Origin of the sequence: Microbacterium oxydans (assembly GCF_006540085.1) — a bacterium.
Classification (GTDB): Bacteria; Actinomycetota; Actinomycetes; order Actinomycetales; family Microbacteriaceae; genus Microbacterium; species Microbacterium oxydans.
Genome location: NZ_BJOG01000008.1, coordinates 167,906 through 280,947 on the forward strand (window position 1 = coordinate 167,906; position 113,042 = coordinate 280,947).

111 protein-coding genes (2 of these 111 running past the window's edge) are annotated in these 113,042 nt (G+C 68.5%); 41 read left to right on the plus strand and 70 right to left on the minus strand.

Annotation, left to right across the window (positions count from 1 at the left end; translation table 11 throughout):
- The 6 genes from rpoC to MOX01_RS15200 all read right to left on the minus strand — a co-directional run.
- A protein-coding gene (rpoC, locus tag MOX01_RS15175; RefSeq protein WP_061017157.1) for a DNA-directed RNA polymerase subunit beta' crosses the window boundary here: on the minus strand, window positions 1-1,875 show its beginning. The gene continues 2,001 nt to the left of window position 1, outside the view; 1,875 of the gene's 3,876 nt are visible here — the first part of the coding sequence; it begins with the start codon at window positions 1,873-1,875; its stop codon lies beyond the left edge, outside the window.
- Between the two features lie 80 nt (window positions 1,876-1,955).
- A complete protein-coding gene (gene rpoB / locus MOX01_RS15180; protein ID WP_061017158.1) occupies window positions 1,956-5,459 on the minus strand; it encodes a DNA-directed RNA polymerase subunit beta in 3,504 nt (1,167 codons plus the stop codon).
- Window positions 5,460-5,758: 299 nt separating this feature from the next.
- The gene (locus MOX01_RS15185) at window positions 5,759-7,474 is read right to left on the minus strand and encodes an ABC transporter ATP-binding protein (RefSeq protein WP_170224287.1); all 1,716 of its coding nucleotides are present in this window, start codon (window positions 7,472-7,474) and stop codon (window positions 5,759-5,761) included.
- Window positions 7,471-8,436, minus strand: a complete 966-nt coding sequence (locus MOX01_RS15190; protein WP_021199008.1) for an ABC transporter permease — start codon at window positions 8,434-8,436, stop codon at window positions 7,471-7,473. The genes MOX01_RS15185 and MOX01_RS15190 overlap by 4 nt, the downstream gene beginning before the upstream one ends.
- Before the next feature lie 34 nt (window positions 8,437-8,470).
- Window positions 8,471-9,475: an ABC transporter permease gene (locus MOX01_RS15195; protein ID WP_058630491.1), complete on the minus strand. Its 1,005-nt coding sequence runs from the start codon at window positions 9,473-9,475 to the stop codon at window positions 8,471-8,473.
- A gap of 86 nt (window positions 9,476-9,561) precedes the next feature.
- Window positions 9,562-11,235 (minus strand): ABC transporter substrate-binding protein, encoded by a 1,674-nt coding sequence (locus MOX01_RS15200; RefSeq protein WP_141370388.1) that lies wholly within the window; start codon window positions 11,233-11,235, stop codon window positions 9,562-9,564.
- 163 nt (window positions 11,236-11,398) lie between these two features.
- Between MOX01_RS15200 and MOX01_RS15205 the strand changes: the two genes are divergently transcribed.
- Window positions 11,399-12,319, plus strand: coding sequence for a sugar kinase (locus tag MOX01_RS15205; protein ID WP_141370390.1), 921 nt, complete (start codon window positions 11,399-11,401; stop codon window positions 12,317-12,319).
- Window positions 12,320-12,427: 108 nt separating this feature from the next.
- Here the strand turns inward: MOX01_RS15205 and MOX01_RS15210 are convergent, their stop codons facing one another.
- The 5 genes from MOX01_RS15210 to MOX01_RS15230 are packed head-to-tail and all read right to left on the minus strand — an operon-like array spanning window position 12,428 to window position 17,946.
- Window positions 12,428-13,294: a MurR/RpiR family transcriptional regulator gene (locus tag MOX01_RS15210; protein ID WP_046747341.1), complete on the minus strand. Its 867-nt coding sequence runs from the start codon at window positions 13,292-13,294 to the stop codon at window positions 12,428-12,430.
- A 13-nt stretch (window positions 13,295-13,307) separates the two neighbouring features.
- A complete protein-coding gene (locus MOX01_RS15215) occupies window positions 13,308-14,840 on the minus strand; it encodes a glycoside hydrolase family 3 N-terminal domain-containing protein (protein ID WP_141370392.1) in 1,533 nt (510 codons plus the stop codon).
- The gene (locus tag MOX01_RS15220; protein WP_017828171.1) at window positions 14,837-15,670 is read right to left on the minus strand and encodes a carbohydrate ABC transporter permease; all 834 of its coding nucleotides are present in this window, start codon (window positions 15,668-15,670) and stop codon (window positions 14,837-14,839) included. Before MOX01_RS15220 ends, MOX01_RS15215 begins: the two co-directional genes overlap by 4 nt.
- Window positions 15,667-16,641, minus strand: a complete 975-nt coding sequence (locus MOX01_RS15225) for a carbohydrate ABC transporter permease (protein ID WP_058630487.1) — start codon at window positions 16,639-16,641, stop codon at window positions 15,667-15,669. Before MOX01_RS15225 ends, MOX01_RS15220 begins: the two co-directional genes overlap by 4 nt.
- Window positions 16,642-16,656: 15 nt before the next feature.
- Window positions 16,657-17,946: a sugar ABC transporter substrate-binding protein gene (locus tag MOX01_RS15230; RefSeq protein ID WP_061017163.1), complete on the minus strand. Its 1,290-nt coding sequence runs from the start codon at window positions 17,944-17,946 to the stop codon at window positions 16,657-16,659.
- 150 nt (window positions 17,947-18,096) lie between these two features.
- Between MOX01_RS15230 and MOX01_RS15235 the strand changes: the two genes are divergently transcribed.
- The 4 genes from MOX01_RS15235 (at window position 18,097) to MOX01_RS15250 (ending at window position 21,485) form a co-directional block, all read left to right on the plus strand.
- The gene (locus tag MOX01_RS15235) at window positions 18,097-19,368 is read left to right on the plus strand and encodes an LCP family protein (protein WP_141370394.1); all 1,272 of its coding nucleotides are present in this window, start codon (window positions 18,097-18,099) and stop codon (window positions 19,366-19,368) included.
- 37 nt (window positions 19,369-19,405) lie between these two features.
- Complete coding sequence (locus MOX01_RS15240) at window positions 19,406-20,266, plus strand: spermidine synthase (RefSeq protein ID WP_141370396.1); 861 nt, start codon at window positions 19,406-19,408, stop codon at window positions 20,264-20,266.
- A 156-nt stretch (window positions 20,267-20,422) separates the two neighbouring features.
- Window positions 20,423-20,950: a hypothetical protein gene (locus tag MOX01_RS15245; protein WP_046747335.1), complete on the plus strand. Its 528-nt coding sequence runs from the start codon at window positions 20,423-20,425 to the stop codon at window positions 20,948-20,950.
- A gap of 46 nt (window positions 20,951-20,996) precedes the next feature.
- Window positions 20,997-21,485, plus strand: a complete 489-nt coding sequence (locus MOX01_RS15250) for a SprT-like domain-containing protein (RefSeq protein ID WP_061017169.1) — start codon at window positions 20,997-20,999, stop codon at window positions 21,483-21,485.
- Window positions 21,486-21,492: 7 nt separating this feature from the next.
- Here MOX01_RS15250 and MOX01_RS15255 read toward each other — a convergent pair whose 3' ends face one another.
- The 11 genes from MOX01_RS15255 to MOX01_RS15305 form a co-directional block, all read right to left on the minus strand.
- Window positions 21,493-21,915, minus strand: coding sequence for a DUF3054 domain-containing protein (locus MOX01_RS15255; protein WP_046747333.1), 423 nt, complete (start codon window positions 21,913-21,915; stop codon window positions 21,493-21,495).
- 100 nt (window positions 21,916-22,015) lie between these two features.
- On the minus strand, window positions 22,016-22,675 hold the full coding sequence (locus MOX01_RS15260; protein ID WP_141370398.1) for a 2-phosphosulfolactate phosphatase: 660 nt from the start codon (window positions 22,673-22,675) through the stop codon (window positions 22,016-22,018).
- Window positions 22,676-22,693: 18 nt separating this feature from the next.
- Window positions 22,694-24,154, minus strand: a complete 1,461-nt coding sequence (locus tag MOX01_RS15265; RefSeq protein ID WP_141370400.1) for an ABC transporter permease — start codon at window positions 24,152-24,154, stop codon at window positions 22,694-22,696.
- Window positions 24,151-24,912, minus strand: a complete 762-nt coding sequence (locus MOX01_RS15270; protein WP_046747330.1) for an ABC transporter ATP-binding protein — start codon at window positions 24,910-24,912, stop codon at window positions 24,151-24,153. The genes MOX01_RS15265 and MOX01_RS15270 overlap by 4 nt, the downstream gene beginning before the upstream one ends.
- A gap of 144 nt (window positions 24,913-25,056) precedes the next feature.
- A complete protein-coding gene (locus MOX01_RS15275) occupies window positions 25,057-25,692 on the minus strand; it encodes a response regulator (protein WP_061017172.1) in 636 nt (211 codons plus the stop codon).
- Complete coding sequence (locus MOX01_RS15280; protein WP_058630478.1) at window positions 25,689-26,867, minus strand: sensor histidine kinase; 1,179 nt, start codon at window positions 26,865-26,867, stop codon at window positions 25,689-25,691. The genes MOX01_RS15275 and MOX01_RS15280 overlap by 4 nt, the downstream gene beginning before the upstream one ends.
- 61 nt (window positions 26,868-26,928) lie before the next feature.
- Window positions 26,929-27,720: a class I SAM-dependent methyltransferase gene (locus tag MOX01_RS15285; protein ID WP_046747327.1), complete on the minus strand. Its 792-nt coding sequence runs from the start codon at window positions 27,718-27,720 to the stop codon at window positions 26,929-26,931.
- A 44-nt stretch (window positions 27,721-27,764) separates the two neighbouring features.
- Complete coding sequence (locus MOX01_RS15290; RefSeq protein ID WP_141370402.1) at window positions 27,765-28,919, minus strand: AMP-binding protein; 1,155 nt, start codon at window positions 28,917-28,919, stop codon at window positions 27,765-27,767.
- Between the two features lie 31 nt (window positions 28,920-28,950).
- Complete coding sequence (locus tag MOX01_RS15295) at window positions 28,951-29,871, minus strand: 1,4-dihydroxy-2-naphthoyl-CoA synthase (protein ID WP_046747434.1); 921 nt, start codon at window positions 29,869-29,871, stop codon at window positions 28,951-28,953.
- A 10-nt stretch (window positions 29,872-29,881) separates the two neighbouring features.
- The gene (locus tag MOX01_RS15300; protein ID WP_141370404.1) at window positions 29,882-30,883 is read right to left on the minus strand and encodes a permease prefix domain 1-containing protein; all 1,002 of its coding nucleotides are present in this window, start codon (window positions 30,881-30,883) and stop codon (window positions 29,882-29,884) included.
- A gap of 1 nt (window position 30,884) precedes the next feature.
- Window positions 30,885-31,217 (minus strand): PadR family transcriptional regulator, encoded by a 333-nt coding sequence (locus MOX01_RS15305; protein WP_046747325.1) that lies wholly within the window; start codon window positions 31,215-31,217, stop codon window positions 30,885-30,887.
- A 107-nt stretch (window positions 31,218-31,324) separates the two neighbouring features.
- Between MOX01_RS15305 and MOX01_RS15310 the strand changes: the two genes are divergently transcribed.
- Window positions 31,325-32,305: an o-succinylbenzoate synthase gene (locus tag MOX01_RS15310; RefSeq protein WP_046747324.1), complete on the plus strand. Its 981-nt coding sequence runs from the start codon at window positions 31,325-31,327 to the stop codon at window positions 32,303-32,305.
- Window positions 32,306-32,327: 22 nt separating this feature from the next.
- Here the strand turns inward: MOX01_RS15310 and MOX01_RS15315 are convergent, their stop codons facing one another.
- The gene (locus MOX01_RS15315) at window positions 32,328-32,951 is read right to left on the minus strand and encodes a TetR/AcrR family transcriptional regulator (RefSeq protein ID WP_046747323.1); all 624 of its coding nucleotides are present in this window, start codon (window positions 32,949-32,951) and stop codon (window positions 32,328-32,330) included.
- 131 nt (window positions 32,952-33,082) lie between these two features.
- Here MOX01_RS15315 and MOX01_RS15320 point away from each other — a divergent pair, with 131 nt between their 5' ends.
- From MOX01_RS15320 to MOX01_RS15330, 3 genes are all read left to right on the plus strand, one after another.
- The gene (locus MOX01_RS15320; protein WP_141370405.1) at window positions 33,083-35,887 is read left to right on the plus strand and encodes an MMPL family transporter; all 2,805 of its coding nucleotides are present in this window, start codon (window positions 33,083-33,085) and stop codon (window positions 35,885-35,887) included.
- A complete protein-coding gene (locus MOX01_RS15325) occupies window positions 35,884-37,857 on the plus strand; it encodes a YhgE/Pip domain-containing protein (protein WP_127011842.1) in 1,974 nt (657 codons plus the stop codon). Before MOX01_RS15320 ends, MOX01_RS15325 begins: the two co-directional genes overlap by 4 nt.
- Before the next feature lie 191 nt (window positions 37,858-38,048).
- Window positions 38,049-38,639, plus strand: a complete 591-nt coding sequence (locus tag MOX01_RS15330; RefSeq protein WP_227751275.1) for a 2'-5' RNA ligase family protein — start codon at window positions 38,049-38,051, stop codon at window positions 38,637-38,639.
- 168 nt (window positions 38,640-38,807) lie between these two features.
- Here MOX01_RS15330 and ccsB read toward each other — a convergent pair whose 3' ends face one another.
- The 5 genes from ccsB to MOX01_RS15355 form a co-directional block, all read right to left on the minus strand.
- The gene (gene ccsB / locus MOX01_RS15335; protein ID WP_058630472.1) at window positions 38,808-39,782 is read right to left on the minus strand and encodes a c-type cytochrome biogenesis protein CcsB; all 975 of its coding nucleotides are present in this window, start codon (window positions 39,780-39,782) and stop codon (window positions 38,808-38,810) included.
- 4 nt (window positions 39,783-39,786) lie between these two features.
- Complete coding sequence (resB, locus tag MOX01_RS15340; protein ID WP_141370406.1) at window positions 39,787-41,616, minus strand: cytochrome c biogenesis protein ResB; 1,830 nt, start codon at window positions 41,614-41,616, stop codon at window positions 39,787-39,789.
- Between the two features lie 82 nt (window positions 41,617-41,698).
- Entirely contained in the window at window positions 41,699-42,484 is a 786-nt protein-coding gene (locus MOX01_RS15345; protein ID WP_061017254.1) for a cytochrome c biogenesis CcdA family protein, read from the minus strand.
- Between the two features lie 16 nt (window positions 42,485-42,500).
- Entirely contained in the window at window positions 42,501-43,151 is a 651-nt protein-coding gene (locus tag MOX01_RS15350) for a TlpA family protein disulfide reductase (RefSeq protein ID WP_141370407.1), read from the minus strand.
- A gap of 63 nt (window positions 43,152-43,214) precedes the next feature.
- The gene (locus MOX01_RS15355; RefSeq protein ID WP_058630469.1) at window positions 43,215-43,619 is read right to left on the minus strand and encodes a MerR family transcriptional regulator; all 405 of its coding nucleotides are present in this window, start codon (window positions 43,617-43,619) and stop codon (window positions 43,215-43,217) included.
- A 55-nt stretch (window positions 43,620-43,674) separates the two neighbouring features.
- Between MOX01_RS15355 and MOX01_RS15360 the strand changes: the two genes are divergently transcribed.
- Window positions 43,675-44,580, plus strand: a complete 906-nt coding sequence (locus MOX01_RS15360; protein WP_141370408.1) for an NAD(P)/FAD-dependent oxidoreductase — start codon at window positions 43,675-43,677, stop codon at window positions 44,578-44,580.
- 73 nt (window positions 44,581-44,653) lie between these two features.
- On the opposite strand, the gene MOX01_RS15365 is transcribed toward MOX01_RS15360, so the two are convergent.
- Complete coding sequence (locus tag MOX01_RS15365) at window positions 44,654-45,283, minus strand: histidine phosphatase family protein (protein ID WP_141370409.1); 630 nt, start codon at window positions 45,281-45,283, stop codon at window positions 44,654-44,656.
- Between the two features lies 1 nt (window position 45,284).
- Complete coding sequence (locus MOX01_RS15370) at window positions 45,285-45,659, minus strand: DUF5684 domain-containing protein (RefSeq protein ID WP_141370410.1); 375 nt, start codon at window positions 45,657-45,659, stop codon at window positions 45,285-45,287.
- A gap of 143 nt (window positions 45,660-45,802) precedes the next feature.
- On the opposite strand from MOX01_RS15370, the gene aspS reads away from it, so the two are divergent.
- The gene (gene aspS / locus MOX01_RS15375) at window positions 45,803-47,581 is read left to right on the plus strand and encodes an aspartate--tRNA ligase (protein WP_058630467.1); all 1,779 of its coding nucleotides are present in this window, start codon (window positions 45,803-45,805) and stop codon (window positions 47,579-47,581) included.
- Window positions 47,582-47,683: 102 nt separating this feature from the next.
- On the opposite strand, the gene MOX01_RS15380 is transcribed toward aspS, so the two are convergent.
- Entirely contained in the window at window positions 47,684-48,469 is a 786-nt protein-coding gene (locus tag MOX01_RS15380) for a sulfite exporter TauE/SafE family protein (RefSeq protein WP_058630502.1), read from the minus strand.
- 118 nt (window positions 48,470-48,587) lie between these two features.
- On the opposite strand from MOX01_RS15380, the gene MOX01_RS15385 reads away from it, so the two are divergent.
- From MOX01_RS15385 to MOX01_RS15410, 6 genes are all read left to right on the plus strand, one after another.
- Window positions 48,588-49,103, plus strand: a complete 516-nt coding sequence (locus MOX01_RS15385) for a GNAT family N-acetyltransferase (RefSeq protein ID WP_113680626.1) — start codon at window positions 48,588-48,590, stop codon at window positions 49,101-49,103.
- A 136-nt stretch (window positions 49,104-49,239) separates the two neighbouring features.
- A complete protein-coding gene (locus MOX01_RS15390) occupies window positions 49,240-50,379 on the plus strand; it encodes an ABC transporter substrate-binding protein (RefSeq protein ID WP_058630465.1) in 1,140 nt (379 codons plus the stop codon).
- The gene (locus tag MOX01_RS15395; RefSeq protein ID WP_230977955.1) at window positions 50,376-51,314 is read left to right on the plus strand and encodes an ABC transporter permease; all 939 of its coding nucleotides are present in this window, start codon (window positions 50,376-50,378) and stop codon (window positions 51,312-51,314) included. The genes MOX01_RS15390 and MOX01_RS15395 overlap by 4 nt, the downstream gene beginning before the upstream one ends.
- The gene (locus MOX01_RS15400) at window positions 51,311-52,105 is read left to right on the plus strand and encodes an ABC transporter permease (RefSeq protein ID WP_046747309.1); all 795 of its coding nucleotides are present in this window, start codon (window positions 51,311-51,313) and stop codon (window positions 52,103-52,105) included. The genes MOX01_RS15395 and MOX01_RS15400 overlap by 4 nt, the downstream gene beginning before the upstream one ends.
- Window positions 52,102-53,193 (plus strand): ABC transporter ATP-binding protein, encoded by a 1,092-nt coding sequence (locus MOX01_RS15405; protein WP_141370412.1) that lies wholly within the window; start codon window positions 52,102-52,104, stop codon window positions 53,191-53,193. The genes MOX01_RS15400 and MOX01_RS15405 overlap by 4 nt, the downstream gene beginning before the upstream one ends.
- An 88-nt stretch (window positions 53,194-53,281) precedes the next feature.
- Entirely contained in the window at window positions 53,282-53,461 is a 180-nt protein-coding gene (locus MOX01_RS15410; protein WP_021198051.1) for a YegP family protein, read from the plus strand.
- Window positions 53,462-53,559: 98 nt separating this feature from the next.
- Here the strand turns inward: MOX01_RS15410 and MOX01_RS15415 are convergent, their stop codons facing one another.
- The 9 genes from MOX01_RS15415 to MOX01_RS15455 form a co-directional block, all read right to left on the minus strand.
- Window positions 53,560-54,315, minus strand: a complete 756-nt coding sequence (locus MOX01_RS15415) for an amino acid ABC transporter ATP-binding protein (protein WP_046747307.1) — start codon at window positions 54,313-54,315, stop codon at window positions 53,560-53,562.
- Complete coding sequence (locus MOX01_RS15420) at window positions 54,312-55,109, minus strand: amino acid ABC transporter permease (protein ID WP_046747306.1); 798 nt, start codon at window positions 55,107-55,109, stop codon at window positions 54,312-54,314. The genes MOX01_RS15415 and MOX01_RS15420 overlap by 4 nt, the downstream gene beginning before the upstream one ends.
- 34 nt (window positions 55,110-55,143) lie before the next feature.
- Complete coding sequence (locus MOX01_RS15425) at window positions 55,144-55,962, minus strand: basic amino acid ABC transporter substrate-binding protein (protein ID WP_046747305.1); 819 nt, start codon at window positions 55,960-55,962, stop codon at window positions 55,144-55,146.
- A gap of 172 nt (window positions 55,963-56,134) precedes the next feature.
- Window positions 56,135-56,437, minus strand: a complete 303-nt coding sequence (locus tag MOX01_RS15430) for a Dabb family protein (protein ID WP_046747304.1) — start codon at window positions 56,435-56,437, stop codon at window positions 56,135-56,137.
- On the minus strand, window positions 56,434-56,733 hold the full coding sequence (locus tag MOX01_RS15435; protein WP_141370413.1) for a glutaredoxin family protein: 300 nt from the start codon (window positions 56,731-56,733) through the stop codon (window positions 56,434-56,436). Before MOX01_RS15435 ends, MOX01_RS15430 begins: the two co-directional genes overlap by 4 nt.
- Window positions 56,730-57,032: a rhodanese-like domain-containing protein gene (locus tag MOX01_RS15440; protein WP_058630462.1), complete on the minus strand. Its 303-nt coding sequence runs from the start codon at window positions 57,030-57,032 to the stop codon at window positions 56,730-56,732. The genes MOX01_RS15435 and MOX01_RS15440 overlap by 4 nt, the downstream gene beginning before the upstream one ends.
- A gap of 78 nt (window positions 57,033-57,110) precedes the next feature.
- The gene (locus tag MOX01_RS15445; protein ID WP_003792170.1) at window positions 57,111-57,209 is read right to left on the minus strand and encodes a 30S ribosomal protein bS22; all 99 of its coding nucleotides are present in this window, start codon (window positions 57,207-57,209) and stop codon (window positions 57,111-57,113) included.
- A gap of 156 nt (window positions 57,210-57,365) precedes the next feature.
- Window positions 57,366-57,557 (minus strand): helix-turn-helix domain-containing protein, encoded by a 192-nt coding sequence (locus MOX01_RS15450; protein WP_017204627.1) that lies wholly within the window; start codon window positions 57,555-57,557, stop codon window positions 57,366-57,368.
- A gap of 281 nt (window positions 57,558-57,838) precedes the next feature.
- The gene (locus MOX01_RS15455) at window positions 57,839-58,255 is read right to left on the minus strand and encodes an ArsR/SmtB family transcription factor (RefSeq protein WP_061015566.1); all 417 of its coding nucleotides are present in this window, start codon (window positions 58,253-58,255) and stop codon (window positions 57,839-57,841) included.
- A 107-nt stretch (window positions 58,256-58,362) separates the two neighbouring features.
- Between MOX01_RS15455 and MOX01_RS15460 the strand changes: the two genes are divergently transcribed.
- From MOX01_RS15460 to MOX01_RS15475, 4 genes are all read left to right on the plus strand, one after another.
- Window positions 58,363-59,793 carry a TrkH family potassium uptake protein gene (locus tag MOX01_RS15460; RefSeq protein WP_046747301.1) on the plus strand — a complete coding sequence of 477 codons (1,431 nt, stop codon included), beginning with the start codon at window positions 58,363-58,365 and terminating at the stop codon, window positions 59,791-59,793.
- On the plus strand, window positions 59,786-60,457 hold the full coding sequence (locus MOX01_RS15465; protein ID WP_021198064.1) for a potassium channel family protein: 672 nt from the start codon (window positions 59,786-59,788) through the stop codon (window positions 60,455-60,457). The genes MOX01_RS15460 and MOX01_RS15465 overlap by 8 nt, the downstream gene beginning before the upstream one ends.
- Window positions 60,458-60,534: 77 nt before the next feature.
- On the plus strand, window positions 60,535-61,311 hold the full coding sequence (locus tag MOX01_RS15470) for an ABC transporter ATP-binding protein (RefSeq protein WP_141370414.1): 777 nt from the start codon (window positions 60,535-60,537) through the stop codon (window positions 61,309-61,311).
- On the plus strand, window positions 61,293-62,885 hold the full coding sequence (locus MOX01_RS15475) for a hypothetical protein (protein WP_141370415.1): 1,593 nt from the start codon (window positions 61,293-61,295) through the stop codon (window positions 62,883-62,885). Before MOX01_RS15470 ends, MOX01_RS15475 begins: the two co-directional genes overlap by 19 nt.
- Before the next feature lie 69 nt (window positions 62,886-62,954).
- Here the strand turns inward: MOX01_RS15475 and MOX01_RS15480 are convergent, their stop codons facing one another.
- Both MOX01_RS15480 and proC read right to left on the minus strand, forming a co-directional pair.
- Complete coding sequence (locus MOX01_RS15480; RefSeq protein WP_127011838.1) at window positions 62,955-63,242, minus strand: DUF1905 domain-containing protein; 288 nt, start codon at window positions 63,240-63,242, stop codon at window positions 62,955-62,957.
- A gap of 3 nt (window positions 63,243-63,245) precedes the next feature.
- Complete coding sequence (gene proC, locus MOX01_RS15485) at window positions 63,246-64,085, minus strand: pyrroline-5-carboxylate reductase (protein ID WP_141370417.1); 840 nt, start codon at window positions 64,083-64,085, stop codon at window positions 63,246-63,248.
- 59 nt (window positions 64,086-64,144) lie between these two features.
- On the opposite strand from proC, the gene MOX01_RS15490 reads away from it, so the two are divergent.
- Complete coding sequence (locus MOX01_RS15490) at window positions 64,145-65,116, plus strand: cation diffusion facilitator family transporter (RefSeq protein ID WP_058630457.1); 972 nt, start codon at window positions 64,145-64,147, stop codon at window positions 65,114-65,116.
- Between the two features lie 13 nt (window positions 65,117-65,129).
- Here MOX01_RS15490 and tadA read toward each other — a convergent pair whose 3' ends face one another.
- Entirely contained in the window at window positions 65,130-65,585 is a 456-nt protein-coding gene (tadA, locus tag MOX01_RS15495) for a tRNA adenosine(34) deaminase TadA (RefSeq protein WP_058630456.1), read from the minus strand.
- Window positions 65,586-65,665: 80 nt separating this feature from the next.
- Here tadA and upp point away from each other — a divergent pair, with 80 nt between their 5' ends.
- Window positions 65,666-66,298: a uracil phosphoribosyltransferase gene (upp, locus tag MOX01_RS15500; protein WP_021198071.1), complete on the plus strand. Its 633-nt coding sequence runs from the start codon at window positions 65,666-65,668 to the stop codon at window positions 66,296-66,298.
- A gap of 39 nt (window positions 66,299-66,337) precedes the next feature.
- Here the strand turns inward: upp and MOX01_RS15505 are convergent, their stop codons facing one another.
- The 3 genes from MOX01_RS15505 to nadE form a co-directional block, all read right to left on the minus strand.
- Entirely contained in the window at window positions 66,338-67,111 is a 774-nt protein-coding gene (locus MOX01_RS15505) for an agmatine deiminase family protein (protein WP_141370419.1), read from the minus strand.
- Window positions 67,108-70,578, minus strand: a complete 3,471-nt coding sequence (locus MOX01_RS15510; protein ID WP_141370422.1) for a TM0106 family RecB-like putative nuclease — start codon at window positions 70,576-70,578, stop codon at window positions 67,108-67,110. Before MOX01_RS15510 ends, MOX01_RS15505 begins: the two co-directional genes overlap by 4 nt.
- An 83-nt stretch (window positions 70,579-70,661) precedes the next feature.
- Complete coding sequence (gene nadE, locus MOX01_RS15515) at window positions 70,662-71,480, minus strand: NAD(+) synthase (RefSeq protein ID WP_061015528.1); 819 nt, start codon at window positions 71,478-71,480, stop codon at window positions 70,662-70,664.
- A gap of 107 nt (window positions 71,481-71,587) precedes the next feature.
- Between nadE and MOX01_RS15520 the strand changes: the two genes are divergently transcribed.
- On the plus strand, window positions 71,588-72,145 hold the full coding sequence (locus MOX01_RS15520) for a phosphorylase family protein (RefSeq protein WP_141370424.1): 558 nt from the start codon (window positions 71,588-71,590) through the stop codon (window positions 72,143-72,145).
- 40 nt (window positions 72,146-72,185) lie between these two features.
- Here MOX01_RS15520 and MOX01_RS15525 read toward each other — a convergent pair whose 3' ends face one another.
- The 4 genes from MOX01_RS15525 to MOX01_RS15540 form a co-directional block, all read right to left on the minus strand.
- Window positions 72,186-75,170 (minus strand): AAA family ATPase, encoded by a 2,985-nt coding sequence (locus MOX01_RS15525; RefSeq protein ID WP_141370426.1) that lies wholly within the window; start codon window positions 75,168-75,170, stop codon window positions 72,186-72,188.
- The gene (locus MOX01_RS15530; protein WP_058630451.1) at window positions 75,171-76,340 is read right to left on the minus strand and encodes an exonuclease SbcCD subunit D; all 1,170 of its coding nucleotides are present in this window, start codon (window positions 76,338-76,340) and stop codon (window positions 75,171-75,173) included.
- Window positions 76,341-76,595: 255 nt separating this feature from the next.
- The gene (locus MOX01_RS15535; RefSeq protein WP_046747288.1) at window positions 76,596-77,078 is read right to left on the minus strand and encodes a DIP1984 family protein; all 483 of its coding nucleotides are present in this window, start codon (window positions 77,076-77,078) and stop codon (window positions 76,596-76,598) included.
- Between the two features lie 52 nt (window positions 77,079-77,130).
- A complete protein-coding gene (locus MOX01_RS15540; protein ID WP_058630449.1) occupies window positions 77,131-77,439 on the minus strand; it encodes a GNAT family N-acetyltransferase in 309 nt (102 codons plus the stop codon).
- 333 nt (window positions 77,440-77,772) lie between these two features.
- Between MOX01_RS15540 and MOX01_RS15545 the strand changes: the two genes are divergently transcribed.
- From MOX01_RS15545 to MOX01_RS15555, 3 genes are read left to right on the plus strand one after another with little or no spacing between them, the layout of a single operon-like run.
- Window positions 77,773-78,480 (plus strand): winged helix-turn-helix domain-containing protein, encoded by a 708-nt coding sequence (locus MOX01_RS15545; RefSeq protein WP_141370428.1) that lies wholly within the window; start codon window positions 77,773-77,775, stop codon window positions 78,478-78,480.
- A gap of 44 nt (window positions 78,481-78,524) precedes the next feature.
- On the plus strand, window positions 78,525-79,484 hold the full coding sequence (locus tag MOX01_RS15550; RefSeq protein WP_061015532.1) for a DNA-3-methyladenine glycosylase family protein: 960 nt from the start codon (window positions 78,525-78,527) through the stop codon (window positions 79,482-79,484).
- A 22-nt stretch (window positions 79,485-79,506) separates the two neighbouring features.
- On the plus strand, window positions 79,507-79,704 hold the full coding sequence (locus MOX01_RS15555) for a hypothetical protein (protein WP_021198082.1): 198 nt from the start codon (window positions 79,507-79,509) through the stop codon (window positions 79,702-79,704).
- Window positions 79,705-79,803: 99 nt separating this feature from the next.
- Here MOX01_RS15555 and MOX01_RS15560 read toward each other — a convergent pair whose 3' ends face one another.
- Genes MOX01_RS15560 through MOX01_RS15575 form a run of 4 tightly spaced genes read right to left on the minus strand, consistent with a single transcriptional unit; the run spans window position 79,804 to window position 83,634 of the window.
- Window positions 79,804-80,559, minus strand: coding sequence for an iron ABC transporter ATP-binding protein (locus tag MOX01_RS15560; RefSeq protein ID WP_046747285.1), 756 nt, complete (start codon window positions 80,557-80,559; stop codon window positions 79,804-79,806).
- Window positions 80,556-81,584: an iron chelate uptake ABC transporter family permease subunit gene (locus MOX01_RS15565; RefSeq protein ID WP_046747428.1), complete on the minus strand. Its 1,029-nt coding sequence runs from the start codon at window positions 81,582-81,584 to the stop codon at window positions 80,556-80,558. Before MOX01_RS15565 ends, MOX01_RS15560 begins: the two co-directional genes overlap by 4 nt.
- A gap of 19 nt (window positions 81,585-81,603) precedes the next feature.
- Entirely contained in the window at window positions 81,604-82,590 is a 987-nt protein-coding gene (locus MOX01_RS15570; RefSeq protein ID WP_046747284.1) for an ABC transporter permease, read from the minus strand.
- A 48-nt stretch (window positions 82,591-82,638) separates the two neighbouring features.
- Window positions 82,639-83,634 (minus strand): siderophore ABC transporter substrate-binding protein, encoded by a 996-nt coding sequence (locus tag MOX01_RS15575; protein WP_058630446.1) that lies wholly within the window; start codon window positions 83,632-83,634, stop codon window positions 82,639-82,641.
- A 99-nt stretch (window positions 83,635-83,733) separates the two neighbouring features.
- On the opposite strand from MOX01_RS15575, the gene MOX01_RS15580 reads away from it, so the two are divergent.
- The 5 genes from MOX01_RS15580 to MOX01_RS15600 all read left to right on the plus strand — a co-directional run bounded on the left by MOX01_RS15580 (window position 83,734) and on the right by MOX01_RS15600 (window position 87,652).
- On the plus strand, window positions 83,734-84,501 hold the full coding sequence (locus tag MOX01_RS15580; protein WP_141370430.1) for a siderophore-interacting protein: 768 nt from the start codon (window positions 83,734-83,736) through the stop codon (window positions 84,499-84,501).
- A 33-nt stretch (window positions 84,502-84,534) separates the two neighbouring features.
- Window positions 84,535-84,939: a VOC family protein gene (locus MOX01_RS15585; RefSeq protein WP_058630444.1), complete on the plus strand. Its 405-nt coding sequence runs from the start codon at window positions 84,535-84,537 to the stop codon at window positions 84,937-84,939.
- 275 nt (window positions 84,940-85,214) lie between these two features.
- A complete protein-coding gene (locus MOX01_RS15590; RefSeq protein ID WP_141370432.1) occupies window positions 85,215-86,384 on the plus strand; it encodes an RtcB family protein in 1,170 nt (389 codons plus the stop codon).
- Window positions 86,385-86,534: 150 nt separating this feature from the next.
- A complete protein-coding gene (locus tag MOX01_RS15595) occupies window positions 86,535-86,825 on the plus strand; it encodes a hypothetical protein (protein WP_230977957.1) in 291 nt (96 codons plus the stop codon).
- Between the two features lie 2 nt (window positions 86,826-86,827).
- A complete protein-coding gene (locus tag MOX01_RS15600) occupies window positions 86,828-87,652 on the plus strand; it encodes an acyl-CoA thioester hydrolase/BAAT C-terminal domain-containing protein (RefSeq protein WP_141370436.1) in 825 nt (274 codons plus the stop codon).
- 3 nt (window positions 87,653-87,655) lie between these two features.
- On the opposite strand, the gene MOX01_RS15605 is transcribed toward MOX01_RS15600, so the two are convergent.
- Window positions 87,656-89,116: an MFS transporter gene (locus tag MOX01_RS15605; RefSeq protein ID WP_141370438.1), complete on the minus strand. Its 1,461-nt coding sequence runs from the start codon at window positions 89,114-89,116 to the stop codon at window positions 87,656-87,658.
- A 55-nt stretch (window positions 89,117-89,171) separates the two neighbouring features.
- Window positions 89,172-90,518 (minus strand): M20/M25/M40 family metallo-hydrolase, encoded by a 1,347-nt coding sequence (locus MOX01_RS15610; RefSeq protein ID WP_141370440.1) that lies wholly within the window; start codon window positions 90,516-90,518, stop codon window positions 89,172-89,174.
- A gap of 112 nt (window positions 90,519-90,630) precedes the next feature.
- Here MOX01_RS15610 and MOX01_RS15615 point away from each other — a divergent pair, with 112 nt between their 5' ends.
- The 3 genes from MOX01_RS15615 (at window position 90,631) to MOX01_RS15625 (ending at window position 92,222) form a co-directional block, all read left to right on the plus strand.
- Complete coding sequence (locus tag MOX01_RS15615) at window positions 90,631-91,371, plus strand: SDR family oxidoreductase (RefSeq protein ID WP_141370442.1); 741 nt, start codon at window positions 90,631-90,633, stop codon at window positions 91,369-91,371.
- Between the two features lie 85 nt (window positions 91,372-91,456).
- Window positions 91,457-91,723 (plus strand): thioredoxin family protein, encoded by a 267-nt coding sequence (locus MOX01_RS15620; protein WP_061015541.1) that lies wholly within the window; start codon window positions 91,457-91,459, stop codon window positions 91,721-91,723.
- 85 nt (window positions 91,724-91,808) lie between these two features.
- Window positions 91,809-92,222 (plus strand): VOC family protein, encoded by a 414-nt coding sequence (locus tag MOX01_RS15625; RefSeq protein ID WP_061015542.1) that lies wholly within the window; start codon window positions 91,809-91,811, stop codon window positions 92,220-92,222.
- 12 nt (window positions 92,223-92,234) lie between these two features.
- On the opposite strand, the gene MOX01_RS15630 is transcribed toward MOX01_RS15625, so the two are convergent.
- The 8 genes from MOX01_RS15630 to MOX01_RS15665 form a co-directional block, all read right to left on the minus strand.
- Window positions 92,235-93,749: a PucR family transcriptional regulator gene (locus MOX01_RS15630; protein WP_141370444.1), complete on the minus strand. Its 1,515-nt coding sequence runs from the start codon at window positions 93,747-93,749 to the stop codon at window positions 92,235-92,237.
- Window positions 93,746-94,774, minus strand: a complete 1,029-nt coding sequence (locus MOX01_RS15635) for an S-methyl thiohydantoin desulfurase domain-containing protein (RefSeq protein WP_046747272.1) — start codon at window positions 94,772-94,774, stop codon at window positions 93,746-93,748. The genes MOX01_RS15630 and MOX01_RS15635 overlap by 4 nt, the downstream gene beginning before the upstream one ends.
- Window positions 94,775-94,784: 10 nt before the next feature.
- Window positions 94,785-95,903, minus strand: a complete 1,119-nt coding sequence (locus MOX01_RS15640; protein ID WP_113681527.1) for an S-methyl thiohydantoin desulfurase family protein — start codon at window positions 95,901-95,903, stop codon at window positions 94,785-94,787.
- Window positions 95,900-97,000 (minus strand): S-methyl thiohydantoin desulfurase family protein, encoded by a 1,101-nt coding sequence (locus tag MOX01_RS15645; RefSeq protein WP_061015545.1) that lies wholly within the window; start codon window positions 96,998-97,000, stop codon window positions 95,900-95,902. The genes MOX01_RS15640 and MOX01_RS15645 overlap by 4 nt, the downstream gene beginning before the upstream one ends.
- A gap of 1 nt (window position 97,001) precedes the next feature.
- Complete coding sequence (locus tag MOX01_RS15650) at window positions 97,002-98,549, minus strand: hydantoinase/oxoprolinase N-terminal domain-containing protein (protein WP_046747269.1); 1,548 nt, start codon at window positions 98,547-98,549, stop codon at window positions 97,002-97,004.
- A 42-nt stretch (window positions 98,550-98,591) separates the two neighbouring features.
- A complete protein-coding gene (locus tag MOX01_RS15655; protein WP_058630433.1) occupies window positions 98,592-99,932 on the minus strand; it encodes a purine-cytosine permease family protein in 1,341 nt (446 codons plus the stop codon).
- 258 nt (window positions 99,933-100,190) lie between these two features.
- The gene (thrC, locus tag MOX01_RS15660) at window positions 100,191-101,594 is read right to left on the minus strand and encodes a threonine synthase (RefSeq protein ID WP_141370446.1); all 1,404 of its coding nucleotides are present in this window, start codon (window positions 101,592-101,594) and stop codon (window positions 100,191-100,193) included.
- Between the two features lie 88 nt (window positions 101,595-101,682).
- Window positions 101,683-102,189 (minus strand): methylated-DNA--[protein]-cysteine S-methyltransferase, encoded by a 507-nt coding sequence (locus MOX01_RS15665; protein WP_061015547.1) that lies wholly within the window; start codon window positions 102,187-102,189, stop codon window positions 101,683-101,685.
- Window positions 102,190-102,358: 169 nt separating this feature from the next.
- Here MOX01_RS15665 and MOX01_RS15670 point away from each other — a divergent pair, with 169 nt between their 5' ends.
- A complete protein-coding gene (locus MOX01_RS15670) occupies window positions 102,359-103,171 on the plus strand; it encodes an alpha/beta fold hydrolase (RefSeq protein WP_141370448.1) in 813 nt (270 codons plus the stop codon).
- 57 nt (window positions 103,172-103,228) lie between these two features.
- On the opposite strand, the gene erm is transcribed toward MOX01_RS15670, so the two are convergent.
- From erm to MOX01_RS15685, 3 genes are all read right to left on the minus strand, one after another.
- Window positions 103,229-103,993 (minus strand): 23S ribosomal RNA methyltransferase Erm, encoded by a 765-nt coding sequence (gene erm, locus MOX01_RS15675; protein ID WP_141370450.1) that lies wholly within the window; start codon window positions 103,991-103,993, stop codon window positions 103,229-103,231.
- Window positions 103,994-104,219: 226 nt separating this feature from the next.
- The gene (locus MOX01_RS15680; RefSeq protein WP_141370451.1) at window positions 104,220-104,822 is read right to left on the minus strand and encodes a response regulator transcription factor; all 603 of its coding nucleotides are present in this window, start codon (window positions 104,820-104,822) and stop codon (window positions 104,220-104,222) included.
- On the minus strand, window positions 104,819-106,018 hold the full coding sequence (locus MOX01_RS15685) for a sensor histidine kinase (RefSeq protein ID WP_230977958.1): 1,200 nt from the start codon (window positions 106,016-106,018) through the stop codon (window positions 104,819-104,821). The genes MOX01_RS15680 and MOX01_RS15685 overlap by 4 nt, the downstream gene beginning before the upstream one ends.
- Window positions 106,019-106,174: 156 nt before the next feature.
- On the opposite strand from MOX01_RS15685, the gene MOX01_RS15690 reads away from it, so the two are divergent.
- From MOX01_RS15690 to MOX01_RS15710, 5 genes are all read left to right on the plus strand, one after another.
- Window positions 106,175-106,723, plus strand: coding sequence for a hypothetical protein (locus MOX01_RS15690; protein ID WP_058630427.1), 549 nt, complete (start codon window positions 106,175-106,177; stop codon window positions 106,721-106,723).
- A gap of 61 nt (window positions 106,724-106,784) precedes the next feature.
- Window positions 106,785-107,120: an ArsR/SmtB family transcription factor gene (locus MOX01_RS15695; protein WP_058630426.1), complete on the plus strand. Its 336-nt coding sequence runs from the start codon at window positions 106,785-106,787 to the stop codon at window positions 107,118-107,120.
- Complete coding sequence (locus MOX01_RS15700; RefSeq protein ID WP_141370455.1) at window positions 107,120-107,821, plus strand: cation efflux transmembrane domain-containing protein; 702 nt, start codon at window positions 107,120-107,122, stop codon at window positions 107,819-107,821. The genes MOX01_RS15695 and MOX01_RS15700 overlap by 1 nt, the downstream gene beginning before the upstream one ends.
- Before the next feature lie 34 nt (window positions 107,822-107,855).
- The gene (locus tag MOX01_RS15705) at window positions 107,856-108,764 is read left to right on the plus strand and encodes an SDR family NAD(P)-dependent oxidoreductase (protein ID WP_141370457.1); all 909 of its coding nucleotides are present in this window, start codon (window positions 107,856-107,858) and stop codon (window positions 108,762-108,764) included.
- A gap of 38 nt (window positions 108,765-108,802) precedes the next feature.
- A complete protein-coding gene (locus MOX01_RS15710; protein WP_141370459.1) occupies window positions 108,803-109,708 on the plus strand; it encodes an arginase family protein in 906 nt (301 codons plus the stop codon).
- A 16-nt stretch (window positions 109,709-109,724) separates the two neighbouring features.
- Here the strand turns inward: MOX01_RS15710 and MOX01_RS15715 are convergent, their stop codons facing one another.
- From MOX01_RS15715 to MOX01_RS15725, 3 genes are all read right to left on the minus strand, one after another.
- The gene (locus tag MOX01_RS15715; protein WP_113681772.1) at window positions 109,725-111,005 is read right to left on the minus strand and encodes a hemolysin family protein; all 1,281 of its coding nucleotides are present in this window, start codon (window positions 111,003-111,005) and stop codon (window positions 109,725-109,727) included.
- Window positions 111,006-111,099: 94 nt separating this feature from the next.
- The gene (locus MOX01_RS15720; protein ID WP_061015555.1) at window positions 111,100-112,140 is read right to left on the minus strand and encodes a TerC family protein; all 1,041 of its coding nucleotides are present in this window, start codon (window positions 112,138-112,140) and stop codon (window positions 111,100-111,102) included.
- Window positions 112,141-112,374: 234 nt separating this feature from the next.
- Window positions 112,375-113,042, minus strand: the 3' portion of a protein-coding gene (locus MOX01_RS15725; RefSeq protein ID WP_230977959.1) for a GntR family transcriptional regulator. It continues 22 nt past the right edge of the window; 668 of the gene's 690 nt are visible here — the last part of the coding sequence; the start codon falls outside the window, past its right edge; its stop codon occupies window positions 112,375-112,377.

Genomic DNA, 113,042 nt, shown 5'->3' on the forward strand with positions numbered 1-113,042 from the left:
GATGCGGATCTTCGCCTGCAGGTCGAGGGAGCCCTCGTCCTTGGCCAGGATCGCCTCGCCCACCGAACCGAATGCACGGCCCTCGCCGGTCGCGCCTTCCTTGACCGTGGTCAGGTGGTGCAGACCGATGATCATGTCCTGCGAAGGCAGGGTGACCGGGCGGCCGTCCGACGGCTTCAGGATGTTGTTCGACGCGAGCATCAGCACGCGGGCCTCGGCCTGAGCCTCGACCGACAGGGGCAGGTGGACAGCCATCTGGTCACCGTCGAAGTCGGCGTTGAACGCCGCGCAGACGAGCGGGTGCAGCTGGATGGCCTTGCCCTCGACGAGCTGGGGCTCGAACGCCTGGATGCCCAGACGGTGCAGGGTGGGTGCACGGTTGAGCAGCACCGGACGCTCGCGGATGATCTCCTCGAGCACGTCCCAGACCTCGGGACGGGTGCGCTCGACCGCACGCTTGGCGGCCTTGATGTTCTGCGAGTGGCCGAGGTCGATCAGACGCTTGATGACGAACGGCTTGAAGAGCTCCAGAGCCATCTGCTTGGGCAGACCGCACTGGTGCAGCTTGAGCTGCGGGCCGACGATGATGACCGAACGGCCGGAGTAGTCGACACGCTTTCCGAGCAGGTTCTGACGGAAACGACCCTGCTTACCCTTCAGCATGTCGCTGAGCGACTTCAGGGCACGGTTGCCGGTACCGGTGACGGGGCGACCACGGCGACCGTTGTCGAACAGTGCGTCCACGGCCTCCTGCAGCATGCGCTTCTCGTTGTTGACGATGATCTCGGGGGCACCGAGGTCGATCAGACGACGAAGACGGTTGTTGCGGTTGATCACGCGGCGGTACAGGTCGTTCAGGTCGGAGGTCGCGAAGCGGCCACCGTCGAGCTGGACCATCGGGCGCAGCTCCGGCGGGATGACCGGGACGACGTCCAGGACCATCGACGCCGGGCTCATCCCGGTCTCGAGGAACGAGCTGACGACCTTCAGGCGCTTGATCGCACGGATCTTGCGCTGGCCCTTGCCCTCGGAGATCTGCAGACGCAGGTTCTCCGCCTCGGCCTCGAGGTCGAACGCCGCGAGACGACGCTGGATCGACTCGGCACCCATGTAGGCCTCGAAGTACTGACCGAAGCGGTCCTGCAGCTCGTGGAAGACGTCGTCCTCCGGACGGAGTGCGCCGACCTCGAGCGTGCGGAAGTCCTCCCACACGCGCTCCAGCTTCAGGATCGCCTCGTCGGCACCCTTGCGGATGAGCGACATCTCCTTCTCGGCGGCGTCCTTGACCTTCTTCTTGGCGTCGGCCTTGGCACCCTCCGCCTCGAGAGCAGCGAGCTCCTCCTCCAGCTTGGCCAGGCGCTCCGCGATCTTGGCATCGCGGCGGTCGCCGAGCGTCTTCAGCTCGAGACGGATGTTGTTCTCCTGCGTGCCCAGGTCGCGGTGACGAGCTTCCTCATCGACCGAGATGACCATGTAGGCGGCGAAGTAGATGACCTTCTCGAGGTCCTTCGGTGCCATGTCGAGCAGGTATCCCAGGCGCGAGGGCACGCCCTTGAAGTACCAGATGTGGGTGACGGGAGCGGCGAGCTCGATGTGACCCATGCGCTCACGACGGACGGAGCTCTTGGTGACCTCCACGCCGCAGCGCTCGCAGACGATGCCCTTGAAGCGGACGCGCTTGTACTTGCCGCAGGCGCACTCCCAGTCGCGGGACGGGCCGAAGATCTGCTCTCCGAAGAGACCGTCCTTCTCCGGCTTGAGGGTGCGGTAGTTGATGGTTTCGGGCTTCTTGACCTCGCCGTAGGACCACGCGCGGATGTGGTCTGCGGTCGCCAGGCCGATGCGAAGCTCATCGAAAGTTGTGGACTCGAGCACTAGTTCTCCTGTGTCGGAAATTCTTTTTGAGAAGTCTGCTTCGGTGGGCCCGAGACGTGGGTCCCGGGCCCTCCGAAGGATTAGATCTCGTCGATCGAGGCGGCCTCGAAGCGGCTGGAGATGTTGATACCGAGTTCCTCTGCGGCGCGGAACGCCTCATCGTCGGTGTCGCGGAGGTTGACCAGCGTGCCGTCGGCCGAGAGGACCTCGACGTTCAGGCAGAGCGACTGCATCTCCTTCATGAGCACCTTGAAGGACTCGGGGATGCCCGGCTCCTGGATGTTCTCGCCCTTGACGATCGCCTCGTACACCTTGACGCGGCCGAGGATGTCGTCGGACTTGATCGTGAGGAGCTCCTGGAGCGCGTACGCGGCGCCGTAGGCCTCGAGGGCCCACACCTCCATCTCACCGAAGCGCTGTCCACCGAACTGCGCCTTACCACCGAGCGGCTGCTGGGTGATCATCGAGTAGGGACCCGTGGAACGTGCGTGGATCTTGTCGTCGACCAGGTGGTGCAGCTTCAGGATGTACATGTAGCCGACCGAGATTGGGGCCGGGAACGGCTCGCCGGAGCGGCCGTCGAACATCTGGGCCTTTCCGGTGGAGTCGATCAGACGGACACCGTCGCGGGTCGGGATGGTCGCGTCGAGGAGACCTGCGATCTCCTCCTCGCTCGCACCGTCGAACACCGGGGTCGCGACCTTCGTGCCGGGGGCTGCCTCGAAGGCCTGCTCCGGCAGACGCACTGCCCACTCCGGTGTGCCCTCGACCTTCCAGCCCTGCTTCGCGATCCACCCGAGGTGGGTCTCGAGCACCTGGCCGAAGTTCATTCGACCCGGGATGCCGAGCGGGTTCAGGACGATGTCGACCGGGGTGCCGTCCGCCATGAACGGCATGTCCTCGATCGGGAGGATCTTCGCGATGACACCCTTGTTGCCGTGACGGCCGGCGAGCTTGTCACCCTCGGTGATCTTGCGCTTCTGGGCGATGTAGACCACGACGCGGCGGTTGACGCCGGAGCCGAGCTCGTCGTCGCCGTCCTCGGCGTTGAACTCCTTGACCGCGATGATCGTGCCCTGCTCGCCGTGAGGCACCTTCAGGGACGTGTCGCGGACCTCGCGGCTCTTCTCGTTGAAGATCGCGCGGAGCAGACGCTCCTCGGCCGACAGCTCGGTCTCACCCTTCGGCGTGACCTTGCCGACGAGGATGTCGCCGGGGCGGACCTCGGCACCGATGCGGATGATGCCGCGCTCGTCGAGGTCCTTCAGCAGCTCCGGGCTGACGTTGGGGAGGTCACGGGTGATCTCCTCCTTGCCGAGCTTGGTGTCGCGGGCGTCGACCTCGTACTCCTCGATGTGGATCGAGGAGAGGGTGTCGTCCTTCACCAGGTCCTGGCTCAGGATGATCGCGTCCTCGAAGTTGTAGCCCTCCCACGTCATGAACGCGACGAGGAGGTTCTTCCCGAGGGCCAGCTCGCCGTTCTCGGTGGCGGGGCCATCGGCGATGACCTCTCCGACCTCGACGCGCTCACCGGCGTTGACGACGACCTTCTGGTTGTAGGACGTGCCCTGGTTCGAGCGGTCGAACTTGCGCAGGTGGTACTCCTGCGTTCCGCCCTCGTCGAGCATGACCACGACGCGGTCCGCGGAGACCTCGGAGACGACACCGGCCTTCTCGGCGGTGATCACGTCACCGGCGTCGATGGCCGTGTAGCCCTCCATACCGGTTCCGACGAGCGGCGAGTCGCTGCGCAGCAGCGGCACGGCCTGACGCTGCATGTTGGCACCCATGAGGGCGCGCTGTGCATCGTCGTGCTCGAGGAAGGGGACGAGCGAGGTCGCGACGGACACCATCTGGCGCGGCGAGACGTCGATGTAGCCGATGTCCTCGGGGAGGAACATGTCGACCTCGCCGCTGCCGCCCTTCGGGCGTGCCAGGACGTGGCTCTCGACGAAGCGACCCTTGGCATCGAGCGGGGCGTTGGCCTGCGCGATGTTGAAGTCGACCTCTTCGGAAGCCGTCAGGTAGTCGATCTGCTCGGTGACGACACCGTCGACGACCTTGCGGTACGGGGTCTCGATGAAGCCGAACGAGTTGATGCGCGCGAAGGTCGCGAGCGCACCGATCAGACCGATGTTCGGGCCTTCAGGAGTCTCGATCGGGCACATGCGGCCGTAGTGCGACGGGTGGACGTCACGGACCTCGACACCGGCGCGGTCACGCGAGAGACCACCGGGGCCGAGCGCGGAGAGACGACGCTTGTTCGTCAGACCCGCGAGCGGGTTGTTCTGGTCCATGAACTGCGACAGCTGCGAGGTTCCGAAGAACTCCTTGATCGCGGCGACGACGGGGCGCACGTTGATCAGGGTCTGCGGCGTGATGGCCTCGATGTCCTGCGTGGTCATGCGCTCGCGGACGACGCGCTCCATGCGGGACAGACCCGTGCGGACCTGGTTCTGGATGAGCTCGCCGACCGCGCGGATGCGACGGTTGCCGAAGTTGTCGATGTCGTCGGTCGCGAGACGGATCTCGGCCTTCTTGCCGCCGCGGATACCGGTGAAGGTCTCCTCGGTGCCGGCGTGCAGACGCACGAGGTACTTGATCGTGGCCACGATGTCCTCGACGGTGAGCACCGACGAGGTCAGCGGCTGGTCGAGGCCCAGCTTGTGGTTGATCTTGTAGCGACCGACCTTGGCGAGGTCGTAGCGCTTCGGGTTGAAGTAGAAGTTGTCGAGAAGCGCACGCGCGGCCTCGGCTGCGACCTGCTCGCCCGGACGGAGCTTGCGGTAGATGTCGCGGAGAGCATCTTCCTTCGTGACGATCGTGTCCTTCGCGAGCGTCTCCTCGATCGAGGTGTAGCCGGCGAACTCGGCCAGGATCTCCTCGCTGGTCATGCCCAGCGCCTTGAGGAAGACCGTGACGGACTGCTTGCGCTTGCGGTCGACGCGCACGCCGACCTGGTCGCGCTTGTCGATCTCGAACTCGAGCCATGCACCACGGCTCGGGATGACGCGCGCCGAGACGATGTCCTTGTCACTCGTCTTGTCGGGGGTCTTGTCGAAGTAGACACCCGGCGAGCGCACGAGCTGCGAGACGACGACGCGCTCGGAGCCGTTGATGATGAACGTGCCCTTGTCGGTCTGGAGCGGGAAGTCGCCCATGAAGACCGTCTGGGTCTTGATCTCACCCGTGAGGTGGTTCATGAACTCGGCCTCGACGTACAGCGGAGCGGCGTAGGTCTTGCCACGCTCCTTGCACTCCTCGATCGAGTACTTCTCCGGCTCGAGGTACGGGTTCGTGAACGACAGCTGCATCGTCTCGCCGAGGTCCTCGATCGGAGAGATCTCCTCGAAGATCTCGCCGAGGCCGCTGTTCTCGTTCACGTCGGTACGACCGGCGGCCTTGGCTTCGGCCACGCGCGCCTTCCAGGCGTCGTTGCCGACCAGCCAACCGAAGGACTCGGTCTGCAGGGCGAGAAGGTCAGGGACCGTCAGCGTGTCGGAGATCTTGGCGAACGAAAGACGGGAAGCTCCGCGTCCGTTCTTGGTGGTGGTGGATGTGGATGCGTTGCGAGCAGCAGCCAAGGGAATAACCTCCGTGAGCCCCGTAGGGCTTCTCGATTCCTTTGTCGTCAGGTGGAGTGTGCGCCCGGGAACTCAACAGATGCCGACCACCATATGAGGGCAGGGAGAAGCGAGCGCAACTACCAACTATACGCACGATTCTGCGACATGGCAAGCGCAATCCTTGACCAATCTTCGAACCTGCGGTATTGGCACCCCGCCGGAGTCGTCCACACCCACCGTCAGCGCCGAGACCCATCGCCGCAGACGTCTGCGGCGATGGGTCTCGGCGGGCGGGATGGGTGTCGGCGAACGGGGCCTCAGGAGGCGATGTTCAGCTCGTTGCCCGGGATCGACGCCAGCAGACGCCTCGTGTAGGGGTCGCGGGGATTCGTGAAGATCTCCTCCGAGGTCGCGGCCTCCACCAGCTTGCCGTCTTTCATGACGCACACGTAGTCGCTGATCAGCCGCACCACCGCGAGGTCGTGCGAGATGAACAGGTAGCTCAGGCCGTACTCCCGCTGCAGGTCGCCGAGCAGCTTCAGGATCTGATCCTGCACGAGCACGTCGAGCGCCGACACGGGCTCGTCGCACACGATCAGATCGGGCGAGAGCGCGAGCGCACGGGCGATCGCGACGCGCTGCCGCTGACCGCCCGAGAGCTCGGACGGGTAGCGACGCAGCATGGACTGCGGCAGCGCCACGTCGTCGAGCAGTTGCCGCACGCGCTTGCGACGATCCGCAGTGCTCCCCCGCTTGTAGAACTCCAACGGTTCGGCGATCAGCCGCTCGATCGTGAACATCGGGTTCAGGCTCGAGTACGGGTCCTGGAAGATGGGCTGCACCCGCTGGCGGAAGTCCTTCGTCTCCGCCCGGCTCAGCGACGCGATGTCCTTGCCCTCGTAGCGGATCAGCCCGCTCGTGGGCTCGATCACCTTGAGCAGCATCCGCGCGGTCGTGGTCTTGCCCGAACCGGACTCCCCCACGATCGCGACCGTCTCCCCGCGCGGGATCACCAGCGACACGTCGTCGACCGCGACGAAGTCCTCCCCGCGGCCGCGTACCGGGTAGACCTTGGTGAGGTTCTCGATCTCGACGATGTTGCCCTTCGACGAGCCCTGGGAGCCGGGAACCCCGGGGGTCGCTGATCCTGTCGAAGCGTCCGTCGCCGAGTCCACCGGCTCCTGCACCCGGAACGCCTCCGGCCGCAGACGGGCCGCCGCCACCGAGGGTGCCGCCTTCACGAGCGACTGCGTGTACGGATGTTGCGGATCCTCCAGGATCTGCCGGGCGTCGCCCTGCTCCACGACCTTGCCGCGGTGCATCACGATCACCCGTTCCGCGCGCTCGGCAGCGAGTCCCAGGTCGTGGGTGATGAGCAGCACCGCCGTTCCCAGCTCGCGCGTCATCTGCCCGATCTGATCGAGGATGGTCTGCTGCACGGTGACGTCGAGGGCGCTGGTGGGCTCGTCGGCGATCAGCAGGCGCGGCTTGCAGGCCAGACCGATCGCGATGAGCGCCCGCTGGCGCATGCCGCCGGAGAACTCGTGCGGGTACTGCTTCGCGCGCCGCGCCGGATCAGGGAGCCCGGCGGCGGTCAGGGCCTCGACCACCTTCGCCTGCACGTTCTGCCGCGTGGCGAGGCCGTGCGCGAGCAGCGTCTCCGCCACCTGTGTGCCGATCTTCGCCACCGGGTTCAGGTTCGACATCGGGTCCTGCGGCACGAGGCCGATGTCGCGGCCGCGGATCGTGCGCAGTTCGTTCTCCGGCGCTCGGGAGATCTCCTTGCCATCGAGGCGGATGCTGCCGGAGGCGATCCGGCCTCCCCCGGCGAGCAACCCGATGATGGCCATCGCGGTGGTGGATTTGCCCGAACCGGACTCTCCCACGATCGCGACCGTCTCACCGGGACGGATCTCGAGGTCGACGCCCTCGACCGCGTGCACGACACCGTCCATGGTGGCGAAGTCCACGGCGAGGCCCTGGACCGACAGCAACGGCTCGGTCGACATCTGCTTCTCCTTCGCGGCGCTCATCGCGCCCTCGTCCGTGGGTCCATCGCCTCGCGCAGCGCCTCACCCAGCAGGGTGAAGCCGAGCGCCGTGACGGCGATGCAGATGCCGGGCAGGAAGGCGAGCCAGGGCGCGATGGCGAGCTCGGCCTGTGCGTAGGTGAGCATGCGCCCCCACTCGGCCGTCTCCGGGCGGCCTCCGCCGAGGCCGAGGAACGACAGTGCCGCCGCATCGATCACGGCGGTGGCGAGCGTCAGGGTCCCCTGCACGATCACGGGCCCGATGGCGTTGGGCAGCACGTGCGACATGGTGATCTTGCCGCGGCCGAGACCGAGCGTCTGCGCCGAGAGCACATAGTCGCTGGAGCGCTGCTGCAACATGGATGCGCGCAGCAGCCGCGCGAAGATCGGCACCTGCGAGGCCCCGATCGCGATCATGATCGCGAACGGGGTCTGCCCGAGGATCGCGGCGATCGAGACGGCCAACAGCAGGTTCGGCACCGACAGGATGATGTCGACGATGCGCATGATGAGCGTGTCCACCCATCCGCCGAACGTGCCGGCGAGCAACCCGAGGATCATGCCGCCGACCAGGCCCATCGCGGTGGAGATGACACCGATCATGAGCGACGCCTGCGCACCCCAGATGAGCTTGGACAGCACGTCGCCGCCGAAGCGGTCGAGGCCCAGCGGGAACTGCGGCAGCTCCCCCGGCCCCGGGATGTAGGTCGGCGTGATGTACTTCGCGCCGGGCAGCGCCGTCTCCGGGTAGGGAGCGATCAGAGGTGCGAGAGCGGCGATGAGCAGGAACGCCACCACGATGGCCGCGCCGATCCATGCCGTCGGATTGCGGCGGAGGCGGCGGAACACATCCCGCCAGAAGCCGCCGGAGCCGTTCTTCAGGTCGGCCTGGGCGATGGCGACGGTGTCGATGCTGCCGCCGCTTTCCGCCGAGGGACCTTGGGCGGGCGGGAGTGCGATGGTCATGCGACCGCCTCCTTTCGGACGATGGAGAGGGACATCACTGGACCCTCACTCTCGGGTCGATGAAGCTGTAGGAGACGTCGACCGCCAGGTTGATCAGCGCATACGCGATCGCGATGAAGATGATGAACCCCTGGAGGACGGGGAAGTCCCTGGTGAAGATCGCCCTCGCCAGGAACGAGCCGATGCCCGGGAAGGCGAACACCGTCTCGGTGAGCACCGCCCCGGATATCAGCAGCCCGGTCTGCAGGCCGATCGTGGTGATCACCGGGAGCATGGCGTTGCGCAGGATGAAGCGGTTGCGCAGCGTCGGCGCACCGACGCCCTTGGCCCGACCGGTGCGCACGTAGTCCGCGTTCTGCACCTCCAGGACACTGGCCCTGGTGATGCGGACGATGATCGCGAGCGGGATCGTACCCAGCGCGAGCGCCGGGAGGATCAGGTGCAGGATCGCATCCCATGCGGCATCGAACTCTCCGGTGATGATGCCGTCCCACACATAGAACCCGGTGGGATGGGTCGCGTCTATTCGTGGATTCTGTCGTCCGTCCGACGGCAGCCAGCCCAGCTGCACCGCGAAGACGTACTTCAGGATGAAGGCGAGGAAGAACACCGGGATGGTGATGCCGATCAGGCTCAGCACCACGGATGCGTGGTCGGTGAACTTGCCGTGGCGGCGGGCGGCCCAGTATCCGAGCGGGATGCCGATGCCGACCGCGAAGATGAGCGCCATCACGCTGAGCTCGAGCGTCGCGGGGAAGCGCCGCATGAACTCCTCGGTCACCGGACGGTTGGTCTGGATGGAGGTTCCGAAGTCTCCTTGGAGGAGCCGCCCGATCCAGATGAAGTACTGCTCGATGAGCGGCTTGTCGAAGCCGTAGAGCTCGTTGACTCTGGCGACGGCCTCGGGTGTGGCCTTCTCGCCGAGCAGGGCGACCGCGGGGCCGCCGGGAAGGGCCCTGACCCAGGCGAACAGCAGGATGCTGAGCCCGAACAGGGTGGGGATGAGGAACAGCAGTCGCCTGCCGATGGTGCGCAGCACGAAGATCTCCGTCGATCAGAAGGTACGTCGTTCCCCGGTCCCGCCGAAGGGGTGGGACCGGGGAACGACGTATCAAGTGGTCAGGCCTACTTGGTGAGGACGATGTCCGTGAAGACCTCGTCGTTCACCGGGCTGGCGGGGTAGCTCTTCACGCGCGGGTCGAACGCCAGGGTCGGCGCCGGGTGCGCGAGCGGAACACCGGGGATGAACTGGGCGACCATCTCGTTGATCTCCTCGTACAGCGCCGTCTGGTCCTCGAGGTTCGAGACGCCGCGCGCCTCGTTCAGCTTCTGGAACAGCTCGGGGTTGTCGAAGCCCCACTCGGAGCTCTGCTGGCCGAAGAAGACGCCGACGAAGTTGTCGGTGTCGTTGTAGTCACCGGTCCAGCCGAGCAGGTGGATGCCGTGGTCCGAGGTGCCGGTGGTGCGGTCGAGGTATTCGACCCACTCCTCCGAGACCGGGGTGGTCTCGACGCCGACCTCTGACAGCTGCGACGACAGCACGGTGAAGATCTGCTCGGGGTCCGGCATGTACGGACGGGACACGTTGACCGGGTAGTTGAAGGTGAGCTTCAGCGGGTTCGCCTCGGTGTAGCCGGCCTCGGCCAGCAGCGACTTCGCCTTCTCGGGGTCGTAGTCGTAGGTCGTGACATCGGGGTTGTAGCCGTTGACGACCTCGGGGACGAACTCGATGGCCTTCTGCGTGCCCTCCGGCAGCACCTGGCTGATCAGCGCGTCCTTGTCGACCGCGTACGAGAGCGCCTCACGCACCTTCGGGTCCTGCAGCTCCGGCACCGCCTGGTTGAAGGCGAGGTACAGGATCGTGAACGGCGGGCGCGACACCATGGTGAAGCCGTCGTCCTCGAGAGCCTTGGTGTCGGCCGGTCCGACGAGGTCGTAGCCGTCGATCGAGCCGGATTCGAGCGCCTGGCGGCGTGCGGTCGGGTCGTCGATCGTGCGGAAGATGATCTCGTCGATCTGCCCCTTCTCGCCCCAGTACCCGTCGTAGGACTTGAGCGTGACCTGCTCGCCCGGCGCCCACTCGTCGAAGGCGTAGGGGCCGGTGCCGACCGGGTGGCCCATGGCGTACTCGGACAGCTGCGGGGCCTCGGCGGAACCGCTGACCTCATCCGCACCGAACTCCTGCATCGCCGAGGGGCTCTGCATGGCGAAGGCCGGGAGCGAGAGCGAGGCGACGAAGCCGGCGAACGGCTTGTTGAGCTCGATCGTCACCGAGTTCTCGCCGTCGGGGGTGCAGGACTTGTAGACGGCGTCGGCCGCGTTGGAGGCGTACCCCTTGAAGAGCTTGTTGTAGTAGTACCCGAAGGCTTCGGAAGCCGCGAGACCGGTCCAGTTGAACCAGCGGTCGAAGTTCACGCAGACGGCCTCGGCGTTGAACGGCGTGCCGTCCTGGAACGTGACGTCCTTCTTCAGCTCGAAGGTGTGCGACATGCCGTCTTCGGACGATTCCCACGACTCGGCGAGCAGCGGTGCCGGGTCGGCGGTGCCGGGCTCGGTGCCGACGAGACCCTCGAAGATCTGGCGCGAGACGCGGAAGCTCTCGCCGTCCTGCGCGAAGGCGGGGTCGAGGCTCGCCGGGTCCGAGGACGCAGCGAACACGAACGTCCCGTCGACGTCGCCCGATCCTTCCGAGCCCTCGTCGCCACGCTCACTGGCGACGCAGCCGGCGAGCGCGAGCGCCGCGATCGAGGCTCCGGTTACGGCGATGAGTCCTCGCCGACGCTTGACTGATTGGTGCATTGTGTGACCTTCCCTGTCGGGCGCTTCTTTGCGCGTCCCGAGGCTTCCTCGCCTCGGTGACGGTGATGACTCGACGGTACCCAGCAGATCCTCAGATACCAAACGCATCCAGGTTGCAATCCGATATCGGCGGGACCGGCATCGATCCGGTAGTGTCCAGATCGTGCCAGACACCACTCCGCTCGCCGTCTGCTTCGGAGAGGGCATGGTCGCCCTCGTCGCCGCCACCGCGGGTCCGCTCGAGGACTGCCGGACCTTCCACCGCTCCCTCGCCGGGGCGGAGTGGAACACCGCGATCGCTCTGGCGTCGGCAGGTGTGCGCACGTCGGTCCTCTCCCGCGTCGGTGACGACGGCTTCGGGCGCTTCCTCACCGCTGAGCTGCGCGCCCACGGCGTCGACGACTCCGCGGTCGAGGTCGACGGCGACGCACCCACCGGGCTTTACGTGAAGGAGCTGTCGGCACGGGAGGACGGTGCCGTCGACGGCACCATGCACTACTACCGTGCCGGGTCGGCCGCCGCGTCCCTGTCGCCCCGGACGCTCACGACGCCGGTGGCATCCGCACTCCTCGGCGATGCGGCGCTCGTGCACACCTCGGGGATCACACCCGCGTTGTCGGCCACAGCCCTCGCCGCCCAGGAAGCGCTGTTCACGGAGCGACGCCCCGGCCGCCTGCTCAGCTTCGATGTGAACTGGCGACCCGCGCTCTGGCTCGGACGCGAGGCCGAGGGCCGCAGGATCGTCGCGGACTTCGCATCCCGCGCCGACATCGTGTTCTGCACCCGACCCGACGCGGAGGCCGTGTTCGGCACGAGCGAGCCGCAGCGGATCCGCGCCCTGTTCCCCCACCCGCGCCATCTGCTCATCACCGACGCGAGCGGTGCCGTGGCGTTCGACGGCACCGAGACCGCCGAGAGCGACGCGCTCGATGCGCCCGTGGTGGAGACCATCGGCGCAGGCGATGCCTTCGCGGCCGGCTTCCTCGCCGGGGTGCTCACCGGCCTCTCGCTGACGGGGAGCCTCGCGCGCGGACATCGCATCGCGACCCGCGCCCTGGTCAGCACCCGCGACCACGTCGACTGAGCCTTCTCGAGCGTGCCTTCTCGCACCGGTGCTTCTCGCCGGGCCTTCTCGAGCCTGCCTTCTCGCACCGGTGCTTCTCGCGCCGGGCCTCAGCTGCGACGCCGGGCCTCAGCTGCGACGCCGGGCCGGGACCGCGTCGTGAGTGCGCTGCAGCGAGACGGCGACCGGCTCCCCGCGGTGCTGCACGACCCGCACGAAGAGCACATCGACGAGCGCGAGCTGTGCGATGCGGCTCGACATCGCGGCCATCCGGAAGGGGGATTCGTGCGCGTGCGTGAGCAGCACGACATCGGCCGCCAGTGCCACAGGCGAGTCCGCAGCGCTGGTGACCGCGACCGCGAGCGCACCGGCGTCGCGCGCGACCTCGAGGGCACGCAGTGTCTCGGTGGTCTCGCCGCCATGGGAGAAGGCGATCGCCACGTCGGCGGCACTGCGCAGCGAAGCCGTCGTGACCGCGAGGTGCGGGTCGGCCGAGTGCGAGACGGAGCAGCCGATGCGCGACAGCTTCAGCTGAAGGTCCTGCGCCGTCAGCGATGACGCGGCCTGGCCGAAGAGATCGATGTGCCGGGCATCGACGACCGCACGGGCGACCCTGTCGAGCGCGGCCGCGTCGAGGGCGAGCGCGGTCTTCTCGATCGCGTCGATCTCCTGGGCGGCGAGCTTGGCGGCGATCGCGCTCGGACCGTCGTCGGGGTCGATCGCGGTGGTGTCCAGACCGAACCGTGCCTGCTGCGCCTGCTCCAGGGTGATCGCGCGGGCGACCGCGACCCTGAGTTCGCGGTAGCCGCTGTATCCGAGGGACTGGGCGTAGCGGGCGACCGTCGAGAGCGAGGTCTGACAGAGCTGGGCGAGGTCGTTGATCGCCAGGTCGACGACCAGGGTCGGGTCGCCCAGGATCTTCTCCGCGACGCGCGCCTCTGCGGCGCTCACCTTGGGAAGGGAGCGCCGCACCAGAGCGAGAACGTCATCGTCCATGGAGGGTCCTGTCTCAGCCGGCGCTGGTCATCCTCTGCTGCGCCGTGAAGCGTCCGAGGAGTGCTTCACGCGCCGTCTGGGCACCGAGCCTACTGGCTGCGGCGACCTCCACGGTCGGCAGGGGCAACGGCTGCGCCGTCGGAAGCCCCACGTTGACGACCACAGCGTGCGGATCGCGCACGGCAGCGCGTTCGACGAGTGCCCGCTGCGCCGCGTCGGTGTCCGGCCGGTCGATCAAGAGCACGGTCGTCGCGGAGGCTGTGGCCGCCGCGGCCGCCATCTCGTCGAGCACCCGGTCCTGCTCGGACAGCGGCGCGGACGTCACGTCGAGACGCACGCGCAGGCCCTCCTCCGCGAGCGCACTCGCGACGTACGAACCTGCGCTGTCGACCGCCAGTGTCGATCGGCGACGCGCATCGATGACGGCGAGCTCCGTCGACACCTCGGGAGTACCTCCGGAGATCGTCACCATTCGGCGCAGGATCCCGGCGGCGTCGAAGTCGCCTGTGGGCTCCTGCGTGGCTTCTACCGCGACCGCAGCGGAGCGGAGCTTGGTCGCGAGCGCAGCGACCCTGGCTGCTGCCTCCTCGACGCGCTCACGCGGGAGCGAGCCGCCACGGAGAGCGGCGACGATCCCGTCTCTCGCCGCGCGGAAGTCCTGCTCGTCCTGGTCGGGCAGAGCCGCATCTCCGGGGTTGGTCGGGTTTCCGATGCACAGGAGGTCGGCTCCGGCGGCGAGGGCCATGGCCGCTCCCCCGCCGAGTCCGACCGTCTCGCGGATGGCCGCCATGTCGAGAGCATCAGTGATGATGACGCCGTCGTAGCCCCAGTCACGCAGCATGCCGAGCACACGCGGATTGAGGGTGGCCGGCTGCTCGCCCCAAGCCGGGACCACGATGTGAGCGGTCATGACGGCATCGACGCCCGCATCGATCGCCGCGCGGAACGGCTCCAGATGCACACGCTCGAACTCCTCGAGGTCGAGCGTGATCTCGGGAAGCGAGTGGTGCGAGTCCATGTGGGTGTCGCCGTGACCCGGGAAGTGCTTCACGCACGCCGCGACCGCGCCGTCCTGGATGCCGTCGATCGTCGCGACCACGTGCCGGGAGACGAGCGCCTCGTCGTCACCGAACGCGCGAACGCCGATGACCGGGTTGCGGGGGTCGGTGTTCACGTCGGCGACCGGACCGAGCACGACGTTGGCGCCGACCGCACGCACACGACGTGCCAACTCCGCTCCGGTCTCCTCCGAGGCGACGAGATCGTCGAGCAGGCCGAGCTGCGCGGCACCGGGAACCGTCGACCCGGTGGCGGACTCGAGCCGGGTGACGCTGCCGCCCTCCTCGTCGATGCCGATCAGGGCATTCGGGTTCGCGTCGAGGATCTGGGCGCTCAACGCAGGCAGGCCCTCTCCGACGTTCTGCCCGAAGTACACGACTCCGGCCAGTCCATCACGCAGTTCGTCGCGCAGCCACGCGGGCGCCTCGGTGCCGAAGAAGCCCGGCCACAGCACGCCGTTCGCGAGACGTTCGAGCTCGTCGGTCATCCCTTCACCGCTCCTGCCACCATGCCGGAGGCGAGCTTGCGCTGCACCAGCACGAAGAAGATCATGACGGGCACCGTGATGATGGTCGACGCGGCCATGATGCTGCCCCAGTCGTTGGAGTGCAGGCCGAAGAACGACTTCAGACCGATCGAGACCGTGTACTGGTCGGTCTGCGCACCCAGGATGGTCATCGCGAAGATGAACTCGTTCCATGCGGTGATGAAGCTGAAGATGCTCGTGGCGACGAGGCCCGGCATGACCAGCGGCAGCAGCACCGAGCGGAACATCCGCCACCAGCTCGCACCGTCGATGTAGGCAGCCTCTTCGAGCTCGACGGGAACGGCGGCGACGAAGCCGCGGAGCATCCAGATGCCGAAGGCGAGGGAGAGCGCGACGTAGACGACCATCAGGCCGAGGATGCTGTTGAGCAGACCGAGGCTCTTGACCTGCAGGAACAGCGGGATGACGAGCGCTTCGAGCGGCACCATCTGCACGATCAGGATCATCATCAGGATCGTGGTGCGGAACTTGAACTTGAAGCGTGCAACCGCGACCGCGGCGAGCAGGCACACCAGAGCGCTCACGAGCACCGTGACGAGCGCCACGATCGCCGAGTTGCGCAGGTACGTGCCGAATCCGCCGTCGGTGAGCACGAAGGCGAAGTTGTCCCACGTGAACTCCTGCGGGAGGAGCGACTGTCCACCGCTGGACGCCTTGCCGTCGAAGGCGCTGGAGACCATCCAGTAGACGGGGAAGAGGGTGAAGATCAGGACGGCGGCGACCGCGATCCCGATTCCGATGCGGGAGCGGAGCCTCGGACGCGGGTTCACAGCTCGTCCTCCTTCATGAGGGAGCGGATGTAGACGATCGTGATGCCGATCAGCACCAGCGTGAGCAGCACGGCGAGAGCCGCACCGAAGCCGTACCGGTTCTGGCCGAAGGACTCCACGTACGACCAGACGCCGAGGTTCAGCACCTGACGGTTGCCACCGCCACCACCGGGCATGAGGTACACCTGCGCGAAGACCTTGAAGTCCCAGATGGTGGAGAGGATGATCACGACCGAGAACACGGGCTTGAGCGTGGGGAAGATGATCTTCCAGAACCGGCGCCAGGCGCCCGCGCCGTCGAGCGCTGCGGCTTCGAGCATCTCCTTCGAGACGCCCAGCAGGCCGGCGAGCACCGTGATGGCGACGAACGGGAAGCCGTGGTGCACGACGTTGAGGAGCACGATGGCGTAGAACGACCACTGGTTCGTGAACCAGTTCACGGGATCGTCCATCAGGCCGAGGTCGCGCAGGACGGTGTTGAAGATGCCGCGGTCGGCATCGAAGATGAAGGTCCAGACATACGTGCCGGTCACCGCGGGCATCGCCCACGCGACCATGATGCAGCTGGAGACGATGACGCGCCAGGTGGTGCCCAGCCGCGCGAGCAGCAGCGCCACGAGCGTGCCGACGGCGACCGTGACGAACACGGCCACGGCGGCGAACCCGACGGTGTTCGGCAGCACCACCGTCCAGAGAGTCGGGTTGGTGAGCGCCTCGACGTAGTTGTCGAGACCGATCCAGTTGTTCTCCCCGGTGTTGATCTCGCGCAGACCGTAGTCCTGCAGCGAGTAGATGAACACCTGGATGAGCGGCCAGAGCATGAGCACCGCGAGGATGGCCAGCCCGGGCGCGAGAAGGAGCCAGGGGCGGGCCGCGACGATCGAGAGACCGCGTCGCTTCCGGCCGCCGGCCACGGGAGCGGAGGGGGACTCCGCTTCCGTGGCCGGCAGTGGCGCTTGCACCATCGACATGGAAGGAATGCTTCCTTACTTCTGGTTGAGGAGTTCGGTCATCTCGGCGGCGGCGTCCTTCGTCGCGGTCGCGACGTCCTTCTGCCCGCTGAGGATGGCCTGGATCATGGAGTTGGTCGTCTTCTTCGCCTGCACGGCGCCGAAGTTCGGGGTGACCGGGACGGATGCGCCACCGTCGACCATCTGCTCGGCGAACGGTGCGACCAGCGGGTCGGTCGAGGCCAGCGCCTCTTCCATCGCGGACTGGACGCCCGGGAAGTAGCCGGTCTCGTTCGACCACTGCTCGGCGAACTCGCCGGTGGTCATGAGCTTGACGAACTCCCACGCGAGGTCGGCGTTCTTGGTCGTGTTGAACACGGAGAGGTGTGATCCGCCGAGCACGGACGGAGCGATACCGCCGTCCTCACCCGGGATGACGGCTGCGCCGATCTTGCCCTCGAGGTCGGGGTTCGCCTCGATGAGCGACTTCGGCGTCCACGAGCCCGAGAGCATCATGGCGACGTTGCCCTGCGTGAACGCGTCACGGAGGTCGGTCTCCTTCCAGGTGGTGGCACCTGCGGAGGAGAAGCCGTGCTCGGTGGCGAGGCCCGTGTAGAACTCGATGCCCGCCTGCGACTCCTTGCTGTCGAGCTCGCTGGTCCAGGTCTTGCCGTCCTTCGTGGCGATCTCGCCGCCGGCGCCCCAGACCCAGGGGTAGACCTGGAACTCGGCGTCACCGGGAACCGGGAAGGGGAGCATGTCGGGCTTGGCCGCCTTGATGGCGTCACCCGCGGCGACGATGTCGTCCCACGTCTTCGGAGCCTCGAGACCGAGCTCCTCGAACACGTCGGCGCGGTAGACCAGCGAGCGGACGCCCGCGTACCACGGCATGCCGTACAGCTCGCCGTCGTAGGTGCCGGCGACTTCGAGGCCCTCGACGAGGTCGTCGCGGAGGCCCTTCTCGGCGTCGACGTACTCATCGAGCGGCTCGAGCGCGCCGGCGTCGGCGAACTCCGCGGTCCAGGTGGTGCCGGTCTCGGCGATGTCGGGGGTCGTGCCACCGGCGATGGAGGTCACGAAGCGGTCGTGGGCGTCGGCCCACTGGATCTCCTCGATCTTGACCGTCGCGCCGGTCTCCTTCTCGAAGGCGTCGGACACCTTGTCGTAGAAGGCGGAGGCGTCGGGGTTGGTGCCCTTCATGATCCAGACGGTGAGCTCCTGGCCCTTGCCGTCGGTGGAGCCGGTGTCGCTGCCGCCGGCGCAACCGGCGAGGGCGAGCGTGGCCACGGCGCCGAGCGCCACAGCCGAGAGAATGCGCTTGTGCATTGCGGGGATCTCCTCTTTGAAAAGTCCTGGCAAGCATCGGGTACTCACCGGGGGTTAGGAAAAAGTATCCACGACTAACTAATTACCTGCAAGTTCCTCTCACAATCGTCATGTGGCCGTAACATCAGGTTCCCCCGGTAGGCTCCCCGGATGGCTCGCCGCACTCCTGACAACGACCGCTCGACGGTCGCTCGCCACGCGACACGCCCCGCTCAGAAGCCCGCCAGAGGATTCCTGAAGATCGCCGGGATCTCCGTCGGTGTCATCCTCGTCGCCGCGATCGCGGTCGCCGCGTTCGTCGTCACCGACTACTTCAACCGCTTCAACGAGGGCGCCGTCGCGTTGGAGGATGCCCCCGAGGTGGAGCCGCCGTCCATCAGCGCCTACCCCGGGGAGTTCAGCATCCTCGTCCTCGGCACCGACGAATGCGGTGCCGTGTCGACGGGTCTGCTGGGCGAGCGCTGCTCGAAGGCCGACGGTGGGATCCTCAACGACGTGAACCTCCTGGTCCACGTCTCGGCGGAGCCGCGCAACGTCACCGTCGTCTCGCTTCCCCGCGACCTCATGATCCCGACGCCGGAGTGCACCAGAGAAGACGGATCGATCGCCTCGGAGACCCGCAAGACGCAGATCAACTCGATCTATCAGAACGCCGGGATGTCTTGCGTCGCGAAGACCGTCACCGAGCTCACCGGGATCGAGATCCCCTTCGCCGCCAAGATCGACTTCGACGGCGTGATGGAGGTGACCGACGCGATCGGCGGCGTCGAGGTGTGCATCGGCGGCGACGGCATCCGCGACCGGCACACCGCGCTCGACTGGGAGCCGGGTCTGCGCACCGTGTCGGGCTACGAGGCCCTGCAATTCATCCGCACGCGGCACGGCGTCGGCGATGAGAGCGACATGGCGCGCGTGTCGAACCAGCAGCAGTACATGTCCCGCCTCGTGAAGAAGATCATGAGCGACGAGGTGCTGTCCGACCCCGGCAAGGTGCTGGGGCTCGCCGACACCATCGTGGACAACATCGATCCGAGCGTCGAGCTGGGAAACCCCATCCGGCTCGCCCAGCTGGCCCTGTCGATCAAGGACGTGCCGTTCTCCGAGTTCGTGTTCCTCCAGTACCCGGTCTTCGCCGACCCCGACGACTCCGACCGCGTGATCCCGAACGAGCAGGCCGCCGCGACCATCTGGGACGCTCTGAAAGCGGGTCAGCCCGTGCAGCTCACCGGCGACGTCAGCAACAACGGGGGCGTCGAACTCGTCGAACCTGCGCCGGGCACGGAAGGCGAGGCTCCGATGACGGATCCGCCGGCGACGGATGCTCCTGCCACGGACGCGCCGTCTCCCCGTGCGACGCTCGACTCGGCGATCTCCGGTCAGACGGTCGATCAGGAGACGTGTGCGAACGGCAAGCAGCGCTGAGCCGCTGAGACGCTGAGCAGCGCGTAGGCTCGTGCCCATGGGCCGGACGAGATCGCGCGACACCGAGCATCCCCAGGTCCGGCTGGACCACGGCGGCATCGCCGGCATCGTGCCCTCGGAGTTCACGAGCGGCTTCGAGCTCATCGTCGACGGCACCCCGCAGTCCCATGTCGACCTCGACGACCCGACGCACCTGCACTTCGAGTACATCGTCCGCATGGGCGCGGTCATCGATCAGCTCGACCCCGGCCCCTTGACCGCCGTGCACCTCGGGGCCGGCGCGCTGACCGTACCGCGCTACATCGACGCGACGCGGCCCGGCTCACGTCAACAGGTGATCGAGCTCGAGGCTCCGCTCGCGCAGCTGGTGCGCGAACACCTCCCGTTGCCGAAGGGAGCGCCGATCCGGATCAGGATCGGCGATGCCCGCGAAGGAGTCGCCAAGCTGCCGAGCGCGCTCCGCGCGAGCTGCGACCTCGTCGTCTCCGATGTCTACTCGGGTGCGCAGACACCCGCGCATCTCACCAGCGTCGAGTTCTACCGGGAACTCGCAGAGCTGCTGGCCCCGGGCGGGGTGCTCCTCGTCAACGTCGCCGACGGGCCGGGACTCGCTTTCGCCCGCCGCCAGGCCGCGACGATCGCGGACGTGCTTCCGGAGGTCGGCATCCTGGCCGACACCCAGGTGCTCAAGGGCCGGCGCTTCGGGAATCTCGTCATCGCCGCCTCCGCCGCTCCCCTGCCGACGGAGTGGCTGCCGCGCATCCTGGCCGCGGGCCCCCATCCCGCCAAGATCGCTCAGGGCGCCGAGGTCGACGCCTTCATCCAGGGGGCGCGGATCGTGACAGATGCCGACGCCGTCGCCTCACCGCGGCCGGACGCCTCGCTGTTCCTGCGCTGACGCACCGCCCGCTCCCGCGCGCGAGCGGCTCGGACGGCGCCCCCCGGAAAGCGATGGCGGCGTGTCGAAATCAGGATGCGGCGGACCAGGGCGCGCCGTCGGGTGGACCCCGCGCACGGAAGGCAGACTGGGTGGGGACGCTGCGGAAGGAGAGCAATGAGTTTCATCCGGGGATACGACCAGGAGACCCTCCGCGAAAAGGTCGATCTCGATGAGTGCGAGGCCCGTCTCGCGGAGATCGATTCGCAGCGCAGCCTGCCCGCTCTGCTGGAGCGCGTGTGGCTGCTGAAGGTGCTCGACCGCCTCGATGAGGCGCTCGCGCTGGCGGACGAGACGGTGCGCCAGGCGCGCATGGCGGGGACTCGCAAGGACGTGCTTCGCGCACGCGTGCTGCATGCGACGATCCTGCAGTATCGGGGTGCGCACGCCGCAGCGGAACAGGAGCTCGCGACCTGCGCCGCCGAGGCCGAGGGCCAGCGGTGGCTGTCGATCGCGGCCTTCGCGTACCAGCACCATGGCAAGAACGCCTACGACGCCGGCGACTACGAGACCGCGCGCGAGAGCTTCAAGCAGTCGCTGTTCCTGCGTCGCGAGTCCGGGGCCGAAGACAGCGAGCTCGAGACCGCGCTCCTGGCGATCGAAGCGGTCGAGCGTCGGCGCCCACCGCAGCTCATCCCCGGCTGAGGCCCGGCGCGGCCGCGATGTCACCGGCATGGCTTAGCCTGATCGCATGGCGGAACTTGACCGTGTGCGCGTCTGGGGCGAGGCACTGATCACGCTGCATCTCGACGACAGCTGGTCGTTCGGCTTCGACAATGCCAAGCGTCGGGCCGGTCAGTGCGACTACACGAAGAAGCGGATCACCGTGTCTCGCTACCTCGCCGCGCGCTTCGACGATGACGACATCCACCAGGTGCTGCTGCATGAGGTCGCGCACGCCCTCGCCGGCCACGAAGCCGCCCACGGACCGATCTGGAAGCGCGTCGCCCGCGACCTCGGCTACGTCGGCGGCACCACCCATCACGGCGAGACGGCGGTGGAGCTCGCGCCCTGGGTGGGCAGCTGCCCCGCCGGGCACGTCACGTACCGGCACCGCCGGCCCACGAGGCCGACGTCGTGTGCACGCTGCTCGCGCACATTCGACTCCCGGCACCTGTTCGCCTGGACCCGACGTGAGATCACGAGCGACGTGCGGCTCGCCGCGCAGCTCCCGCGCTGACCGCGACTCACCTGTCGGAGTCGTCGACGCCCTCCGTCTCGACCGGTGCGGATCCGTCGATGCTCTCCGCCGAGCTGCGCCGACGACGCACCAGCGCCGCGATCGCGCGCCAGCCGACCAGGAACACCCCCAGCACGAGCGTCGCGACGATGATGAAGGGCACCTCCGCCGTATCACCGCTCAGCACGCGGATGAGCATGCCACCGGCGACCGTCACGATCCAGACCACCGCGCCCCACAGCAATGACCAGGGGCGGCGGGGTCGACCAGGCAACAGGGCCGCGAGGGCGTGCCCCACCAGGAGGGCGATCAGGAACGGCCATGCCGTGAGGAGGAACCCTGCGGGGTTCTCGTCATGGGAGGCGCGACCGATCGCCGCGAAGATCAGCACGAGCACGACGTCGACGACGACAGCGGGAAGGTACCTCATGACACGACCCTACGTGTCCTCGCCCACACCGGGGCCTGCCCCGCGGCATCCGGCACACATCTGCGTGCCGGCAGGATCGCGCCGGACGGGCCAGGCGACATCACTCGAAGCGGGTGAACACCCCATCACGCAGCACGGGGACGACGTCGACCGCGTCGAGCACCGCCGCGTCGGCGACCGTGGTGGGTGTCAGTCCTGCTGCTTCGATGCGGGCCGTCGCCGCGACGCCGCCCGCGATCTCCCGCCCGGAACCGCTCGCCCCGACCATATGCCGCACGGCGGCGCGGAGTGCGTGGAACCCCTCGGCGGCGACCGCGGCGTCCGGGGCCGTGTGATCGATGCCCCGAGCCGAGAGCGCGGCGATGACCGCGCCCGCACCGAGCTGGTCTTCCACGGCGAACCGGAGAAGCTCGTTCTCGTCGAGCTCGCCGGCCGCGATGACGGCGACGGAGGTGCGTGCCTGCCGACGCTCCTGGATGGTCTGCACCGCGCGAGCGACGGCGCCGGCGTTGCGGATGCTTCCCACGAGCACCGTCGATCCGCGGGAGGCCGCGACCGCGACCGCCGCGCCGTTGCGCGACCAGGTCTCCGCCTCGGCCACACCGACCTCGGCGCCGGACGCGACGGCGTCGACGACGATCGAGGAGAACCTCAGCACATCGACGACCACGACGACGTCGGCGCCGGCGAGCCGGTCGAGACCTGCTGTCCCCCAGTCGAGGCGGACCTGATACGTGGACTGATCGAACGGCGACGGCACCCGACCAGCCTAGAGGCGTCAGTCGGCTGCGAGAGCCTCGACCGGGGCCACCCTGGTCGCCAGTCGCGTCGGCGTCGCGGCCGCCACCAGCGTGAGCACCGCCGTCGCGACGACGATGATGACCACGGGAACCCACGGGATCTGGGGCGCGACGAGCCCCGCCGGCGTGAAGTTCGGCAACGTCGGCACCGAACCGAGCAGCGACTGCGCGGCGATCCAGCCGTACACGACCCCGAGCACGAGGCCCGTCAGAGTCGCCGCGACCGTGATGTGCGTGGCTTCGAGCAGCACCATCCGTCGCACCTGGCGATTCGACAGACCGATCGAGCGCAGCAGTCCGAGCTCCCTGCGTCGCTGCACCACTCCGATCGTGAGGAGGTTCACGAGGCCGACAGCGGCGATCACCGCGGAGACGGCGACCAGCACCATCATCACCGCCGCGAAAGCGTCCATCGGGGCGAAGAACTCCGGAGGGACCTCTCCCGTCGACTGGCTCATCATCAGCGCCTTGGCCGATTCCAAGGCCACGGCGAACATCGTCACCAGGGTCACACCCATCACCACGCCGATCGCCATCCGCGACGAACGCTCGGGGTAGCGCAGCGCGTTCTCGGCGGCGAGGCGAGCGGTGGCGCTCGACCCGAACATCCGGCCGACCAGACGCAGCACGGGCGGCATGAACAGCACGGATCCGAGAGCGAGGCCGGTGAACGAGAGCACACCGCCGACGAACGCCACGACGACGCCGAGCGGCGTCATGAGCCCCACCAGAATCCCGCCGACGAGGAGCAGCGCACCGGCGATGAGCAGCACCCAGGCGCCGATGTGCCGGCCCGGCTTGCCGGAGACCTCGTCGAGGGTGCGCTCGACCGAACCGCCCAGCGACTGCAGCGGGGTCACCGCGAGCACGCGTCGGGAACCGGCCCACGCCGCCGCCCATGTCGTGAGGGCCACGCCGATCGCCGGAAGCGCCACGAAGGGCTGAGCGAGGGAGAAATCGGACGGGGCATTGGTGATCAGCTGCCCGCCGATCTGCACTCCGACGGCCGCGAGCCCGATCCCGACCAGCAGACCGATCGCTGCTCCGAGGAGTCCGACGACGAGTCCCTGCTTGCCGACCTCGGCGCGCTGGGAGCGCGCGGTCGCACCGATCAGGCGCATGAGCGCGATCTGCCGCGTACGACCGGCGATGATCGTCGAGAAGGTGTTGGCGGTGACGATGGCCGCGACGTACATCGCGACGACGGTCAACAGGACGGAGAGCAGGGCGACGACGAAGGCGAGAGTCTCGCTGTCGCCGATGAACGGATCGTTCTGCAGCACGGCGCCGATGTAGGCGGTGATCTCCACGAGGAGCACGCCGAACGCCGCGGACAGTGCCGCGACCAGGATGCTGGCCCCCATCCCGCGGTCGCGCAGCCACGCGAGTCGGGGTCCGGTCGCCCGAGTCTCGGGGACGACCGTGGCGACGGCGCTCATGCGGCCACCTCCGCGGCGAGCATGTAGGCCGAGATCTCCTCAGCGGTCTGACGGGGGTGGTCGGCGACGATGCGTCCGTCGCCGAGGTAGAGCACACGGTCGGCGTGGCTGGCGGCGATCGCGTCGTGCGTGACCATCGCGATCGACTGCCCGTGCTCGCGGCTCGCGGTGGCGAGCAGGCGCAGCACCTCACGGCCGGTCTTCGAGTCGAGGTTGCCGGTGGGCTCATCGGCGAACACGAGGTCGGGTGCCGTGGCGAGGGCGCGGGCGATGGCGACACGCTGCTGCTGACCGCCGGACAACTGGTGCGGACGGTGGGAGAGCCGCGAGCCCAGGCCGAGCGTCTCGACGAGCCCGTCGATGCGCGCGCGCTCGATCGCACTCGGACGGCGACCGTCGAGCTCGAACGGGAGCATGATGTTGCCGAGGGTGTCGAGCGTCGGGACGAGGTTGAAGGCCTGGAAGATGAAGCCGACCCGGCGACGCCGCAGGATGGTGAGGTCGATGTCGCCCAGGCCGGTGATCTCGGTGTCGCCGATCCACGCGCGTCCCTCGGTCGGGCTGTCGAGTCCCGCCATGATGTGCATCAGGGTCGACTTGCCGGAACCCGAAGGCCCCATGATGGCGGTGAACTGCCCGCGGCGGATGCCCACGCTGACGTCGTCCAGTGCGTGGACGGTGCCCTCGCCGGAGCCGTAGGTCTTCTTCAGGTGCTGGACGCGGGCGGCGAGCCCCAGGTCGGTGGTCGTGATCTCCATGTCCCCGACGCTATTTCCGCCGCCCATGGCGGGTCATCGCCCGCGGGGCGCATCGGCATACATCGCAAGGATGATCCCGTCACACCCAGGCGTGCGTCAGGCCAGACGTGCGTCAGGCGAGACGTGCGTCAGGGGATGTCTGCGTCAGGCGAGGCCGTGCTCGAAGGCGAACACCACGAGCTGCACCCGGTCGCGCAGCGCCAGCTTGCTGAGGATCCTGCTGATGTGCGTCTTCACCGTCGCCTCGCTCAGGTACTCCCGGCTCGCGATCTCGGCATTCGACAGCCCTCGGGCCGCGAGCGCGAAGATCTCCCTCTCCCGGTCCGTCAGGTCGGCATACTGCGGCGGAACGGGTTTGGGAGCCTCGGCGAAGTGCTCGAAGAGATCGCGGGTCGCCGAAGCAGCGATCACGCTCGACCCGGAGTGCACCGTGCGGATCGCCGCGAGCAGGAACTCGGGGTCGGCGTCCTTGAGGAGGAATCCGCTCGCGCCCTGCCGGATCGCCCTCGCCGCTGCCTCATCCAGATCGAACGTGGTGAGCATGACGACGCGCGGGGCATCAGGGCGGGCCAGGATCTCCGCAGTCGCCGTGAGCCCGTCCATCACCGGCATCCGGATGTCCATCATCACCACGTCGGGGCGGGTCGTGCGGACGACGTCGATCGCCTCCTGGCCGTTGCCGGCTTCGCCGACCACCTCGAGGTCGGGCTGTGACGCGATGAGCATCCGGATTCCGGCACGGAAGAGCGCCTGGTCGTCGACGAGCACGACTCTGATCATTCGGAGACTCCGATCGGGAGCGTGGCGTGGACGACGAACTGTGCCCCTCTGCGCTCGGCTTGCAGACTACCGCCGACGAGCTGCGCACGCTCACGCATGCCGATGAGCCCGTGTCCGCCGGGGACGGAGGTCGCCTCGCTCGCGACCGTGTTCCGCACATCGACGTCGACGCGGTCGGGAAGCCAGGCGATGTGCACGTCGACCGCGCCGTCTCCGTGGCGGATCGCGTTCGTGAGCGCCTCCTGGAGGATGCGGTACACGGCGAGCTGGATCGCGGCGGGCGGCTCCCCCGGCGGCATCGGATCCACGGTGACGCGCGGCTCGATCCCGGCCTGCCGCACCTGCGCGAACAGCGCCTCGAGGTCGGCGAGCGTCGGCTGCGGACCGTCGCCCTGTCGATGCCGCAACTGCGTGAGCAGCATCCGTACGTCGCTCAGAGCTCCGCGCGCGGTCTGGGCGATGGTGCCGAGAGCCTCGGTCGCCACTTCGGGCTGCACCGCGGCCGCGTACCTGGCACCGTCCGCCTGGGCGATCACCACGGCCAGCGAATGCGCGACGACGTCATGCATGTCGCGCGCGATGCGCACCCGTTCCTGCTCCTCGGCGGCGAGGGACTCGGCCTGCAGCTGGGCCGACCTCGTTCGGCGCGCGCGCAGCACGACACGCCACAGCAGGCCGCACACCCAGGCGAAGCCGAGCGCCATGACCGAGAGCACGAGGAGCAGCGTCCCCGTGGTGATCTTCTGCCATCCGTCGCCGGTTCCGAACGCCACACCGTTGACGATCACCATGAATACGGCGGCCACGAGACCGCCGAAGAGCGCTGAACCGAATCCCCACCAGAGCACCCGGCGCGTCCCCCAGGCGGAGGTCGCGTACAGCACCAGCAGGATCGCGACGTCGATCGGCAGCGGCCCGAAACCGGCGATCATCTGCAGCACGGCGCCGGCCCAGGCAGCGGCCAACGCCCATCCGGGCGCGAGCCGTCCGATGGCGACGGCGCCGGACATGAGCACGCTCGCGAAGACGAGGATCACGATCGCCGCGCCGCCGACGGCCGGGTTGTCCGTGACGGGCCCGTAGAACACCAGCGACATCGGTGCGAGCACGAGGAAGAGCAACGCCGCCCCGACGATGTCGAGGATCAGCGCGGTGCGGGAGAGCGGGCGGATCACTCCCCCACGCTACGCGAGCGTCTGCGCGTGGGCATCCGTCGAGGGATGTATCCGTGCCGGGTCAGGCGCGTGCGACGATCTCGCCGTGCGGCACCAGGTACCAGCCGTCGCCGTCATCTGCCCAGCGCTTCCAGGCGTCGCTGATCTCCTGTAGATCAGCGGGCGTCGCCATGTCGCTGTCGACGAGCTGCCGTGCGAGCGCGGATTCGAGGATGCGGTCGGCCCACATGCCGCCCCACCAAGCCCGCTCCTCCGGAGACGCGTAGCACCAGGTCGACGCCGTCGCCGAGATGTCGGTGAAGCCCGCAGCGCGTGCCCAGGCCAACAGCCGTCGTCCCGCATCCGGCTCTCCGCCGTTGGCCCTGGCCGCGGCGCGATACAGCGCGAGCCACCGGTCGAGTTCCGGCAGCACGGGGAACCACACGAAGCCCGCGTAGTCGGCATCGCGTGCGGCGACGACGCCGCCCGGAACCGTGACGCGGCGCATCTCGCGCAGAGCCTGCACGGGGTCGCCGACGTGCTGGAGCACCTGGTGCGCGTGCACGACGTCGAAGGATTCGTCGGGAAAGCTCAGCGCGTGCACGTCTTCGACGGAGAACGACAGGTTCGTGAGGCCGCGATCGGCGGCGAGCCGCTCCGAGAGGGACAGGGCGTTCTCGTCGATCTCCGTCGCTGTCACGTGCGCCACGATGCCGGCGAAGTCGACCGTGATGCTCCCAGGACCTGCGCCCACGTCGAGAAGTCGTGTGCTGGCCCCGAGGTGCGGACGGAGGTACTCGGCGGAGTTCGCGATGTCGCGGACGTTGTGCGAGCGGAGGACGGTTTCGTGGTGTCCATGCGTGTACGAGGCCATGGGGTCAGTCTGGCAGAGCGCTTCGAGACCGGTCGTGGCACGCCTCAGCGCAGCTCGGCGACCATCCGTCGGAGGGACTCGCGGTCGGGCTTGCCCGAGGACAGCACGTCGATCTCGTCGACCACGATCAACCGTGCGGGCCTGGCATGCTTGCCGAGCTCTTCCTCGACCGCGTCCCGGGCGTGCGCGAGCTGCTCGGACTCGCTGCGCCGGAGCACCTCCCCCCGCGCCGCCACGATCACGGATGCCTCGCCCCACCGCTCATCCTCCACGCCGACCACCACGGCCTCGTGGAGACCGGGGACGCGGCGGACGACCCGCTCCACACGGTCGAGGGAGATGTTGATGCCGCCGGAGACGATCACGTTGTCGGCCCGGCCGTGCACGCGCACGGTGCCGTCTTCGACGAGGCCGAGGTCGCCGGTGCGGTACCAGCGGATGCCGTGCTCATCACGCACGAAGGTGCGCGCGGTCAGTGCCGCATCTCCCAGGTATCCTTCGGCGAGCATGGGACCGGCGATGCGCAGCTCTCCGTCCACCGTGCGGGCGCCGACCGTGTCGAGCGGTACGCCGTCGTAGACGCATCCCCCGCTGGTCTCGGTCGAACCGTAGGTGCGCACCAGTCGCACCCCGAGGTCGGCTGCTCGCTCGCGCAGCGGCTCGGGAAGAGACTGGCCGCCCACGAGGATCGCCCGATACGCCGTCAAGGCCGCACGGACCGACGTCTCGTCCGCGGCGTCGAGCAGCGTCGAGACCTGGGCGGGCACGAGCGAGGTGTACAGGTCGGGCATCCCCGTGCTCGACGACGGCCGCATCATCTCGTACGTCGCCTCGGCGAAGACCTGCGGCGAGAATCGCCCCTCGATCCGTGTGGGCTGCGTACCCGCGAGGATCGACCGCACGAGCACCTGGAGCCCGGCGACGTAGCCGGCGGGCAGTGCGAGCAGCCAGCGGCCGCTGCCGATCCGTGCCGCCGTCGCCTCTGCGCTCGCCCTCAGCGCCTCACCGCTCAGGGCGACGCGCTTCGGGATGCCGCTCGATCCCGACGTCGCGATCACCGCCGCGAGTCCGTCCGCCACGTTCTCCGGGGCATCGGCCACCATCCCCAGCCCCAGAGCGGGGCCGCCGTCGAGCGCCCGCTGCAGGGCCTCCCGCAGCAGAACCGGGTCTTCGGCATCTGTGGGGATCAGGGCGGTCATGCGTGTCTCCGACTCTGTGGGACCGACGGACTCAGTAGTGCCAGGGGAAGGACGACCAGTCGGGGTCGCGCTTCTCGAGGAAGGAGTCGCGCCCCTCGACGGCCTCGTCGGTGCCGTAGGCGAGGCGAGTGGCCTCGCCGGCGAAGACCTGCTGGCCGACGAGACCGTCATCGACCGCGTTGAAGGCGAACTTCAGCATCCGGATGGCGGTCGGGGACTTGGTCAACACGGTGCGCGCCATCTTCAGCGCCTCGCGTTCGAGGTCGACGTGCGGCACGACGCGGTTGACCGCACCGGCCTCGTACGCGCGCTGTGCGGAGTACTCCTCCGCCAGGAAGAACACCTCTCTGGCGAACTTCTGTCCGGTCTGACGCGCCATGTATGCAGAGCCGTATCCGGCGTCGAAGCTGCCGACGTCCGCATCCGTCTGCTTGAAACGCGCCTCTTCCGCCGAGGCGATCGTGAGGTCGCACACCACATGCAGGGAGTGGCCGCCGCCGGCCGCCCACCCCGGCACCACCGCGATGACGACCTTCGGCATGAAGCGGATGAGCCGCTGCACCTCGAGGATGTGGAGTCGACCGACCGCCGCGCGGCTCGCCCCGTCGACGATCGCCGTCTCGGCGTCGGAGTACTTGTATCCATCGCGACCGCGGATGCGCTGGTCGCCACCGGAGCAGAACGCCCAGCCGCCGTCCTTCGGGCTCGGTCCGTTTCCCGTGAGCAGCACCGCACCGATGCGCGCATCCTGTCGGGCGATGTCGAGGGCACGGTAGAGCTCGTCGACCGTGTGCGGACGGAAGGCGTTGCGCACCTCCGGCCGGTTGAAGGCGATGCGCGCGACTCCGCCGTCCCGCGAGACATGCGCGGTGATGTCGGTGTAGTCCTCGGCGCCGGGCGCGAGCACCCATTCGGCCGGGTCGAACAGGTCGGAGACGAAGGCATCGGTCACGGCATCCACCCTATTCCTGTTGCTCCGGTCGTCTGTTCGCGCGGGCGGTCTTGAGCCAGCCGTCGACGCTGTCCCACCCGACCCCGATCGCGACGCCGAATCCGAGCAGCACGGCGAGGATCCTGAACACCCCGCCTTCGTCGGCCGATTCCGCCTGACCGGCGGCGAAACCCTCGCCACCGGCCGTCGCGATCTGTGCGAGGAACTCGGGGTTCACGAGCTGATCCGTCAGCAGCAGGATCACGACCCAGGCGAGGAAGGCCAGGGCCAGCACCGTGTTCGCCACGGCGAGACCGATGCTCCATCGCCGCCGCCGGTGGAGCACCAAGGCGAACACGACCTCCGCCGCGATCAGCACGAACAGAACGCCGATCCCCCACGGCCACAGCTGGGGGTCCAGGATCGGCAGCGCCTCACCGTCCACCTGGACGAAACCGCGGAAGCGGTCCCAGAACAGCGCTCCGACACTGATGCCGAGGAACACCAGCGAGGCGATCAGCTCGCTGCGGCCCACCCCGTCGTCGGTCGGCTCGGGAAGCTGATCGACATCCCATCTCACCCCGGTGTCGGTACCGGCTCGCTCCAGGATCACGAAGACCAGGGTGGTCCAGAAGCACAGGTGGAGAATCGTGCCGCCGGTGGCGAGGAGCGACGTGGACATGATCTCCCCGACCGGGGCCGCGGAGATCGTCAGGCCCAGCGCGACGGCGGCGAAAACGCTGACAGGGACGAACTTGAGCAGCAGGACCAGCAGACGCCACCAGGTGAGGTAGTAACGGGGCCCGATCAGGTACAGGGGGCGGTCGGCATAGCCTGCCGCGAGAGCGCCGGGATCGCCGAGCTCGGTGAGTACCGCGCGTTCGGCATCCTCGGGCGCTTCTCCCTGCTCCACGCGCGCCTCGACCGCGTCGGCGATGGAGGCTTCGAGCTCGGCACGGACATCCGCCTGCGCTTCCGGCGGCAGACTGCGGATCGTGGCGCTGACGTAGCGTTCGGTGAGAGTGGTGGTCATGTCAGTTCTCCTCTGAGGTGAGGGACGCGATCGCCGCCGTGAGCGACCGCCATTCGTCGGTGAGGGCGTCGGCGAGGCGGACGCCGGCTTCCGAGGTGCGGTAGAACTTGCGGGGACGCGCCTCGTCGGTGTTCCACTCGCTCGTGAGGTACTCCTGCTTCTCCAGACGGCGCAGCAGCGGGTACAGGGTGTTCGCATCGGTGGCGAAACCGCGCTGCTCGAGCATCTCCAACAGCGCGTAGCCGTATCCCGGCGAGCGCAGCAGCTGCAGGCAGGCGAGCACCACGGTGCCGCGCCGCAGTTCCTGCAGGTGGATGTCGAGGGTTTCGTTCATGCCCGTCACATTACTGTGTGTCGCACACTATCGTCAACCGCACACCGAAATGAGACTCACCCCTCCACGGGCCACGCCCGCAGGGCGACTCGGAGCAGAATGGGCACATGATCCCGCCGCTCGCAGACCTGCTCGACTCGGCCAGGGTCGTCGCCCTCCCCATGCACAGCCGCTTCCGTGGCGTCGACACACGGGAGGCACTGCTCTTCGAGGGGCCGGAAGGCTGGGCGGAGTTCTCCCCGTTCGTGGAGTACGACGACGTGGAGGCGGCGACCTGGCTGGCTGCCGCGATCGACTTCGCCTGGAATCGTCAGCCGACCGCGCTGCGGGATCGCATCGGCGTCAACGCCACGGTTCCGGCCATCGAGGCGTCACTGGTGCCCGAGCTGCTGGCGCGCTTCGCCGGCTGCCGCACGGCCAAGGTGAAGGTCGCCGAACCAGGGCAGACGCTCGCCGACGATGTCGCGCGCGTCCGGGCGGTGCGGGAGACGATGGGTCCGGAGGGCCGCATCCGCATCGACGCGAACGGCGCCTGGAACGTCGACGAGGCCGAGCACGCGGTGCACGCCCTCGGTGAGTGCGACCTCGAGTACGTGGAGCAGCCGTGCGCGACGGTTCCCGAACTGGCGGAGCTCCGAAGACGCGTGAAGTACATGGGCATCCCCGTCGCCGCCGACGAGAGCGTCCGCAAGTCGTCCGACCCCCTCGCGGTCGCCCGCGCCGGAGCCGCCGACCTGCTCGTGATCAAGGCGCAGCCCCTCGGCGGGATCACGCACGCCCTGCAGATCGTCACCGCCGCCGGCCTTCCCGTCGTGGTCTCGAGCGCGCTGGACACGGCCATCGGCTTGTCCCAGGGTGCCGCCCTCGCCGCCGCGCTCCCGACGCTCGACTACGACTGCGGGCTCGGAACGGCTTCCCTGTTCCTGGACGACGTGGCAGATCTTCGCCCGGTCGACGGCTCGATCCCCGTCGGCCGCGTGACGCCGGACGCGGAGTCGCTCAGCCGGCTCGCGGCGCCCGACGAGCGTCGCGAATGGTGGCTCGCCCGGCTCGCCCGCTGCTACGGCGAGCTGTCCACGCCGGGCTGAATCCGCGGAACCAAAGCCCGGCCTACGACTCGATGAGCAGCTGCACCAGGCGCCCGAGTTCTTCGCCACCGGAGTGCCGGAGCTGGGCATCGTCCTGTCCGGCCATCGCCCCGCGCACGGTCATGCCCTCCCAGATGATCATGAGCATGCGGGCGGCGACCACCGCGGGCAGTCGCAGACGCAGCAGACCGGCCGCGACGATGTCGTCGACGATCTGGGCGATGCTGGCGACCATCTCCCGCTCCTGCGCGAGGTACGCCTCGCCGAACTTCGCGTCGCGCAGCGCACGGATACGGATCTCGCTGAGCAGCATGACGCCGAGCCTGTCGTCGCCGCCGAGCTCCATGATCTGCTGCACGAGCTCGATCGGATCGCAGCCTTCCACCAGGGCACCGGCGGCCGTCAACTCCTCCACACGGGTGCGCACGGCGTTCACGCGCACCTCGGAGACGCTGGCGGCGAGCATGAGGAACAGCTCATCCTTGGACTCGAAGTTCGAGTAGAACGCGCCGCGCGTGAATCCGGCGCGTTCGCACACCGCCTCGACCGACGCTCCATCGAGCCCGACCTCGGCGAAGACCTGCGCCGCGGCTTCCAGCAGGCGAGCGCGCGTGTTCTCGCGGCTGCGGGTTGCGGGTGTCGACATCGAAACCTCCTAGCCCTTCACTCTCGCATGATTCACACCCCGCACACAGGCTTGGCCGGGCGGGTCACCTTACGATACATCTATGTATTGGATACACCTGTGTATCCACCCCGCACCCCTCGGAGGAACGCGTGTCCACTCTCCTGTCCTCGCTCGGACGCTGGTCCTTCCGGCACCCGTGGCGGGTCCTCGTGTCCTGGTTGCTCGCGCTCGGCATCGCCGGCGCCGGAGCGCTCGTCCTGGGCGCGGGAACCGACAACACGTTCTCCATCCCCGGTACCGAGTCGCAGGCCGGGCTCGAGCAGCTCTCGCGCTCGTTCCCGCAGGTGAGCGGCACCAATGCGCAGTTCATCGTGGTCGCCGCCGACGGCGACAAGATCACGGACGCCGAGTACCAGGACGACATCGAGGGCGCGGTCGATGAGCTCGGCGACCTCGACGGCGTGCTCGCTGCCACCTCGCCGTACGACGAGATGGTCAAGGGCATGATCAACGACGACGACACCGCCGCCATCGTGCGCGTGCAGTTCGACGGCGAATCCACTGACGTCTCCGAGGAAACGAAGGATGCGCTGCGCACGGTCGTGAGCGACCTGGGAGCCGAACTCCCGACAGGGTCCCAGACCTCGCTCGGCGGAGATCTGTTCGCGATCTCGATCCCCGGCGTCACGCTCACCGAAGCCGTCGGACTGCTCATCGCCCTGCTGGTGCTGATCGTCACGTTCCGCTCATTCATCGTGGCCGGCCTCCCCCTGCTCACCGCGATCCTCGGTGTCGGCATCTCGATGGCCGGCATCTTCACCGCGACCGCGTTCGCCACCGTATCGTCCACCACCCCGCTGCTGGCTCTCATGCTCGGGCTCGCGGTGGGTATCGACTACGCACTGTTCATCATGGCGAGACATCAGGACCAGGTGCGCGACGGCGTCGACCCGGAGGAGTCGGCCTCCCGTGCCGTCGGCACCGCCGGATCCGCCGTCGTGTTCGCCGGTGTCACCGTGCTCATCGCCCTGATCGGCCTCGGCTTCGCCGGCATCCCGTTCCTGACGACCATGGGTATCGCCGCCTCCGCCGCCGTGGCCGTCGCCGTCGCTATCGCCGTCACCCTCACTCCCGCCCTGCTCGGCTTCATGAAGGGCAGGGTCGTCGGGCGCCCGAAGAAGGTCAGGACCCCGAAGACGAACAAGACCGCCGCCGGTCAGGCGGACGATTCCGTGCCCTCGAAGCCGGTCGTCCCGGTGAAGGGCAGCGCCCGGTGGGTCGGCGGCGTCATGAAGCACCCCGTGCTGGTGTCGATCGCAGTGGTGCTCGGACTCGGGATCGTCGCCGTCCCCGCGCTCAGCCTCGACCTCGCTCTGCCGAACGCCGGCGTGCTACCTAAGGACAACGAGGCACGGCAGACCTACGACCTCGTCGGCGAGGAGTTCGGCCCCGGCTTCAACGGTCCGATGATCCTGACGGGCACGATCGTCACCTCCACCGATCCGCTGACGCTGATGGAGGACCTCGGCGACGCGGTCGCGAAGGTCCCCGGCGTCAAGGAGGTCGCCCTCGCGACCCCGAACGAGACCGCAGACACCGGGATCGTGCAGATCGTGCCGGAGACCGCGCCCGACGACCCCGCGACCGCCGACCTCGTGCGCGAGCTGCGCAGCCACCACGATGAATGGCTCGACGAGTTCGGCATCGACCTCAAAGTCACCGGCTTCACGGCCGTCGGCATCGACATCTCCGACCAGCTCGGCAACGCGCTGCTGCCCTTCGGCATCTTCGTGATCGGCCTCTCGCTCATCCTGCTGACCATCGTGTTCCGATCCCTCTGGGTGCCGATCACCGCCGCCATCGGCTATCTGTTGTCGATCGTGGCCGCTTTCGGTGTGGTCGGCGCCGTGTTCGAGTGGGGCTGGTTCGCCGATCTGCTGCATGTCGCCAAGGTGGGACCGATCATCAGCTTCATGCCGATCATCCTGATGGGCGTGCTGTTCGGCCTCGCCATGGACTACCAGGTGTTCCTCGTCTCCCGCATGCGCGAGGACTTCGTGCACGACAAGGACGCGAAGAGTCCCGACCGCGCCACCCGCAGGGCCGCTGCCCTCCGCGCCGTGCGCAGCGGCTTCACCGGCTCGGCGAAGGTCGTCACGGCGGCAGGACTCATCATGTTCGCGGTGTTCGTGGCCTTCGTCCCTGAGGGCGACTCGTCGCTCAAGCCCATCGCACTCGGCCTCGCCGCCGGCATCGCGTTCGATGCCTTCCTGGTGCGGATGACGCTGATCCCCGCCCTCATGGCCATCCTGGGCGAGCGCGCCTGGGAGCTCCCGCGCTGGCTGGAGAAGATCCTCCCCCGCATCGACGTCGAGGGCGAGGCCGTCGAACGGGAACGCCACTTGGCCGCGTGGCCGGGCGACGGATCGGTCGTCGCCGCCGACGACCTCGAGATCAGCGCGGATGCGCCGCTGATCGAGAACCTGTCGATGCGGATCCCGGAGGGCGGTGCCCTCATCGCGACCGGTGGCGACCACCGCAGCCGCCGCGCACTGGCTCTGACGATCGCGGGACGTCTGACCCCGACGGAGGGACGACTCAGGGTTGCGGGGCACCTCCTCCCCGGCCGCGCCGCCTGGGTGCGCGCACATGTCGGTTGCGTGCTGATCGACGATGCCGACACAGGGCTCGACGATCTCGCAGAAGCCCTGCGCGGAAAGTCATCCATCGTCGTGATCGACGGGATCGACCGGCTGAGCGGCGGGCAGCGCGACCAGGCGACGGCGATGCTCCGCGATGCTGCAGCGACCCGCACGATCGCGGTCTTCACCACCGCATCCGATGCCGACTCGGCACGGACGACCCTCGCCGAGGCCGGATGGCCAGACGCCCAGACACTCGACACGCGCGCCCCTCGCCGGAGCGCCGCAGAATCCACCGAGGTGACCGCATGACCCTCCCCATCGAGCGCGCGCGCTCCCGCAAGCCCATCACGTGGCTGACCATCCTCGGCGTGCTGCTGCTGCCGGCGGCGGTCGGCGGCATCCTGGTCGCGGCACTGCAGAACCCGACCGAGCGGCTGGACTCGATGACCGCGGCGATCGTCAATCTCGACGAGCCCGTGACCATCGACGGCCAGATGACCCCGCTCGGACGTCAGCTCGCCTCGGGCCTCGTCGAGGGATCGGACGACCTCGATTCGAACCTCACGTGGGTGATCTCGAACAAGGACGACGCCGCTGACGGACTCGCCGACGGCTCTTATCAGGCCGTCATCACGATTCCCGAGGACTTCTCGTCCGCCGCCACCTCGGCCGGGACCGCGATCTCCGACGGCGGAGGGAAGGCGGAGAAGGCCACCATCGAGGTGACGACCCCGAAGGACGGACTCGTCGCCGACGACCTCATCACGGGCCAGATCGCCGACGTCGCCGCTTCGACCATGGGCACGATGCTCTCCGAGGCGACGACCGAGAACATCCTGGTCGGCTTCACCACGATCGGCGACCAGATCGGCGAGGCCGCAGATGGTGCCGTCAAGCTCGCGAACGGAGCACGCGACGCCGCCACCGGAGCCGCGGCGATCCCGGACGGTGCGGCGAAACTCGCCTCCGGCGCGGGTGAGCTCAGCACGGGTGCGTCCTCACTCGCCTCGGGGCTCGACACGATCGCGGGCAAGACCCGTGAAGCTGCGGCGGGTGCGGGACAGATCGGGTCCGGGCTGGCGGCTGGTGGTGCGGAGCTGCAGCAGAACGTCGGCGGGGTTCAGAAGCTGGTCGGGGCCGTGCAAGGCGCTTCCGCATCGGCGCAATCGGCAGCGACCGGCTCGGTAGCGCTCGCCCAGCGTCTGGGCGGCCTGGCTCAGCAGGCATGCACACCTCCGGTCACCGACCAAGCGCAGTGCGATCTGTACTCGTCGCTTGCAACCGACGCCGGAGCTGTCGCGAAAGACGCCGGCACGGCATCGGGCATCCTCACCAACGACGAAGTCGCCGGTGGTGTCGCAGCCCTCCCTGGCACCTTCAGCACTCTGGCGTCCAGCATGTCCCAGGCCGGCGCTGGCGCCACGCAGCTGTCCTCCGGCCTCACCCAGCTCGCCGACCAGGGTATCGGGGCATCCGCCTCTGGCGCGCGCAGCCTCGCATCCGGTGCGACCCAGCTCTCCGGCGGCGCGACCGCTCTCGCCGACGGCGCGACCGAGCTCACGACCGGACTCGACACGCTGGCGACCGGCACGGGCGACCTCGCGGGCGGGCTGCGCACGGCATCCGACTCGCTCCCCTCGTTCAGCGACACCGAGTCGAAGTCGCTCGCCTCTGTGATCGCCGACCCGGTGTCGTCGAACTCGTCGGTGGACACGATCTTCGGCCCCACCGCGATCCCGCTGCTCGCCGCGGTCGTGCTCTGGTTCGGTGGACTCGCGACGTTCGTCGTGATGCGCGCCCACACCGCTCGCACGCTCACCTCTCGACGGTCTTCGGCGGGTCTGACTCTGCGCGCGTTCGCTCCGGCGGCGCTGATCGGTGCCGGTCAGGGTCTGCTCGTGTCGTTGATCGTGCAGATCGTGGCGAGCTACGACGCGGGCACCTGGTGGGCCTTCGCGGGCACAGCGGTCCTCGCCGGAGTGGTGTTCGCCGCCGTCAACCAGGCTCTCGTCGCGGTGTTCGGCGGCGTCGGTCGCTGGATCTCGGCCCTGGTGGGAGTGCTCGCCGTAGCGACGGGCCTGATCTCGACCGTGCCGGACTGGCTCGCCGGCATCGGTGCGGCACTTCCGACGGCCCCGGCCTTCGCAGGGCTCATCACGGCCAGTGGTTCGGCCGTCGCCGCGCTGGTCGTCTGGGGCGTGCTGTCACTCGTGGCCACCACGCTCGCCGTGACGCTGCGACGCACCACCTCGGCCAAGGCGGTCCTCGCCACCACCTGACTCCCTCCTGCTCTGCCCCCTCCCTGCCCCCTCCCTGCCCTGCCCTGCCCTGCCCTGCCCCCTGCCCTGCCCTGACCTGCCAAAACGGAGACCATCTCCCCTCAGCTCAGCGCGTCGACATGTGACGCGCCGAGCCGTGCGCGTGACGGTCTCCGTTTTCGCATGCGGTGACCAGGACCTAGGCTCCTGACATGCGTCGACCGTTCATGGACACCCCCGACCAGCTCGAGAGCTTGGAGGGGCAGCAGTACCTCGTGCTCCGGCCCACTGTCGAGGTCGCCGATACCTACCGGGAAGTGCAGGACACTGCACTCGCACGGCTCGGCGCTCCGGTACGACGACCGCACACCGGGCACGTCACGCTCCGAGGCTTCTACGAGCCCGAGCGGCGCGACGAACTCGCCACGCTGATCCGCTCCTGGGCGGCGCAGCAGACGCCGATCGAGATCACCGCCGAGGCCGTGGACGAGTTCCCCACGCCGTGGCAGATCCTGATCGTGCGCCTCGCCCGCACCGCATCACTCGTCTCGGCGTACTCGTCCCTGACCACCGCGCTGGATGCCACGGACTTCCGCCGCCTGGGCGAGCTGCCGTTGGAGGAGTGGACCTTCCACCTCTCGGTGCTCTACGGCAAGACTCTCGACCCGGAGGTCTGGTCGCACTTCGCGCAGCCCGAGTCGCGTGCTCTCGAGCCTGCGCCCGCCGAGACCATCACCGAAGCCGAGCTGGTCTGGTACGAGGACGGCATCGAGCACGCCGAGGTCCTGCCGTTGGGCGGCTGACCTCGCTCCCGCTCCGGCCGAAACAGAGACCTCCCGCACTCTGCCCCGCGTGTCCTGTGTGGACGCGCCGGGCCTGATGCAGGAGGTCTCTGTTTTCGCAGCTGAGTGTTCGCGGCTGAGTGTTCGCGGCCGGGATTTCGCAGCCGAGTCGTCGCAGCCGAGCGCGGCTCAGCTCAGGCCGGAGTAGGCGTGCAGACCCTTGAAGAAGACGTTCACGATCGTGAAGTTGAAGATCACGGCCGAGAATCCGACGATCGCGAGCCACGCCGAGGGGTTGCCCCGCCAACCGCGGGTAGCCCGTGCGTGGATGTAGCCGGCATAGATGACCCAGATCACGAAGGTCCAGGTCTCCTTCACGTCGAAGCCCCAGAAGCGGCTCCAGGCGTAGTACGCCCAGATGGAGCCCGCGATGAGAGTGAAGGTCCAGAGGATGAACCCGATGATCGTGAACATGTACGCCAGGCTCTCCAGGCGCACCGCGTTCGGGAAGGTGCGGAGGAAGCCTGGGCCCGTCTTGGTCGCCCCCTCGCCCAGCAGGCGCTCACGTCGCGACTGCATGAGCTGGATCACCGAGAGGGCGAAAGCCAGCGCGAAGAATGCCGTCGCGAGCGAGGCGACGAACACGTGGATGACGAGCCACACGCTCTTCAGCGGGTCCATCAGCGGCGAGACGTCGACGTAGAAGTTGGTCGCTCCGAGGCCGAGCAGCACGACGACGAGGCCCGTGATGAACGTGCCGAGGAACCGCAGGTCGATACGCGTGAGCACGACGAGGTACACGGCGATGATGAGCAGCGTGCCCATCATCGCGAACTCGTAGAGGTTCGCCCACGGCACACGACCGGCGGCGATGCCACGCGTGACAGCGGACGCGAGGTGGAACAGGAAGCCGAGTACCGTGAGCGAGGTGCCGATCCTGGCCATCACGAATCGCTGCGGGGCGGAACCCGCATCAGACCCGCCCGACGCTGCGGGGATGCTTGCTCCACCGGCCCCTACGAGCACCGACTCCCGCACGTTCTGTGCATCGGCCGTCGCCTGCGAACGCCGCGCGAGATCGAAGGCGTAGGCCACGAAGGCTGCCGCGTAGATCGCGATCGCCGTCCACAGCAGGACCGGCGAGATCACGTTGAGCTCGAGCATGGTGTCAGTCTACTTTCCGGGTGTCGGTTGCCGGGGCTTCCACCTCGGCGGACTTGGTCGCGATGTCATCAGCCACGGTGTGATCGTCCGCGGTGTCGTCGGCAGGGTTCTCGCCGTCCTCGGCCCGCACCGTGGTGCCGCCTGCCGCGTCGAGCAGTCGGGCGTGGCCGGCGACGAGGTCGTCCACCGCTGCCGCGAGCGTCGGGTCTTCCCCACGGGCGAGCGCCGCGTATTCGAGGGCGACCTCGCCGTCCTGCGCCGTGGCCTTGACCCACACACGTCGCCGCGGAACGAACAGCGCGACCATGAGACCGCCGAGGGCCAGCAGCGCGAAGCCGAGCACCCACACACCTGACTCGTCACGGTGGATCTGCAGCGAGGCGAAGCGCTTCACCGACTGGGAGGCATCCGTGGCGCCGGCCGGAGACTCGTCCTCGAAGGTCACCGAGCCGAGGCCGTTCGGCAGCTGCGCGGTCTGCCCGGGGGCAAGCTCGATCGACTTGACGTCGGTGGTGCGGCCCGTGAGCTTCGTCATGCCAGTGGTGTCGAGCACGTAGACGGAGCGCGGCACACCCTCGTTGATGCCGAGGTCACCCGTGTACACGTCGAGCGTGAGCGTCGGGTTCGTGAGGTCGCCGTACGCGGAGAAGAACGCACCGCTCTCGAGCACACCCGTGGTCGGGTAGAAGAACCCGACCAGGCCGACCTGCTCGGCCAACCCGTCCGGCACCTTGAGCACGCCGAGCGAGGTCATGTTGTTGTCCTGCGGCAGGAACGGCGTGCTGTTGGTGAACACGACATTGCCCTCGGGATCGCGCACCGTCACCGTCGGCGCGTAGCCGTTGCCGAGCAGGAACACGTCGTCGTCGGCGACACCGAGGGGCTCGTTGACCTTGACGGAGCCGGTACGTTCCTCGCCGTTCTCCTGCACGGTGACGTTGGCGGAGAAGTCGCCGGCCTGACCGGACCCCGGCTCACCGAACGGCTGGTAGGTCACGTCGAAGGAGTCGAGGCGCATCGAGTACGGGGAGAACGCGTCGTCGCCCACGAACCGTCCGCGGTTCATCGAGTCGTAGTCGAGGAGCGTGTTGGCGAAGGTCTCGCCCTCGACCAGCACCCGCTGCCCGGTGTAGGAGAACCCTCCGCCGATGCCGACCGTGACCAGCACGCCGACGAGCGCGAGGTGGAAGAGCAGGTTGCCGGTCTCGCGCCAATAGCCGCGCTCGGCGGAGACCGAGAACGTGCGTCCGCGGTCGTAGCGCTCCACCCGGTAGCCGAGGGCCTTCAGCTGCTTCGTCGCGACGTCGATGGACGCGGCCGCCTCGGCTTCCGCATCGCCGGTCTTGGTTCCGGAGTCCGCCGCGGGATCGCGCGTGACGGCGCGGTAGTCCTCGAGGCGCTGCAGCCGGGCGGGGGTACGCGGCGGGCGGGCACGCAGCGCCTTGGCGTGGTGCTTGATGCGCGGGATCACGCAGCCGACGAGCGAGGCGAACAGGAGCAGGTAGATCGCCGAGAACCACGGCGACAGGTAGACGTCGAAGAGCTTGAGGCCGTCGAGGATCGGGAACAGGTCGGGGTTGTCGCGCTCCCACTGCGTCACACCGTTGGGGTCGGCCATCCGCTGCGGGAAGATCGAGCCGGGAATGGCGGCGATCGCCAGGACAAGCAGCAGGATCAGTGCCGTGCGCATCGAGGTCAGCTGACGCCAGCCCCAGCGCAGCCAGCCGACCAACCCGAGGCGCGGCTGGGTGATCGAGTCGTCTCCGTCGACGTGGTCGGACGGGCGGAGCGGATCGCTGGAGTCGCTGTTCGCGGCACCCTTGTTCTTGGTCATGACCTTCTCAGTGCGGGGAGTTTTCTCGGGACGGATGGGCTTGTCGGGACGGCTACCATCTCGCTCGCTCGTCTCGGGATCGTCAGAGCGGGAGGATGACACTGCCGATCACCGCCGTCAGTCTCGACATGATGTCGGTCCAGAGTCCGGTGACCATCAGGACGCCGAGGAGGAGAAGCATCACGCCGCCGATGATGTTCACCACCCGGATGTGCCGACGCAGGAACCCGATCGCCTTCGTGGCCCAGCCGAAGCCGAGCGCGACGAGCAGGAACGGGATACCGAGGCCGAGCGAGTAGGCAAGGCCGAGGAAGCCCGCCCGCACCGGGTCTCCGGCATTGAACGACAGCGCGAGGATCGCCGCGAGCGTCGGTCCCATGCAGGGAGCCCATCCGATGCCGAGCGCGATGCCGAGGAGCGGCGCCCCGACGATTCCGGCTCTGGAATCCACGTGGAAGCGGAATTCCTTCTGCGCGAACCCGAACAGCCCGAGGAAGACCAGGCCCATCCCGATGATGACGACGCCCAGGATGCGGGTGATGAGGTCGCCCCACTGCAGCAGGAAGACCCCGGCCGTTCCGCCGAGCACGGTGTAGAGGATGAAGACGATCGTGAAGCCGAGGATGAACAGCAGCACTCCCCCGACGAGTCGCCCCCGCGTCGCGGTTTCTGCCGTCTGCGTCGTCGTCCCGCCTTCCCCGCCGGCAGCAGCGGTCGACCGAGGTGCGACCGCACCGCCGAGGAAGCCGAGGTAGCCGGGAACGAGTGGGAGCACGCAGGGAGACAGGAACGAGACGAGTCCCGCGAGCATCGCGACGGGAATCGCGATCCAGAGGGCCCCGGAGCCGATGATCGCTTCGGGACTCATGAGCAGTCCTGGCCGCTCACGAGTCCTCCGCGAGGGCGTCCTTGACGAGCGTGGAGAGGATCGACTTGCCGTCGATCGGCCCGATGATGCGCGCCGCGACGCGCCCTTGCTTGTCGAGCACGAGAGTCGTCGGCGTCGCGGCGATCGGAGTCTCCTTCGCGAAGGCGAGCTTGGCCTGAGCGGTGTCGACGTCGATAAGACTCGGGTACGTGACGTCGTACTCGTTCGCGAAGGCCACGGCGGTGTCGGCCTGGTCACGGGTGTTGATGCCGATGAACGCGACGTCCTGATCGGTGAAGTCCTGCCAGACGCCTTCCAGATCTGCCGCTTCGAGGCGGCACGGTGCGCAGCCGGCGTACCAGAAGTTGACGACCGTGACCTTGCCGGCGATGTCGGCGCTGTCGAACTCCTCGCCCTTCTCCGTCACGCCGCTGAACACGACGGGCTCGCCGCGCTCGGCGACGGGGATCTCGACGATCGCGCCGTCGGCTGCGACGTAGCCGGTGTTCTCGCCGTTCAGGAACGATTCGCTGACCGGATCGGGAGCGCACGCGCTCAGACCGATGGCGAGCACCGCAGCGAGCGCGGCACCGACCGCACGACGCGAACGCCGGGTGCGGGAGGAGCGGCCGCTGCGGATCTGACGGACCGTCGAATCGCTTGGCACGACTCCGAGTTTACGCAGAGGATCCTATGCGCGAGCCGGAAACGGGACCTCCTCCGACGCCCCTCAGAAGCGCGCCAGGATGTCGTCCACACCCGCCCGGAAGCGTGGACATGTGGCGATGTCGTGGGCGCGGCAGCCCATCGCGTGCTCGGTCATCTCGCGCGATCGACGCATCTCCTCCATGCGCCGATCGAGATCGTCCAGGTGCTGTTGCAGCACCTGATGCCGACCGAAACTCCCGTCATCGAGCAGCACCGCGATCTGCTCGAGCGTCATCCCTGCAGCCTTGCTGCGCTGGATCACGGCTATGCGCACGACCTCGTCCTCGCCGTAGCGCCTCCGCCCGGCGGCGTCGCGCGGAGGGGTGAGCAGCCCCACCGACTCCCAATGCCGCAGAACGTTCGTCGGCAGGTCGAAACGGGTCGCGACATCACCGACGGACCACGGATGCTCGGAACTTGACTTCATGTTGACATGAAGTCACAGACTGGCGTGGAACGCAACATCCAGAGGAAGGACCACCATGTACGACGCCATCGTGATCGGCGCAGGACCGGCAGGGCTGCAGGCCGCTCTGACCCTCGGACGGATGCACCGCTCCACGCTCCTCCTCGACTCGGGCGAATACCGCAACGGCACCGTCCTGCACATGCACAACATGATCGGCGCGGACGGCACTCCCCCCGCCGAGTTCCGGGCGACGGCGCGAACCGAGCTCGCTGACTACGACGACGTCGAGGTCCGTGAGACCGCGGCGTCGAGTATCACGGGTGGCGAGGATGCGTTCGTGGTGGCACTCGCCGACGGCTCGGTGGTGGAAGGGCGCCGCGTCGTGCTGGCCACCGGGGTCGCCGATGATCTTCCGATCGTGTCCGGACTGCAGGAGTTGTGGGGCACGCTCGCCTTCAGCTGTCCGTTCTGCGACGGGCACGAGCACGCCGGCAAGGACATAGCGATCGTCGGCGCCGCGCCCCGCGCCGAGCACCTCATCGGGTTGCTGGGGAGGATCGTCGCGAACATCACGGTCGTGCCGGTCGAGGAGGCGTTCACGGACGAGGACATCCGCACGCTCGAGGCGAAGGGCGCGCGGGTGAGTCGCACCCCCGTCGCCTCCGTCGAGAAGGTCGAAGGCGGCGTGCTCGTCCGCACGGACGACGACGAGCGTGTGGTCGCCGGAGTCTTCATCGCCGCAGGGGCGATGCGTCAGCGGTCGCCGTTCGCCGCGCAGCTCGGACTCGGCATGCTCGAGTCCGGGTGCATCGAGATCGACGAGTTCGGACGTACCTCGCACCCCGGGGTGTTCGCCGCGGGCGACCTCGCCCACCGTGCGACCCTCCCCGGCCCGATGGCATCCGTGCTGCTGGCGGCCGCCGCGGGTCAGCTGGCCGCTGTCGGCATCATCCAGTCACTCCTGGCCGCCGAGCACTGACCCCGTTTCGAATCGCGCACGTGGGTCCATCCGTCGCCGGAATGGAACCACCTGCGCGATTCGGAAGTGGGGGTCAGACCGCGCCGACGTCGACTGCACCGCCGGTCGCGGCAGGCTCGACATAGGCGACCTCTCGCCAGACGTCACCGACGCGCTCGAACGAGGTGACGCTGGACAGCGCGCAGCGTCGGGTGCGTGGGTCGTGTTGCAGCGGAAGCCCCGCGACGCGGAGGTGCGTGATCCAGATGGGCGCCTGGTGCGACACCATCACGACGTCTCCATCGGGTGCCGCATCCCACGCCTCGTCCATGACACCGAGCATCCGCTCAGCGATGGAGGAGTAGGGCTCGCCCCAGCTGGGAACCGAGGGCTGGCGCAGATGCCACCAGTTCAGGGGGTTCATCAGGGAACGGCGCATCTGCGTCCCCTCGAACACGTTCGTCGGCTCGATCAGCCGGATGTCGATCTCCGGCACGAGGTCGAACGTCGCGGCGAACGGCTCGGCCGACTCCTGGGCGCGTTCGAGAGGTGACGCGTACAGCGCGGAGACGGGACGGTCGAGCGCGGCCACATGGTCGGCTGCTGCTGTGGCCATCCCCCGGCCCGCGTCGCTCAGGTGGTAGTCGGGAAGACGTCCGTAGAGCACGCGGGCCGGATTGTGCACCTCACCGTGTCGCACGAGGTGCAGCCGGGACGCCGTCATGTCACGCCTTGCTGTAGCGCGAGTCCCCGAAGCCGAGGATCAGGTACCCGATGTACGGGAAGAGGAACAGCAGGAAGAACGAGAAGACCCCGCCCTTGCCGAAGCGTCCACCGAGCTTGAACGCGACGATGATCGCCAGGATCAGGTTCGCGACAGGGATGAGGTACAGCAGCGCGAACCAGCCGGAGAGGCCGGCGATCTTCACCAGGAAGACGAGGTTCACGAACGGGATGATGGCGAGGATTCCCGGGTACCCGGCCTTGGTGAAGACCTTCCACAGGCCGACCGCGACGAGGATGTAGAAGACGAGCGCAATCAGGCCGGTGGTACCCGAGAAGATCGACGCAAAGAGATCGGAGATGCCGTTGTTGTCCACGGTGCACTCTTTCTGTGTATGAGCTGTGTCGTGGCGATCCTACTGATACGCCGTCCCGGCCGCCGGTGACCGGGCCGATGACCGGCCAACCGCCCCCGTAGAATGGGCGGGTTCCCCATTTCCCAGATCAGAAGGAATACTCCGTGCTTCGCACCCACTCGGCAGGCTCTCTGCGAGCCGAGCACATCGGTCAGACCGTCACCCTCTCGGGTTGGGTCGATCGCCGTCGTGACCACGGAGGAGTCGCTTTCATCGATCTGCGGGACGCCTCCGGCATCGCCCAGGTCGTCATCCGCGACGAGGAGATCGCGCACCCGCTTCGCAACGAGTTCGTCCTGAAGGTGACCGGCGAAGTCTCGCAGCGCCCCGAGGGCAACGCGAACCCGAACCTGCCGACCGGCGAGATCGAGCTCATCGCGACCGACGTCGAGGTGCTGAACGAGTCCGCTCCGCTCCCCTTCCAGGTCTCCACGGCTCTCGCCGACACCGAGACCGTTGGCGAGGAAGCACGCCTGAAGTACCGCTACCTCGACCTGCGCCGCCCGGCCCCGGCCGCCGCCCTGCGCCTGCGCTCGAACGTCTACAAGGCGATCCGCGACGTGCTGCACGCCGACGACTTCACCGAAGTCGAGACGCCCACCCTCACCCGCTCCACGCCGGAGGGCGCCCGTGACTTCCTGGTTCCCGCGCGCCTGAGCCCCGGCAGCTGGTACGCACTGCCCCAGTCCCCTCAGCTGTTCAAGCAGCTGCTCATGGTGGGCGGCGTCGAGAAGTACTTCCAGATCGCCCGCTGCTACCGCGACGAGGACTTCCGCGCCGACCGCCAGCCGGAGTTCACGCAGCTCGACATCGAGATGAGCTTCGTCGACCAGGAGGACGTGATCGCCCTCATGGAGTCGCTCATCGTGGCGATGTGGGCGACCATCGGCGTCGAGGTGCAGACCCCGCTGCCGCGCATGACCTATGCCGAGGCGATGGCCAAGTACGGCTCCGACAAGCCCGACCTGCGCTTCGGCCTCGAGCTCGTCGAGGCGACGGAGTACTTCAAGGACACCCCGTTCCGCGTCTTCCAGGCCGAGTACGTCGGCGCTGTGCGCATGCCCGGCGGCGCGAGTCAGCCGCGCAAGCAGCTCGACGCCTGGCAGGACTGGGCCAAGCAGCGCGGTGCACGTGGCCTCGCCTACGTCCTGTTCAACGAGGACGGCACGCTGGGCGGCCCCGCAGCCAAGAACCTGTCGGAGGCCGAGCAGGCCGGACTCGCAGAGCTCGTCGGTGCAGAGCCGGGCGACTGCGTGTTCTTCGCCGCCGGTGACACCAAGCAGAGCCGGGCACTGCTCGGTGCAGCGCGCGTCGAGATCGGTCGCCGCCTGGGCTATCTGAACCCCGACGAGTTCGCCTTCACGTGGGTCGTCGACGCTCCCATGTTCGAGCCGGCCGCCGACGCGGTGGCCTCCGGTGACGTGGCAGTGGGCGCCGGTGCCTGGACGGCCGTGCACCACGCATTCACGGGTCCCAAGCCCGAGTTCGAGGACACGTTCGACACCGACCCCGGATCGGCCCTCGCGTACGCGTACGACATCGTGTGCAACGGCTCCGAGCTCGGCGGCGGTTCGATCCGCATCCACCGCGAAGACATCCAGAAGCGCGTGTTCGAGGTCATGGGCATCAGCGACGAGCAGGCCGACGAGCAGTTCGGCTTCCTGCTCGACGCGTTCAAGTTCGGCGCTCCGCCCCACGGTGGGATCGCACTCGGGATGGACCGCGTGCTGCAGCACCTGACCAAGACCGAGTCGATCCGCGAGGTCATCGCGTTCCCGAAGTCGGGCAACGGCTTCGACCCGCTGACCTCCGCTCCCGCTCCGATCACCGATGCGCAGCGCGCCGAGGCCGGCGTCGACTTCGAGCCCGAGGACGAAGACTGAGTCCAGCCGCCTCGCGCGAGCACAGGCACACACGCCGGATCAGGCGGTTCTGCGAGGAACCTGCCTGATCCGGCGTTTCTGCCTGCGGCGGCGTCGCTTCGTTCAGCCTGCGATCGATGCGAAGGCCGGGACGATGTTCTCGTTCCACACATCGACTCCGAGCTTGCCGATCAGCGCGATCACGACCACGAGGAACACGACGCGGATGAACGTGGTCCCGCGCGAGATCGCCATGCGTGATCCGAGGTAGCTTCCCGCGACGTTCGCGACCGCGAGGATGCCCCCGAGCAGCCACAGCACGGCGCCGTGCGGGATGAACAGCATCAACGCACCCGCATTCGTCGCGAGGTTGACGATCTTGGCTTTGGCGCTCGCCTGCAGGAAGTCGTAGCCGAGCAGCGCGACCAGCGTGATCACGAGGAAGGTACCGGTGCCAGGACCGATCATCCCGTCGTAGAAGCCGATCCCGAGTCCCGCTGCGCCCGCCATGATGTGGTGCTTGTGCCCATGGAAGCGCAGCTGGGTCGCCGCGCCCATCTGCGGCCGGAACGCCGTGAACAGGGCCACAGCGAGCAGAGCGATCACGATGATGGGTTTGAACGCGGCAGGGGGCAGCACGGTGGCGACAGCCGCCCCTCCGAAGGAGCCGATCAACGCGATGATCGCCATCGGCAAGGCGGTGCGCAGGTCCGGTTTGGCTCGTCGGTAATAGGTCGCACTGCTGGTGGCCGTGCCGAAGACCGAGGCGAGCTTGTTCGTCGCGAGCGCCTGCACCGGGGAGATGCCGGGGATCAGGAGCAGCGCCGGCAGCTGCAGCAGCCCTCCCCCGCCCACGACCGCATCGATCCAGCCGGCGCAGAACGCGGCGATCACCACGAGCAGCAGCATCCCCCAGGTGAGCTGCTCGAGTCCGAGCACGGCGCCGATATCCACCTCGCCATGATTCCAGAGAGTCGACGCCGCCCTCGCATCCGCCGACAGACTCATCCGCTGACAGACTGGAGCCATGCTCGAAGCCCTCCCGCTGCCCCACTCCTTCGAATCGCGCATCGGCACCGCGCTCCTGCGCCGCGCGACGGTCGACGACACGGATGCCGTGATCGCCCTCCTCGCCGACGACCCGATCAGTGCGGCACGCGGCGATGTGGCATCCGCCGAGGACCGCCCGGCCTATGAGCGCGGTCTCCGCGAGATCCTGGCCGAGCCGTCGAACGACCTGCTCGTGGTCGAGCTCGACGGTGCGGTGGTCGGCACGTTGCAGCTCACCTCGATCCCGGGGATGGCGCGTCGCGGTGCACGGCGGCTGCTGGTCGAGGCAGTACGGGTGCAGAGCAGTCTGCGCTCGTCTGGCATCGGTTCCGCCGTGATGCGCTGGGTCGGAGAGGTCGCCGCCCCAGCCGTCGACGCATCGATGGTGCAGCTCACCTCCGACGCCGCCCGCGTCGATGCCCACCGCTTCTACGAGCGGCTCGGCTACGTCGGCTCGCATCGCGGCTTCAAGTACACGGTTTCCCAGAGCTGAAGCCCCGGCGGCCCCGACCGGACAGCACCCAGCCACCATCCGTTCACCTGACCCGCGACGGGCGGCAACCTCCGCCTCATAGTGTCCTCTCGCAACCCGACACCGGCTCACAGCGCCGGACACCGAGAGGACACTCATGGCTCGCTTCACCCGCCGCGCGCGCATCGGCGCGGGCATCGCCCTGGCCACCACCGCCGCACTCGCGCTCACCGCCTGCTCCGGAGCAGCGGACGCCACTGGTGGCGGCAGCTCCGACGTCGATGCCGCCGCAGCGGCCTCGGTCGCCGACTTCGGCACGTTCGCCGACCTCGAGGCTGCTGCCAAGGCCGAGGGCTCGCTCAACGTCATCGCGCTGCCCCGCGACTGGGCGAACTACGGCGAGATCCTCGACCTCTTCGCCGAGAAGTATCCGGAGATCACCATCAACGAGGCGTCTCCCGACGTCTCCAGCGCCGAGGAGATCCAGGCCGCCAAGACGAACGAGGGTCTCGACACCGCACCCGACGTCTTCGACATCGGCCTCACGGTCGCCCTGCAGAACACCGATGTGTTCGCTCCCTACAAGGTGCAGACGTGGGACGACATCCCCGACGAGCTGAAGGAGCCCACCGGCCTCTTCGTGGGCGACTACGGCGGGTACATGTCGATCGGCTACGACTCGTCGAAGTTCGACGCTCCCGCCGAGCTTTCCGACCTGCTCTCCGCCGACTACAAGGGCGCCGTCGCCATCAACGGCGACCCGACGCAGGCGGGGGCCGCGTTCGCCGCCGTCGGCCTCGCGACCGTGCAGTCCGACGGTACGCTGGACGACTTCCAGCCGGGCATCGACTTCTTCTCCGAGCTGCAGAAGGCCGGAAACCTGCTCAAGGTCGACGTGACCACCGCGACCATCGCGAGCGGCGAGACCCCGGTCGTCTTCGACTGGGACTATCTGAACGCCTCGCACACGGCCGACAACAAGGACTGGAAGGTCGTCGTGTTCGACGGCACCGGTTACGCCGGGTACTACAACCAGGCCATCAACGCCGACGCCCCGCACCCGGCCGCTGCCCGCCTGTGGCAGGAGTTCCTCTACAGCGACGAGGTGCAGAACCTGTGGCTGAAGGGCGGCGCCCGTCCGGTGCGGATGGAGGCCATGACCGACGCCGGCACGATCGACGCCGACCTCGCCGCCGCGCTCCCCGAGGCTCCGGAGGAGACCGTCGTCCCGACCGAGGAGCAGTCGACGAACGCCGGCACGCTGCTCGGCGAGAAGTGGGCCGCGGCGGTCCAGTGACCACCCTCACCGCAACGGGGGCGGATGCTGCGGCGTCCGCCCCCACCACCCCCGCCGGGTCCTCGCAGCACGCGAGGGCCCGGCGGTCCGCTCCGTCCCTCGCCTGGCTCGGGCTCGTCCCCTTCGCCGCCTATGTCGTGCTCTTCCTCGCGGTGCCGACGATCCTGGCCATCGGCTCCGGCTTCTTCACCAAGGACGGCTCCTTCACCTGGACCAACATGTCGGCCCTCGCCGACCCGGTCGTGCTCGACACCTTCGCCAACTCTGCCGGCCTCTCGTTGCTCACCGCCGTGGTCGGGGCGCTCGTCGGCGCCCTCGTCTGCTACGCGCTCCTCGGCATGGACCCCGAAGGCCGCACCCGCTCGGCCGTGGATGCCGCCGCGGGTGTGCTCGCGCAGTTCGGCGGCGTCATGCTCGCCTTCGCCTTCATCGCGACCATCGGCATCCAGGGCGTCGTCACCGTGTTCCTTAAGGACACCTTCGGCGTGAACATCTTCGAGAACGGCACCTGGCTCTACGAGCTGCCCGGCCTCGTACTCCCCTACTTCTACTTCCAGATCCCCCTCATGGTCATCACCTTCATGCCGGCCCTCGCGGCCCTCAAGCCGCAGTGGGCCGAAGCCAACCTCACTCTCGGCGGTACCCGCGCGAGCTTCTGGCTCCGCATCGGCATCCCCGTGCTCGCGCCCTCGTTCCTCGCCAGCCTGCTGCTGCTGTTCGCGAACGCGTTCTCGTCGTACGCCACCGCCGCCGCTCTCGCCAGCCAGGGTGCCCAGATCGTGCCGCTGCAGATCCGCACGGCGCTCACGAGCGAGACGGTGCTCGGTCGGGAGAATCTCGCCGGCGCGCTTGCGCTCGGCATGATCGTGATCGTCGGAGTCGTGATGGCCCTGTACTCCCTCGTGCAGCGACGCGCGGCGAGGTGGCAGTCGTGAACCGGCTCGGCCCCTCCCGCACGACCCGGTGGGTGATCGGCGTCCTCGTGGGTGCGTTCTTCGCGGTGCCCCTGGTGTCGACGTTCCTCTTCACACTGCGCGACCCCGCCGGCGGACTCTCCTTCGCCCGCTGGATCGCGTTGTTCGACCCGGCGGCCGCAGCCACCCTCAAGCCGATCTGGACCGGTCTCGGCAACTCGCTGGTACTCGCCGTGGTGACTGTCGCCATCGTGCTGCTGCTGCTCGCCCCGACCATGATCCTGGTGAACCTGCGCTTCCCGAAGCTCAAGCCTGCCTTCGAGTTCGCGGTGCTGCTGCCGATCTCGATCCCCGCCATCGTGCTCGTGGTCGGCCTCGCACCGATCTACCTCCAGATCGGGCGGGCCCTCGGCACGGGCACCTGGACTCTCGCCTTCGCCTACGGGATCACCGTGCTGCCGTTCGCATTCCGCTCCATCCAGGCATCGATCGATGCGGCCGATCTCCGGACGCTCTCCGAAGCCGCGCGGTCCCTCGGCGCGAGCTGGCCGACCGTGGTGCTGAAGGTGCTCGCCCCGAATCTCCGACAGGGGCTGCTTGCCGCGTCCCTCATCTCCATCGCCGTGGTGCTCGGAGAGTTCACGATCGCCTCGCTCCTGAACCGCCAGGTGTTCCAGACGGCCATGGTCGTGGTGAACAAACAGGACCCCTACGCGCCGGCCATCTTCACGCTGCTCGCGCTGGTGTTCGTCTTCCTCCTGCTCCTCGTCATCGGCCGCGTCGCCCGCGGCACCGGAAAGGCCCGCTCATGACCGTCAACCACGCGCTGCCGCGCACCAAGGACAATCTGCTGCTCGCCCAGGCGGGCGAAGGCACCCGTGTCGAGCTGCGGGGCATCGTCAAGAGCTACGCGGGCAACCGGGTGCTCCACGGGGTCGACCTCGACATCGCCCCCGGCGAGTTCGTCTCGCTCCTCGGACCCTCCGGGTGCGGCAAGACCACGTTGCTGCGTGTGCTCGCCGGTCTCGAAGGCGCGGACGAAGGCGCCGTGCTGCTGGGTGGCGGCGATGTGTCGCGAGTGCCCACGAACAAGCGCGACATCGGCATGGTCTTCCAGTCGTACTCGCTCTTCCCGCACCTACGGGTGGCCGAGAACACGGCATTCGGCTTGCGGCGACGCGGCGTCGGCAAGGCTGAGGCCTCACGGCGCGCGGTCGACGCCCTTGCCCTGGTCGGCCTCGCCGACTTCGCGGATCGGTTCCCCCACCAGCTCTCCGGCGGCCAGCAGCAGCGCGTGGCACTCGCACGAGCGCTGGTGACCGAACCCAAGGTACTGCTGCTCGACGAACCGCTCTCGGCGCTCGATGCGAAGGTGCGCGTGCAGCTGCGCGACGAGATCCGCCGCATCCAGCTGAGGCTCGGGATCACGACCGTGTTCGTCACGCACGATCAGGAAGAGGCTCTGGCCGTCTCGGATCGGATCGCGGTGATGAACGCCGGCCGCATCGAGCAGATCGGTTCACCGGAGCAGCTGTACACGATGCCCTCCACGGCCGGGGTGGCGGCGTTCGTCGGCCTGTCCAGCGTCGTGTCGGGGGTGGCCGAGGGCGATCACGTCATGGTGTGGGGACAGCGGCTTCCGCTGCAGTCGCGGGCAGACGGTCCGGTCGACGTGTACCTGCGGCCGGAGAACGTCTACTTCGCGTCGGAGGCCGACGCCGCAGCCGAGGCCCTGGTCGAGGAGAGCACCTTCCTCGGCAGCATGCGTCGCACGCTCGTGCGCACCGAGTCCGGCGAACTCGTCCGGGTGCAGCATGCGCCAGGAACTCATCCGGCCTTCGGCGACCGGGTGCGCATCGCGATCGCCCCGGAGCCCGTGGCCGTGCATCCGCGCGGCTGACTCACCGCTCTTCCCCTGACATACCCCGGGCGCTAGCGTGAGGGCCGAGGGGCGGGGTTCCCTCCATCCGAGAGAGAAAGGACGCCTCATGGCAGGCAAGTTCGAGCTGTACACCGACAAGTCCGGCGAGTACCGGTTCCGCCTGAAGGCCGGCAACGGCGAGGTCATCGCCATCAGCGAGGGCTACTCGTCGAAGTCCGCCGCTCTGAACGGCATCGACTCCGTGCGCCGCAACGCCGCGGACGCCGAGGTCGTCGAAGCCGACTGAGCTCGAGACCCACGTTTCACGCCGAGACCCCCTGTTGCAGACGTCTGCAACAGGGGGTCTCGGCGATTGCGATGGGTCTCGGCGAACCGGATCTCGTGTCAGAGCACGCGGGAGAGGAAGTCCTTCGTGCGCTGATGCTGCGGGTTGCCGAGCACCTCGCGCGGGTCGCCCTCTTCGACGATGTAGCCGCCGTCCATGAAGATGAGACGGGATCCGACCTCGCGGGCGAAGCCCATCTCGTGCGTGACGACGAGCATCGTCATCCCCTCGTCGGCCAGCGAGCGCATGACCTGCAGCACCTCGCCGACCAGTTCGGGATCGAGTGCCGATGTGGGCTCGTCGAACAGCATCATGTCGGGGTTCATGCACAGCGCCCTGGCGATCGCCACGCGCTGCTGCTGCCCTCCCGAGAGGTGCCCGGGGTAGGCGTCGGCCTTCTCCGCCAGACCGACCCGCGTGAGCATGGCATGGGCGATCAGCTCGGCTTCCTTCTTCGACCGCTTCTTCACGCGCTGCTGAGCGATCGTGAGATTGCCGAGCACGCTGAGGTGCGGGAAGAGGTTGAAGCTCTGGAAGACCATTCCGATGCGGGTGCGCACGCGGTCGATGTCGACGTCGGGGTCGGTGATGTCGATCCCCTCGATCAGCACCTTGCCGCCGGTCGGCTCCTCGAGCAGGTTCACCGAGCGCAGCAGCGTCGACTTCCCCGATCCCGAAGGTCCGATCACGCACACGACCTCGCCCTTGGTGACGGTGAGGTCGATGCCCTTGAGCACCTCGTTGTCGCCGAACGACTTCACGAGCCCCTGCACATCGATCGCGGGGGCGTGGACATCAATCAGGTCGGTGATCATCGCTGCCTCGACATCCGTCGCTCCAGCCACGCGCTGAAGCGCGTGAGCGGGATCGTCACGATCAGGTACAGGATCGCCGCCATGATCAACGGCGTTCCGTTCGCGTTCTGCGTGCTCGCATCGCGGGCGAACGTGGTGAGCTCCTTCGACCAGATGAAGGAACCCGCCACGAACAGCAGCGACGTATCCTTCAGCAGCAGCACGAACTCGTTGGTCAGGGGCGGGATGATGATCCGGAACCCCTGCGGCACGATGATCCAGAACGTCGTCTTCATGGGCGACATGCCGAGCGAGCGGGCCGCCTCGGTCTGCCCCTTCGGAACGGCCTGGATACCCGCGCGGATCGTCTCGGCCATGTAGGCCGAGGCGACCAGGACGAGACCGATGAGCCCGAGCACGACCGGCCCACCGAGCTTCGTCCCAGGCACACCCAGGGCGATCGGCAGGATGAAGGCGATGCCGAAGATCGTGAGGATCGCCGGCAGACCGCGGAACAACTCGATCCAGACCGTCGCGATCCAGCGGAACGGGGCGATGGTCGACAGCTTCATCAGTGCCAGCACGACACCGAGGACCAGCCCGCCGGCGAAAGCGACGGCCGTGAACCACAGCGTGTTGACCAGGGCCGTGGTGATGATCCCGGGGAACATCTTCGCCGCGACTTCAGGATTGAAGAACAGCGGTCCGATCTTCGCCCAGTCGGTGCTCACGATCGCCCAGACGGCGATCGCGATCAGCACCACGTAGACCGTGTAGCGATACAGCTTGCTCTTGGTGGTACGCCTCAACGCCATCGTCGAGGTCCTCCCGCTCTACCGATCCCGCCGGTCACTTGGCCGCGAGGTACTCGTCGTAGATCTTCTGGTAGCCGCCGTCGTCCTGGAGCTCCTTGAGCGCCTTGTTGACCGCATCGCGCAGCTCGTCCTTCTCACCCTTGGCGAAGGCGAACCCGTACGACTCGTCGGTCGGGTACGTCTCGACGATCTTGTAGTCGGGGTCGTCCTGCTCGTGCACGTAGTTGACGGGCTGGTCCTGCAGGATCGCGTCGATCTGCCCCGCCTGCATGGCGGGCCACAGCTCGCCATCCGAGGGGTACTGCACGAGCTGCGCGCCCGGTGCGTTCTCGCCCGCGTAGGTCTCGCCGGTGGTGCCCTGCTGCACGCCGACGTTCTTCCCGTCGAGGTCGTCGATGGACTTGATGTCGGAGTCGGCGCGCACGAGCAGCGACTGCAACGAGTCGACGTACGGGTCGGAGAAGTCGATGTTCGCCTTGCGCTCATCCGTGATCGTCATCGCCGACGCGCCGATGTCGCACGTGCCTGCCGCGAGGGTGGTGCCGGACTGCAACGCGTCGAACCCGACGTCCTGAACGGAGAGCTTCAGGTCGATCTTCTCGGCGATCGCACTGAGCAGGTCGATGTCGAAGCCCGAGTAGCCGGTCTCGCTGGAGGGGTCCTCGACCTCGAACGGCGGGTAGGGGACGTCGGAGCACACGGTGAGCGTTCCGGCCTCGACGAGGCCGTACTTGTCGTCGGCGGCGGGAGCGTCACTGCTGCCCGCGTCGGACGATCCGGTGGCGCAGCCGGCGAGCGCGAGGGTGGCCGTCGCCACGAGGGCGAGACCGGCGATGAGGTTGCGACGAGGCATGTCGGCTCCTGTGAGTCGAGGGCACGGAGGCCCGCTGACGGGTAGGAGTTCATCTAAACATGCGGCTCGTCGCGTGACCAATGACATCCACGTCCGCGCACATTACGTTTGTGTTGCGAGTAGGCCCCGATCACACGTGGAAACCGAGTCCCTGAGCCGGCGCGACGCGGTCTCAGACCTCGAAGTCGACGGCGACTCGGGAGGCGACCACCGAGCGGATGTACGTGGCGACCTCGGCGTGCGCGGGATGCACCTGATACTCGTCGATCGCTTCGACCGACGCGAAGTCCGCGACGAGCGTGACGTCCCAGTTCGCCTCCGGGTAGGCGACGTTGGCCCCTGCCGAGATGGTGAGCAGCTGCGGCACGACGCCGTCGAGCGCGTTGAGGCGGCGGGCGACTTCCGCAGCCTGCGCCGCGCGCTCGGCAGCATCTTCGGAAGCGAGCTTCCAGGTCACGACGTGGCGGATCGTCATAGCGCTTCCTTCACTCCGGTCTTCGCCGCCCCGTCACGGAGAGCGCCCTCGAGCGCCTCACGCAGTCGATCGGGTGCCACGCGCCAGTGCGCATGCAGCTCGCCGTCGATCAGGACCACGGGGATCTTCTCCCACCACAGGTCGTAGAGTGCGGGGTCGTCCTGGATCGACGCCTCGACGATCTCGATCTGCTCGGCTGCGGCGTCTGGCAGTTCGGCGACCACGGCGTCGATGACGTCGGAGGCGACGTCGCACAGGTGGCAGTCGGGCTTGCCGATCAGAGTCAGCGTGGTCACGCCGACGGCACCTCGACCGCGCGGCCCTGGGCGATCCACTCGCCGGTCCCGCCCTCGACGTTCGTGGCGTCGTAGCCGCGCGACTCGAGCGCCTCGACCACACGCGCCGATCGACCGCCGGCCTGGCAGATGACGTCGAACGCCTCGCTCGGCAGCTCCTCGAGACGGTTGCCGATCTCCGACATGGGGATGTTGACGGCGCCGGGGACGTGTCCCGCGGCGAACTCGTCCACTTCCCGTACATCGATGAGCGGGGTACCGGTGCGCTCGGCGAGCTCGGTGACGGTGATCGACTTCATGACAACCTCTCGGCAGGACGGAGATGGGGCCGGAGACACAAAGCGCCCGTCCGAAGACAGGCGCTCGTGTCTGGTCGCTTACTTCTTGTTGCGACGCTGGTGGCGAGTCTTGCGAAGCAGCTTGCGGTGCTTCTTCTTCGCCATGCGCTTGCGGCGCTTCTTGATGACAGAACCCACGGAAACCTCACTAAGTCAGTGGCTGGGTGTCTCCGAAATCGGACACCCGGGTACGGGCACGGAAAATGCCTCGGGTCAGTCTAGCAAACCCGAAGGCGTGGGCTGTCACACGCGCCTTCCGCCCGAGGGCGGCCGAGCATGGGACAGCCTGCGACGTCAACCGACGTCGGCGATGGGTCGCTGCAGCGCATCGGCCACAGCGGACTCCGGAACACGATAGCTGCGGCCGAAACGGACGGCGGGCAGCTCCCCAGCATGAACCAGCCGGTACACGGTCATCTTGGACACGCGCATCAGCTCGGCGACCTCAGCAACCGTGAGGAATCGGACGTCAGGAACCTCGGGCATCCCACGTACCCCTTTCTCGATGTGCACACTCTATGTGGTAGCTGGGACACGTGTAAACCTCTGTGACCCGTGTGATCAGTGAGGCATCGCGGGACTCTGAGAGGCGCCCAGCCGGCGCATAGGCATTCTGCGGGCTTCGCTCAATCGCGACTGGCAGAGTCATCGCAGGTCTCGTGCGGCACCGCCGAGTCCGCCCCCCGGGTGTGGGGACCCGCACCTCTCCCCTGACGGCAAGCCCCCCGTGTCGTCAGGGGAGAGTCGTTGCGGGGATCGCCCGAACGTCAGGCGCCGAGGCGCTTGAGCGCCGACGCGACCACATGCTTCGCGGATGCCGCCGCGCGTCCGACGACCTCGGCCGCGTGGGCGGCGCTGTCGGGAAGCGAGGCACCCGGGTATGCGATGTCGGGCGCACCATCTCCGAAGGCATCCACCAGGAACGGCACCAGCCAGTCGTCGACGACCTCGAGCGGCTCGACCGCGAGGCTGTAGAAGCGACGCTGTCCGTCCTCGCGCACGGTGACGAGTTCGGCATCGCGGAGCACCTTGAGGTGCTTCGACACGGTGGGCTGGCTGATACCCAGATCGGCGACGATCTGGCTGACGCTGGTGCCGGCCTCTCCTTCGGTCGTGCGCCGCAGCAGGAGCTGGAGGATGTCTCGCCTCGTACCGTCTGCGATCACGTCGAAGATGTCCGTCATGAGTTCAGGGTAGTCGTCCCCGGCACGGAGTACCATGACGAAGGCTCGGCGACAGGCGCCGTGCCGCCGCCCGAGGCAGGGCGTGCGACGACACACAGGGGGCAGCGATGTCGGGCATCGTTTCGGCGTCGTCCCCGCGCGAGAGCCTGAAGAGCGCAGCCGGCTGGGTCAAGCACCTCGTGACGTCATCGCCGTCGCGCTTCGCGATCGTGATCTTCGCTCTGCTGATCCTCGTCTTCACGGTGCTGCTCTCCCTGCCCATCGCCTCCGCGTCCGGCAGGGTCACCCCCCTCAGCGATGCGCTGTTCACCGCCGTCTCCACCATCTGCGTGACGGGACTCGCCACCGTCGACATGGCCAACTACTGGTCGCCCTTCGGACACGTGCTGATCTTCCTCGGCGTGAACATCGGCGCGCTGGGGGTGCTGACCCTCGCATCGCTCATGGGAATGCTGATCTCGAAGCGTCTCGGTCTGCGAGCCAAGCTGATGGCGGCAGGCGACACGAACCCGATGCGCGCGCACGGCGGTGTCGTCAACGAGAGCCAGACCGTGCGACTCGGCGAGGTCGGCCAGCTGCTCACCACGGTCGCCGTCTCGGCGCTGATCATCGAGGCGTCGCTCGCGATCCTCCTCTACCCCGCCCTCGTGATGGCCAAGGTCGACCCGATCGCGGCGCTCTGGGAGGCGCCCTACTTCGCGGCGATGGCGTTCACGAACACCGGATTCGCGCCGAACGACGGCGGCGTCGCCGTCTTCGCCGACGACTACCTGGTGCTCTCGCTCCTGATGGTCGGCGTCTTCCTCGGCAGCATCGGCTTCCCGGTCATCTATACCCTCGCCAAGCATGTCTGGCATGTGAAGCGCTGGTCCCTGCACTCCAAGCTCACCATCGTCACCACCGTCCTGCTCTTCATCCTGGGTGCTGCCGTCTTCGTGATCCTCGAGTTCAACAACCCGAAGACCTTCGGCTCGATGGATGCCACCGACACCACGTTCCAAGCCTTCTTCCTGTCGGCGATGACACGCTCCGGCGGCTTCAACGTGATCGAGATGGACGACCTGAACGGCTCGTCCCTGCTCGCGGCGAGCATGCTCATGTTCGTCGGCGGCGGCTCCGCCTCGACCGCGGGCGGGATCAAGGTGACCACCCTCGCCGTCCTCGCCATCGCCGTCTGGTCCGAGGCCAAGGGACGCCAGTCCGTCGAAGCCTTCGGTCGCCGCATCCCCAGCGACGTGCAGCGCGTCGCCCTCAGCGTCGTCGCGTGGGGAGCGACGATCGTCGCGCTGTCGACCATCGTGATCGCGCAGATCACCAAGGCCGACATCAGTCACGTGCTCTTCGATGTGATCTCCGCGTTCGGTACCGTCGGTCTCTCGACAGGCCTCACCGGCGAGCTGCCGGATTCCGCCTCCTACGTCATGGCCGCGACGATCTTCATGGGCCGCGTTGGTACAGTGACTCTCGCCGCGGCGGTCGCCGCGACATCGCGAACGCAGTACTACTCACTGCCCGTGGAAAGGCCGATCGTTGGTTGAAGTCCTCCGGGGCGACGCTCCCGTCCTCGTCATCGGCCTCGGCCGGTTCGGTGCCGCCTGCGCCGGTGAGCTCGACCGCCTCGACCGCGAGGTGCTCGCGATCGACGACAACCTCGAGCTCGTGCAGAAGTGGTCCGACCGCGTCACGCACACCGTCCAGGCCGACGCCAAGAACATCGACGCCCTGCGGCAGATCGGTGCGCAGGACTTCCAGGTGGCCGTCGTGGCCGTCGGCTCCTCCATCGAGGCTTCGGTGCTCATCACGGCGAACCTCGTCGACCTCAAGGTCCCGCAGATCTGGGCCAAGGCGGTCTCGCAGTCGCACGGCAAGATCCTGGCGCGCGTCGGCGCCAACCACGTCATCTACCCCGAGCGCGAGGCCGGCGAGCGCGTCGCGCACCTCGTCTCCGGGCGCATGCTCGATTTCATCCGCTTCGACGACGACTTCGTGCTCGCCAAGATGTACCCGCCGAAGTTCATCCGCGGCGTCGGCCTAAACGAGTCCGGCGTGCGCTCGAAGTACAAGGTGACCGTCGTGGGCGTGAAGAGCCCGGGCAAGCCGTTCCGCTACGCCGAGGCGAACACCATCGTGACCAACCACGACCTGATCATCGTGTCCGGTACGAACAGCGACATCGAGCGGTTCGCCGGCCTCGACCGCTGACGTCTCCCTCCCGCCTTCCGAGCGACTCCCCCTCGCGGCGGATGCGCGACGCCCGGCGGCCGTGGTGGGATGGGGCCATGACCGACCCCACAGCGGCCCCGCCCGTCCTCGCCCTTCGCGGGCTTCGCAAGCAGTTCGGGCAGAAGGTCGCCGTCGACGGTCTGTCCCTCGACGTGCCGCCCGGATCCATGCTGGGCCTGCTCGGGCCGAACGGCGCAGGCAAGACCACGACGCTCGCGATGGCCACCGGGCTGCTCCGCCCCGATGCCGGCACGGCGTGGGTGCTGGGCGCCGACGTGTGGCAGAGCCCCGCCGAGGCGAAAGCCCGCATGGGTGTGCTCCCCGACGGCATCCGCATGCTCGATCGTCTCAGTGGAGCAGAGCTGCTGCGATACACCGGACTGCTGCGCGGCATGGCAGAGGCCGACGTCGTCTCGCGGACGGGTGACCTGCTCGAGGCGCTGGGGCTCGCAGAGGCGCGAGACACCCTCGTCGTGGACTACTCCGCCGGCATGCGCAAGAAGATCGGGCTCGCCTGCGCGCTGATCCACGCTCCCCGCCTGCTCATCCTGGATGAGCCGCTGGAGGCCGTCGATCCCGTCTCGGGCGAGACGATCCGCCAGATCCTGCGCTCGTTCGTCAACGGCGGCGGCACCGTGGTGCTGTCGAGCCACGTGATGGAGCTCGTCGAGTCGATGTGCGACCGGGTGGCCATCGTCGCCGAGGGGCGCCTGCTCGCGCACGGTCCGCTCGACGAGGTGCGAGCCGGACTCTCGCTTCAGCAGCGGTTCCTCACGCTCGTCGGGGCGCACGATCTCGGGACGGAGACGCTCGCATGGTTGCGCTCCTCGTAAGCCTGCGCTGGCGGCAGCTGCGGCATCAACTGTCGCGGAACCCGTGGATGATCGTCACCCTGATCATCACGGGGATGATCGCCCTCGGGCTCCTCGCCGGACTCGCTGCGGGTCTGGTCGCTCTGCGCTTCGCCGCACCGGAGGGCGCTGTCACCGCCATCGTGCTCACCGGGTCCGTGCTCGTCCTCGGATGGTGGATCGGCTCCATCCTGGTCAGCGCCGACGACTCCCTCGCCCCCGAGCGCTTCGCCCTGCTGCCGGTGACCGCCCCCTCCCTGTTGCCGGGCTTCGTCGTCGCCGGAGCCACGACCATCGGCGGCATCGGGACCACGGTCGCCCTGCTGCTGATGCTCCTCGGCTGGTCGGTGAGCCTTCCCGCACTGCTCACCGCGGTGATCATGATCCCGGTGGCGGTCGTGACCTGCGTGCTCGGTGCCCGCGTGGTGAGCGGACTGCTCGCCGGATGGCTGGCCCGACGCAGCACCCGCGACCTGGTGCTGACCCTCGGGGTGCTGCTCGCCGCCTCGTCCGGCCTCATCCTCAACCTCGGGATCGGGGCGCTCACCACCGTGACGGACGCCGGGAGTGCCTTCGCCTCGGCTGCCGACATCGCCGCCTGGACGCCGTTCGGCGCCGTGTTCGGGGTGTCGGCATCGGCAGCGCAGGGCGACGTGCTCACCGCGACGCTGCGATTGCTGATCGCCCTCGCGACGGTCGTGGTCCTGTGGTGGGCGTCTCAGCGGCTGCTCGCCGCCCGGCTCGTCTCCCCCATCCAGAGCAGCGGCGGTGGACGGGTGCGCTCCGGCGGTCTGCTCGATCGACTGCTGCCGGCGAACCCGATGGGTGCGATCGCCGCACGATCTCTGCACTACTACCGCCGCGACCCGCGGCAGCTCGTCAACATCGTGATGCTCCTGCTGCTGCCCGCGATCTTCATCGGCATCGCGCTCATGAACGGCCTGCAGGAGGAGTCCCTCGGTTTCGCCCCCGCGATCACACTGATCCCGGCGATCAACGCTCTCCTCGCCGGGACGATCGTGCAGATGTCGATCGCCTATGACAACGATGCCGTCGCGGCGCACATCCTCACGGGTGTGTCCGGGGCGGCGGACCGTGCCGGGCGCCTGCTCGGCTTCGGGATGATCGCAGTGCCGGTGACGCTCGCCCTGTGCGTGGCGACCTGCCTCCTCGCCGGGCGGCCGGATCTGCTCCCCGGCAGCATCGGCGCATCCCTCGGTCTCACGGCGATCGCTGCAGGGGCCGGCGGCTGGGTGGGGAGCTTCCTTCCGGGCCGTGCGCCCGCTCCGGAAGCCAATCCCTTCGGGCGCGGATCATCCGGCGGGGTGCAGTCGCTGCTCGCGATGATCATCATCGGGCCCATCACGCTCGTCCTCGGAGCACCCGCATTCGGGTTCGCCATCGCGGCGATCTGGAGTCCCACGCTCGGCTGGATCAGCCTCGCGTGCGGACTCGCGTTCGGCGGCCTCGCGCTCTGGGGAGGGACCGTGCTGGGCGGGAAGATCCTGGATCGCCGCTGGCCCGAGGTGCTCGCCGACGTGTCCAGCGAGAGTTGAGCGCGGACGGATCCCACGCGACACGCAGGCCCCGGGCGCCAGGCCTCCCGCGACATCAGGCCCGACGGGTCAGGCGTCGATGTCGAGGACGACCTCGATCACGTCGTCCACCCCGAGGCCCTCGCCGTCCTGCAGCGTCTTCTTGATCGGCACGATGTAGCCGCCGTCCTTCGGCCACAGGGCCGTGGCCACGGTGGTGGTGCCTACGGAAACCCTGGCCGGGATCATGCCCCAGCCATAGGTCACGACAGAGGCGATCTCGTGGATCATCTCGCTCTCGGCAGGCGGCACGGTGACGAAGTGGAAAGGCGCGGGCCCGCGCCAGTACCAGATGGGTCCCTCGATCCTCAGCCGCATGGTTCAGGCTCCGGCGGCGAGCTCCTTGGCACGCGCGAGTGCGGCATCCGCAGCCTCCGCGAAGGTGCGATCGAGGCGTGCTTCCTGCAGCACGGCGACCGCCCGTTCCGTCGTCCCCTTCGGGCTCGTGACCCGACGACGCAGCTCTGCAGGAGCCTCGCCGGAGGCGTCGAGCAGGGCCGTCGCCCCGATGAACGTCTGCTCGACCATGAGCCGCGCATCCGCATCGGTGAAGCCCATGCCGACGGCGGCCTTCGTGAGCTCCTCGATCAGCAGGTACACGTAGGCCGGTCCCGATCCCGAGATCGTGGACAGCGCGTCGATCTGCGACTCGGGAACCTCGACGACGGCGCCGACGGTCTCGAACAGACGACGGACGAGGGCGATGTCTTCGGCGGGAACCGCGGCACCGGCGGCGAGCCCCGTCACTCCCTTGCGCACCGTCGACGGGGTGTTCGGCATCGAGCGGATCACCCTCGCCTCCGAACCCAGCACATCGGCGAAGGTCTGCAGCGTGACCCCGGCGGCGACGCTCACCACGATCGCATCAGCGGCGAGGTGCGGGGCGATCTCGCGGAGCAGGTCCGGCACCATCGCCGGCTTCACGCCGACGAGCACGATCCGCGCACCGGCAGCCGCCTCGACGTTGCCCTCCGGCCGATCGGCGAGCGCGATGCTGGTGACCCCGTCGAGGCCGGCGAACGCCTCTGCCTTCTCCGCCGTGCGGTTCGTCGCGGTGATCCCGCCATCGATGCGGACACCCGAGGCGACCACTCCGCGGAGGATCGCACCGCCCATCGAGCCGGCACCGAGGAAAGCGAGCGAAGGAAGCGAGTCAGACATGTCGTCATCCTACGGCGGGCACTCCGACATCCCCGGGCGGGCGGTTCTAGACTCGTCCCATGAGTGCATCCGGAGGCAACAAGGCCATCGTCGCGGCGTTCCTGGCGAACATGGGAATCGCCCTCGCGAAGTTCATCGCCTGGGCACTCTCCGGCTCCGCCTCGATGCTCGCCGAGGCCATCCACTCCGTCGCGGACTCCGGCAACCAGCTGCTCCTGATGTTGGGCGGACGCAAGGCTCGGCGCGAGGCCGACCGCGCGCACCCGTTCGGCTACGGTCGCGAGCGCTACGTCTACGCGTTCGTCGTGTCGATCATCCTGTTCTCGGTCGGCGGTCTCTTCGCGATCTACGAGGGCGTCGAGAAGCTCACGAATCCGCATGAGCTCGACAAGACGTGGTGGTGGCTTCCGCTCGTGGTGCTCGTCATCGCGATCGGGCTCGAGTCGTTCTCGTTGCGCACAGCCGTGCGGGAGAGCAACCTCGTGCGGGAGAAGGGGCAGTCGTGGGTGTCGTTCGTGCGCCGCTCCAAGGCACCCGAGCTCCCCGTCGTGCTGCTGGAGGACGTGGGCGCCCTGACCGGCCTCACGTTCGCCCTGCTCGGCGTCGGCCTCACGCTGCTCACCGGCAATCCGATGTTCGACGCACTCGGCACCGTGATGATCGGTGTGCTGCTGGTGCTGATCGCGATCGTGCTGGGTGTCGAGACGAAGAGCCTCCTGGTCGGCGAGGGCGCCACCCAGGCCGACCACGACCGCATCGTGGATGCGATCAACGCCGGCGACGAGATCGAGAAGATCATCCACATGAAGACCCTCTACCTCGGCCCGGACGAGCTGATGGTGGCGGCAAAGATCGCCCTCAACGCGGACAAGCCGCTGCGGGAGGCCGCCGACGACATCGACGCGATCGAGGCTCGGATCAGGGAGGCCGTGCCTGTCGCGCGGGTCGTCTACATCGAGCCCGACGTCTACCGCCCCGCGATCGACCCGGAGCCCTCGACCGACGTCTTCGTGCTGAAGTCGTCGGACTGAACGGGGACCGCGTTCAGCGCCGCTGCTCGAAGAACGAACGCAGCAGCGCGGTCGCAGCCTCAGCCTCGACGCCGCCGACCACCTCGGCACGATAGGGCAACCGTCGATCGCGCAGCACGTCGTACATCGATCCGGCAGCACCGGCCTTGTCGTCCCATGCTCCGAACACCACGCGACTGATGCGTGCCTGCAGGACGGCGCCGGCGCACATGATGCAGGGTTCGAGGGTCACCACGAGTGTGTGCTGCTCGAGATTCCAGGACCCGACCGCTGCCGCCGCGCGACGGAGCGCCTCGACCTCGGCGTGCCCCGTCGGGTCGTGGGTCTCCTCGCGAGTGTTGCGTCCCTCCGCGATGATCCGGCCTTCGGGATCGAGGACCACCGCTCCGACCGGGATCTCGGATGCCATGGCCGCTTCGCTGGCGAGCTCGAGGGCACGCGTCATCGCGCGTCGGTCGGCTGCGGTCATGCGTCGAGCCTACGACAGCCGTCGAGCCCGGCCGGAGTCCCGATGTCGTGCCTGACCGCGTGGCGCATTACCCTGTATTCATGCGTGTTCACGTGGCCGACCACCCTCTCATCACTCACAAGCTCTCGGTGCTGCGCGATGCGCGCACACCCTCACCGGTGTTCCGGCAGCTCACGGAGGAGCTCGTGACACTGCTCGCGTACGAGGCGACCCGCAACGTGAAGGTCAGCCCGATCGAGATCACGACTCCGGTGACCACCACGACGGGTGTGAAGATCTCGGAGCCCCGCCCCATCGTGGTGCCGATCCTGCGCGCCGGTCTCGGCATGCTCGAAGGCCTCGTGAAGCTGCTTCCGACGGCTGAAGTCGGCTTCCTCGGCATGGTGCGCGATGAGACCACCTTCGAGCCGACCACCTATGCCGAGCGGTTGCCCGACGACCTGAGCGACCGCCAGTGCTTCGCGATCGACCCCATGCTGGCGACCGGTGGTTCGCTCGCCGCCGCGATCCAGTTCCTGTTCGACCGCGGCGCCAAGGATGTCACGGCCATCTGCCTGCTCGGCACTCCCGAAGGCGTCGCCGCGATCGAGGCGATGGCCGGCGACCGCGACGTGACCCTCGTGCTCGGCGCGCTCGACGAGCGTCTCGACGAGAAGGGCTACATCGTGCCCGGCCTCGGCGACGCGGGCGACCGGCTCTACGGCACGGTCTGATCCTCGGCAGCGTACGACCTCTTCGGTGCGTCTTCCGCCTCAGATGGTGAGGCAGTAGGCGCGCTCATCTCGGTGGTGAGTGAAGCCCGCGCGGGCGAGGATGGGCGCTGACGTCGAGACGCGACCCTTCACCAGGGCCGTCTTCGCTCCCCATGCCGCACCCTGCCGCAGTCTCTCGGCCAGCACTGCGCGGTAGGCGCCGCGACCGCGGTGGCTCTCCAGTGTGGATGCGCCCCAGAGCCGCACGAACCCGTCCTCGATCGTGCATCCTCCGGTGCTGACGGCGCGTCCATCGATGCGCGCGAGCACACGGAACCCGGTCTGCGCCTCGAGCGCCGCGGACACCTCGTCGAGTTCGGCCCGGAGACCCTCCTCATCGAGGGGCTGCTGGTGCCACACGGGCACATTGACGCCGTCGAGGTCGCGTACCTGATCGAGGGTACGCACGATCTCGGTGGACACGTCGGACGGCACCTCGACCTCCACTTCGTCGACGGGTCGTGCGAACACCGCCACCGTATCGATGTGCTCTGCCCCGCGTCGCCGAAGCTCGTCCTCGACGTCGGGCCGATCGGAAGGATTCGTCCAGAACGTGAACTGCGAGGCGCCCCATGCTCTCGTCCGCGCCAGTGCGCCATCCACCACGTCGACGGCCGACAGCGCGGAGTCGACCTGCGAACCTCGCACTCCCCCGCCGAACCGTGCAGGATCCCGCACGAGGAGCAGATGCTCGCGCTCGTGCTCACTGTCGCGGGGAAACCACACCCACGCTGCCGCGGCGCGCATGATCTGGTCGGTGGTGTGGGCGCTCACTCCGCCGCTCCGACGAGCCGGGCGAACGCGCTGAGCCTGGCGACGCCCTCCGGCGTATACGGCAGGTCGTCGAGCAGCGCGGGCGAGTGGATCAGGTAGGCGACGACCTGTGCCCGGGAGATCGCGACGTTGAGGCGGTTCTGGAGCAGCAGGAACTCCGGACCGCGCGGCGCATCCCGACCGCTCGACGCCGCGAGCGAGGTGATGGAGACCACTGCCTCCTTGCCCTGGAAGTTGTCGACCGTGCCGACAGGGACGTCGGGGAAGCCGGCGTCGGCGAGCGCGTCGAGCACCAGCTGACGCTGCGCGTTGTAGGGCGTGACCACGATGATGTCGGACTGCGCGAGTGGTCGCGTCGACGCCTCGGGGTCGTTGTCGGTGAAGACCCGGCCGACCAGATCGGCGACCAGGCGGACGACCTCTGCCGCTTCCTCGGGCGATTGCGTCGCGTTTCCGCGGTGGCGCAGCGGGACGACATGGAGACCCGCGTCGACACCCTCGAGCGACCGGAGTTCGGTTCCGGGAGCCGAGGCGAGCTGTCCCGCGTAGGCGAGCTTCGACACCGGAGCGGCCACGAAGGGGTGCATCCGCCACGACCGAGCGAGGAAGTAGCCGTACTCGGGCCGCACGACCGGATCGCCGTCCATCACCCAGCCGAGAGCGGACGTGTCCACCGGTTCGGGGTGGGCGCCCTGGCTCACCTGCGGGAGCTGCTGCGGGTCGCCGAGGAGCAGCAACCGTTTCGCTCCGGCCGCGACCGCGATCGTCGAGGCGAGCGAGAACTGCCCCGCCTCGTCGATCACGAGGAGATCGAGCCCGGCCCGTTCGACGCGCTGGGTGTTGCTGAAGTCCCAGGCCGTACCGCCCACGACCGCGCCCTCACCGGCGTGCTCGGCGAGGAAGGAGGCCATGCCGTTCTTCGGGATCACGGTGTATGACGGGTCCGCATCGGGATCCTTCGGCGCCTTCGCCACCTGGGCGGGCGAGACGCCGTCGGCGACGATCCGCTCGAGAAGCGTGTCGATGATGGCGTGCGACTGCGCCACGACGCCGACCTTGAAGCCGTGCTCGTTGACCAGACGCGCGATCACGCGCGAACCCGTGTAGGTCTTCCCCGTCCCCGGAGGGCCCTGCACGGCGAGGTAGCTGTGATCGAGGTCGAGCACTCCGCGCACGATCGCATCGATCGTGTCATCACCTGCTTCCGGGAGCGCGCCGCCCGAGAAGGTGCGCGGGGGCAGTCGGCGCAGGATGTCGGTGGCCGCATCCTGGGGGAAGCCCGGCGCGGCCAGGTGCACCGCGTCGGCCCACTCGTCGATCGCGCCCTGCAGCGACACCACCCGAGGCGGAGCCGCCGGAGTGAGCGCAAGCGGCAGCTCATCCCAGGTCTGTCCCTGCACAGCCGCTTCTGTGACGAGGTAGCCGTCGTCGAGCACCTCGGCGATCGTGACCGTGTGCGGTACGTGGACGGCGCGTGAGGGCACCTCGGTGTCGAACGGGGCTGGCACCTCGTACAGCGCGAACGGCTGGGCACCGGGACCGAGCGTGGTGCCGGGTGACACCTCGCCGCGGATCTCGATGTCCCTGGACATCACTCTCCGCCCCTCGATGATGCTCCACTCCCGGACGACCGATGACGACGGACGGTCTACCCGCACCACATCACGCGTGCCGTCCCACATCGTGACCGGTTCGCGCAGCCTCTGGAAGTGCGACACCCAGAAGCTCTTCGCTTCACGGGGGAAGTAGTCGATGGCCGCGGCCGCGATGCGGTGCACCTGTCCGTCGCCGCCTGCCTCCACGGCGCGCTCCGCATCGGCGAGGAGCGCGACCGATCGGGGAGACGGCTCATAGATGACCTCGTCCGCGTCGTCGGGGGGCGCCGGCGTGACGCCCTTCTCCCTCGCGATGTCGATCAGCCAGTTGCGCAGGCGCCGTGTCGAGACGCAGTCGTAGCGGTTGTAGTCGGCGAGGTCGGCGAGGACCGCGTCTGCTTCGGACCGCTGCCCGGCCGCGGCGAGCTCGCGGGCCGCGACGTACTGCACGATCGAGTCGTCACCCTTCTGCACGTCGCTCGTCCGGACGTCGTCGCCCATGTAGAGCGGCTCGAGCTTCTTGATCGAGTACGACCGGGAGCCCACCCTGACCGTCCGCAGCACGAGCGGATACAGATCGACGAACACCCCTTCACGGAGCAGCCGATCGACCTCGCCCTCGCGCACTCCGTGCCGCGCTGCCATGGCCACGAGATGCGAGGTCTCGTACGGGGCATAGTGATAGATGTGCATTCCCGGATGCGCCGCTCTGCGGGCATTGACGAAGTCGAGGAACGTCTCTAGCGCCCGCTTCTCTTCGGCGAACGTATGCGCCCACAGTGCCGAGTACTGGTCGGCGTTGTCCACCCAACCGAAGAGGTAGTCGATCCCCCAGTGCGCCTCGCCGTCGGGAGCAGGCTCGGTGTACAGCGGGTCGCCCTCGAAATCGAAGAAGATGTCGCCGTGGCTGGGGAGCGGGAGCGTGTGGATGGCCTGCGCGTAGTGCACGTCGAAGGTCGGCACACCCTCGGTGTCAGCCCGCAGCTGCAGGCGGGCCTGGGCACGGAGCGTCTCGAACGTATCGGCGTTCATCCCCGTCGGCGCCTCGATCGCGCCGGCCAGGGCGTCGATCGTCTCGATGCCTGCAGCCCGGAGCCGAGCTCGCTGCACCGGACGCATCCGCGCCACCATCAGCAGGTCCCGGTGTGCGAGCACCTGCTCCTCGCAGGTCGCGCAGCGCCCGCAGGCGACCACCTGGAGGTCACCGCGATCGTCGCCCCAGGCCAGAGGAGCGCCCGCGGCGCCGTCGGCGATGCGGCGATCCGCGATGAGGGCGCGCAACCTTGCCCTGCGCACCTGGAACAACGGGAGCAGATCGTCGACGGCGTGCGTGCTGAGCGTGCCGTCTCCGAGGATCAGGTCTACCTCGTCGGAACGGGGGATCCGCAGGCGGTCGAGCTGGTCGACATATGCCGCGAGCTGCATGAGAGCTGTCACACGGGCTTTGCGGGCGAGCTTCGAGTCCTGCACACGCCAGCGCCCCTCATCGTCTTTGCGCAGGAAGTCCGCGAACCCGACGAACTCGTCCGTCGCGAAAGCCGCCTGGAACACGACGAGCGCATCCGAGCGCAGTGCAGCCACCGTCTCGTCGACTGCTGCAGCGAGCGCTTCCGCGTCGACCGAGGACACCTTCTCGATGCGGTGCACGTTCTCGTCACCGAGATCGTGGATGTACCGGTCGAGCACGTTCTGCTCGTGCACGTCGCCGAGCTCGGCCGCGCGCTTCAGAGTCGCATCCTCCGGCTCTTCGACGGCGGGGACGCGCCCCAGCTTCGCGTCGATCGCCCGGGCCCACGCGAACTCGCACTCGGCGGCCGCCTTGAGGTCGCTCGCGCTCCAGATGACGCGTTGCGCCTGAGTGTCGATCCGCACGATGCTCCCGTTCTGTCGGATGCTTCGACACTATCCGCGGCATCGGACACAGGCGAAAGCGGACGGCTCCTCGACGCGCGGCTTCAGCGCCACCAGGTGTCGTCGGGCGTCACCGGGAGGTGTCGCTTGTGCTGCGTCGCGAGATACCTGGCCTCGATGCGACCGGCGACCTCAGGATCGACCTCGCGCCCCTCGAGGAAGTCGTCGATCTGCTCGTACGTGAGGCCGAGTTCGTCCTCGTCGGCGCGTCCGGGCTGGCCGTCCAAGAGATCGGCCGTCGGCACCTTGAAGGCGAGTCGGTCCGGAGCGTCGAGGAACTGCAGCAGCGAGCGTCCCTGCCGCTTGCTGAGCCCGGACAACGGGAGGATGTCGGCAGCGCCGTCACCGAACTTCGTGTAGAAGCCGGTCACCGCCTCCGCCGCATGGTCGGTGCCGATCACCAGCAGTCCGTCGTGACCGGCGAGCGCATACTGCGTGACCATGCGGACGCGAGCCTTGATGTTGCCGCGGTTGAAGTCGCTGATGTCGCTCGTGACCGCGAACTCGATGTCCTCCTCCACTCCGTCGACACCGTTCTGGATGTTGACCTCGACGGAGGAGTCGGGCGCGATGAACGCCAGCGCGGCTTCCGCGTCTTCGGCATCGTGCTGAACCCGATAGGGCAGACGCACCGCGAGGAACTTCGCCTCGCCGCCCTCGGCGCGCACACGCTCCACCGCGAGCTGTGCCAGACGGCCGGCCAACGTGGAGTCCTGCCCGCCCGAGATCCCGAGCACGAACCCCTTCGCTCCGGTGGCACGCAGGTAGTCGGCGAGGAAGCCGATCCGACGATCGGTCTCGGCCTCAGGATCGATCTCGGGCCTGACGCCGAGGTCTTCAGAGATCTGCTTCTGCAACGACATGTCATCCTCCGTCTTGTCCTCGACCAGTATCGCCCCTGCGTGTTACGTCCGGGTGACACCGCGGCGTTCGCATGCTCCTGCCAGCGAAGGCCTGAGAGAATGGACCGGTGAAGCTCCTCGTCGCTGCCCTCGATTCCGAACTGTCCGCATTCCCGGAGGAGCTCGACGGCTTCGACCGACTCGTGACCGGCGCCGGAAAGCTGCCGGCCACGTACGGCCTGACCCGCGCACTCGATGCCAAGATCTACGACGAGATCGTGGTGGTCGGAACAGCCGGAGCCATCGAGCCCGGCCTCGAGGCGACCGTCCACGAGGTCGGCAGCGCGTTCCAGCACGACGTCACCGACCTCGACGGCGTTCGCGGGCAGCACGTCTCACTGCCTGCACGCGTCTCCACCGGACGCGACGGCGTGTTGATCGCGACCGGTGACCACTTCGTCGAGGACGCCGAGGTCACCGCCGTGATCCGCCCCTCCGGTGCTGCACTGGTCGACATGGAGACCTACGCCTTTATCTGGGTCGCCGAGCAGTTCGGTGTTCCGATCCGCGTGTTGCGTGCGGTGTCCGACCAGGCGGAAGACGGCGCGCTGACAGACTGGCGCGAGGCCGTCGCCCGCTGCAGCGTGCAGCTGCGCGACGTCATCCGCAGCGAATACGGCGTCTGACGCACGACAGGCGGATCGCACTGGCCCGCGTCAGCGAGCGTCAGCGGGCGTCGATGACGCTGGGGCCGTTGGGCAGCGCTCGCACCGTGAGCTGCGCGGGGATCTGCTCCTGCATGGCCTCGACATGGCTGATCACGCCGACGGTCCTGCCGCCCTGACGCAACTCATCGAGTGTGCGCATGGCTACGTCGAGAGTGTCACCGTCGAGGGAACCGAACCCCTCGTCGATGAAGAGGGTGTCCAGACGAATTCCCCCCGCGCGCGCAGTGACCACCTCGGCCAATCCCAGCGCCAACGCGAGTGACGTGAGGAAGGTCTCACCTCCCGACAACGACTGCGGTGGTCGGGTCTGGCCGGTGAACGCGTCGAACACCACGATGCCGAGTCCGGAAGCCGCACCGCGGGCCGCGAGCGCGTCGGAGTGCCGCAGCTGATACCGCCCGGTGGACATCTCGTGCAGCCGACGGTTGGCCGCCTCGACGATCTCCTCGAGCTCTGCCGCGAGGACGAACGTCTCCAAGGTCATCTTGCGGGTGTTGACGCCCCTGCCCGCGATCGTGTCCGCGAGGTTCTGCAGCACCTCGAACTCCGCGGCCTCGTCGGCGCTGCGAGCCTGCTCGATCGCGGCAGAATCGATCAGCCCGCCGAGCCGTTCCGCGGTGCCGGCGGCCTTGGCTGCCTCGTCGACCGCCGTGGCCCAGAGGCTACGAGCTTCCGCTGATGCTCGTTCGGCCGGTGCCAGGTCGATGGGCTCTTCCGGCAGGGTGCGGAGTTCGAGGTCGAACAGCACGGCCCGCTCCTTCTCCCGTTGCACCGCGTGCTGCGTGATCCGCGCGTCCAGCGCTTCCTGGACTGAGAGCGGGCGCAGCGCCTCTTCCGCTGCTGCCTCGTCAGCGAACACGGAGTCCGCGAGACCGGCGTCGCGCTGTGCCTGGGCGCCGACGAGGGCCTCGGCCCTGCGCACGCGCTCGGAGATCGCCTGGCTCAGCGCACGCGCAGCCGCGACCTTGGCCTCGTTGTCCGCCAGCCGTTCGGCGACCGTGGGGAATGCAGCCCGCGCCGCGGCGATCAGCTCCTGTGCCTCCGTGCGACGTTGACGCAGGACGGCATGCTGTTCGCGTGCCTCCGCCAAAGCCCTCGCGTCGTCTTCTCGTTCGGTGTCGAGATGCTCGAGCCGCGTCACGAGGTCCGCGAGCTGCGTGTCGAGCGCGGTCAGCGTCTCGACAGCCGCGCGGCTGTCCGCGAGAGCCGCAGCGGCCTCCTCGTACTCGGTCTCGGCACGTTCGACGTCGCGCCCGTCGGCGCGAGCGGTGGCGGCCGCGAGTTCGGCGCGGAGCGCAGAGGATCTGGATGCCAGCTCGCCTTCCCGCCGGGCCGCGGAGTCGCGCGCTTCTTCCGCGACGGCGATGTCCTCCGGCGAGACGGGATCGGCGTGCGTGGCCGGCGCAGGGTGCTCGAGCGAGCCGCAGACCGGACAGGGCTGTTCGTGTCGGAGCGTCGACGCGAGTTCTCCCGCCATGCCGTCCGTGCGGCGCCGGCGCAGCTCGGCCAGCGTGGACTGAGCCGCCGCATGCAACGCCGTCGCCTGCGTGAGCTCGACGTCTACCGAGAGCTCCGCTGTCCGCAGCCTCTCCGCCTCCCGCGCCGCCACGCGACGTGCGTCTGCGGTCTCCTGTGCCGCCCGTCTGTCCTCCACCCGATCTGCCAGGCTCCGCGCCGCGTCGCGCGATGCGTTGAGTGCGGTGACCTCTTCCGGGAGCGCGGCCCGCTTCGCATCGGCGGCCTGGATGCGTGCGGTGGCGACCGCGACCGCCTCCTCGGCGGCGCGCACCTCGGCGTCCAGAGCCGGTGCGCTCTCTTCGAGTTCCCGCGCCCGCTGCCAGGCGCCGATCTCCCTGGTGCGCTCCTCCGCCCACGCCTCGAGGTCGTCGTCGACGGGAAGCCCCATCGCCTGCCCGGTCACGCGGGCGTTCTGCTCCTCCAGGCCGGCAGCCTCGAGCGCTCCAGCCGCTCGCGCAGCGGCGGCGATCATCGGACGAAGCGACTCGGCGGCGCGCGACGCGGCGAGCTCGGCACGGGCGTGCTCGATCGACGGCGCCTCGGCATCGAGGCGTTCGAGGGCGGATCTGGCTCGATCGCGTTCCTGCTGCGCGCGTCGTTCCTCTCGGGCGATGGCGAGTTCGGCGTCGGCAGCGGTCGACTGCTGCTCGGCATCGGCGCGATCGGAGGCACGACGCTCCGCACGGTAGTCGGCGCGAGCCTTCGCCCGCCGGAGGGCCTCCAGCCGCTCGTCGATCGACGCGGGAGCCTGCGACGTCTCCGCCACGGTGTCATCGCCGTCTCCCGACAGCCCGCCGGCGACCACGAGGTTCTCGGCCTCGTCGATACGCGCCTCGACGGCGGCGAGACGACTGCCGAGCACTTGTTCGGCCGCACGGCGACGATCGTCGAACCGCGCCTGCACGTCTTCGAATCGTTGCGTTCCGAACAGCCGCCGCAGCAGTGCCTGGCGATCGCGGCTGCCCGCGAGCAGAAACTCCGAGAACCGGTTCTGTGCGAGCAGGATCACCTGCAGGAACTGCTCCCGACTGAGCTGAAGGATCTCATCGAGCTCGCCGGCGACGTCGACCGCCCGCGCGGCACGGCCGATCCATCCACTGTCCGTCCACTCGTCGAGCGACACGGCGGCCGCCTGCTTGGTCATGCCACCACCGCGCTTGGCCGGGCGCAGGTACTCGGGCGAGCGCGTGACGCGGTATCGACCGGCCGGCGTGCTGAACTCGACGACCACCTCTGAGGGATCGTCAGGCTCGCAGTGATCGCTTCGGAGGCGTTTCTCGCCGCCCTCGTATCGAGGCACCCCGCCGTACAGGCCGAAGCACACCGCATCGAGGATGCTCGACTTGCCCGCCCCGGTCCGTCCGGCGATCAGGAAGATGCCGTCGTCGGCGAAGGCGTCGAAGTCAACGGTCTGTCGCGACCGGAACGGGCCGAAGCCTTCGACCACCAGACGATGAAGACGCATCTAGACGAGCGCCTCGGCACGCACCCGCTCGTCGAGCACCGCGCGGATCAGCTCGCTCTCGGCCTCTGTGGGTCCGTGCCCGGCCCGCACGTGCTCGAGGAAGGCATCGATGCGGTCGGCATCGGTGACAGCGGTGCGCAGCCGCTGCACATAGGAGCGCTCGTCGACCTCGGCGGTCACCTCCGGCTGGTGCTGCACCATGGCGCAGTACGGGAAGCTCTCGCGAAGACGCCGCATGGGCTCGCGCTGCGGCACCGCATCGGTGTAGACGGCGCAGACCCAGTCATCCGCGTGCTGCGCGACCAACTCGGTGGACAGGATCTCGTCGAGCGGGCCGGTGAGGGTGACGAGCCGCCGAGGCACCGGCAGTTCCATCCACTCCACGCCGGCGAGTCCTTCGGCGTCGATGTCGACGAGCCAGCAACCACGGGGCTTGTGCTGCTCTCCGAAGCTGTAGTGCAGAGGCGCGCCCGCGTAGCGCACGCGGTCGCTGAGCTGCTGGCGTCCGTGGATATGGCCGAGCGCCACGTAGTCGGGTCCGTCGAACACGCTCAGCGGCACGACGTCGAGACCGCCCTGTCGCACCTCGCGCTCGAGCCCGGCGGTCGCGTCGACACCCGCGGCGAAGCAGTGCGCGATCGCCACCGCTCGGCCTCCGTGCTGGTCCATGCCGGCGCGGACCAGGTCCATCGCATGCGCCATGGTCTGCGCCTGCGTGCGCAGCTGACGCCCGGATGCATCGCCCTCGGGCCAGTGCTGACGCACGATGGCCGGCTCGAGGTAGGGGATGCCGTAGAAATGCACCGGTCCGTGGTCATCGGCGATGGTCACCGGCACACCCACCGCGAGGGGGTCTGTGAGCACGTGGATGCCCTCGCGGAGAAGGCGCGCCTGGAACCCGAGTCGTGCGGCGGAGTCGTGGTTGCCGCTCGTGACGATGACGCGGGCGCCCGTCTCGTGCAGCGCCACCAGCGCATCGCCGAGCAGCGTGTATGCCGCGCCGGACGGGGTGGCGGAATCGAAGACGTCTCCCGCGACGACGACCACGTCGACCGCATTGTCGCGAACCTGCGCGGTGAGCGCCTCGAGCACCTCGGCGAGAGCGTCCATGGTCGAATTGCCATGGAACGTCCGGCCGATGTGCCAGTCCGAGGTGTGCAGGATCCGCATACTCACACGGTACGAACCCCCTCCGACATTCCGTCCGAGGCGTGCCGTGCGCGGCCCGCACCCGGCGCGGAGGAGGGAGCGGAAGGTCCCCTGACCCACCCTCGCCACGACGATCGGCACGCGGTGATGCGAGATGCGTTGTGCACCTTCACCTGTGCGGAGTGCAGGGCTGCGCGATGCGAGATCAGGGCTGCCCTCCGCCCGACAGGTGCCGGCTTGCCCCGCCGGCTGAGGGTTGTGCCCGCTTCGTCGTGACTACCGACTCCCGCTCTCCTCCTCGAGATCGTTCGACCAGTTCGCCTGCTGGATCCTGTTGTCGAGCTCACGCAACTCCTGCGCGACGGCGTCGGCGCGCGAGCGCAGCTGTGAGACGGGGAGTGCGGAGACCTGACGCAGCTCCGAACGCATCTGGCGGAGGAACTGGTCGTTGGCCCCCGAAGCGGCGGCTGCCGCATCCGTCAGCACGGAGTGCCGAAGACGGAGCACGTCGCGGGAAGCCAGCGCGTCGGTCATGGTGCCGTCCGCACCCAGATGCAGTCGCGCGTTGGTGGCGTTGATGCGGCGGATGAGGTCGCGCAGTTGCGTCAACGCCGCGTCGACCTCGACGATCAGGGCGGCGGCATCCTCCGCCGGTTCCTCGCCCTCCTGGTAGCGGGCGTTCGCGACGATGCGCGCCCGCAGCTGCTCGATCCGGCGCTGCAGGTCGGCACGTGCGGTGAGGGCCTCGGCGAGTTTCATGACGTCATCCTCGCAGGGGCGCGGCGTAACAGTTCGTCATACGGTCGGAGAGTCAGCGAGTACGCAGCAGGCCGGCGCGCTCCGGGTGGGCGGCGAACCAGTCGGCCACGTACCAGCACACGGCATCGACCTTGCGATCGCCGCGCTCCTCGATGTCGGCCACCGCACCCTCGACGACCTTCCCCGCATAGCCGTTCCCGCGGAAAGTCGGGATCGTGAAGGCTCGGGTGAGGGCGATCGTGTGGCCGTCGTCACGGTAGTCGAGCACGCTCACGAGCTTGCCGTCACGCATGAGCGTGTAACGCGAGGCGTCCTTCTCGTCGGTCAGGATGAAGCCGCCGACGGTGTGCGAGATCGTCATTGGAACCACGTTACGCCCGTCAGGGACGCCCGGGCGTTTTGACATGAGACGTCACGATCGGACATAATCCCCCCATGACTACCAACGCAAGCCCCTCGTCCGCCCAGGAGGCGAACAGGACTGCCGGGATGATGATGCCCGGTCGCGTTGGCATGTGTTGCCGAATGTGTCGCTGAACGAACAGCCACCCCGCCTGACCTGAACCCCTCGCCATCTGCGAGGTCAGTGTCACCGAGCATCCACCCTTTGCTCGATTCCCGGCTCCGCCGGTCATTCATGCAACGCATCAGAGCCCCTTTCGGTCCGGGCTCACGTCCTGAGGACTTCATCATCATGTCGAACACCGCACTTCTCGAGCGTCCCGCCACCACCGCCGCCGTCCGCACGCACCCCGAGACCGCCGCGCCGCTCTCTCCTGCCGGAGCCGACCTCCCCGCCGTGCGCTCGCCCCGTGGCTTCGCCCTCTACGTGGGCCTGGACGAGATCAAGGCCGCAGAGGCCGGAGTCAGCCTCCCCCTGCTCGTCGATGCCCTGCGTCGCACGCTCGCCGAGCTCGCGCCGGGAGCCGAGACCCACGCCACCGTCGCCCTCGCGCCCCACGGTTCGGGAGGGCGCGACCTCGACGTCGTGCGCCTCGCACTGCAGGAGCCGGGCGCGATCGCCCGCACCAAGGCCGCCGCCGAGGAGGAGACCACCGACGAGGAGAGCGGCGTCACGGTCGACATCTCCCGCAAGCGTGTGCTGATCGACGGCGAGTCCGCTGCCTTCACTTACAAGGAGTTCGAGCTGCTGCAGTACCTGGTGCTGCGCGAGGGACGCACGATCGAGCGCAGCGAACTGGTGTCAGCGCTCTGGCAGGCACAGGACGACGAGACGCCGGGCGAGCGCACGATCGACGTGCACGTGCGCCGCCTCCGGGCGAAGCTGGGTCGCTACGAGGACATCGTGCGCACCGTGCGCGGAATCGGCTACCGCTTCGATCGGCACGCCGACGTCGTGATCCGCTACGGTCACGGCACGCCCTCGCCCGACCGGTTCTGAGCACCCAGGACTCCGGTGTCAGGACCGGAGCGTAGGGTGGGCGCATGACTCTGACGGCCGACCCCGCTGAGGCAGGAGCCGCTCGCTCGGAGGCCCCTCGAGAGACGGTCTACCGACCGCCGCACGAGCTCGATCTGCGCAGCACCGTGGGTATGCTCCGACGCGGTGGCAACGACCCGACGATGGTCATCGACGGGCCGGTCATCTGGCGGGCGATGCGCACGCCGCTCGGACCGGCCACCCTGGCGCTGCGAATGATCGGCGGCGAGGTGCGCGCGACGGCGTGGGGCCCCGGATCGGGTCCGGCCCTCGAGCTCGTCCCCGCCCTGTGCGGGGCGCACGACGACGCCGGGGACTTCGACGCGTCGCATCACCCCCTCATCGCCGATTCCGCGCGGCGGCATCCGGGACTGCGCCTGACCCGCACCGACGAGGTGTTCGACGCGCTCGCGTGCGCGATCATCGAGCAGAAGGTGACCGGCATGCAGGCCTTCGGCGCGTGGCGCTGGCTGGTCAGCCGCTTCGGAACGCGCGCGCCGGGACCGACGCCGCGCCCGATGTTCACCGCGCCAGCACCTGAGCAGTGGCACCGGATCCCTTCCTGGGCCTGGCACAGAGCCGGAGTCGAGCCACCGCAGTCTCGCACCATCGTGCGTGCGGCTGAACGCGGAGACCGCATCGCCCGCGCCGTACGCACGGCCTCCACAGGGGCTGATCGCGATCGGGTGCTCACGAGCCTTCCCGGCGTGGGGGTGTGGACATCGGCGGAGACCCGCATCCGCTCGCTCGGCGACCCCGACGCGGTGAGCGTCGGCGACTACCACCTCGCCCACCAGGTCGGCTACGCCCTGACCGGCACTCGCACCGATGACGACGGGATGATCGAACTCCTCTCCCCCTGGTCCGGGCAGCGGCAACGCGTCGTGCGCCTCATCCACGCCAGCGGTGTGCAGGAACCGCGACGGGGTCCTCGCCTCGCACCGGAGGACCATCGCCGCCGCTGACACCGGCACCTATGCTGGTGCCATGTCCCGTTCCATGCTGCGCATCCTCGTCACCGTCGGCCTTCTGATCGTCGGCGTCGTGATCGGGCTGATCTTCCAGAACGTCTGGCTCGGTGTGCTGCTCGCCGCGATCGTGTGGCTGGGCTGGTTCCTCGGGTACGAATCGCGGCGCGGCAACAACGCCGGCGTCAACGACGAGGACCACGGCATCGAGCTCTGACCTCGATCCCCTCGCCCGTGGGAACGCGGCACAGTTCAGTAGCGGCACAGTTCAGTCGCGGCACAGTTCAGTAGCGGCACAGTTCAGTAGCGGCACAGTTCAGTAGTAGACGGCGAGCGGCCCTGACGGACCGTCGACAACGCGCACGGGAGTGTCGAAGACCCGCGTGAGGACGTCGTCCGTCATGATCGCGGCCGGCGCCCCGAACTCCACGACGGCTCCATCCTTCATGGCGCAGATGTGGTCGGCGTAGTGGCTCGCGAAGTTGATGTCGTGCAGCACGATGACGATCGTGCGCCCGAGCTCCTCCGACGCGCGTCGCAGGTGCTTCATCATCTGCACCGCATGCCGCATGTCGAGGTTGTTGAGCGGCTCGTCCAGGAGCACGAACTCGGTGTCCTGCGCGAGGACCATCGCGACGTAGGCGCGCTGGCGCTGCCCACCGGAGAGCTCGTCGAGATACCTGCCCTCCAGCGCGCCGAGGTCGAGGAAGTCGATGGCTCGACTGATGATCTCCTCATCCGCGCGGTTCAGCCGACCCTTCGAATGCGGGAAGCGCCCGAAGCCGACCAGTTGACGCACGGTGAGGCGCGTGACGAAGTGGTTCTCCTGGCGCAGGATCGACACGACCTTCGCCAGGTCCTTCGACTTCGTGGAGGCCACATCGAGTCCGGCGATCTCGATGGCTCCGGCGTCCATCCCGCTGAGACGCCCGATCATCGTGAGCAGAGTCGACTTGCCTGCACCGTTCGGACCGATGAGAGCGGTGATGCCGCCGGCGGGGATCTCGAGGTCGACGGGGCCGATCGCGACCTCGCTGCTGTAGTCCCGGCGGACGCCGTCGAGTGCGATCACAGCCTGCCCTTTCTGAGGATGACGATGAGGAACACGATGCCGCCCACGAGCTCGATCAGGATCGACACCATGCCCTGCGCGTAGAAGATGTTCTTCATCACGAAATACGCCCCGGCCAGGATGGTGAAGGCCGTGAGGACGGCGACCGGGAAGATCAACCGGTGATCATGGGTATCGGCGAACTGGTACGCGAGCGTCGCGACCAGGAAGCCGAGGAAGGTCATCGGCCCCACCAACGCGGTCGAGGTCGCCATGAGCACGGCGACGAGGAACAGCACGATGAACAGCTCGCGCCGATGATCGACGCCGAGTGAGCGCGCGGCATCCGGACCGAGTGCCATCAGGTTGAGCCGGCGCGAGCGCAGCCACAGCAGCCCCGAGGCCGCGACCACCAGCGGGATCGCCAGCGGCAGGTACGAGGGATCGGCGTTGGACACGTTGCCGAACAGACGCGCGGCGAGCACGTCGAACTCGCTGGGGGTGAGCAGACGCTGCATGAAGGTGGCGATCGCGCCGAGACCGCCTCCGATCACGATGCCGACGAGGAGCATGATCTGCAGGTTGCCGTAACGACCCGAGAGCAGCCAGCCGTAGAGCGCCACCGCGAGGCCGACCATGATCGCCACCTGGATCGCGAACTGCCCCACGCCCTGGATGGCAACGATGCCCGCCACGCCGAACAGATACACGGTCGAGGTCTGCACCACCCGGTACAGCGACTCGAAGCCCATGATCGACGGCGTGATGATGCGGTTGTTCGTCACGGTCTGGAAGCTCACCGTGGCGACGGCCTGAGCGACGGCGACGAGCGCCATCACGGTCACGTCGGTCGCTCGGTGCTGAGCGATGCGCCAGAAGCCCGCGGAGCCGACGGGCATGGGATTCGCCCACGCGAGCAGACCGAAACCGGAACCTGCGGCGAGGACGATGAGGATGCCGAGCACGAGGAAGTACCGACGCCGCGCCTGCGGGGTCGTGAAGGAGCCCGCCGAACGGAGCCCTCCGGCAGTCGCCGCGTCGCTCATCGCGGCGCGCATCACGCCGCTAGCCACGTCGACGCTGCCTGAGCAGGAGGAGCACGAAGACCACGGCGCCGACGACCCCGAGGATCAGCGAGACCGGGACCTCGAAGGGCATGATGATCGTGCGCCCGATGATGTCGCAGACCGTGACGATCCCGATCCCCAGCAGACACACCCAGGGCAGGTTGCTGCGCAGATCGTCGCCGCGCACCATCGAGACGATGTTCGGCACGATCAATCCGAGGAAGGGGAGATTTCCCACGACGACGGTGACCACGCCGGTGGTGACAGCGATCAGGACGGTGCCGAGCAGGATGATCCGGTTGTAGTTCACCCCGACGTTGGTCGCGATCTCTTCGCCGAGTCCGGCGATGGTGAGTCGATCGGCGACGATGAAGACGATCACGCCGATGATGGCCACGATCCAGAGCATCTCGTACTGGCCGCGCATCACCGAGGTGAAGCTGCCGGCGAACCAGACGCCGATGATCTGCAGCGAGTTCGTGGCCAGAGCGAGGTAGGTCGAGAGAGCACCCACCACGGCACCGAGCATGATGCCGACGATCGGGACGATCAGGGATGATCTGAGCGCCACCCGCCGCAGGAACGCGAAGAACACCATGGTGCCCACGAAGGCTGCCAGTACCGCACCGGCCATCCGCAGCGGGAGGGACGGCTGCGGCACGAGGATCATGACGGCGAGGAGGCCGAGCCCTGCCCACTCCGTGGTACCCGTCGTGGTCGGCTCGACGAAGCGGTTCTGGGTGAGCAGCTGCATCACCAGTCCCGCCATGGCCATCGAGGCGCCGGCCAGGACGAGGGCGACCGTGCGCGGGATACGTGTGATCTGGAACATCTGCGCGCCGTCGTCCGCGCCGGCGATGTCGTACACACCCGTGAAGAGCGAGATCACGAGCAGGGCGGCGACGACGAGCACGCCGATGAGCAGCTTCACGTCGAAGAGCCGCCCGGCGTTGCGGGGCGGCGAAGCGATGTCTGTGGAGACCATGGTGGTGCGGCGGCGGCATCCGGATCACCCGGATGCCGCCGCGTCAGCTCAGTTCTTCGCGCTCTTCTCGAGGGCGTCGGCGAGGTCGTTCAAGAACGTGGTGTAGGTCTGGATGCCCTCGTTCAGGTAGGTGTCTGTCGGCATGTAGACGAGCTGCTTCTCCTTCACGGCGGTGACCGAGGCGAGGGCTTCGGAGCTCTCGAGGATCTCGGCCGCCTGCACGTAGTCGGGGGTCTCAGCGGCGAACACCGCATCGCGGTCGAGCACGAGGATCCAGTCCGGGTTCGAGGAGGCGATGGCTTCGACGGAGATCTCGTCGCCCTGGTGGTCGTCACTCGCATCGTCCACCTCGAGAGCGGGCGTGAGTCCGAGGATGTCGTAGATCGGTCCCAGCGATCGGCCGACGGTCGGCGCGAGGTAGCCGATCTGGCCTCCCGACGTGTTGACGGCCATCACGGTGTCGGCGTCGTCGTATGCGGCCTTCGCGCGCTCGACGGCGGCATCGAAGTCGTCCACGAGCTTCTTCGCCTCGTCCTGCTTGCCGAAGATCTCGCCGAGCACCGTGACCTGGCGCTTGAGCTCCTCGTCGAAGGGCTCGCCGTCACGCGGCTCGAGGTCGACGATGGTGGCGTCGGGGACGAGGTCCGCGATCGCCGCGTTGTGCTGCGTGAAACGCTGGCCGCTGATGATCAGGTCGGGCTCGACGGCGACGACGGCTTCGAGGTTCGGCTCGCTGTGCAGGCCGATGTCGACGATCCCGTCGTCCTTCACATACGACACGGTCTCCGGCATGAGTGCCACGGCCCCGGCGGAGAGCTCGACGCCCCAGTCGGAGAGCGTCTGGAAGGTGCGGTTGTCGAGGGCGACCACCGATGCGGGTGGGGTGGCGATCTCCTTCGTGCCCGTGTTGTCCTCGATCGTGACGGTGGCTGCTGCCGGTTCGGTCTTCTCCGTTTCCTCCGAGCCTCCGGAGGTGCACCCGGCGAGGGCGAGGAGGCCGACGAGAGCGGCACTCGTAGCGGTGAGGGTTCTGGGCACGGACATGGAGAGACTCCTGTTCTGCGGGATCGGTGCGCACACGATGGGCGCCGGGGCGACGCACGGGGATCACCCGCGCCGTCTCATTTAGGTTAGCCTTACTTTATGAGCGATACGAAATCCGGTTTCTCGATCGAGCGTCGCGGCCTCGAGCTGCGCTTCCGCAACGTCACACTGAGCGCGCGTGAATGGCTGGCGCCGGACTTCGTGCGGGTGCGACTGACCGGCTCGGATCTCGCCGGCTTCGATTCGCCCGGTTCCGACGACCACATGCGCCTGTTCTTCCCCGCGGGCCCGACGGATTCCGTCGAGGAGCTGCGCGCCTCCCCGAGCCGCGAGTACACGCCGCTCGCCTGGGGCGACGACTGGCTCGACGTCGAGTTCGCGGTGCACGGCGACCAGGGAGTCGCCGCCCCCTGGGCGGCGAACGCGCCCCTCGGATCCACGATCGGCGTCGGCGGCCCCCGCGGGGCGGCCGTGCTGGTCGGCGAGCCCGGATCGTGGCTGCTGGTCGGCGACGAGACGGCGATCCCCGCGATCCGACGGTTCGCCGCGCTCATCCCCGACGGCACTCCTGCACGCATCGTGATCGAGACGGTGAACCCCGGCCGAGAGGTCGAGGTCGAGGCCCCGGTCGAGGTCGAGTGGCTGCACCGGGGAGAGAAGCCCTCCGGCTCCGCCCTCATCGCCTTCCTCGAGGGGCTGACGGCCGATGACACGGTCGGCCTCGACCCGTTCGTCTTCGTCGCCGCCGAGCAGTCGATCGTCAAGCCGGGCAGGGCACTGCTCGAACGGTGGGGCGTCGACAGTGCGAAAGCAGTCGTGAAGGGGTACTGGAAGCGCGGCGAGGCGGAGTACCACGCTCCGCACTAGTGCGACGTCGGCCGTTGCTGGGAGACTCGGCACATGGCACTTCTGGATCACCTCGGCATCACCGTGACCGACCTCGAACGCGGCAGGGCGCAGTTCCATCCCGTGCTTTCCGCCCTCGGGTATGTCAGCGGCGGAGCGAACGATCATTCGATCTCGTGGAACAACGGCGACGAGACCGAGATCATCCTCTACACCTGGGATGACGACACCACTCCGCACCGGCACGGCCGCGTGGGCTGGCAGCACATCGCGTTCGCGGTGCCCTCGCGCGACGACGTCGAACGCCTGCACGCGATCGCGGTGGATTCCGGCTGGACGGCCGTGCGCGAGCCCAAGGAGTACCCCCGCTACTCGGAGCGCTACTTCGCCTCCTTCGTCGAAGACCTCGACGGCATCCGGATCGAGTTCATGTACAACCCTCCTCGCGAGGCGAGTTGACTCCCGGGCGTGTCGCGCCCTAGGGTGGCAAAGCTGTGCCGATCGGTGCAGCACACCAGCCGAGGAGTCGACGGATGACCGCGCAGCGGAACCTCCCCATCGCCGCGGTCTTGCAGCTTCAGCACAAGCGCAATGACCGCTACGAGTCGTACCCTCCGGCACGCGTCGTGTGACAGCATCCGCTCTCGCAACGCCCCGTACCGTCAGGTCCGGGGCGTTCTTCCGTTGGAGACTCCCCTGACCTGTGGCTGAACACCACCACAAGGAAAGGAATCATGGAGAGGCTCTCCGCACGGCTGCTGTCGTGGGCGTCACTGATCGACGAGAAGACACTCGCTCAGGCGCGCACCACGGCCCGCATGCCGTTCATCCACCCGCACCTGGCGCTGATGCCGGATGCGCACCTCGGCAAGGGGGCGACGGTCGGCTCGGTCATCCCGACGCTCGGCGCGATCATCCCCGCCGCCGTCGGCGTCGACATCGGCTGCGGCATGATCGCCGTCCGCACGCAGTTCACGAGGAGCGACCTCGACGGCCGCGAACTCGCCGAGCTCCGGGAGCAGATCGAGCGTGCCATCCCGCTGTCGGCCGGCCGGTACAACCGCAAGGTCGTGGCCACAGCCGAGCCTCGCATCGCCGAGCTCGAGCAGCTGGCAGAGAAGAGCGGTTTCGACCCCGCACAGTACGCCGGGAACTGGCGCCTGCAGCTGGGCACATTGGGATCCGGGAACCACTTCATCGAGGTGTCGGTGGATGAGCTCGACCGGGTGTGGCTGTTCCTGCACTCGGGGTCGCGAGGCGTCGGCAACAAGATCGCCGGCCACCACATCGGTGTCGCGCAGCGGCTCGCGAAGCAGTGGTGGATCGACCTCCCCGACCCCGACCTGGCCTATCTCGTCGAAGGCACACCGGAGTTCACCCGATACATCCGGGAGCTGCGGTGGGCACAGCACTTCGCCCTGCTGAACCGGGAGGAGATGATGGATCGGGTCATCCGCCAGGTGTCGGAGTTCCTCGGCACTCCGGTCGAGGAGCAGGAGCGGATCAACTGCCACCACAACTTCACAGAGTCGGAGAAGCACTACGGAAAGCAGGTATGGGTGTCCCGGAAGGGCGCCATCCAGGCGGACGCCGGTCGTCAGGGTCTGATCCCCGGATCGATGGGCACCGCCTCGTACGTGGTGGAAGGGCTCGGTGACCCGCAGTCGCTGAGCTCCTCGCCGCACGGCGCCGGCCGGGAGTACTCGCGGTCCGCGGCGCGACGGACTTTCACTCACGAGCAGCTACGTGTGGCGATGGCCGGCATCGAGTTCCGTGACACCGACGCGTTCATCGACGAGATCCCCCAGGCGTACAAGCCGATCGACCGGGTGATGGCGGATGCCGCGAGCCTCGTGTCGATCCGGCACACGCTGCGGCAGGTCGTCAACGTGAAGGGCGATTGACCGGGACTGGGCGGGGCCTCCCCCGCCCAGTCCTTCCTGCACCGACGCGACGGAGAGCGTGTCATCCACGGATCGTGGGCAACCGATATCTTCGGCTCCTGCGCTCTGGCAGGCTTGCCGGATCGATGCGACGATGAGGGAGTGGGAGTCATGAACGACGCGCAGATCTGGACGATGATCGGGTCGTTCACCGTGCTGATGTTCAGCACGCTCACCGTCGTCTCGACATTGTTCGTCCGCATCCTCCGCAGCGAGATCGGGGGCCTGCGTACGGAGATGAACGGCCAGATCGGTGGGCTGCGCACCGAGATGAACGGCCAGATCGATGGGCTGCGCACCGAGATGAACACCCGCTTCGATTCCGTGAACACCCGCATCGACGGTCTCGACCGCGACGTGCAGGCGCTCGTCAAACGCACGTTCGGCCTCGACCGCGAGTGACGATGACGCCTCGACACAGCATCGGGGTGCACCCGGCCGACCGCCACGATGCCTTCCCGGAGAACCCGTGCGGCACGGCTGTCCTGCTCCTCGCCGGATCCAGCGGGCGTGTGGAGGTCGAGCGGGCGGAGATGCTGGCACGGCACGGCGCCCGTGTGAGGGCCATCCGCTGGTTCGGCGGCATCAGCCAGCGCCCTGCCCCGCACGAAGTGCCGATCGAGACCTTTGTCGAAGAGGTGGAGTTGCTGCGTCGTGACGCCGATCGCGTGGCGATCTTCGGAACATCGTTCGGAGCGGAGGCGGCGCTGGTGACCGCGTCCCTGCACCCGATCGATGCGACGGTCGCCGTCGCCCCGTCCTCTGTCGTCTGGGCTGGCAACTCAGAGGGGACCTGGTCGTCGCACTGGACCCGTCGGGGTACCCCGATGCCGTTCGTCCCGTTCGATCCGTCGTGGACGCCGTCGACCGACCCGCCCGAGTATCGTGCTCTGTACGAGTCGAGCGTCGATCGTGACCCTTCGGCCGCCGCAGCCGCCGCGATCCGGGCGGAGGACATCGACGGTGTCGTCGTGCTCGTCGCCGGCGGCGACGACCGCGTCTGGCCCAGCACCCGATTCGCCCGCGAGCTCGTCGAACGCCGCACGGCGAAGGGTCTGGACACGACGGTGATCACTCACCCGGACGCGGGGCACCGACTGCTGCTCCCCGGCGAATCGGCCGTGACCGCAGGAGTGACGATGGCGCGGGGAGGCTCTCCCGCCGCCGACGCGGAGCTCGGCGCACTCGCATGGCCGCGGATCGTGAACGCGCTCCACCTGCGGGCCTGACGCTCAGAGCGCCGGCGCGACCTCGACCTCCGGGGCACGATCGGTGAATGCGGTCTTCGGGACGAACACGAGGATCACGGCGGCGACGAGCGCCGTCACCCCGCAGACGATCCACACCGTGAAGTACCCGGCGAGCGAACCGGCGGTGGCATCCGTCGCGCCGGCGGTGCTCGCGACGCCGTGCAGGAGCGCGATGCCGAAGACGCACGACGCGATCGCTCCGCCCACGGTCTTCACCGAATTCGTCAGGCCCGTCGCGACGCCGGTCTGCGTGGCCGGAGCCGCGGAGGCCGCCGCCGCGGGGAGCGCCGCGACCAGTGCCCCGGACCCGAGCCCCACGACCACCATGTTCGTGATGACCTGCGCATAGGAGCCGTGGAACGGCAGGAAGAGGAGGAAGCCGATGCCGACCAGCATCGACGCTCCCATCAGCGTCACCCGCGGTGTGGCACGCCGCGCCACCGTCGGGAACAGCAGCGCCCCCGTGATCATGGCGATGAGGTAGACGCCGATGATCAACGAGGTGGCGAAGCCGGTCGTGCCCAGACCGTAGCCGTACACCGATGGGTCGGTGCGCGCGAACGTCGACAGCGGGGCCTGCGCGCCGAGCACGCTGACGCCGAAGAGCCCGGCCGTGAGGAACACCGGTCCGAGCGCGGGCGAGCGGAACATGCGCACGTCGATCAGCGGGTCTGCGCAGCGCAGCTCCCAGAGCACGAACGGGACCACGAGCAGCACGCCGAGGATCACCACCGCCCAGGACCACGGGTTGGTCAGACCGCCCTCCAGGCGGAGCAGGCTGAGCCCGCCGGTGAAGCAGACGAGGGCGAGAGAGATGAGCACGAGGCCGACCGTGTCGAAGACACCGCCGGTGGGCTCCGGCGATTCCTTGACCCCGAAGAGGATCACGAAGAAGCACACCACGATGAGCACGGCCGGGACCAGCAGCACGACGGTGAGGGGAAGCACGTCGATGAGCGCACCGCCGACCAGGGCGCCGATGATCGCGCCGCCCTCGAGAGCGGCGACGAGCAGCCCCGCAGCCTTGGCGGTGATCGACGACCGACCCTCCATGCGGCGCGAACGCGACCAGATCAGGGCGATCTCGAGTGGAAGCCAGACGACGTAGAAGCCCATCAGCGCCCACGCGGCGAGGAACACCGGGAACGAATCGGTGAAGGGCAGCACCAGCGCCGCGGCCGCCGTGACCGCGGTGGAGATGAGCAGCATGCGCTTGTGCCCGACCATGTCGCCCAGCTTGGCGAAGGCCGGGACGACGAGTGCCGACAGCATCAGCTGCGTGCCCTCGAGCCAGTTCACGTCGGCGTCGTGGATGCCCAGATGGCGGGCGATGTCCGTGAGCATCGGGGTGTAGTACCCCTGCAGCACACCGCTCGTGAACTCCACGAAGGCAAGAAAGCCGACCACGACGGCGAGGGTGCCCAGGGTGCGGGTGCGCGTCATCGCGTCTCCTGCTTCTGCTTCGGGTCCCCCGGCAGGCTCCGAGGGGAGGGTGAGATCACCCTAGCCGTTCGAGCAGCGCCCTGTGGAACCGCTCTCCCCGTTCCAGCGCGGCGATCTCCACGCTCTCGTCGACGCCGTGGATCGACGCGCGCTGCGCATTCGACATGTCCAGCGGCGCGAACCGATAGACCGCGGGTGAGAAGCGATGGAAGTGTCGCGAGTCGGTGGCCGCCATCATCACATACGGGACGGCAGGCACGCCGGGGAACGCGACCTCGAGCGCGTCGGCCAGCAGAGCGAATTGAGCGTTATCGGTCGATGATTCCGGCGACGGTTCGCTCGCTTCGACGACCTCGACCGCGACGAGCGGATCGCGGACCCGCCGGCGCACCCGGAACGCCGTCTGCTGCGTGGTCTCCCCGAGCGCGATGCGCAGGTTGACGGTGGCCGAAGCCTGCGACGGCAGCACGTTCGCCGCGGTTCCTCCGGACTGCATCGTCGGCGCGACGGTCGTGCGCACGAGAGCGGCCGGTTCACCACCCAGCGCGGCGAAGATCTGCGCGGTCAGCAGCGGCGCAGAGCCGAGGAACCGCAGCAGGTGGCGAGCCGTGCCCGGCGTCTGCGCGGCCAACTGCGACAGCATCCGGAGGATCGCCTTCGAGGCACGGGGGCGGAAGGTCGTCGGGCCGAGTCGGTCGACAGCCCTGGCGATGCGGCGGACCGCCGTGAGGGCCGGCGGGGCCGAGGCGTGGCCGCCTTCGCCCCGTGCAGAGAGCCGCAGGGTCATCACACCCTTCTCGCCGACACCGATCATCGCGGCCCGTCCGGGAACGAACGGCAAGGGCGCATCGACGACGGCACCGCCCTCGTCGACGACGAGCCAGGGGACGATTCCCCGGTCGCGCAGCACCCGCGCGATCTCCTCGGCGGCGCGTCCGTACGTCTCCTCATTGCCGCCGAAGGAGAGGTACACGTCGCGGGGCGGGACGAACTCGTCGGCGAGCAGATTCTCGACCGCCTCCAGGATCACGATCAGCGGCCCCTTGTCGTCGAGAGCACCTCGACCGTAGACCGATCCGCCGGCGATCACGCCCGCGAAGGGCGGGTGCGTCCAGGCGTCGCTCTCGTCGACGGGGACGACGTCGTAGTGCGCCATCAGCACGACCGGCCCCTCGTCCGCCGCAGCACTCCCGCTCCCCTTCCAGTGGAACAGCAGGCCGAATTCGGTGTGCCGTTCCAGACGCAGCCTCTCGTGCGTCAACGGGTAGAGCTCGGCGATCAGCGCGACGAACTCCTCGAACGGAGCCGAGCCGCGTTCATCGAGTTCGGCCGACACCGTCGGGATCCGGATCATCTGCGAAAGCCTCTCGGCGATGCCGGGGCGCACGGTCGATGTGGTCACAGCGCCATCGTACCCAGCGGCGGATCCGCTCATCGGAAGCCTTCCGACTGCGTTCGCGCTCGTCCGGCTCGGCGAAAAAGACGAGGATGGACCGAGACGAAGGAGAACGCACATGAGGATCGCCGTCGCAGGAGGAACCGGGACCGTCGGTCGACACACGGTCGAGGCGCTGCGATCGGCCGGCCACGACGCCGTCGTCCTCAGCCGATCCCGAGGAGTGGACCTCGTGACCGGGCAGGGCGTGGGTGAGGCACTCGCCGGCGCGGATGCGGTGATCGATGTCGTGAGCGTCGAGACCCTCAAGGCGAGCACGGCGATCGAGTTCTTCACCGCGGCGGCCGGGAACCTGTCCGCTGCGGCTGCCGACGCGGGTGTCGGACATCTCGTGCTGCTGTCGATCGTCGGGATCGACCGCATCCCGTACGACTACTACGCCGGCAAGATCGCCCAGGAGAAGATCGTCGAGGGATCCCGCGTGCCGTCGACGATCCTGCGAGCGACGCAGTTCCACGAGTTCGCCGGGCAGATGTTCGAGCGGGCGAAGCTCGGACCACTCCACCTCGCCCCGAACGCCCGCACCCAGCCTGTGGCAGCCCGTGAGGTGGGCGCACGTCTCGCGGCACTGGCAGGGGCGGAACCGCAGGGCCGGGTACGCGACCTCGCCGGACCCCGCGAGGAGCAGCTGTCCGACATGGTCCGCGCTTTCGCTCGACGTCGCGGATACCGCGGCTGGGTGCCCACCGTGAACGTGCCGGGGCCGCAGATGGCGGGGATGAGGGCGGGCCATGCGCTCCCCGGCCCCGACGCCGACCTCGGGCACCAGGGCTTCGCCGAGTGGCTCGCCGCGCAATAGCGTCCTGGAGCCGGTCGGGGAACACGACGAACCGGGCGGAGGTTGCACCTGTGGTGATGACGCGAGAGCGTCCGAGGAGGTGCGGATGGAACTGACCCTGGTGTCGTCGTCGTTCTGCGGCGCGTGTGCACGGACCAGGACCGTGCTGGCCGAGGCGGCACGCTTCCTTCCCGACGCGACCATCACGGAGATCGACGTCGCGCGAGACCCGGATACCGCCGAGAGACTCGACATCGAGGTCACACCGACGGTGATCATCCGCGACGCCAGTGGCCTCGAAGTGTTCCGCGCCGCCGGCGTCCCGACCGTGCCGCAGGTACTCACCGCCGCGGTCAGAGCGCTCCCGGCCTGAACCTCTTGCGGGCACGACGACCGCGGCGCAGACTGAGCCTCAGCGGCACCGGCCGTGTCGTCCGTGTCAGCCTCCTGGAGTTCTCATGCCCGCTCTCAACCCGTACCTGTCCTTCCGCACCGAGGCCCGCGCGGCGATGGAGTTCTATCAACGCGTCCTCGGGGGCGACCTCGTGGTGAACACGTTCGGGGAGTTCCCCGACATGGTGCAGGATCCGAGCCAGCGGGACCTCATCATGCATGCGCAGCTGGACACTCCGGACGGTCTGGTGCTGATGGCCTCGGACACCCCCGACGGCATGCCCTACGAGAAGCCGCAGGGATTCTGGGTCTCGCTGAGCGGGAACTCGCAGGAGACCACCCGCACCGTGTGGGACGGGCTCTCGGACGGGGCGACGATCACCATGCCGCTCGACGTGCCCCCGTGGGGTGGACTGTTCGGGATGCTCGTGGACCGGTTCGGCATCCCGTGGATGCTGCACGGCGACCCGCAGGAGTGAAGACTCCCCGGCTCAACGCGGCTGCACCGCGCGACATGCGAGGTGCAGGGCGAGGCGCGCCTCCGGGTCGGTCAGGTCGATGCCGAGAAGCTCCTGCACGCGTCTGATCCGCATGGTCACGGTGTTGCGGTGCAGGCCCAGCGCAGTCGCGGTCGCGGCGATGCCCGATTCGTGGTCGAGGTAGGCCGAGAGCGTGACGAGCAGTTCGCCGCCTCCCTCCCGCAGCGGAGCCAACAGCGATTCCGCCGCGGGAACGAACGTGTCGTTGCCGGTCCACGCGAGAAGGAGCTGCTCCAGTCCGAGACTGTCCACCCGTACGAACCATCCCGTCGCCGACCGCGATGCCGCGATGCGCGCCGCGTCGCCCGCCTCGTCGAGCGTCGTTGCGAGGCCTTCCGAACCGCCCTGGAGCGAGCCGACCCCGGTGGCGACGGCGAAATCGCGCAGCACCCCGAGATGCAGGTCCCGCAGAGCGGCGACGGCCCGCTCCACCTGATCCGGATCCGGCGACTCGGCGAAGGTCAGCCACCCGCTCAGTCCACGACCGGCCGTCGTCGCATGCGCCTCGCCGTCGATGGCGCTGAGGCCGGCGCTGACCGTACGCAGCAGCGAGAAGGAGTCGAGGCGGCCCCGTGCCACCATCCGGAAGCCGAGGTGATGTCCGCTGGTGCGCCACCCGCGCTCGAGCATCCGTCGTTCGACGTCGGCATCCGCCGCACCGTGCAGGTCGACGAAGTCCCGCAGCAGTCCGGACGACACCGCGACGTCGTTCACGGCCGCCACCTCGTCGATCAGGATGCGTGCGGCGACGGCGGGCATCGCGACCTCGGCCGCGACGGACAGCGACTGCACCTGCGCCTCACCGAGCCCCCGGCCGAACAGCACGAGCCGCAGACCGCTGCGCCCCGGGCTGTCCACGCGCACCGATGCGGCCGCAGCATCCCCGATGCTCGTCCGATCCAGCCAGGATTCGAAGCCGATCGCGGCGTGCAGCCGCTCGTCCAGGTGAGCACCCGCCTCCTGGAGCACGCCGGACGAGTCGATCAGCGCAGCTCCGACGCCGAGGTTCGCGGCGATGTGGCCGAGCAGGTCGGCCAGGTCATCGGCGGCGTACTCGAAGGACTGGGCGACCTTGCGCACCTGACTGAGCGTCAACGCATCCCGCGCCTCGATCAGCATCCAGCAGGCCCTCGCGAGCTGGATCGGTCGCTCGACATCGAGCAGGCAGAGGCCGATCCGGTCTGCGAGGCGGAACGCGCCCGCGTCGAACGAGGCGGCTCCGGGGAGGGCGAGCCCCGAGTACCCGCGATCACGCAGGCGGCGCAGCAGTGCATCCTGCTGCCAGGTCGATGTCGGCGCTGCCGCCGTGATGATCGCGAGTCGGCCGGTGCCGGCTTCGACCAGCTCTGCCTCACTCGCCCCCACCGCGACGGCATCCCACAGTGCATCCACGGGTCCGGCGACACGCCTGAGGGCGCCGTTCTCGGAGTGGGCGAGCAGCGCGCTCAGCTGCAGTCTCTCGTTCACGCGGCGTCCACACCCTCGAGGCCGTACGCCGAGGGCAGCACCTTCGCGCGTCGGTCCGCTCTGGCGTTCCACCAGGGAGGCGCCGGGATCGCGAGCACCGCCACCGTGCGCGCGAGCCGGAGCTCGGTCACCTCGAGGATCTCGCGCGATATCGCGTCGACGACCACGATGATCTCCGGCGCCGACGCCACGAGACGGCCATCCGTGAGCACCGCGAGGGTCTCGGAGCGGCTGACCACGCGATGGACTGCGCCGGTGAGACCGCTGATCTCCACCGCGTTCACGTGTGGATCGTGCGCCCAGGGCGATACCGAGATGATGCGACCCTCGGCGAGCAGTTCCGCCCCGAGGACGTCCGCGAGCAGAGGGAGGGGTGCTGCCGAGGCTGCGAGGTAGGCCCGGCCCAGCTCGAGCGCGTAGGCGAGGTGTCCACCGATCGCGTGCTCCGTCAGATCGCCGACCGTGAACCCGCCGAGCACGGCACATCCGACCCCGCCCGCCTGGACGATCGCCGACCGCACCACCCTCTCGGCGTCGATCGCGCGGTGCGCCTCGACGAGCGCGACGCCGTCGGACCCCGTGTCGCACGCGAACACGAGACCGGGCACCTGATCCACGAACAACGACATCTGGTCGAGGCCGGGCACTGCGCGACCGGTGCAGTCCGCGTCGACGATCACGTGTGAACCTGCGAGCGTCAGCGGAGCGAGGCCGTTCATGCCCCCGCCCTCGAGAGAGCAGACGGCCGGCACCGGATGGCCGATCCAGCGTTCGACCGCGCCCAGCAGCCGGGCGAACGGGTTCGCCCCGGGGAGCCGCTCACCGAGCAGCATCGTGGAGCCGACGAAGGCGACACCCAGGCATGGCGTTGCCGGGTCCAGCGCCGCGACCGGTGAGACCTCGATCGGCCAGCCCTCGGCTCCGGCGAGCATCAGCTCGAGCATGGTCGTCGAGCCACCGCCGCCGGAGCCGAGGAGCGCATAGCCGCGGGCGAGCGCCGTGAGGTCGTCGCGCTGCAGCATCATGCGCTCCAGCCTAGGGAGAAACGCCCTCACCCGCGGCCAGCGCTTCGATCGGAGCGAACTCCGCTGCGAGGCCGAACGCCGAAGGTCCGAAGGCGGCGAGGGCATCGGGCGTGCGCATCATCTCCGGAGTGGAGATACCCAGTACCCGGACGCGCTGACCGTACCGGAGCCCTTCCGTCGTGATGGGCTCGGCCGTCTCGTGATCGACCACGCAGATCAGGTCGGGGACGATCGCGACGAGCGTCTCGCCGCGGTGCGCGATGAGGTTCTCGTTCTGGAACGAGATCTCGAACGTGTCGCCCTCGTCCGCGCCCAGCGGTGCGATGACGGCTCGCCCCTTCGCAAATCCCTCGGTCGTGCGGCGTTCGACGTCGACGACCTTGCCGACGCAGAGTTCGCGCAGGTGCGGGTACAGGGTGGTCGAGAGCGTGCGGGCGATCGCCTCGAACGGCGAGCGATGCTCCTCGCGCGCGAGGCGGATCGCGCGACCGAGCGCGAGCGCCATCGAGATCGTGCGTGGCACGGCCGTCCTCCGCACGTCGGCTCCGGTCATCGCATACTCGGCGATGTGCCCGACGCCGCCGAGACGGATGGTGATCCCGCGGGCGAGCCACTCCATCTGCCGGTCGTCGTCGCCCGTGTCGATCACGACCTTCTCGCCCCGTTCGCCGGCGAGGGCGAGAGGCGATCCGTGCACGCCGTACACGGCGAAGGTCTCCATCGACAGCTCGGGAAACGCCCGTCCCATGCCGTCGGCGTCGACCACGGGAAGCCCGGTCTCCGCGGCGACGATGAGCGGGATCATGGAGTTGATGCCACCGCATTCGATCGGCATCGTCGCATCGGCCTTGCGCCCCAGGTGCTCTTCGAGCGTGCGCAGAGCCAGCGTGGGCTCCGTGCCCGCGGGGATCTTCTCGATCATCACGGTCGGCGCCCCCATCTGCGCGGTCGGGATCACGAACAGATCGTCGGGGAGCTCATCCGGGTCGAGGATCGTGATGCTGCCCTCGCCGAGAACGCGCTCGACGAGCATCTTGCCGATGTACGGATCGCCTCCCCCGCCGGTACCGAGCAGCGTCGCGCCCCTGGCGAGGTCGGGCAGGTCGGCGGCCGTGAGCTGCCAGCTCATACGGCGGCTCCCGCCGCAGCGGTTCCGACGGAGACGCTGCCGTCGAAGCGGTGCGCATCCATGTCGTACCCGAAGTACCCGGGGCCGACCATCGCGAGCGCCGCCTGCGAATGCCAGCGCTCGTCGGCCGGAGCCGCGATCACCCGCACCCGCTGTCCGTAGCGCAGCGCCTCGGTCGTGATCGGCTCACCCGACTCGCCGTCGAGCACCATGATCAGGTCGGGCGTGGTCGCGAGGACGACGCCGTCGGCTTCCGCCACCAGATGCTCGTTCTGGAACTGCAGGGTCAGCGTCGCCCCGCCGTCGCCGTCGATGCGCGCGCGTCCCCGGGCGAAGCCGGTCGTGGTGGCCCGGTGCACGTCGACCACCTTGCCGTCGAACAGCTCACGCCCGCCGAGCAGATCGACGACGCCATCGACCGGGTCCGTCTTCGCGTCCCGCGCCGCCGTGATGCGCTCGCCGATCTCGATGCATCGGGAGAGCGAGCCCGCCACCAGCGACTCACGTGCGGCGGAACCCGACATCGAGAACCCGGAGATCATGACCGAGCAGCCCATCTCCACGCAGGCCACGCGGGCGATGCGCTCCGTCCAGGAGTTGTCGACCGTCTGCAGCACGCCGGTGTTGCCCTTCTCGTCGCTGAACGCGAGAGGGGAGGCGGTCACCCCGTAGAGGGTCGGGAGCACCATCTGCAGCTCGGGGAAGGCACGTCCCATCCCGTCGGCGTCGACGAGCGGCAGACCGAGTGCTGCGGCGGCCGCGATCGGGATGGTCGAGTTGACTCCGCCGACCTCGGCGCACGCGATGTGGGTGATCGGACGGCCGAGATGGATGCTGAGCGCCTTGACCGGCTCGACGACCTCGGCGAGACTCGGCAGCTTCTCCACCATGACGGTCGGTGCGCCCATCATCGCGACGAACAGCACGAGAGCGTCGTCCGGCACCTCGTCGAGGCCCACGACCGTGACCTCACCGGCGGCCAGCGCCTGACGGGCGAGGAGTGCTCCGATGTAGGGGTCTCCTCCCCCACCCGTGCCGAGGACGGCAGCACCGCGGGCGAGTCCGTCGATGTGCGCAGACGTGATGGTCCAGCTCATGTCACGCCCCCATGTCGAGGTCGCCGACGGCCTTCACGCGGATGCGCGTGGCGTTGCCGGGGAGGTACGGGATCGGAACCTCGTCGAAGTCGATGATCGATACCGTCGAGGGTTTCGCACCCGCCGCGATCGCCTTGTCGACAGCTTCCGCGCGGACTTCGGCGATCGTCTCATCGCGACGACCGGGCTCGATCGCATAGACCTTGTCGATCTCGCCGCCGACCTGGGCGATCGATGCGCCGATGGCGTTCGCGACCGCGTAGTTCTCCGGCCGGTGCACGGTGCCGAACAGGGGCAGCTCGTCGGGGAGCAGGATGGATCCGCCGCCGACGGCCACCACGGCGATGGGCTCCGGCGAGGTGCGCATGCGGTCGACTGCTTCGGAAACGCGCTCGGCGATGCGGGCGAGCACTCGCTGCACGAACACGGGGTCGAGGTGTGCGACCCTGCTCGCATCGCCCACCTGGGCGCGACCCGCGGCCACCGCGATGTCCGTGGCGGTGAGCGTGGAACCGCCGAAGACCAGGGCCTCGGTGGTCAGCCGATACCCCACCGATGCCGGTCCGACCTCCGCGGTCTCCTCATCGACGATGCTGCCGCCGCCGATGCCGAGGGAGAGCACGTCCGGCATCCGGAAGTTGGTGCGGATGCCGGCGACCTTCACCTCGTTCGCCGTCTCCCGGGGGAAGCCGTTGATCAGCAGTCCGATGTCGGCGGTCGTGCCGCCGACATCGATCACGGCACAGTCGTCGAGACCGCTGGTGGCCGCTGCTCCGCGCATCGAGTTCGTCGGTCCGGAGGCGAAGGTGGCGACCGGGTAGCGGCGCACGTACTCCTCGTCCATGAGCGTGCCGTCGTTCTGGCTGAGGAAGATCGGCGCCTCGATGCCCTGGGCACGCACCGCCGAGGTGAGCCCGTCGACGATCTCGGAGGCGAGCTCACGGAGCGCGGCGTTGATGATCGTCGCGTTCTCGCGCTCCAGCAGGCCGATCCGTCCGATCTCGTGCGACAACGAGATGGCGGCATCATCCCCCAGCACCGACGCGACGATCTCGGCGGCCTGCACTTCGAGGTCGTGGTTGACCGGGCTGAAGACCGAGGAGATGGCGACCGAGCGGATGCCGTGCGCCTTCATGTCCTCGGCGTGCGCGCGGATCTCCTCGGGGTCGAGGGGCGAGATCGGCCTGCCGTCGAACTCGTAGCCACCGTGCGCGAGGTAGCTGCGGGCCTGGGTCGCCTCGACCAGCACCTCCGGCCAGTCGACCAGCGGCGGCAGTGCGCGCGTCGCCGGAAGTCCGAGGCGCAGGGCGGCGACGGGCGCGAGACGGCTGGCCTGCACCAGGGCGTTGATGAAGTGCGTCGTGCCGATCATCACGGCGTCGATGTCCGCACCGGCGAAGGCGTGTCCGACCCGCAAATCCTCGATCGCCTGGATGATGCCGCTCGTCACATCGGGTGTGGTCGAGTGCTTCACCCCCGCCAGGGTGCGGGTGCCGTCCATGAGGACGGCATCGGTGTTGGTGCCGCCGACGTCGATGCCGATGTGCATGATTCTCGCTTTCCGGTGAGGGGATGTCTGTCTCGGGGCCGGTCAGGCCGCTGCTGCCGCTTCTTCGATCGGGGCTGCCTGTCGCGTCGTGGCGACTCCGACCCCGCGCACCCAGCCGAGCTTGCCCGCCACGATGTACAGCACCATGGAGAGGAAGAGACTGAGCAGGGACGGGATGCCCCACGTGACGAAGTATCCGACGAGTGCCGAGACGAGCCAGACGACGATGGTCGCGGGCACGATGCGCGGTGCCGTCGCCGGCAATGTGCCGGCTTCTCGGGTGGCGTCGAGCTCGGGGCGCCAGCGACGCACGATGTAGTACTCGGCGACCATGATCCCGGCGATCGGCGGGAATGCGACGCTGAGCACGATCAGGAACTCGGTGAACTGGCCGAGGATGCCGACTGCGGCGAGCACGGACCCGACGATGCCCAGCACGATGGTCGTCGTGACGCGGTGCAGGTTCTTGCCGAACGCGGTCGAGATGAAGTTCACGAGCCCCAGCGTGGAGGAGTACAGGTTCCAGTCGTTGATCTTCAGGGTGCCGGTGAGCACGATGAACAGACCGATGAAGCCGACCGACGAGGTCACGATCGCGACGATGTCGCCGCTGGCGGCCGCGTGGGCGAGCAGCACGCCGGCGAGGCCGATCACGAACTCACCGAGCGAGACGCCGACCACGGTCTGCTTGATGACGTCGGCACGGGAGCGGTTGAAGCGGGTCATGTCACCGGTGATGATCGCACCGACGATGAGACCGCCGGCGACGATGCCGGTCCCGGCCCAGACGCTCATGGTCGGACCAGGGGCAGGACCGGTGAGCAGTTCGCCGATGTCGTGGCGGGTGAGCTCGGAGATGACTGACCAGCCGACCAGGATGAGGAACAGCGGCACGGTGATGTTCGCGAGCCACTGCATCCCCACGAAGCCGAAGGCCACGATCGCGGTGACGGCGAGACCGAAGATGAGGCTCCAGGCCCACACCGGCAGGGCGCCGGGCATGAGCGCGTCGAGAGACTGGGCGGAGATGGCCGACTGGATGCCGAACCAGCCGATCAGGCTGATGCCGATCGCGAGGCCGACCAGCGAGGCTCCGATCTCGCCGAAGCCGGTCCAGCGGGCGAGGAGTGCGGTGTTCAGGCCTTCGCGCTGGCCGATGAAGCCGACCACGCACATGATCACCTCGAGGATGAGCGAGCCGAACAGGAAGGCGAGGACGGCCTCGCCGAAGGTCATGCTGTAGCCGAGGGTCGCGCCGAGGAGGAACTGCGAGAGGGCCGAGACCTGTCCGAATCGCTGCACGGCGATTCCGAACCAGGGTTTGCGGGCCTCCGGAGTCACTCGGGAGAGCGCGAAGTCGTCTGCGTGCGCCGTGCGTGCCATGAGGATCCTTCGGGAGGAGGAGGACGGGTTGTGCGCCACAGTAGCGACGCTTCCCACGGCCCCGACATGTGCATATCGCACGAGAATCACGCGAGGATGTGCAGGTCGCACACCTTAGGTTCCTCTCCCTCGCCTGTCTCTTGTCCAAGAACGACGCCGAGACCCACGCTCAACGCCGAGACCCACTCCTGCCGACGCGGGCAGGAGTGGGTCTCGGCGCCAGGCGTGGGTCTCGAGGACGGCCTGGGGCGCGTGGAGTCAGTGCAGCGCGTTGGTCTCGATGAAGGCGCGCAGGGCCTGCTCGTCGTCGCCCATCTCGGTCACGTGCTGAGGCGCATCGAGCATCTCCTGCAGCTCCGGCGCGTAGCCGAGCTCGACACCGATGGCCTCGTGGATCGTCTCTGCGAACTTCTCGGGCTTCGCGGTCTCGAGCACGAGCATCGGCACGCCGGGCTCGACATACTCGCGGGCGACCTTGACACCGTCGGCCGTGTGCGGGTCGATGACCTCGCCGGTCGCCTCGTACACCGAGCGGATGGTCGCCAGTCGATCCGCGTGCGTCGACGTGCCGCTGACGATGCCGAACTCTTCGAGGAAGCGCTCCTTGTCGGCGGAGAAGTCGAAGTGGCCCTGCGCCTCCAGATCGTCCCAAGCGCCGACGACGCGAGCGGGGTCGCGGCCGACGAGCTCGAAGATGAAGCGCTCCAGGTTGGACGCCTTCGAGATGTCCATCGAGGGACTCGACGTGGCGAGGGTCTGGGCGGCGCTGCGCGGTCGGTAGACGCCCGTGCGGAAGAACTCGTCCAGCACGTTGTTCTCGTTCGCGGCGAGCACGAGACGACGGATCGGGAGTCCCATCTGCTTCGCGAAGAAACCGGACAGGATGTTGCCGAAGTTCCCGGAGGGCACCGTGAACGACAGCTCTGTCCAGCCTCCGGCATCCGTCGCCCGCAGCCAGGCCCAGAAGTAGTAGACGGTCTGCGCCGTGATGCGTGCCAGGTTGATGGAGTTCACCGCGCCGAGGTGCTGGGCGCGCTTGAAGTCGAGGTCGCCCGCGAGCTTCTTCACCAGGTTCTGGCAGTCGTCGAAGACGCCCTCGACCGCGATGTTGTGCACATTCGCGTCATCGAGCGAGAACATCTGCGCCCGCTGGAACGCGCTCATGCGGCCCTGCGGCGACAGCATGAACACGGCGACGCGCTCCTTGCCGCGTAGCGCGTGCTCCGCCGCCGAGCCGGTGTCTCCCGAGGTGGCGCCGAGGATGTTGAGCACCGCGTCGTTGCGCTCCAGCGTGTACTCGAGCACCTGGCCGAGGAACTGCATGGCCATGTCCTTGAACGCGAGCGTCGGTCCTTCGGAGAGCCCGACGAGCGTCAGGTCGTCGTCGATCGCGCGCAGCGGCACCACACCGTCGGGGAAGTCGGCGTACGCGGCATCCGTCATCCTGGCCAGGTCTGCACGGGGGATGTCGGTGGCGAACAGCCCGAGCACCTCGGTCGCGAGTTGCGGATACGTCAGCGCACGCCAGCGCTCGAGCGTCTCGCCATCGACGGTCGGCATGACCTCGGGCACCGCCAGTCCGCCGTCGGGCGCGAGGCCCTCCAGAAGCGTCTCGCTGAACGACTGCGGCTGCATGCCGCCGCGGGTGGAGATGAACTGCACGTTGGCTCCTCGGCTCGGGACTCGGCCCGTCCATTCTCGCAGGGTGTTCCCCGTCGAGTTGACGCGATGACGGAGGCGGGCGCTGCACTCAGAACAGCGAGGTGGGCAGTGCCCCTTCGTGCTCCAGCAGCCAACGCTTGGTCTCGAGCCCGCGACCGACGTCGCCGCCCGAATAGCCGCCGAGTCCGTCGCCGGCGACGACCCGGTGGCAGGGGACGATCAAGGGCACGGGGTTGGCTCCCATGATCGAGCCGATCCCCCTGGCGGGCACCGCGGTTCCGCTGCGTGCGGCCAAGCCGCCGTACGTGATCGTCTCACCCTGCGCGACGGTCTCGTGCAGGGCAAGGAGCACAGCTCTGGTCGCCGCGGTCTGCACACCGAGGTCGACCGGCACGTCGAAGCACCGCAGCCGGCCGTCGAAATAGGCGCGCAGTTGCGCGAGAGCTTCCGTGAGCAGCGGATCGGCGCCCGGCTCGGACACCACCACACTCCCGTCGGGCGGAGTCGACCGCCACGTGACGCGGGTGATCGCCCCACCGTCGCTGACGACTCCGACGACGCCGACCGGAGTCGCGAGCGTTCCGAAAGCCGACATGCGTCGAGAGTACCGCCCGTTCCGGACACGCAGACCGGCCGAACGATCACGGCGCGGAGGAGCGATCTCGCGGGGAGAGGGTATGGCGCCCCGCCGCTTCCGGCGCGACCCTGGATGGTGGCATCCCCTTACCGGGCACGATCACCATCTCGCTGACAAGGAGCACCCCATGAACACCACCACGGCCGCGCTCGACCTCGCCGACGTCCGTCTGCACTACGAGCTCCGCGGCGAGGGACCGCTGCTCGTCCTGATCGGCGCGCCGATGGATGCCGACGCCTTCGCTCCCTTCGCCGACGAGCTCGCCACCGATCACACCGTCCTCACCACCGACCCGCGCGGAGTCAAACGGAGTGTCCTGCACGACCGCTCGCAGGGCTCCAGCCCCGGGCAGCGCGCCGATGATCTCGCGGCGCTCATCGAGCACGTCGATCGCGGACCAGCGACCGTCTTCGGCTCCAGCGGCGGCGGCGTGACCAGCCTGGCGGTCCTGCAGGCGCACGGCGACCTCGTATCCGTCGTCATCGCCCACGAACCCCCACTCCTGGAACTGCTGCCCGACCGCGTCGAACAGCGCCGCCTCACCGACGAACTCCGGTCGGCGGCGCTCTCCGGCGACCGCGTCGGCGCCTGGAGGCTCTTCTTCGCGCAGGCGAACATCCCGATGCCCGAGGAGGCGCTCGTCCAGTGGTTCGGCGGCGAGGTCGATCCGCAGCACCACGCCGACGAACAGTTCTGGTTCCGTCACGAGCTTCCGGCCAGCGTGCGCTGGGAACCCGACCTGGCGGCACTGCGAGCGCGCACGGCCGACCTCGTGCTCGGAATCGGCCGGGAGTCGGTCGGCCAGCTGTGCGAACGCACGACGACTGCCCTCGGGGAACGGCTCGGAGTCGAGCCGACCCGGTTCCCCGGCGACCACACCGGATTCGTCGATCACCCCGGGGAGTTCGCCGCGCGTCTTCGTGAGGTGCTCGACCGCTGAGGAACGCCCGCCGATCGAGGCCATCGAGCGCACGACCAGCTCGACGGCCTCGACACGTCAACCGCGGCAGAGCTGATGCCAAAGCGCTGCCCAGTGCTCCGGGCGCAGCTCACGGGGAAGGCGACACTCCCTCGCCCCGGCTGCCGCCACTGCCCGCCGGGCCTTGCCCACAGGGATGCGTGCGGCGGCGGCCACGACCGCGGCGAGGCTCCCCCCTCGGCCCGTGAACATCGCGCGGACGAACGCCTCGTACCGCTGCCGATCCGATACCGCGACGAGAGGCGACCCCCGACGGGTGATGGCGAGCAGACCGCCGTCGACACTCGGCTGCGGTGTGAAACCCCACGCGGGGACGCGCCCTTCCAGGGCGAACTCGAACCACGGCGCGGACTGCGCCGTCATCATGGTCGCGCCGCCCACACCGGCGCGCTTGCGCGCCACCTCCCATTGCGTGAGCAGCACCGCCTCGTTCCAGCGGTCGCCCGAGAGCAGGCGCCGCAGGATGGGCGTCGTCACGTGGAAGGGGATGTTGCCGACCACGGTGTCCGCATCGAGCGGGTGCCGTGTGGCGTCGGCGATCTCGATGCGCACACCGGGCAATGCCCTGCGCAATCGGTGCACGCGGTGCTCGTCGACGTCGATCGCGGTGAGCGGTCTGCCCAGATCCGCGAGCACGCGAGTGAGCGCTCCGTCGCCGCAGCCGAGTTCGAGGATCGAGCCCGAGGTACGACCGACGAGGGCGGCGATGCGGGTCAGGGTCGGGCGGTGGGTGAGGAAGTTCTGGCCGAGTTCGTGACGGCCGCCATGGATTGAACGAGGCATGAGTGCGCTCCAGAAGAAGAATCGGAGCACCTCGGAGGAGGGAGACGACGCGAAGAAGCGTCAGTGAGGACTGCCCGTCCCGAGGTGCGATGACATCTCGGTGGACGGCGCGCAGATGCGTGCGGAGAGCGAGCGCGCCGTCAGGCGCGGCGGTCGCGGAACACGAGAGTGCGCCCCATCACGGGCGCTGCGCATATTGTTCCCATGCCTGCCAGCATATCCGCCCTCAGATCCAGCCGCGCTCCTCGGCCATCAGCACGGCCTGCTGACGGGTTCCGACCGAGAGCTTCCCGAGGATGACGGAGATATGGTTGCGCACCGTCCCCGGGGCGAGTGAGAGCGCCCGTGCGATCTGGCCGGTCGTCTCCCCACGCCGACCGGCACGCAGCACGTCGAGCTCGCGGTCGGTGAGCGGAGAGCGCTCGTCGCTGAGCGCGTCGGCCGCGATCTCCGGATCGACGTAGCGGGCGCCAGCCGCGACGCGCCGGATCACCGCGGCCACCTCGTCGGCGCCACGGGACTTGGGGAGGAATCCGGAGACGCCCGACGCCAGGGCACGTCGCAGCACTCCCGGGCGTGCATGTCGAGTCACCACCACGCACCGCGTCGCGATCGCCCTGTTCAGCTTCTCGGCCACCTGCACGCCGTCGAGCCCCGGCATCTCCAGGTCGAGCAGGCAGACGTCCGGCTGAAGTCGCAGAGCCTCGACGACCGCCTGCTCGCCGTCCTCGCACTCGGCGATGACCTCGATATCGTCTTCCAACCGGAGGAGGGCTGCGAGCGCGGATCGGATCATCGCCTCGTCATCGGCGAGCAGCACCCGGATCATCGACCCTCCTCCGATCCCATCGGCACAGTGACGACGACGACGAATTCGGTGGCCTCACGCCGCACATCGAGAGTTCCGCGCGCTTCCTCGATCCGCCGCCGCACACCGTCGAGGCCCGATCCGTCGTGCTCGATATCGGCGTCGACCGCGACATCATTCGCGATCTCATAGCGCCAGTCGTCGCCGACGCGACCCAGCAGGAGGCGTGCATACCGTCCGCCGCCGTGTCGGAGAACGTTCGTCGTCGTCTCCCTGATGACCGGACCGAGGGCGGATGCCGGTGCGGCGTTCGCATCCGCATCGATCGTGGCTCCCACATCGAGGCCGGCCGCCGTCAGGAGATCACGGGCGTTGGCGAGTTCGTCTCCCAGCGGCACGGAGCGGAAGCGCGTCGCGAGGTCTCTGGTCCCCTGTCGCGCCTCGTCGACGCTGATCCGCGCCGCACGGAGTTGCTCCATCCCCGCATCGGCGTCACTCGGCAGCAGACGCTCGGCGAGCTCCAGCTGCAGCGCGATGACCTGGAGGTGATGCCCCTGCAGGTCGTGCACGTCGGTCGCCACCCGGAGGCGTTCCTGCGTGGCGGCGAGCCGAGCCTCGGAGGCCCTGGCGCGATCGAGCGTGATCAAGACATCCCACCACCACAGCGAGGTGACCGTCATCACGGGGAGGAAGACGGTGTAGGCGGCGGTGAAGAGGAAGGGCACCTCGGGAGCGACGTCGAGGTGCGAGTCGACCACTGCGAGGGCGGCCAGGACGACCGTCGCAGCGATGACGACCTTGTATCGGACACCCGGCTGCCAGTTCAGCAGCACGATCGACTGCACGATGGGCATGAGGGCGAGCTGCCAGCTCCCGATCAAGCCGCCGGCAGCCGCACCATAGGCGACCGCGATGAGGAGCGGTGCGCCGAGGCGCATCCAACGCACACCCGGCTCCGCGTCCAGACGATGCCGATAGTCGAGGAGCAGCGAGACTGTGGAGCCGACCCAGAGGATTCCACCGCCTCCGACGATCACACCGCCGATACCCCGGAGGTCGACCGCGAGCGTGGTGACCGTCCACGCAGCGACAAGCGCGAGTTCGAACATGATGACTGCGGACGCCGTGTACCACCAGGTCGCGGTCACACCCCGCGACAACTGCCTCGCTCCCGGACTCGGCCCGACGGGGGCAGGGGGCTCGATACGACTGCTCACGCTCCCCACGATAGGGCCGTGACAGTTGTCACGGACGCGTCGTGCGATCTGCCCGGGAAGCGATGACGGGCCGACACTGCCGCCGAAGGGAGCATTCGGCTGGACTGGAGTCATCGCATCGGAGACTCCGATCGCACCGACAACCGGGAGTATCCCATGAACCTCATCGAGACCTTCCAGAACCTGGTGGCCCAGGTCCCCGAACTCGTGCAGCCGCTCATCGTCGCCCTCGCCGGCGCGATCCCCTTCATCGAGGGTGAAGGGGCGGTGAGCATCGGCATCATCGGCGGCATCTCTCCGGTGATCGCCGCGATCGCCGCGATCGTGGGCAACTTCCTCTGCGTCCTGGTGGTAGTGATCGTCAGCTCCGGAGCCCGACAGGCCGTCGTGAACCGTTCGCGAGCCAAGACCGCGGCGCTCGCCGGTGCCGGCGGCGGCACGATCGACGAGCCGGCCGCGGATGCGGCCGACACTGGTCGCGGCACCGCGCGTCGCGAGAAGTTCCAACGTGCGTTCGAGCGCTACGGCGTTCCCGGGGTGAGCCTGCTCGGACCGCTCCTGCTGCCGACGCAGTTCACCGCGACCATGCTTGCGGCTTCCGGCATCGGCAGGGCGCGCATCCTCTTCTGGCAGGCTCTGGCCATCATCGGCTGGACCACCGTCGTCGCCGTCATCGTCGGAAGCGCGGTGTACGCGATCCGCTGATCTTCGTAAGGAGACTGGATTCAGAATATCTTGAATTCAGTCTTTTCTGTATAGTTGAGCTGTGACCACCGCTCTCGCCTCCCTCACCCACACGGCAGCAGTCGCCCGTCTGGGGCACGCCCTCTCGGACGCCACCCGGGCCGGTGTGCTGCTGGCACTGCGAGAAGCGCCCCGATACCCCGCCGACCTGGCCGATGCGCTCGGCGTCTCACGCCAGGCCATGTCGAACCACCTCGCCTGCCTCCGCGGATGCGGGCTCGTCGAGAGCGTTCCGGACGGACGCCGAAGCAGCTACCGACTCGCGGATCGCCACCTCGCTCCAGCCCTCGACATGCTCATGCGGGTCACGCTCATCGTCGAGCCGGACTGCTGCTCGGGTGAAGGCTGCACCTGCTGATGACCCCCACGGCAGCCGCGACGCGCCGCGAGACCCTCCACCGCCGCATCCGCCTGATCGTCGGAATCACCATCGGCTACAACCTGATCGAGGCGGTCATCGCGATCGCCGCCGGATCCGTCGCCTCGTCAGCCGCGCTCGTCGGCTTCGGACTGGACTCCACGATCGAGGTGCTCTCCGCGGCCGCGGTCGCCTGGCAGTTCACCCGCCGCGATCCGGAACGCTGGGAGAAGCCGACTCTGCGCGTGATCGCCATCGCCTTCTTCGCACTGGCGATCTATGTGACGGCGACGTCCGCGACTGCGCTGGTCACGGCCGAGCGCCCCGAGCACAGCACGATCGGCATCGCTCTGACCGCGATCAGCGTCGCGGTCATGCCGTTCCTCTCCCTCGCCGAACGCCGGGCGGGGCGAGAACTGGGTTCGGCCACGGCGGTCGCAGACTCGAAGCAGACCCTCATCTGCACCTACCTCTCCGCCGCGGTGCTGGTCGGGCTGGTCGCGAACTCGCTGCTCGGCTGGTGGTGGGCCGATGCGGTCGCCGGTCTCGTCATCGCCGCCTTCGCGGTGCGCGAGGGCCTCGAGGCATGGCGGGGCGACGCCTGCGCGACGTCGGTCGGGATGCTGCTCGAGGACGACGCCCACGACCACGACCACAACCACAACCACGACCACGACCACGACAACGACGACGCACGCTGAAGCCGCCCCCAGGGGCGGCACCTAGGCTGAGGGGATGGAAACCGCTCCCCCGACGTCGGCTCGGGATCTGCTAGGTCGGACGGTTCTCGTCACGGGCGCGAACGCGGGCATCGGCTACTGGTGCGCGGAGCAGCTCGCCGCACGTGGCGCACGCGTCGTCCTCGGCTGTCGCTCCCCCGAACGCGCGCGCACGGCGGTCTCCTCGATCAGAAGCCGGGTGCCGGACGCCGACCTGCGCGTGCTGGCACTCGACCTCGGCTCGCTCGGAAGCGTGTCAGACGCAGCCTCCGGAGTGGATGAACGCCTCGACGCGATCATCTGCAACGCCGGCGTGAAGGCGGCGGATCGGGCGGCGCGCACGAGCGACGGCCACGACCTCATGGTCGGCACGAACTTCCTCGGTCACTTCGCCCTGGTCGCACAGCTCGAGGCGGGGCTCGCTCCGGATGCCCGTGTGGTCGCGGTCGGCTCGATCGCCCACCGTTTCGCACGCCTCGACCCGGCGACGCTCGACGACCCGTGGACCGGTTCCTCACTGCAGCAGTACGGGCGGTCGAAGGCGTCTCTGATTGCTTTCGCGTTCGAGCTGGCACGGCGCTGGGGCGGCTCATCCCGCTCGGCGGTCTGCGCGCACCCGGGCTATGCGGTCGACCCGCTCACCCCTCAGCGCCCCGGCCTGGCGGCGGTGCCCGGAATCGTCCGCGCGCTGGCGGCACCGACCAAGATGCTCGTGCAGGGCAAGGATGGCGGGGCGCTGCCGATCGTCCATGCTGCGACATCGGCGGAAGTCCTCAACGGCGAGTACTGGGGTCCCGGCGGTGTGCTCGAGTTCCGCGGAAGCCCCGCGCGGGTGGCGGCGTCGGAGAAGGTGCGCTCATCCGAAGTGGGCGCGGCGCTGTGGGCGGCGGCCGAGCGCCTCACCGGGGTGCCCTTCCCGACGTGACGGCGCCGGGTGTCCGACCCCCGCGACAGGATGAGGCCATGATCACGCTGCTCTCCGCGCCGTCCAACCTCGGCCTCCGCCCGCCACAGCCCGGCGCGGTTCCGGGTGCGGCGAAGGCCCCGGAAGCGCTGCGCGAGGCCGGGCTGTTCAGCCGATTCGCCGCGGTCGGCGCCACCGACTCGGGCGTCGTCCTCCCCGGACGCTATGTCGACGACGCCGCGACGAGGCCCCCCGGCCACGTGCGGAACGAGGTCGCGATGGTCGATCACGCGCGACGCCTCGCCGCCCGCATCGGTCAGGCGTTCGACAGGGATGAGGCGCCGCTGGTGATCGGCGGCGACTGCTCGATCCTCCTGGGTGCAGGCATCGCCTGCGCCCATCGCGGCGGGATCGGACTCGTGCACATCGACGGCCACACCGACTTCCGCCACCCCGGCAACGACCCCGACAGCGCGAGCGTGGCCGGGGAAGACCTCGCCGCGGCGGTGGGACTGCACTGGCCGGCCATCGCCGACATCGACGGCAGCGGCCCTTACTTCCCTGCCGCCCGCACCGCGCACATCGGCCACCGCGACGACGACGAGCAGCAGCAGGAGGCACGCGCCGTCCTGGGGAGGGTTGCTCCGGCAGCGGAGGTCCTATCCCGCGGAGCACAGCGGGTCGGCGCGGAGTGTGCCGCAGTGGCAGGGCCGGCCTACTGGCTGCAGCTCGACGTGGATGTGCTCGACCCCTCCGTCATGCCCGCGGTCGACAGTCCCGACCCGGGAGGGATCGGCGCGGCGGAGCTCACCGCACTGCTGCGGGAGCTCGCGCCGCGCGCCGTCGGCGCCTCCGTGACGGTTTTCGACCCCGACCTCGACCCCGACGGGCGCTACGCCCGCCTGCTGGTCGATGTCCTCTCGGAGGGACTCCACGAGCTGGGAACCCTGACACCGCGCACCTGACGACGGAGGCGCGGGATCAGGCGTCCGACTCCGCGATGGGATCGGTCATGACCCGCACACGCGCGATGCGTCGGCGGTCCATCTCGGCGACCTGGATCGTCGCACCGGGAACCTCCACGGTGTCTCCGACCACGGCGAGGCGTCCCAGCTGCTCGGTCACGAAGCCGGCGATGGTGTCGGACGATCCGCGCGGCATCGCCAACCCGGTCGCCTCTTCGAAGTCCTGCAGGTTGAGTCGCCCGTCGATGCCGTCGTCCGCCGAGATGAACACCTCCGCGTCGTACTCGTCGAAGATCTCGCCGACCACCTCCTCGACGAGGTCTTCGAGGGTGACGAGACCGTCCGTCCCGCCGTACTCGTCGACGACCACCGCGATGTGATGCCCCTCGGCCCTCATGCGGGTCAAGGTCGGCAGCACGCGCGCGGTCGAGGGGATGTAGGGGATGTCGCGCATGAGCGCGCTCAGCGGACGGGTCGGATCGTCGGCGGCAGCCTCGAACAGGTCGCGCACGTGCACGAACCCGGTGATGTCGTCGATCGAGGTCTCCGACACGGGGTAGCGCGAGAACGGCAGGTCGCGCACCTGCGCGATCACCTCTCCGACCCGCGCGGCCTCGTCGAGGGCGACGACCTCGGGGCGCGGCCGCATGACCTCGCTGACCTGGCGTCCGCGCAGGGACAGCACGTCGTCGAGGATACGTCGTTCGTCATCCGGGAGCCCCTGGTGGCTGGCCACGATGTCGCGCACCTCCTCGTCGGTCATCTCGTCGCTGGTCTTGTGCGGATCCCCTCCGAGCAGCCGGACGAGGGCGTTGGTCGAGACCGAGAGCAGCCAGATCACCGGACGCATGATCGTCGCGAACCCGTTGAGGGCTGGCGCGACCGCGTAGGCGAACTGCGCGTTGCGCTGGATCGCGAGACGCTTCGGCACGAGCTCGCCGAGCACCAGCGACAGGTACGCGATCACGAGGGTGAGCACGAGCGTCGCGACGGTCAGCGAGAGGGCGGGCGTCAGCCCCCACGACTCGAGAACCGGTGCCAGGGACGGCGCGATCGACGTCGCACCGTATGCCGCCGAGGCGAAGCCCGCGACGGTCACACCGATCTGCACCGCGGACAGGAAGGTGTTGGGATTGCGAGCGAGGGAGGCGACCTTCGCTCCACGACGACCGCGCTGCCCGATGGCGTTGATCTGACTCTCACGCAGCGTGACCAGCGCCATCTCCGTCGCAGCGAAGACACCGCCGATCAGCACGAACGCGAGGACGAGGGCGATGTTCCAGAGCAGGTCGCCCATCAGCGGGCCGCCTCGTCTGTGGTGGGGTGAGCGCCCGGGACGAACCGGGCGCTCGTACTGTCAGAGTCCGAAGAGTCAGAACAGCGCTGCGCGCTCAAGAATGCTCCTTGTTGTCGGTGGTGTTGTTGGTGTGGGTGGTGGATTCGGTGGACGAGACCTCGTGGCCCGAGGCCGGGACGCGACGGGTCTTGATCAGGCTGGCCACGGTGGCCACGGCGATCGTCGCGCCGATGAAGAGCAGCGAGAACCAGATCGGGATCTCGGGGGCCCACTCGACGCCCTGGCCGCCGTTGATGAACGGAAGCTCGTTGACGTGCAGCGCGTGCAGGACCAGCTTGACGCCGATGAACGCGAGGATGACGGCGAGGCCCTGAGCAAGGTAGACGAGCCGCTCGAGCAGCCCGCCGATCAGGAAGTACAGCTGACGCAGACCCATGAGCGCGAAGGCGTTCGCCGTGAAGACGATGTACGCCTGGTCGGTGAGGCCGTAGATCGCGGGGATCGAGTCGACCGCGAACACGAGGTCGATGAAACCGATCGCGATGATCGTCAGCAGCATCGGAGTGACGAAGCGCTTGCCGTTCTTCACGACGGTGAGGCGGTCGCCGTTGTAGTCCTCGCTCACCGGCAGGTGACGACGCACGAAGGTCATGAACCGCCCGTTGGCCGGGTTGCTCTCGTGGTCGCTGAACGCCTGACGGTAGGCGAGCACGAGCAGCAGAGCGCCGAACAGGTAGAAGATCCAGGAGTAGTTCTCGATGAGCGTCGCGCCGATGGCGATGAAGATTCCGCGCAGGATCAGCGCGATCACGATGCCGATCATCAGCACCTTCTGCTGGTACTTCTTCGGCACGGCGAAGCCGGTCATCACGATGAGGAAGACGAAGAGGTTGTCGATCGACAGCGCCTTCTCCGTGAGGTAGCCGGCGAAGTACTCGCCGCCATACGTCCAGCCGGAGACGACGCCGATACCGACACCGAACAGCAGCGCGAGGCTGATGTAGAAGATCGACCAGCGGGCCGATTCACCGATCGTCGGCTCGTGCGGCGTGCGCACGTGCGCGAAGAACTCGTAGACGAAGAACGCGATCGTGACGGCGATCGTGATGATCCAGATCAGGGGGGTGACGTCCAAATTCGGGCTCCAGACTCGGGGTACGACAGTACCGCCAAAGTCTTCTCCATTCCATGGAACATGGAACCGGTGGCCCGGGATGCGACATGCATCCGTAATGACGACCCCACCGTGTCGGAGTACTCCCCTTGGGTTCCCCCAGATTAGGAGAACACCCTTTGCGCTTCCTGTGGATCTGCCGGGAACGTCCCGCTCCGGGCGAGGAAGGAGCGTCGGCGATCGATGCGGGAGCTGCTAGTCCCCGATCTCGGGCCGGGTGAGCTCCTGCTCCTCGGCGCGATCGATGATCGCGGGGAGCACTTCATCGAAGAACGTCACGAGCACGGCCCGGGTCTCCACGGCATCGCGCTCGAGGATCGCGCTGCGCAGGGAGTCGACGAATCCACCGACACCCTCCCAGTCGAAGGCATCCCTCGCGTGCTGACCGAACCGGCGGATCTGCGGCCCGAGGCGTTCGATGATGACCGCCCGCGAGGCGTTGCCCTCGATGCGCGCGAAGCCCGTCGCCGTGCCTCGCAGCGCGACACCGAAGCCGGCGACGTCGCGCGACTTGATCGCGGCAGACATCTCATCCGCGAGCTCGGCGAGGTACGCGAGATCGTCATCCTGGATGAGCGGCATCACGTGGCGCACCGATCCGATCCAGATGTCTCCGAAGAGGTCGACCGCGTTGCGGACCTGATTGAGGTCGATCGGCGCGACCCGGGTGTAGCGGTTGCGCTGCATCTCGACGAGGCCGTGGTCTGCCAGTCGGTCGAGAGCGTGCCGGATCGGAGTCTTCGAGGTTCCGAGGCGCTCGGCGAGCTCATAGTCACGCAGCCGCTCTCCCGGGCGCAGCTCACCGCTGATGATCGCGTCCTGCAGCCGGTTGTAGGCCTCATCGCTCATCGACCTGCGCTCGA

Excerpts from the sequence above, each read along its gene's own strand:
- MOX01_RS15185 (WP_170224287.1), bottom strand. The coding sequence starts at position 7,474 with ATGAGCGCCGCGAAGGAGAAGCAGATGTCGACCGAGCCGTTGCTGTCG.
- MOX01_RS15190 (WP_021199008.1), bottom strand. The coding sequence starts at position 8,436 with ATGACCATCGCACTCCCGCCCGCCCAAGGTCCCTCGGCGGAAAGCGGC.
- MOX01_RS15200 (WP_141370388.1), bottom strand. The coding sequence starts at position 11,235 with ATGCACCAATCAGTCAAGCGTCGGCGAGGACTCATCGCCGTAACCGGA.
- MOX01_RS15210 (WP_046747341.1), bottom strand. The coding sequence starts at position 13,294 with ATGGACGATGACGTTCTCGCTCTGGTGCGGCGCTCCCTTCCCAAGGTG.
- MOX01_RS15215 (WP_141370392.1), bottom strand. The coding sequence starts at position 14,840 with ATGACCGACGAGCTCGAACGTCTCGCGAACGGCGTGCTGTGGCCGGGC.
- MOX01_RS15225 (WP_058630487.1), bottom strand. The coding sequence starts at position 16,641 with ATGTCGATGGTGCAAGCGCCACTGCCGGCCACGGAAGCGGAGTCCCCC.
- MOX01_RS15230 (WP_061017163.1), bottom strand. The coding sequence starts at position 17,946 with ATGCACAAGCGCATTCTCTCGGCTGTGGCGCTCGGCGCCGTGGCCACG.
- MOX01_RS15235 (WP_141370394.1), top strand. The coding sequence starts at position 18,097 with ATGGCTCGCCGCACTCCTGACAACGACCGCTCGACGGTCGCTCGCCAC.
- MOX01_RS15240 (WP_141370396.1), top strand. The coding sequence starts at position 19,406 with ATGGGCCGGACGAGATCGCGCGACACCGAGCATCCCCAGGTCCGGCTG.
- MOX01_RS15245 (WP_046747335.1), top strand. The coding sequence starts at position 20,423 with ATGAGTTTCATCCGGGGATACGACCAGGAGACCCTCCGCGAAAAGGTC.
- MOX01_RS15250 (WP_061017169.1), top strand. The coding sequence starts at position 20,997 with ATGGCGGAACTTGACCGTGTGCGCGTCTGGGGCGAGGCACTGATCACG.
- MOX01_RS15255 (WP_046747333.1), bottom strand. The coding sequence starts at position 21,915 with ATGAGGTACCTTCCCGCTGTCGTCGTCGACGTCGTGCTCGTGCTGATC.
- MOX01_RS15265 (WP_141370400.1), bottom strand. The coding sequence starts at position 24,154 with ATGAGCGCCGTCGCCACGGTCGTCCCCGAGACTCGGGCGACCGGACCC.
- MOX01_RS15270 (WP_046747330.1), bottom strand. The coding sequence starts at position 24,912 with ATGGAGATCACGACCACCGACCTGGGGCTCGCCGCCCGCGTCCAGCAC.
- MOX01_RS15275 (WP_061017172.1), bottom strand. The coding sequence starts at position 25,692 with ATGATCAGAGTCGTGCTCGTCGACGACCAGGCGCTCTTCCGTGCCGGA.
- MOX01_RS15285 (WP_046747327.1), bottom strand. The coding sequence starts at position 27,720 with ATGGCCTCGTACACGCATGGACACCACGAAACCGTCCTCCGCTCGCAC.
- MOX01_RS15290 (WP_141370402.1), bottom strand. The coding sequence starts at position 28,919 with ATGACCGCCCTGATCCCCACAGATGCCGAAGACCCGGTTCTGCTGCGG.
- MOX01_RS15300 (WP_141370404.1), bottom strand. The coding sequence starts at position 30,883 with ATGACCACCACTCTCACCGAACGCTACGTCAGCGCCACGATCCGCAGT.
- MOX01_RS15305 (WP_046747325.1), bottom strand. The coding sequence starts at position 31,217 with ATGAACGAAACCCTCGACATCCACCTGCAGGAACTGCGGCGCGGCACC.
- MOX01_RS15310 (WP_046747324.1), top strand. The coding sequence starts at position 31,325 with ATGATCCCGCCGCTCGCAGACCTGCTCGACTCGGCCAGGGTCGTCGCC.
- MOX01_RS15315 (WP_046747323.1), bottom strand. The coding sequence starts at position 32,951 with ATGTCGACACCCGCAACCCGCAGCCGCGAGAACACGCGCGCTCGCCTG.
- MOX01_RS15325 (WP_127011842.1), top strand. The coding sequence starts at position 35,884 with ATGACCCTCCCCATCGAGCGCGCGCGCTCCCGCAAGCCCATCACGTGG.
- MOX01_RS15330 (WP_227751275.1), top strand. The coding sequence starts at position 38,049 with ATGCGTCGACCGTTCATGGACACCCCCGACCAGCTCGAGAGCTTGGAG.
- ccsB (WP_058630472.1), bottom strand. The coding sequence starts at position 39,782 with ATGCTCGAGCTCAACGTGATCTCGCCGGTCCTGCTGTGGACGGCGATC.
- resB (WP_141370406.1), bottom strand. The coding sequence starts at position 41,616 with ATGACCAAGAACAAGGGTGCCGCGAACAGCGACTCCAGCGATCCGCTC.
- MOX01_RS15345 (WP_061017254.1), bottom strand. The coding sequence starts at position 42,484 with ATGAGTCCCGAAGCGATCATCGGCTCCGGGGCCCTCTGGATCGCGATT.
- MOX01_RS15355 (WP_058630469.1), bottom strand. The coding sequence starts at position 43,619 with ATGAAGTCAAGTTCCGAGCATCCGTGGTCCGTCGGTGATGTCGCGACC.
- MOX01_RS15360 (WP_141370408.1), top strand. The coding sequence starts at position 43,675 with ATGTACGACGCCATCGTGATCGGCGCAGGACCGGCAGGGCTGCAGGCC.
- MOX01_RS15365 (WP_141370409.1), bottom strand. The coding sequence starts at position 45,283 with ATGACGGCGTCCCGGCTGCACCTCGTGCGACACGGTGAGGTGCACAAT.
- MOX01_RS15380 (WP_058630502.1), bottom strand. The coding sequence starts at position 48,469 with ATGCTGCTGCTCGTGGTGATCGCCGCGTTCTGCGCCGGCTGGATCGAT.
- MOX01_RS15385 (WP_113680626.1), top strand. The coding sequence starts at position 48,588 with ATGCTCGAAGCCCTCCCGCTGCCCCACTCCTTCGAATCGCGCATCGGC.
- MOX01_RS15390 (WP_058630465.1), top strand. The coding sequence starts at position 49,240 with ATGGCTCGCTTCACCCGCCGCGCGCGCATCGGCGCGGGCATCGCCCTG.
- MOX01_RS15405 (WP_141370412.1), top strand. The coding sequence starts at position 52,102 with ATGACCGTCAACCACGCGCTGCCGCGCACCAAGGACAATCTGCTGCTC.
- MOX01_RS15410 (WP_021198051.1), top strand. The coding sequence starts at position 53,282 with ATGGCAGGCAAGTTCGAGCTGTACACCGACAAGTCCGGCGAGTACCGG.
- MOX01_RS15415 (WP_046747307.1), bottom strand. The coding sequence starts at position 54,315 with ATGATCACCGACCTGATTGATGTCCACGCCCCCGCGATCGATGTGCAG.
- MOX01_RS15420 (WP_046747306.1), bottom strand. The coding sequence starts at position 55,109 with ATGGCGTTGAGGCGTACCACCAAGAGCAAGCTGTATCGCTACACGGTC.
- MOX01_RS15425 (WP_046747305.1), bottom strand. The coding sequence starts at position 55,962 with ATGCCTCGTCGCAACCTCATCGCCGGTCTCGCCCTCGTGGCGACGGCC.
- MOX01_RS15430 (WP_046747304.1), bottom strand. The coding sequence starts at position 56,437 with ATGACGATCCGCCACGTCGTGACCTGGAAGCTCGCTTCCGAAGATGCT.
- MOX01_RS15440 (WP_058630462.1), bottom strand. The coding sequence starts at position 57,032 with ATGAAGTCGATCACCGTCACCGAGCTCGCCGAGCGCACCGGTACCCCG.
- MOX01_RS15450 (WP_017204627.1), bottom strand. The coding sequence starts at position 57,557 with ATGCCCGAGGTTCCTGACGTCCGATTCCTCACGGTTGCTGAGGTCGCC.
- MOX01_RS15455 (WP_061015566.1), bottom strand. The coding sequence starts at position 58,255 with ATGACGGACATCTTCGACGTGATCGCAGACGGTACGAGGCGAGACATC.
- MOX01_RS15460 (WP_046747301.1), top strand. The coding sequence starts at position 58,363 with ATGTCGGGCATCGTTTCGGCGTCGTCCCCGCGCGAGAGCCTGAAGAGC.
- MOX01_RS15470 (WP_141370414.1), top strand. The coding sequence starts at position 60,535 with ATGACCGACCCCACAGCGGCCCCGCCCGTCCTCGCCCTTCGCGGGCTT.
- MOX01_RS15475 (WP_141370415.1), top strand. The coding sequence starts at position 61,293 with ATGGTTGCGCTCCTCGTAAGCCTGCGCTGGCGGCAGCTGCGGCATCAA.
- MOX01_RS15480 (WP_127011838.1), bottom strand. The coding sequence starts at position 63,242 with ATGCGGCTGAGGATCGAGGGACCCATCTGGTACTGGCGCGGGCCCGCG.
- proC (WP_141370417.1), bottom strand. The coding sequence starts at position 64,085 with ATGTCTGACTCGCTTCCTTCGCTCGCTTTCCTCGGTGCCGGCTCGATG.
- MOX01_RS15490 (WP_058630457.1), top strand. The coding sequence starts at position 64,145 with ATGAGTGCATCCGGAGGCAACAAGGCCATCGTCGCGGCGTTCCTGGCG.
- tadA (WP_058630456.1), bottom strand. The coding sequence starts at position 65,585 with ATGACCGCAGCCGACCGACGCGCGATGACGCGTGCCCTCGAGCTCGCC.
- upp (WP_021198071.1), top strand. The coding sequence starts at position 65,666 with ATGCGTGTTCACGTGGCCGACCACCCTCTCATCACTCACAAGCTCTCG.
- nadE (WP_061015528.1), bottom strand. The coding sequence starts at position 71,480 with ATGTCGTTGCAGAAGCAGATCTCTGAAGACCTCGGCGTCAGGCCCGAG.
- MOX01_RS15525 (WP_141370426.1), bottom strand. The coding sequence starts at position 75,170 with ATGCGTCTTCATCGTCTGGTGGTCGAAGGCTTCGGCCCGTTCCGGTCG.
- MOX01_RS15530 (WP_058630451.1), bottom strand. The coding sequence starts at position 76,340 with ATGCGGATCCTGCACACCTCGGACTGGCACATCGGCCGGACGTTCCAT.
- MOX01_RS15535 (WP_046747288.1), bottom strand. The coding sequence starts at position 77,078 with ATGAAACTCGCCGAGGCCCTCACCGCACGTGCCGACCTGCAGCGCCGG.
- MOX01_RS15540 (WP_058630449.1), bottom strand. The coding sequence starts at position 77,439 with ATGACGATCTCGCACACCGTCGGCGGCTTCATCCTGACCGACGAGAAG.
- MOX01_RS15545 (WP_141370428.1), top strand. The coding sequence starts at position 77,773 with ATGTCGAACACCGCACTTCTCGAGCGTCCCGCCACCACCGCCGCCGTC.
- MOX01_RS15550 (WP_061015532.1), top strand. The coding sequence starts at position 78,525 with ATGACTCTGACGGCCGACCCCGCTGAGGCAGGAGCCGCTCGCTCGGAG.
- MOX01_RS15555 (WP_021198082.1), top strand. The coding sequence starts at position 79,507 with ATGTCCCGTTCCATGCTGCGCATCCTCGTCACCGTCGGCCTTCTGATC.
- MOX01_RS15565 (WP_046747428.1), bottom strand. The coding sequence starts at position 81,584 with ATGAGCGACGCGGCGACTGCCGGAGGGCTCCGTTCGGCGGGCTCCTTC.
- MOX01_RS15570 (WP_046747284.1), bottom strand. The coding sequence starts at position 82,590 with ATGGTCTCCACAGACATCGCTTCGCCGCCCCGCAACGCCGGGCGGCTC.
- MOX01_RS15575 (WP_058630446.1), bottom strand. The coding sequence starts at position 83,634 with ATGTCCGTGCCCAGAACCCTCACCGCTACGAGTGCCGCTCTCGTCGGC.
- MOX01_RS15580 (WP_141370430.1), top strand. The coding sequence starts at position 83,734 with ATGAGCGATACGAAATCCGGTTTCTCGATCGAGCGTCGCGGCCTCGAG.
- MOX01_RS15585 (WP_058630444.1), top strand. The coding sequence starts at position 84,535 with ATGGCACTTCTGGATCACCTCGGCATCACCGTGACCGACCTCGAACGC.
- MOX01_RS15590 (WP_141370432.1), top strand. The coding sequence starts at position 85,215 with ATGGAGAGGCTCTCCGCACGGCTGCTGTCGTGGGCGTCACTGATCGAC.
- MOX01_RS15595 (WP_230977957.1), top strand. The coding sequence starts at position 86,535 with ATGAACGACGCGCAGATCTGGACGATGATCGGGTCGTTCACCGTGCTG.
- MOX01_RS15600 (WP_141370436.1), top strand. The coding sequence starts at position 86,828 with ATGACGCCTCGACACAGCATCGGGGTGCACCCGGCCGACCGCCACGAT.
- MOX01_RS15605 (WP_141370438.1), bottom strand. The coding sequence starts at position 89,116 with ATGACGCGCACCCGCACCCTGGGCACCCTCGCCGTCGTGGTCGGCTTT.
- MOX01_RS15615 (WP_141370442.1), top strand. The coding sequence starts at position 90,631 with ATGAGGATCGCCGTCGCAGGAGGAACCGGGACCGTCGGTCGACACACG.
- MOX01_RS15620 (WP_061015541.1), top strand. The coding sequence starts at position 91,457 with ATGGAACTGACCCTGGTGTCGTCGTCGTTCTGCGGCGCGTGTGCACGG.
- MOX01_RS15625 (WP_061015542.1), top strand. The coding sequence starts at position 91,809 with ATGCCCGCTCTCAACCCGTACCTGTCCTTCCGCACCGAGGCCCGCGCG.
- MOX01_RS15635 (WP_046747272.1), bottom strand. The coding sequence starts at position 94,774 with ATGATGCTGCAGCGCGACGACCTCACGGCGCTCGCCCGCGGCTATGCG.
- MOX01_RS15640 (WP_113681527.1), bottom strand. The coding sequence starts at position 95,903 with ATGAGCTGGCAGCTCACGGCCGCCGACCTGCCCGACCTCGCCAGGGGC.
- MOX01_RS15645 (WP_061015545.1), bottom strand. The coding sequence starts at position 97,000 with ATGAGCTGGACCATCACGTCTGCGCACATCGACGGACTCGCCCGCGGT.
- MOX01_RS15650 (WP_046747269.1), bottom strand. The coding sequence starts at position 98,549 with ATGCACATCGGCATCGACGTCGGCGGCACCAACACCGATGCCGTCCTC.
- MOX01_RS15655 (WP_058630433.1), bottom strand. The coding sequence starts at position 99,932 with ATGGCACGCACGGCGCACGCAGACGACTTCGCGCTCTCCCGAGTGACT.
- MOX01_RS15665 (WP_061015547.1), bottom strand. The coding sequence starts at position 102,189 with ATGTCGGCTTTCGGAACGCTCGCGACTCCGGTCGGCGTCGTCGGAGTC.
- MOX01_RS15670 (WP_141370448.1), top strand. The coding sequence starts at position 102,359 with ATGAACACCACCACGGCCGCGCTCGACCTCGCCGACGTCCGTCTGCAC.
- erm (WP_141370450.1), bottom strand. The coding sequence starts at position 103,993 with ATGCCTCGTTCAATCCATGGCGGCCGTCACGAACTCGGCCAGAACTTC.
- MOX01_RS15680 (WP_141370451.1), bottom strand. The coding sequence starts at position 104,822 with ATGATCCGGGTGCTGCTCGCCGATGACGAGGCGATGATCCGATCCGCG.
- MOX01_RS15690 (WP_058630427.1), top strand. The coding sequence starts at position 106,175 with ATGAACCTCATCGAGACCTTCCAGAACCTGGTGGCCCAGGTCCCCGAA.
- MOX01_RS15700 (WP_141370455.1), top strand. The coding sequence starts at position 107,120 with ATGACCCCCACGGCAGCCGCGACGCGCCGCGAGACCCTCCACCGCCGC.
- MOX01_RS15705 (WP_141370457.1), top strand. The coding sequence starts at position 107,856 with ATGGAAACCGCTCCCCCGACGTCGGCTCGGGATCTGCTAGGTCGGACG.
- MOX01_RS15710 (WP_141370459.1), top strand. The coding sequence starts at position 108,803 with ATGATCACGCTGCTCTCCGCGCCGTCCAACCTCGGCCTCCGCCCGCCA.
- MOX01_RS15715 (WP_113681772.1), bottom strand. The coding sequence starts at position 111,005 with ATGGGCGACCTGCTCTGGAACATCGCCCTCGTCCTCGCGTTCGTGCTG.